Annotated in this window: 113 protein-coding genes, 1 pseudogene and 1 riboswitch (1 of these 115 cut by a window edge); of the genes and pseudogenes, 69 read left to right on the top strand and 45 right to left on the bottom strand. The window is 74.7% G+C overall.

Translation table 11 applies throughout. The features are described 5' to 3' along the window. From UXQ13_RS13925 to UXQ13_RS13910, 4 genes are all read left to right on the top strand, one after another. Positions 1-3,756, top strand: partial view of an NAD-glutamate dehydrogenase gene (locus UXQ13_RS13925; protein ID WP_336392456.1) — the 3' portion only. It extends 1,182 nt beyond the left edge of the window; 3,756 of the gene's 4,938 nt are visible here — the last part of the coding sequence; its start codon lies beyond the left edge, outside the window; it ends in the stop codon at positions 3,754-3,756. Positions 3,757-3,876: 120 nt separating this feature from the next. Continuing rightward, positions 3,877-4,518 (top strand): TasA family protein, encoded by a 642-nt coding sequence (locus tag UXQ13_RS13920; RefSeq protein ID WP_225233615.1) that lies wholly within the window; start codon positions 3,877-3,879, stop codon positions 4,516-4,518. A 48-nt stretch (positions 4,519-4,566) separates the two neighbouring features. Continuing rightward, on the top strand, positions 4,567-5,103 hold the full coding sequence (locus UXQ13_RS13915) for a S26 family signal peptidase (protein WP_225233614.1): 537 nt from the start codon (positions 4,567-4,569) through the stop codon (positions 5,101-5,103). Beyond that, positions 5,100-5,528, top strand: coding sequence for a hypothetical protein (locus UXQ13_RS13910; RefSeq protein WP_225233613.1), 429 nt, complete (start codon positions 5,100-5,102; stop codon positions 5,526-5,528). Before UXQ13_RS13915 ends, UXQ13_RS13910 begins: the two co-directional genes overlap by 4 nt. A 5-nt stretch (positions 5,529-5,533) precedes the next feature. Here UXQ13_RS13910 and UXQ13_RS13905 read toward each other — a convergent pair whose 3' ends face one another. From UXQ13_RS13905 to UXQ13_RS13885, 5 genes are all read right to left on the bottom strand, one after another. After that, entirely contained in the window at positions 5,534-6,250 is a 717-nt protein-coding gene (locus UXQ13_RS13905) for a response regulator transcription factor (RefSeq protein WP_225233612.1), read from the bottom strand. Between the two features lie 234 nt (positions 6,251-6,484). Next, entirely contained in the window at positions 6,485-7,000 is a 516-nt protein-coding gene (locus tag UXQ13_RS13900) for a hypothetical protein (RefSeq protein ID WP_225233611.1), read from the bottom strand. After that, positions 6,997-7,605 carry a TetR/AcrR family transcriptional regulator gene (locus UXQ13_RS13895; protein ID WP_225233610.1) on the bottom strand — a complete coding sequence of 203 codons (609 nt, stop codon included), beginning with the start codon at positions 7,603-7,605 and terminating at the stop codon, positions 6,997-6,999. Before UXQ13_RS13895 ends, UXQ13_RS13900 begins: the two co-directional genes overlap by 4 nt. A gap of 64 nt (positions 7,606-7,669) precedes the next feature. Continuing rightward, positions 7,670-9,376 (bottom strand): glycoside hydrolase family 13 protein, encoded by a 1,707-nt coding sequence (locus tag UXQ13_RS13890; RefSeq protein ID WP_225233609.1) that lies wholly within the window; start codon positions 9,374-9,376, stop codon positions 7,670-7,672. A 218-nt stretch (positions 9,377-9,594) separates the two neighbouring features. Continuing rightward, positions 9,595-11,007, bottom strand: a complete 1,413-nt coding sequence (locus tag UXQ13_RS13885; RefSeq protein WP_336392455.1) for an amidase — start codon at positions 11,005-11,007, stop codon at positions 9,595-9,597. 66 nt (positions 11,008-11,073) lie between these two features. On the opposite strand from UXQ13_RS13885, the gene UXQ13_RS13880 reads away from it, so the two are divergent. Together UXQ13_RS13880 and UXQ13_RS13875 are read left to right on the top strand one after the other, a co-directional pair. Then, on the top strand, positions 11,074-11,562 hold the full coding sequence (locus UXQ13_RS13880) for a GNAT family N-acetyltransferase (protein WP_225233607.1): 489 nt from the start codon (positions 11,074-11,076) through the stop codon (positions 11,560-11,562). Between the two features lie 139 nt (positions 11,563-11,701). Next, the gene (locus tag UXQ13_RS13875) at positions 11,702-12,742 is read left to right on the top strand and encodes an NAD(P)-dependent alcohol dehydrogenase (protein ID WP_318249979.1); all 1,041 of its coding nucleotides are present in this window, start codon (positions 11,702-11,704) and stop codon (positions 12,740-12,742) included. Between the two features lie 57 nt (positions 12,743-12,799). Here the strand turns inward: UXQ13_RS13875 and UXQ13_RS13870 are convergent, their stop codons facing one another. From UXQ13_RS13870 to UXQ13_RS13860, 3 genes are read right to left on the bottom strand one after another with little or no spacing between them, the layout of a single operon-like run. Beyond that, on the bottom strand, positions 12,800-13,120 hold the full coding sequence (locus UXQ13_RS13870) for a putative quinol monooxygenase (RefSeq protein ID WP_225233606.1): 321 nt from the start codon (positions 13,118-13,120) through the stop codon (positions 12,800-12,802). 33 nt (positions 13,121-13,153) lie between these two features. Continuing rightward, positions 13,154-13,903: a peroxide stress protein YaaA gene (yaaA, locus tag UXQ13_RS13865; RefSeq protein WP_225233605.1), complete on the bottom strand. Its 750-nt coding sequence runs from the start codon at positions 13,901-13,903 to the stop codon at positions 13,154-13,156. 11 nt (positions 13,904-13,914) lie between these two features. Then, positions 13,915-14,997: an SPL family radical SAM protein gene (locus UXQ13_RS13860; RefSeq protein ID WP_336392454.1), complete on the bottom strand. Its 1,083-nt coding sequence runs from the start codon at positions 14,995-14,997 to the stop codon at positions 13,915-13,917. Positions 14,998-15,089: 92 nt separating this feature from the next. On the opposite strand from UXQ13_RS13860, the gene UXQ13_RS13855 reads away from it, so the two are divergent. Then, on the top strand, positions 15,090-15,506 hold the full coding sequence (locus tag UXQ13_RS13855; protein WP_225233603.1) for a hypothetical protein: 417 nt from the start codon (positions 15,090-15,092) through the stop codon (positions 15,504-15,506). Here the strand turns inward: UXQ13_RS13855 and UXQ13_RS13850 are convergent. Then, positions 15,499-16,071, bottom strand: coding sequence for a TetR-like C-terminal domain-containing protein (locus UXQ13_RS13850; RefSeq protein ID WP_225233602.1), 573 nt, complete (start codon positions 16,069-16,071; stop codon positions 15,499-15,501). The genes UXQ13_RS13855 and UXQ13_RS13850 overlap by 8 nt on opposite strands. A gap of 47 nt (positions 16,072-16,118) precedes the next feature. On the opposite strand from UXQ13_RS13850, the gene UXQ13_RS13845 reads away from it, so the two are divergent. Then, positions 16,119-16,394 (top strand): hypothetical protein, encoded by a 276-nt coding sequence (locus UXQ13_RS13845; RefSeq protein ID WP_225233601.1) that lies wholly within the window; start codon positions 16,119-16,121, stop codon positions 16,392-16,394. Here UXQ13_RS13845 and UXQ13_RS13840 read toward each other — a convergent pair. The 3 genes from UXQ13_RS13840 to UXQ13_RS13830 are packed head-to-tail and all read right to left on the bottom strand — an operon-like array spanning position 16,372 to position 18,950. Continuing rightward, entirely contained in the window at positions 16,372-17,121 is a 750-nt protein-coding gene (locus tag UXQ13_RS13840) for a CPBP family intramembrane glutamic endopeptidase (RefSeq protein WP_225233600.1), read from the bottom strand. The two genes, UXQ13_RS13845 and UXQ13_RS13840, sit on opposite strands and share 23 nt — an antisense overlap. Positions 17,122-17,167: 46 nt before the next feature. Continuing rightward, positions 17,168-17,965, bottom strand: a complete 798-nt coding sequence (locus UXQ13_RS13835; RefSeq protein ID WP_225233599.1) for an exodeoxyribonuclease III — start codon at positions 17,963-17,965, stop codon at positions 17,168-17,170. A gap of 22 nt (positions 17,966-17,987) precedes the next feature. Next, positions 17,988-18,950, bottom strand: a complete 963-nt coding sequence (locus UXQ13_RS13830; RefSeq protein WP_225233598.1) for an acyl-ACP desaturase — start codon at positions 18,948-18,950, stop codon at positions 17,988-17,990. Between the two features lie 69 nt (positions 18,951-19,019). Here UXQ13_RS13830 and UXQ13_RS13825 point away from each other — a divergent pair, with 69 nt between their 5' ends. The 4 genes from UXQ13_RS13825 (at position 19,020) to UXQ13_RS13810 (ending at position 23,100) form a co-directional block, all read left to right on the top strand. Continuing rightward, positions 19,020-19,583 (top strand): GNAT family N-acetyltransferase, encoded by a 564-nt coding sequence (locus UXQ13_RS13825; RefSeq protein ID WP_225233597.1) that lies wholly within the window; start codon positions 19,020-19,022, stop codon positions 19,581-19,583. Positions 19,584-19,589: 6 nt separating this feature from the next. Beyond that, on the top strand, positions 19,590-20,786 hold the full coding sequence (locus UXQ13_RS13820; protein WP_225233596.1) for a cytochrome P450: 1,197 nt from the start codon (positions 19,590-19,592) through the stop codon (positions 20,784-20,786). Between the two features lie 119 nt (positions 20,787-20,905). Next, positions 20,906-22,714 (top strand): LCP family protein, encoded by a 1,809-nt coding sequence (locus tag UXQ13_RS13815; RefSeq protein WP_225233595.1) that lies wholly within the window; start codon positions 20,906-20,908, stop codon positions 22,712-22,714. A 41-nt stretch (positions 22,715-22,755) separates the two neighbouring features. Further along, positions 22,756-23,100, top strand: a complete 345-nt coding sequence (locus UXQ13_RS13810; RefSeq protein ID WP_225233594.1) for a hypothetical protein — start codon at positions 22,756-22,758, stop codon at positions 23,098-23,100. Between the two features lie 30 nt (positions 23,101-23,130). Here UXQ13_RS13810 and UXQ13_RS13805 read toward each other — a convergent pair whose 3' ends face one another. After that, positions 23,131-23,433 carry a hypothetical protein gene (locus UXQ13_RS13805; protein ID WP_225233593.1) on the bottom strand — a complete coding sequence of 101 codons (303 nt, stop codon included), beginning with the start codon at positions 23,431-23,433 and terminating at the stop codon, positions 23,131-23,133. A 125-nt stretch (positions 23,434-23,558) separates the two neighbouring features. Between UXQ13_RS13805 and UXQ13_RS13800 the strand changes: the two genes are divergently transcribed. Beyond that, on the top strand, positions 23,559-25,256 hold the full coding sequence (locus tag UXQ13_RS13800; protein ID WP_336392453.1) for an aldehyde dehydrogenase family protein: 1,698 nt from the start codon (positions 23,559-23,561) through the stop codon (positions 25,254-25,256). Here UXQ13_RS13800 and xylB read toward each other — a convergent pair. Further along, positions 25,223-26,608, bottom strand: coding sequence for a xylulokinase (gene xylB, locus UXQ13_RS13795; protein WP_336392452.1), 1,386 nt, complete (start codon positions 26,606-26,608; stop codon positions 25,223-25,225). The genes UXQ13_RS13800 and xylB overlap by 34 nt on opposite strands. 86 nt (positions 26,609-26,694) lie before the next feature. Between xylB and UXQ13_RS13790 the strand changes: the two genes are divergently transcribed. The 3 genes from UXQ13_RS13790 to UXQ13_RS13780 all read left to right on the top strand — a co-directional run bounded on the left by UXQ13_RS13790 (position 26,695) and on the right by UXQ13_RS13780 (position 29,279). Next, complete coding sequence (locus UXQ13_RS13790; RefSeq protein WP_225233591.1) at positions 26,695-27,873, top strand: ROK family transcriptional regulator; 1,179 nt, start codon at positions 26,695-26,697, stop codon at positions 27,871-27,873. Next, a complete protein-coding gene (gene xylA / locus UXQ13_RS13785) occupies positions 27,870-29,015 on the top strand; it encodes a xylose isomerase (protein WP_225233590.1) in 1,146 nt (381 codons plus the stop codon). Before UXQ13_RS13790 ends, xylA begins: the two co-directional genes overlap by 4 nt. 63 nt (positions 29,016-29,078) lie before the next feature. Continuing rightward, positions 29,079-29,279: a hypothetical protein gene (locus UXQ13_RS13780; RefSeq protein ID WP_225233589.1), complete on the top strand. Its 201-nt coding sequence runs from the start codon at positions 29,079-29,081 to the stop codon at positions 29,277-29,279. Between the two features lie 103 nt (positions 29,280-29,382). Here UXQ13_RS13780 and UXQ13_RS13775 read toward each other — a convergent pair whose 3' ends face one another. The 7 genes from UXQ13_RS13775 to UXQ13_RS13745 form a co-directional block, all read right to left on the bottom strand. Beyond that, positions 29,383-30,867: a class I SAM-dependent DNA methyltransferase gene (locus UXQ13_RS13775; protein WP_225233588.1), complete on the bottom strand. Its 1,485-nt coding sequence runs from the start codon at positions 30,865-30,867 to the stop codon at positions 29,383-29,385. Continuing rightward, on the bottom strand, positions 30,864-32,069 hold the full coding sequence (locus UXQ13_RS13770) for a Fic family protein (protein WP_336392451.1): 1,206 nt from the start codon (positions 32,067-32,069) through the stop codon (positions 30,864-30,866). The genes UXQ13_RS13775 and UXQ13_RS13770 overlap by 4 nt, the downstream gene beginning before the upstream one ends. A 289-nt stretch (positions 32,070-32,358) precedes the next feature. Beyond that, positions 32,359-33,642: a restriction endonuclease subunit S domain-containing protein gene (locus tag UXQ13_RS13765; protein WP_336392450.1), complete on the bottom strand. Its 1,284-nt coding sequence runs from the start codon at positions 33,640-33,642 to the stop codon at positions 32,359-32,361. After that, positions 33,639-36,383, bottom strand: a complete 2,745-nt coding sequence (locus tag UXQ13_RS13760; RefSeq protein ID WP_225233585.1) for a type I restriction endonuclease subunit R — start codon at positions 36,381-36,383, stop codon at positions 33,639-33,641. Before UXQ13_RS13760 ends, UXQ13_RS13765 begins: the two co-directional genes overlap by 4 nt. 45 nt (positions 36,384-36,428) lie before the next feature. Beyond that, positions 36,429-37,640 carry an acyl-CoA dehydrogenase family protein gene (locus tag UXQ13_RS13755; RefSeq protein WP_225233584.1) on the bottom strand — a complete coding sequence of 404 codons (1,212 nt, stop codon included), beginning with the start codon at positions 37,638-37,640 and terminating at the stop codon, positions 36,429-36,431. A gap of 42 nt (positions 37,641-37,682) precedes the next feature. After that, positions 37,683-38,141: a DUF4383 domain-containing protein gene (locus UXQ13_RS13750; protein WP_225233583.1), complete on the bottom strand. Its 459-nt coding sequence runs from the start codon at positions 38,139-38,141 to the stop codon at positions 37,683-37,685. A gap of 83 nt (positions 38,142-38,224) precedes the next feature. Then, a complete protein-coding gene (locus tag UXQ13_RS13745; protein WP_336392449.1) occupies positions 38,225-39,922 on the bottom strand; it encodes a RecQ family ATP-dependent DNA helicase in 1,698 nt (565 codons plus the stop codon). 140 nt (positions 39,923-40,062) lie between these two features. Between UXQ13_RS13745 and UXQ13_RS13740 the strand changes: the two genes are divergently transcribed. The 6 genes and pseudogenes from UXQ13_RS13740 to UXQ13_RS23755 all read left to right on the top strand — a co-directional run bounded on the left by UXQ13_RS13740 (position 40,063) and on the right by UXQ13_RS23755 (position 44,036). Further along, positions 40,063-40,884: a PIG-L family deacetylase gene (locus UXQ13_RS13740; protein WP_225233581.1), complete on the top strand. Its 822-nt coding sequence runs from the start codon at positions 40,063-40,065 to the stop codon at positions 40,882-40,884. 77 nt (positions 40,885-40,961) lie between these two features. Beyond that, positions 40,962-41,354 carry a TOBE domain-containing protein gene (locus UXQ13_RS13735; protein ID WP_225233580.1) on the top strand — a complete coding sequence of 131 codons (393 nt, stop codon included), beginning with the start codon at positions 40,962-40,964 and terminating at the stop codon, positions 41,352-41,354. After that, the gene (gene modA, locus UXQ13_RS13730) at positions 41,354-42,169 is read left to right on the top strand and encodes a molybdate ABC transporter substrate-binding protein (RefSeq protein ID WP_225233579.1); all 816 of its coding nucleotides are present in this window, start codon (positions 41,354-41,356) and stop codon (positions 42,167-42,169) included. Before UXQ13_RS13735 ends, modA begins: the two co-directional genes overlap by 1 nt. A gap of 86 nt (positions 42,170-42,255) precedes the next feature. Then, on the top strand, positions 42,256-42,993 hold the full coding sequence (locus tag UXQ13_RS13725; RefSeq protein ID WP_225233578.1) for an ABC transporter permease: 738 nt from the start codon (positions 42,256-42,258) through the stop codon (positions 42,991-42,993). Positions 42,994-43,022: 29 nt separating this feature from the next. Continuing rightward, a pseudogene (locus UXQ13_RS23760) lies at positions 43,023-43,460 on the top strand (ATP-binding cassette domain-containing protein); the annotation flags it as partial. Between the two features lie 120 nt (positions 43,461-43,580). Next, complete coding sequence (locus UXQ13_RS23755) at positions 43,581-44,036, top strand: TOBE domain-containing protein (protein WP_455428622.1); 456 nt, start codon at positions 43,581-43,583, stop codon at positions 44,034-44,036. Positions 44,037-44,040: 4 nt separating this feature from the next. Here UXQ13_RS23755 and UXQ13_RS13715 read toward each other — a convergent pair whose 3' ends face one another. Both UXQ13_RS13715 and wrbA read right to left on the bottom strand, forming a co-directional pair. Then, a complete protein-coding gene (locus UXQ13_RS13715; protein ID WP_225233576.1) occupies positions 44,041-44,847 on the bottom strand; it encodes a DNA-formamidopyrimidine glycosylase family protein in 807 nt (268 codons plus the stop codon). 64 nt (positions 44,848-44,911) lie between these two features. Beyond that, complete coding sequence (gene wrbA, locus UXQ13_RS13710) at positions 44,912-45,511, bottom strand: NAD(P)H:quinone oxidoreductase (protein ID WP_225233575.1); 600 nt, start codon at positions 45,509-45,511, stop codon at positions 44,912-44,914. 106 nt (positions 45,512-45,617) lie between these two features. On the opposite strand from wrbA, the gene UXQ13_RS13705 reads away from it, so the two are divergent. From UXQ13_RS13705 to UXQ13_RS13695, 3 genes are all read left to right on the top strand, one after another. Continuing rightward, a complete protein-coding gene (locus tag UXQ13_RS13705; protein ID WP_225233574.1) occupies positions 45,618-46,184 on the top strand; it encodes a TetR/AcrR family transcriptional regulator in 567 nt (188 codons plus the stop codon). A 76-nt stretch (positions 46,185-46,260) separates the two neighbouring features. Next, positions 46,261-47,307, top strand: coding sequence for a zinc-binding dehydrogenase (locus tag UXQ13_RS13700; RefSeq protein ID WP_225233573.1), 1,047 nt, complete (start codon positions 46,261-46,263; stop codon positions 47,305-47,307). A gap of 203 nt (positions 47,308-47,510) precedes the next feature. Then, on the top strand, positions 47,511-49,256 hold the full coding sequence (locus UXQ13_RS13695; protein ID WP_225233572.1) for a SpoIIE family protein phosphatase: 1,746 nt from the start codon (positions 47,511-47,513) through the stop codon (positions 49,254-49,256). Positions 49,257-49,259: 3 nt separating this feature from the next. Here UXQ13_RS13695 and UXQ13_RS13690 read toward each other — a convergent pair whose 3' ends face one another. Beyond that, on the bottom strand, positions 49,260-50,063 hold the full coding sequence (locus UXQ13_RS13690; RefSeq protein ID WP_225233571.1) for a sulfite exporter TauE/SafE family protein: 804 nt from the start codon (positions 50,061-50,063) through the stop codon (positions 49,260-49,262). 73 nt (positions 50,064-50,136) lie between these two features. Between UXQ13_RS13690 and UXQ13_RS13685 the strand changes: the two genes are divergently transcribed. Beyond that, positions 50,137-50,901: an amidohydrolase family protein gene (locus UXQ13_RS13685; protein ID WP_336392448.1), complete on the top strand. Its 765-nt coding sequence runs from the start codon at positions 50,137-50,139 to the stop codon at positions 50,899-50,901. Between the two features lie 9 nt (positions 50,902-50,910). Here UXQ13_RS13685 and UXQ13_RS13680 read toward each other — a convergent pair whose 3' ends face one another. Beyond that, positions 50,911-52,734, bottom strand: a complete 1,824-nt coding sequence (locus tag UXQ13_RS13680; RefSeq protein WP_336392447.1) for a SpoIIE family protein phosphatase — start codon at positions 52,732-52,734, stop codon at positions 50,911-50,913. Positions 52,735-52,883: 149 nt separating this feature from the next. Here UXQ13_RS13680 and UXQ13_RS13675 point away from each other — a divergent pair, with 149 nt between their 5' ends. From UXQ13_RS13675 to UXQ13_RS13660, 4 genes are all read left to right on the top strand, one after another. Next, the gene (locus tag UXQ13_RS13675) at positions 52,884-54,173 is read left to right on the top strand and encodes a PP2C family protein-serine/threonine phosphatase (protein ID WP_225233568.1); all 1,290 of its coding nucleotides are present in this window, start codon (positions 52,884-52,886) and stop codon (positions 54,171-54,173) included. Positions 54,174-54,297: 124 nt separating this feature from the next. Then, positions 54,298-54,777 carry an ATP-binding protein gene (locus UXQ13_RS13670; RefSeq protein ID WP_225233567.1) on the top strand — a complete coding sequence of 160 codons (480 nt, stop codon included), beginning with the start codon at positions 54,298-54,300 and terminating at the stop codon, positions 54,775-54,777. Between the two features lie 99 nt (positions 54,778-54,876). Next, positions 54,877-56,265, top strand: coding sequence for a cytochrome P450 (locus UXQ13_RS13665; RefSeq protein ID WP_225233566.1), 1,389 nt, complete (start codon positions 54,877-54,879; stop codon positions 56,263-56,265). Positions 56,266-56,344: 79 nt separating this feature from the next. Beyond that, positions 56,345-57,067, top strand: a complete 723-nt coding sequence (locus UXQ13_RS13660; protein ID WP_225233565.1) for a GAF and ANTAR domain-containing protein — start codon at positions 56,345-56,347, stop codon at positions 57,065-57,067. Here the strand turns inward: UXQ13_RS13660 and UXQ13_RS13655 are convergent. Beyond that, positions 57,064-58,869, bottom strand: coding sequence for a SpoIIE family protein phosphatase (locus UXQ13_RS13655; protein WP_225233564.1), 1,806 nt, complete (start codon positions 58,867-58,869; stop codon positions 57,064-57,066). The two genes, UXQ13_RS13660 and UXQ13_RS13655, sit on opposite strands and share 4 nt — an antisense overlap. 155 nt (positions 58,870-59,024) lie before the next feature. Between UXQ13_RS13655 and UXQ13_RS13650 the strand changes: the two genes are divergently transcribed. After that, positions 59,025-59,744, top strand: a complete 720-nt coding sequence (locus UXQ13_RS13650) for an ANTAR domain-containing protein (RefSeq protein ID WP_225233563.1) — start codon at positions 59,025-59,027, stop codon at positions 59,742-59,744. A 7-nt stretch (positions 59,745-59,751) separates the two neighbouring features. Here UXQ13_RS13650 and UXQ13_RS13645 read toward each other — a convergent pair whose 3' ends face one another. Continuing rightward, entirely contained in the window at positions 59,752-60,588 is an 837-nt protein-coding gene (locus UXQ13_RS13645) for a GAF and ANTAR domain-containing protein (protein ID WP_225233562.1), read from the bottom strand. Between the two features lie 326 nt (positions 60,589-60,914). Here UXQ13_RS13645 and UXQ13_RS13640 point away from each other — a divergent pair, with 326 nt between their 5' ends. After that, on the top strand, positions 60,915-61,172 hold the full coding sequence (locus UXQ13_RS13640; RefSeq protein ID WP_225233561.1) for a hypothetical protein: 258 nt from the start codon (positions 60,915-60,917) through the stop codon (positions 61,170-61,172). A 92-nt stretch (positions 61,173-61,264) separates the two neighbouring features. Here the strand turns inward: UXQ13_RS13640 and UXQ13_RS13635 are convergent, their stop codons facing one another. Continuing rightward, a complete protein-coding gene (locus tag UXQ13_RS13635; RefSeq protein WP_225233560.1) occupies positions 61,265-61,978 on the bottom strand; it encodes an SDR family oxidoreductase in 714 nt (237 codons plus the stop codon). Between the two features lie 92 nt (positions 61,979-62,070). Between UXQ13_RS13635 and UXQ13_RS13630 the strand changes: the two genes are divergently transcribed. Both UXQ13_RS13630 and UXQ13_RS13625 read left to right on the top strand, forming a co-directional pair. Further along, on the top strand, positions 62,071-62,547 hold the full coding sequence (locus tag UXQ13_RS13630; protein WP_225233559.1) for a winged helix-turn-helix transcriptional regulator: 477 nt from the start codon (positions 62,071-62,073) through the stop codon (positions 62,545-62,547). A gap of 36 nt (positions 62,548-62,583) precedes the next feature. After that, a complete protein-coding gene (locus UXQ13_RS13625) occupies positions 62,584-63,387 on the top strand; it encodes a thioesterase family protein (protein WP_336392446.1) in 804 nt (267 codons plus the stop codon). Here UXQ13_RS13625 and UXQ13_RS13620 read toward each other — a convergent pair. Next, entirely contained in the window at positions 63,384-65,291 is a 1,908-nt protein-coding gene (locus UXQ13_RS13620; RefSeq protein ID WP_318249977.1) for a heavy metal translocating P-type ATPase, read from the bottom strand. The genes UXQ13_RS13625 and UXQ13_RS13620 overlap by 4 nt on opposite strands. Before the next feature lie 132 nt (positions 65,292-65,423). On the opposite strand from UXQ13_RS13620, the gene UXQ13_RS13615 reads away from it, so the two are divergent. The 4 genes from UXQ13_RS13615 (at position 65,424) to UXQ13_RS13600 (ending at position 68,673) form a co-directional block, all read left to right on the top strand. After that, positions 65,424-66,074: a pyridoxamine 5'-phosphate oxidase family protein gene (locus tag UXQ13_RS13615; protein WP_225233557.1), complete on the top strand. Its 651-nt coding sequence runs from the start codon at positions 65,424-65,426 to the stop codon at positions 66,072-66,074. A gap of 12 nt (positions 66,075-66,086) precedes the next feature. After that, positions 66,087-66,659, top strand: a complete 573-nt coding sequence (locus tag UXQ13_RS13610; RefSeq protein WP_225233556.1) for a nucleotidyltransferase family protein — start codon at positions 66,087-66,089, stop codon at positions 66,657-66,659. Continuing rightward, entirely contained in the window at positions 66,656-67,066 is a 411-nt protein-coding gene (locus UXQ13_RS13605; protein ID WP_225233555.1) for a molybdenum cofactor biosynthesis protein MoaE, read from the top strand. The genes UXQ13_RS13610 and UXQ13_RS13605 overlap by 4 nt, the downstream gene beginning before the upstream one ends. Positions 67,067-67,131: 65 nt before the next feature. Continuing rightward, positions 67,132-68,673 (top strand): SpoIIE family protein phosphatase, encoded by a 1,542-nt coding sequence (locus tag UXQ13_RS13600; RefSeq protein ID WP_225233554.1) that lies wholly within the window; start codon positions 67,132-67,134, stop codon positions 68,671-68,673. Positions 68,674-68,693: 20 nt separating this feature from the next. On the opposite strand, the gene UXQ13_RS13595 is transcribed toward UXQ13_RS13600, so the two are convergent. The 6 genes from UXQ13_RS13595 to UXQ13_RS13570 form a co-directional block, all read right to left on the bottom strand. After that, entirely contained in the window at positions 68,694-68,900 is a 207-nt protein-coding gene (locus tag UXQ13_RS13595) for a hypothetical protein (RefSeq protein WP_225233553.1), read from the bottom strand. A 13-nt stretch (positions 68,901-68,913) separates the two neighbouring features. Further along, positions 68,914-69,939 carry a hemolysin family protein gene (locus tag UXQ13_RS13590; protein WP_336392445.1) on the bottom strand — a complete coding sequence of 342 codons (1,026 nt, stop codon included), beginning with the start codon at positions 69,937-69,939 and terminating at the stop codon, positions 68,914-68,916. After that, positions 69,936-71,342 (bottom strand): hemolysin family protein, encoded by a 1,407-nt coding sequence (locus tag UXQ13_RS13585; protein ID WP_225233551.1) that lies wholly within the window; start codon positions 71,340-71,342, stop codon positions 69,936-69,938. Before UXQ13_RS13585 ends, UXQ13_RS13590 begins: the two co-directional genes overlap by 4 nt. Positions 71,343-71,401: 59 nt before the next feature. Continuing rightward, a complete protein-coding gene (locus UXQ13_RS13580; RefSeq protein ID WP_225233550.1) occupies positions 71,402-71,656 on the bottom strand; it encodes a MoaD/ThiS family protein in 255 nt (84 codons plus the stop codon). A gap of 3 nt (positions 71,657-71,659) precedes the next feature. Then, entirely contained in the window at positions 71,660-72,712 is a 1,053-nt protein-coding gene (gene moaA, locus UXQ13_RS13575; protein WP_336392444.1) for a GTP 3',8-cyclase MoaA, read from the bottom strand. A 123-nt stretch (positions 72,713-72,835) separates the two neighbouring features. Beyond that, on the bottom strand, positions 72,836-73,360 hold the full coding sequence (locus UXQ13_RS13570) for a hypothetical protein (RefSeq protein ID WP_225233548.1): 525 nt from the start codon (positions 73,358-73,360) through the stop codon (positions 72,836-72,838). A gap of 105 nt (positions 73,361-73,465) precedes the next feature. On the opposite strand from UXQ13_RS13570, the gene UXQ13_RS13565 reads away from it, so the two are divergent. The 4 genes from UXQ13_RS13565 to UXQ13_RS13550 are packed head-to-tail and all read left to right on the top strand — an operon-like array spanning position 73,466 to position 77,260. Then, a complete protein-coding gene (locus tag UXQ13_RS13565; protein WP_225233547.1) occupies positions 73,466-74,701 on the top strand; it encodes an MFS transporter in 1,236 nt (411 codons plus the stop codon). After that, on the top strand, positions 74,698-75,939 hold the full coding sequence (locus UXQ13_RS13560) for an amidohydrolase family protein (protein WP_225233546.1): 1,242 nt from the start codon (positions 74,698-74,700) through the stop codon (positions 75,937-75,939). The genes UXQ13_RS13565 and UXQ13_RS13560 overlap by 4 nt, the downstream gene beginning before the upstream one ends. Beyond that, complete coding sequence (locus UXQ13_RS13555) at positions 75,936-76,268, top strand: TIGR04076 family protein (RefSeq protein WP_225233545.1); 333 nt, start codon at positions 75,936-75,938, stop codon at positions 76,266-76,268. Before UXQ13_RS13560 ends, UXQ13_RS13555 begins: the two co-directional genes overlap by 4 nt. Further along, entirely contained in the window at positions 76,265-77,260 is a 996-nt protein-coding gene (locus UXQ13_RS13550; protein WP_225233544.1) for an LLM class flavin-dependent oxidoreductase, read from the top strand. The genes UXQ13_RS13555 and UXQ13_RS13550 overlap by 4 nt, the downstream gene beginning before the upstream one ends. Before the next feature lie 3 nt (positions 77,261-77,263). Here UXQ13_RS13550 and UXQ13_RS13545 read toward each other — a convergent pair whose 3' ends face one another. Next, positions 77,264-78,247: an LLM class flavin-dependent oxidoreductase gene (locus tag UXQ13_RS13545; RefSeq protein WP_225233543.1), complete on the bottom strand. Its 984-nt coding sequence runs from the start codon at positions 78,245-78,247 to the stop codon at positions 77,264-77,266. Further along, positions 78,244-78,660 carry a Rid family hydrolase gene (locus UXQ13_RS13540; protein WP_225233542.1) on the bottom strand — a complete coding sequence of 139 codons (417 nt, stop codon included), beginning with the start codon at positions 78,658-78,660 and terminating at the stop codon, positions 78,244-78,246. The genes UXQ13_RS13545 and UXQ13_RS13540 overlap by 4 nt, the downstream gene beginning before the upstream one ends. A gap of 121 nt (positions 78,661-78,781) precedes the next feature. Between UXQ13_RS13540 and UXQ13_RS13535 the strand changes: the two genes are divergently transcribed. From UXQ13_RS13535 to UXQ13_RS13510, 6 genes are read left to right on the top strand one after another with little or no spacing between them, the layout of a single operon-like run. Next, complete coding sequence (locus UXQ13_RS13535; protein ID WP_225233541.1) at positions 78,782-80,362, top strand: ABC transporter substrate-binding protein; 1,581 nt, start codon at positions 78,782-78,784, stop codon at positions 80,360-80,362. Further along, a complete protein-coding gene (locus UXQ13_RS13530; RefSeq protein WP_225236044.1) occupies positions 80,332-81,465 on the top strand; it encodes an ABC transporter permease in 1,134 nt (377 codons plus the stop codon). The genes UXQ13_RS13535 and UXQ13_RS13530 overlap by 31 nt, the downstream gene beginning before the upstream one ends. Then, positions 81,462-82,394 (top strand): ABC transporter permease, encoded by a 933-nt coding sequence (locus UXQ13_RS13525; protein ID WP_225233540.1) that lies wholly within the window; start codon positions 81,462-81,464, stop codon positions 82,392-82,394. The genes UXQ13_RS13530 and UXQ13_RS13525 overlap by 4 nt, the downstream gene beginning before the upstream one ends. Beyond that, positions 82,391-83,377 carry an ABC transporter ATP-binding protein gene (locus UXQ13_RS13520; RefSeq protein ID WP_225233539.1) on the top strand — a complete coding sequence of 329 codons (987 nt, stop codon included), beginning with the start codon at positions 82,391-82,393 and terminating at the stop codon, positions 83,375-83,377. Before UXQ13_RS13525 ends, UXQ13_RS13520 begins: the two co-directional genes overlap by 4 nt. Then, positions 83,374-84,354 carry an oligopeptide/dipeptide ABC transporter ATP-binding protein gene (locus UXQ13_RS13515; RefSeq protein ID WP_225233538.1) on the top strand — a complete coding sequence of 327 codons (981 nt, stop codon included), beginning with the start codon at positions 83,374-83,376 and terminating at the stop codon, positions 84,352-84,354. Before UXQ13_RS13520 ends, UXQ13_RS13515 begins: the two co-directional genes overlap by 4 nt. Beyond that, positions 84,351-85,976: a DUF885 family protein gene (locus UXQ13_RS13510; protein ID WP_336392443.1), complete on the top strand. Its 1,626-nt coding sequence runs from the start codon at positions 84,351-84,353 to the stop codon at positions 85,974-85,976. The genes UXQ13_RS13515 and UXQ13_RS13510 overlap by 4 nt, the downstream gene beginning before the upstream one ends. A 1-nt stretch (position 85,977) precedes the next feature. On the opposite strand, the gene UXQ13_RS13505 is transcribed toward UXQ13_RS13510, so the two are convergent. Continuing rightward, entirely contained in the window at positions 85,978-86,415 is a 438-nt protein-coding gene (locus UXQ13_RS13505; protein WP_336392442.1) for a nuclear transport factor 2 family protein, read from the bottom strand. A 212-nt stretch (positions 86,416-86,627) separates the two neighbouring features. Between UXQ13_RS13505 and UXQ13_RS13500 the strand changes: the two genes are divergently transcribed. Genes UXQ13_RS13500 through UXQ13_RS13480 form a run of 5 tightly spaced genes read left to right on the top strand, consistent with a single transcriptional unit; the run spans position 86,628 to position 91,661 of the window. Beyond that, a complete protein-coding gene (locus tag UXQ13_RS13500; protein WP_225233535.1) occupies positions 86,628-86,999 on the top strand; it encodes an allophanate hydrolase-related protein in 372 nt (123 codons plus the stop codon). After that, positions 86,996-88,369 carry a dihydropyrimidinase gene (gene hydA / locus UXQ13_RS13495; protein ID WP_225233534.1) on the top strand — a complete coding sequence of 458 codons (1,374 nt, stop codon included), beginning with the start codon at positions 86,996-86,998 and terminating at the stop codon, positions 88,367-88,369. Before UXQ13_RS13500 ends, hydA begins: the two co-directional genes overlap by 4 nt. Before the next feature lie 9 nt (positions 88,370-88,378). Further along, on the top strand, positions 88,379-89,308 hold the full coding sequence (locus tag UXQ13_RS13490; protein WP_225233533.1) for a dihydrodipicolinate synthase family protein: 930 nt from the start codon (positions 88,379-88,381) through the stop codon (positions 89,306-89,308). Further along, positions 89,305-90,489 (top strand): NAD(P)/FAD-dependent oxidoreductase, encoded by a 1,185-nt coding sequence (locus UXQ13_RS13485; protein ID WP_225233532.1) that lies wholly within the window; start codon positions 89,305-89,307, stop codon positions 90,487-90,489. The genes UXQ13_RS13490 and UXQ13_RS13485 overlap by 4 nt, the downstream gene beginning before the upstream one ends. Beyond that, positions 90,480-91,661 carry an amidohydrolase family protein gene (locus UXQ13_RS13480; protein ID WP_225233531.1) on the top strand — a complete coding sequence of 394 codons (1,182 nt, stop codon included), beginning with the start codon at positions 90,480-90,482 and terminating at the stop codon, positions 91,659-91,661. Before UXQ13_RS13485 ends, UXQ13_RS13480 begins: the two co-directional genes overlap by 10 nt. A gap of 6 nt (positions 91,662-91,667) precedes the next feature. On the opposite strand, the gene UXQ13_RS13475 is transcribed toward UXQ13_RS13480, so the two are convergent. Next, a complete protein-coding gene (locus UXQ13_RS13475; RefSeq protein ID WP_225233530.1) occupies positions 91,668-92,678 on the bottom strand; it encodes a LacI family DNA-binding transcriptional regulator in 1,011 nt (336 codons plus the stop codon). A gap of 55 nt (positions 92,679-92,733) precedes the next feature. Here UXQ13_RS13475 and UXQ13_RS13470 point away from each other — a divergent pair, with 55 nt between their 5' ends. Both UXQ13_RS13470 and UXQ13_RS13465 read left to right on the top strand, forming a co-directional pair. Then, on the top strand, positions 92,734-93,924 hold the full coding sequence (locus UXQ13_RS13470) for a GNAT family N-acetyltransferase (RefSeq protein ID WP_336392441.1): 1,191 nt from the start codon (positions 92,734-92,736) through the stop codon (positions 93,922-93,924). 58 nt (positions 93,925-93,982) lie between these two features. Continuing rightward, positions 93,983-94,822: an aldo/keto reductase gene (locus UXQ13_RS13465; protein WP_225233528.1), complete on the top strand. Its 840-nt coding sequence runs from the start codon at positions 93,983-93,985 to the stop codon at positions 94,820-94,822. Positions 94,823-95,299: 477 nt separating this feature from the next. Here the strand turns inward: UXQ13_RS13465 and UXQ13_RS13460 are convergent, their stop codons facing one another. After that, complete coding sequence (locus UXQ13_RS13460; protein ID WP_225233527.1) at positions 95,300-96,109, bottom strand: DUF3097 domain-containing protein; 810 nt, start codon at positions 96,107-96,109, stop codon at positions 95,300-95,302. A 142-nt stretch (positions 96,110-96,251) separates the two neighbouring features. On the opposite strand from UXQ13_RS13460, the gene UXQ13_RS13455 reads away from it, so the two are divergent. Continuing rightward, complete coding sequence (locus UXQ13_RS13455; protein WP_263639372.1) at positions 96,252-96,377, top strand: hypothetical protein; 126 nt, start codon at positions 96,252-96,254, stop codon at positions 96,375-96,377. Here the strand turns inward: UXQ13_RS13455 and UXQ13_RS13450 are convergent. Further along, a complete protein-coding gene (locus UXQ13_RS13450) occupies positions 96,374-97,111 on the bottom strand; it encodes a hypothetical protein (RefSeq protein ID WP_225233526.1) in 738 nt (245 codons plus the stop codon). The two genes, UXQ13_RS13455 and UXQ13_RS13450, sit on opposite strands and share 4 nt — an antisense overlap. 145 nt (positions 97,112-97,256) lie before the next feature. Between UXQ13_RS13450 and UXQ13_RS13445 the strand changes: the two genes are divergently transcribed. Further along, positions 97,257-98,132 carry a PRC and DUF2382 domain-containing protein gene (locus tag UXQ13_RS13445; RefSeq protein WP_336392440.1) on the top strand — a complete coding sequence of 292 codons (876 nt, stop codon included), beginning with the start codon at positions 97,257-97,259 and terminating at the stop codon, positions 98,130-98,132. A gap of 130 nt (positions 98,133-98,262) precedes the next feature. Further along, positions 98,263-99,459, top strand: a complete 1,197-nt coding sequence (gene mftD / locus UXQ13_RS13440) for a pre-mycofactocin synthase MftD (RefSeq protein ID WP_225233524.1) — start codon at positions 98,263-98,265, stop codon at positions 99,457-99,459. On the opposite strand, the gene UXQ13_RS13435 is transcribed toward mftD, so the two are convergent. Genes UXQ13_RS13435 through UXQ13_RS13425 form a run of 3 tightly spaced genes read right to left on the bottom strand, consistent with a single transcriptional unit; the run spans position 99,456 to position 101,891 of the window. Beyond that, positions 99,456-99,995 (bottom strand): hypothetical protein, encoded by a 540-nt coding sequence (locus UXQ13_RS13435; RefSeq protein ID WP_225233523.1) that lies wholly within the window; start codon positions 99,993-99,995, stop codon positions 99,456-99,458. The two genes, mftD and UXQ13_RS13435, sit on opposite strands and share 4 nt — an antisense overlap. Positions 99,996-100,023: 28 nt before the next feature. After that, entirely contained in the window at positions 100,024-100,908 is an 885-nt protein-coding gene (locus tag UXQ13_RS13430) for a glycoside hydrolase family protein (protein ID WP_225233522.1), read from the bottom strand. Beyond that, positions 100,905-101,891, bottom strand: coding sequence for a sulfotransferase family protein (locus UXQ13_RS13425; RefSeq protein WP_336392439.1), 987 nt, complete (start codon positions 101,889-101,891; stop codon positions 100,905-100,907). Before UXQ13_RS13425 ends, UXQ13_RS13430 begins: the two co-directional genes overlap by 4 nt. A gap of 215 nt (positions 101,892-102,106) precedes the next feature. Between UXQ13_RS13425 and UXQ13_RS13420 the strand changes: the two genes are divergently transcribed. From UXQ13_RS13420 to UXQ13_RS13410, 3 genes are read left to right on the top strand one after another with little or no spacing between them, the layout of a single operon-like run. Continuing rightward, positions 102,107-103,303 (top strand): LLM class flavin-dependent oxidoreductase, encoded by a 1,197-nt coding sequence (locus UXQ13_RS13420; RefSeq protein ID WP_336392438.1) that lies wholly within the window; start codon positions 102,107-102,109, stop codon positions 103,301-103,303. A 9-nt stretch (positions 103,304-103,312) separates the two neighbouring features. Continuing rightward, positions 103,313-104,680, top strand: coding sequence for an NtaA/DmoA family FMN-dependent monooxygenase (locus tag UXQ13_RS13415; protein ID WP_225233519.1), 1,368 nt, complete (start codon positions 103,313-103,315; stop codon positions 104,678-104,680). Continuing rightward, the gene (locus UXQ13_RS13410; RefSeq protein WP_225233518.1) at positions 104,677-105,372 is read left to right on the top strand and encodes a GNAT family N-acetyltransferase; all 696 of its coding nucleotides are present in this window, start codon (positions 104,677-104,679) and stop codon (positions 105,370-105,372) included. Before UXQ13_RS13415 ends, UXQ13_RS13410 begins: the two co-directional genes overlap by 4 nt. On the opposite strand, the gene UXQ13_RS13405 is transcribed toward UXQ13_RS13410, so the two are convergent. Beyond that, entirely contained in the window at positions 105,355-106,428 is a 1,074-nt protein-coding gene (locus UXQ13_RS13405) for an LLM class flavin-dependent oxidoreductase (RefSeq protein ID WP_225236043.1), read from the bottom strand. The two genes, UXQ13_RS13410 and UXQ13_RS13405, sit on opposite strands and share 18 nt — an antisense overlap. 363 nt (positions 106,429-106,791) lie before the next feature. Between UXQ13_RS13405 and UXQ13_RS13400 the strand changes: the two genes are divergently transcribed. The 8 genes from UXQ13_RS13400 (at position 106,792) to UXQ13_RS13365 (ending at position 112,137) form a co-directional block, all read left to right on the top strand. After that, complete coding sequence (locus tag UXQ13_RS13400) at positions 106,792-107,799, top strand: methionine ABC transporter ATP-binding protein (RefSeq protein ID WP_225233517.1); 1,008 nt, start codon at positions 106,792-106,794, stop codon at positions 107,797-107,799. After that, positions 107,796-108,455, top strand: a complete 660-nt coding sequence (locus UXQ13_RS13395; RefSeq protein WP_225233516.1) for a methionine ABC transporter permease — start codon at positions 107,796-107,798, stop codon at positions 108,453-108,455. The genes UXQ13_RS13400 and UXQ13_RS13395 overlap by 4 nt, the downstream gene beginning before the upstream one ends. A gap of 35 nt (positions 108,456-108,490) precedes the next feature. After that, complete coding sequence (locus tag UXQ13_RS13390; RefSeq protein ID WP_225233515.1) at positions 108,491-109,306, top strand: MetQ/NlpA family ABC transporter substrate-binding protein; 816 nt, start codon at positions 108,491-108,493, stop codon at positions 109,304-109,306. Positions 109,307-109,401: 95 nt separating this feature from the next. Then, positions 109,402-109,514: riboswitch (SAM riboswitch) on the top strand. Between the two features lie 39 nt (positions 109,515-109,553). Then, positions 109,554-110,921, top strand: a complete 1,368-nt coding sequence (locus UXQ13_RS13385; RefSeq protein WP_225233514.1) for an aminotransferase class V-fold PLP-dependent enzyme — start codon at positions 109,554-109,556, stop codon at positions 110,919-110,921. A 64-nt stretch (positions 110,922-110,985) separates the two neighbouring features. Further along, positions 110,986-111,231 (top strand): OsmC family protein, encoded by a 246-nt coding sequence (locus UXQ13_RS13380; RefSeq protein WP_225233513.1) that lies wholly within the window; start codon positions 110,986-110,988, stop codon positions 111,229-111,231. Positions 111,232-111,240: 9 nt separating this feature from the next. Beyond that, complete coding sequence (locus UXQ13_RS13375; protein WP_225233512.1) at positions 111,241-111,456, top strand: OsmC family protein; 216 nt, start codon at positions 111,241-111,243, stop codon at positions 111,454-111,456. Positions 111,457-111,566: 110 nt separating this feature from the next. After that, positions 111,567-111,848: a type II toxin-antitoxin system RelE/ParE family toxin gene (locus tag UXQ13_RS13370; protein ID WP_225233511.1), complete on the top strand. Its 282-nt coding sequence runs from the start codon at positions 111,567-111,569 to the stop codon at positions 111,846-111,848. Then, positions 111,835-112,137, top strand: a complete 303-nt coding sequence (locus tag UXQ13_RS13365) for a HigA family addiction module antitoxin (RefSeq protein ID WP_318249975.1) — start codon at positions 111,835-111,837, stop codon at positions 112,135-112,137. The genes UXQ13_RS13370 and UXQ13_RS13365 overlap by 14 nt, the downstream gene beginning before the upstream one ends. Positions 112,138-112,225: the final 88 nt, after the last annotated feature.

Genomic DNA, 112,225 nt, shown 5'->3' with positions numbered 1-112,225 from the left:
GCCGGCAGCCACACCGGCAAGGAGCTGCTCGACGTCCTGGAGACCTACCCGCGCGACGAGCTGCTGCAGGTCGACGTGGAGGAGCTGCTGCCGGTCGCGCTGGCCGTGCTGCACCTGCGCGAGCGCCGGCAGACCCGGCTGTTCCTCCGCCGGGACCCCTTCGGCCGGTTCTTCTCCGCGCTGGTCTACCTGCCCCGCGACCGGTACACCACCGAGGTCCGGCTGGCGATGCAGCAGCTGCTGCTGTCCACCCTCGGCGGCTCCTCGATCGAGTACACCGCCCGCTCCACCGAGTCGGTGCTGACCCGGCTGCACTTCGTCGTCCGGGTGCAGGCCCGCCGCGGCGTCGCCGCGCTGCCCGAGGTCGACGTCCCCGAGCTGGAGCGGCAGCTGGCCGCCGCGGCCCGCAGCTGGACCGACGACCTGTCCGACGTCCTCACCGCCGAGTACGGAGTGGACGCCGAGCGTCGGCTGGCCCAGGTGGCCGACGCCTTCCCGCCCGCCTACCAGGCCGACTTCCCCGCCTCCACCGCCGTCGGCGACCTGGACCGGCTGGAGTCCCTGCAGCCCGGCGAGCTCTCGCTGCGGCTGTGGACCCCCCGCGACGCCGCCCCCGGCGAGCGCCGGCTGACCGTCTTCCGGGTCGGCGAGCGGCTGCTGCTGTCGGCCGTGCTGCCGGTGCTGCAGCACCTCGGGGTGGACGTCGTCGACGAGCGTCCCTACGAGATCGACCGGATCGGCGCCCCGCTGGCCTGGGTGTACGACTTCGGCCTGGCCACGCCCACGACCGACGTCCCGGCGCTGGACTCCCTCCCCCGCCGGTTCACCGACGCCGTCGCCGCCGTCTGGCGCGGGGACGCCGAGGACGACGGCCTGGGCGCGCTGGTGCTGGTCGCCGGGCTGACCTGGCAGCAGGTGGCCGTGGTGCGGGCCTACGTGCAGTGGCTGCGCCAGGGCGGGCTGCCGTTCTCCGCCGGCTACGTGGAGTCCGTGCTGGCCGGGCACCCGGAGATCGTCTCCGGCGTCGTCGACCTGTTCGCGGTCCGCTTCGACCCGCGGCAGACCGGCGACCGGGCCGGCGCCGAGCGCGCGATCGTCGACCGGCTGACCGACCGGATCGGGGCGGTCTCGTCGCTGGACGCCGACCGGGTGCTCACCGCGTTGCTGGCCGCCGTCCGGGCGACCCAGCGGACCACCGCCTACGTCGCCGGTGCGTTCACCGACGGCACCCCGCTGGCGATCAAACTCGACCCGCACGCGGTGCCCGACCTGCCCGAGCCGCGCCCGGCCCGCGAGGTCTGGGTGTCCTCGCCCCGGGTGACCGGCGTCCACCTGCGGTTCGGCGCGGTCGCCCGCGGCGGACTGCGGTGGTCCGACCGCCGGGAGGACCTGCGCACCGAGATCCTCGGCCTGGTCAAGGCGCAGACGGTGAAGAACACCGTCATCGTGCCCACCGGCGCCAAGGGCGGCTTCGTGCTGCTGCGCCCGCCGGCCGACCGGGAGGCGTGGCTGGCCGAGGGCAAGGCCTGCTACGAGCTGTTCATCGGCGCGCTGCTGTCGCTGACCGACAACCTGGTCGACGGCGCCGTCGTCCCGGCCGAGGGCGTGGTCCGGCACGACGGCGACGACACCTACCTGGTCGTCGCCGCCGACAAGGGGACGGCGACCTTCTCCGACCTGGCCAACGCCGTCGCGATCCGGCGCGGCTTCTGGCTGGGCGACGCCTTCGCCTCGGGCGGGTCGGTCGGCTACGACCACAAGGCCATGGGGATCACCGCCCGCGGCGCCTGGGAGTCGGTCACCCGGCACTTCCGCGAGCTGGGCATCGACACCCAGACCCAGGAGATCACCGTCGTCGGCGTCGGCGACATGAGCGGCGACGTGTTCGGCAACGGGATGCTGCTGAGCGAGCACCTGCGCCTGGTGGCCGCCTTCGACCACCGGCACGTGTTCGTCGACCCCACCCCCGACGCTGCGACGTCCTTCGCCGAGCGGCAGCGGCTGTTCGCCCTCCCCCGGTCCAGCTGGGCCGACTACGACCCGATGCTGATCAGCGCCGGCGGCGGCGTGTGGCCGCGGACGGCGAAGTCGGTGCCGGTCAGCGGGCCGATGCGCGAGGCGCTGGGGCTGGCCGAGGACGTCGAGCACCTGACCCCCGCCGAGCTGATCCGCGCCGTGCTGCTGGCCCCGGTGGACCTGCTGTTCAACGGCGGCATCGGCACCTACGTCAAGGCCACGACCGAGAGCGCCCTGGACGTCGGCGACAAGGCCAACGACGCGGTGCGGGTGGACGGCGAGCAGCTGCGCGTCCGGGTGGTCGGCGAGGGCGGCAACCTGGGGCTGACCCAGCGCGGGCGCGTGGAGTACGCCCGGGCCGGCGGGCGGGTGAACACCGACGCGATCGACAACTCCGCCGGGGTGGACACCTCCGACCACGAGGTCAACCTGAAGATCGCGCTGGGCGCCGTCCAGCTGGGCGCCGAGGGCCGGGCCGAGCTGCTGGCCTCGATGACCGACGAGGTCGCCGCCCAGGTGCTCACCGACAACTACGCGCAGAACGCCACGCTGGCCGCCGAGTCCGCCTCGGCCCGCAGCCTGCTCGACGCGCACACCCGGTTCATGCGGGCCCTGGAGCGCTCGGGCCGGCTGGACCGGGCGGTGGAGGCGCTGCCCGACGGCCGGGCGCTGTCCGAGCGGCGCCGCGACGGCCAGGCGCTGACCTCGCCCGAGCTCTCGGTGCTGCTGGCCTACGCCAAGCTCGAGGCGGACGCCGCGGTGCTGCACTCCACGCTGCCCGACGACCCGGCGCTGGACCGCCTGCTCACCGAGTACGCCCCGGGCCCGCTGCGCGAGCGGTTCCCCGACGCGGTCGCCCAGCACCCGCTGCGCCGGGAGATCATCACCACCGCGCTGGTCAACCGGGCGGTCAACGTCGCCGGGGTCACCGGGCTGTTCCGGCTGGCCGAGGAGACCGGCGCGCCGCTGGTCGCCGTCGTCCGGGCGCACGCGGTGGCCCGGGCGGTGTTCGACGTCGACCGGTTCTGGGACGCCGCCCGGCCGCTGGACAACCGGGTGCCGGCCGCCGTCCAGGTGCAGCTGCGCACCGAGGCCACCCGGCTGGCCGAGCGGGCCGCCCGCTGGCTGCTGCACCTGCCCGAGCTGTCCGCCGAGCCCGGGGCGCCGATCGCGACGGTGACCGCCCGCTTCGCCGGTGCGGTGGCCACCGTGGCCCAGCAGCTGCCGCAGTGGCTGCTCGGGGCCGATGCCGACGCCTACGCCGAGCGGGCCGCCGGGTTCCGCTCCGCCGGGGTGCCGGCCGACCTGGCCGCCACCGCCGCGGTCGCCCCGCTGCTGCCCGGTGCCCTGGACCTCACCCGGGTCTGCGAGGACACCGGCGCGCCGATCCAGCTGACCGGACGGGTCTGGGAGCACGTCGGGGCCAGGCTCGACCTGGTGCCGCTGCGCGAGCTGGTGATCGGGCTCCCCCGGGACCGCCGCTGGCCGGCGATGGCCCGCGCCTCCCTGCGCGACGACCTCACGGCCGAGCAGGCCGCGCTCACCGCCGAGGTGCTCCGCGGGCGCCGCGCCGACGACGAGGACCCGGGCGCCCTGGTCGCCCGCTGGGCGGAGCGCTGGGACACCGGCCAGCGCCGCGCCGCCGCGCAGCTGGCCGAGCTGGCCGCCGGCGAGGCGCACGAGCTGGCCGAGCTCGTGGTCGCCGTCCGCACGCTGCGGGGGTTGCGCGCCCGCGGCTGACGCCGCGCCGACCCTGCGGAAACATTGCGGAACGCTGCAGGCCGCAACGAGGGTGGCCGGTCAGGGTCGGTCCCGACGCCGGTGGACGCCGGTCGACGGAACCGACCTGGAGCAGCCCCCATGAGCGCCACCACGCCCCTCGCCCGCCGGACCGCCCGCTCGACCGGGGGCAAGATCGCCGTCTCCCTGTGCGTGGTCGGGGCGGCGGCCGCCGTCGCCGGGCTGGGTACGTTCGGCACCTTCACCAGCAGCACGAGCGCCACCGAGACGGTGAACACCGGCACCGTCTCGATCGCCCTCGGTGCGACCGGCACGGCGGCCAACCGGCTGTCGGTGACCGCGGCGAACATCGTGCCCGGCGACACCATCAGCCGGGCGGTGACGCTGTCCAACACCGGCGACCAGGCGCTGGCCACGATCGTGCTGAACACGACCGCGACCACCGCGAGCCTGCTCACCAGCGACGCCACCAACGGCCTGCAGATGACGATCGACGCCTGCTCCGTGCCGTGGACCGAGGCCGGGACGGCGCCCGCGTACACCTACACCTGCACCGGCACCACGACCCCGGTGCTCGCCTCCCGGCCGGTCCTCGGCACCGCCACCGCGCTGGCTGTGCCCGCAGCGCTGCCGGCCGCCGGCACCGCCAACCTGGTCGTGTCCCTCGCGCTGCCGCAGGCGGCCGACAACACGTTCCAGGCCAAGACCGCGGTCGTCGCCCTGGAGTTCGTCGGCACCCAGCGCGCCGGCACCGCCCGCTGACCCGGGCGCGCCCGCCCGCACCCCGCCGTCGACCGGGAGAGGAGCCCCGTGACCGCCGTCCTGCGCGCCCGAGCGGTGCTGCGCCGCCTGGCCGACCTGGTGCTGGTGCTGGCGGTGCTCGCCTTCGCCGCGCTGGCCGTCGGCCCGCACGTCCTGGGCTACCGGACGGCGACCATGCTCACCCCGAGCATGGCGCCGGGGATCGAGCCCGGCGACGTGGTCGTGGACACCGCGCTGCCGGTGGCCGAGATCGAGCCGGGGATGGTGCTCACCTTCCACATCCCGGTCGGTGACCGGCGCGTGGTCAGCCACCGGGTGGTGTCCGCCGACGTCCGGCCGGACGGGTCCGTCACGATCACCACCCGGGGCGACGCGAACGACGCCGCCGACCCGTGGACGGCGACCTTCGCGGCGGGGGACACCGCCTGGCGGGTGCGCGCCGTGGTCCCGGCGGTGGGCCGCGCGATCCAGCTGCTGCGCACCCCGCCGGTGTCCTACGCCCTGGTCTGGGGTGCGCCCGTCCTGCTGGCCGGGTGGGCGCTGGCCGCGGTGTGGCGACCGGCCCGGCCCGGGCGCACCGCGTGAGCACCGCCGGGGTGCGCCGGTGGACGCTGGTCCTCGGCGTGGTGGCCACGGTGGTGACGGGTGCCCCCGGGACGGCGTCGGCCCGGTTCACCGCGTCCGTCGTGGCCCCGGTCTCGGTCGGCACCGCGACGGTCGCGCCGCCGACCGGCACCTCGACCGCCGGGTCGACCAGCTGCAGCCTGCTGACCACCGGCTACACGGTGCGGGTGGGCTGGACGGCCAGCACCACCGCCCGGGTCACCGGCTACCGGGTCACCGAGACGGTCAACGGCAGCGCCCGCCCCGTCGTCACGGTCGGCGGCACGAGCACCTCGAGGGCGGCCACGAAGGCGGTGCTGAGCACCGCGACCCACAGCTTCTCGGTCGTGGCGGTCACCGACTACGGCTGGCTGTCCGTGCCCGGGACGGTGACCTACACGTGCTGACCGGCTCAGGCGACCAGCCGGTAGCCCACCCCGCGGACGGTGCGGAGCTCGGGGCGGCCGAGCCCGCCGACGGCGAGCTTGCGGCGCAGGTTGGACATGTGCGCCTCGACCAGCCGCAGGTTGCCCTCCCAGTCGCTGTGCCAGACCTCGTGCAGCAGCACCTCCCGCGGCAGCACCCGGCCGGGCCGGCGGGCCAGCGCGTGCAGCAGGTCGAACTCGGTGCGGGTCAACGGCACGAGGGCCCCGCGCACCCGGACCTCGCGGGTGGCCTCGTCGACCTCGAGGTCGCCCACCGTGGTCCGCGTCGCCGGCACCCGCACCGTGACCTGGCCGGCCGCGGGGCCGGCCGGCAGCGTGGCCGGGCGGCGAAGGAACGTCTGCACCCGGGCGGTGAGCTCGCGGGTGGAGAACGGCTTGGCCATGTACCCGTCGGCGCCGGCGGCCAGGCCGACCAGCACGTCGACCTCGTCGGCCTGCGCGCTGAGCAGCAGCAGGTAGGCGTGCGTCCGGGTGCGCAGCTCCCGGCACAGCTCGGTGCCGTCGGCGTCGGGCAGCTCCAGGTCCAGGACGACGACGTCGGGCGGCGCCGCGGCCACCTCCGCCCGGCACTCCCGCGCGGTCCCCACGGCCCGGACGCCGAGCCCGGCCCGGCCCAGCGCGCAGGCCACCAGCTCCCGGGTCTCGACGACGTCCTCGACGACGAGGACCGATCCCCGCGTCACCGCTGACCACCGGTCCGCGGGGCAGCCGCCCGGCGCGGGGCGCGGGAGGGGGACGGGCAGGGCACGGCATCCTCCGGTGGGTCTGGGCGCCGCGGCGGGCACCGGTGCACCCAGTCCAACGACCGCTCCGGGCACCCGCTCTGCCCCGGGCCCGGTGACCACCCCATCGGGTGCGGAACTGATCCGTCCGGTGACGGTGGGCGTCCCCGGCCACCCAGGGTGACCGCCGGGCGGTCAGCGCAGGCGGGCCAGCCGGAGCAGACCGACGACGACGGTGGCGACCGCGGTGGCGCCGGCGAGGACCAGCAGGACACCGCCGACGGCGATGCCGCTGCTCAGCCGGGGGTCGACGGCGGCCTGCAACAACCCCAGCAGCTGGCCGCCGCCCGCCTGGAGCACGATCCCGGCCCCGACCAGCAGCAGCCCGGTGCCGACCCCCACCCGGCGACGCTGCAGCAGCGCGCCGACGACCAGCAGGACGACGCCGGCGAGGAGCGCCAACCCGGCGGCCTGGAAGAAGGTGTCGCCGTTGATCGACTGGAGCAGCGGGCTGTAGCTCCCGATGCCGTCGCCGTAGCTGTAGTTGGGCAGGAACGCGCCGAGCAGGCCCAGCAGGGCGGTGACCAGGCCGAGCACCAGCAGCGGCACGCCGCCACCGTCGGCCCGCGGCGGGGGCCCGGCGGGCTGGTGGCCCCAGGGCGGCGGCTGGTTCCACGGCTGGGGCTGGTTCCAGGGCGGTGGCTGGCTCACCCGGACCATCCTGCCGGGTCGACGGCGTGCTGGTCGGCGTGCTGGTCGGCATCCAGGTGGGCATGGCTGCGCAGCAGCCGGCGCAGGGCCGCGACCGCCCGCTCGGTGCGCTCGGCCCCGCCGAACGCGGTCTGGTGCAGGACCAACGCGTCGATGGTGAGGAAGACCAGCTCGGCGAGGTCGGGGTCGCCCAGCCCGTTGCGCACCAGCTCCTCGCGCACCGCGGCGCGGTAGCGGGCGTTCACCCGCTCCATGACCGCGGCGATCTCCGGCCGGCGGCGGCCCTCCAGGTAGAGCTCGAACTGGAACGCCTGGACCTCGGGGTGCCCGGTGACCATCTCGACGATGCCCGAGGCCAGCTCGCCGAAGCCGAGGCCGGGGGAGCGCAGGTGGATGTCGTCGATGCTCGGGCCGACGCAGTGCAGCAGCGCCTCCTCGACGAGGGCGTCCCAGCTGCCGAAGTGGTAGCGGACCGACCCGTGGGTCACCCCGGCCGCGGCGGCCACCGACCGGTAGGTCAGGCCGCGCAGGCCCCGGGTGGCCGCGATGGTGACCGCGGCCTGCAGGAGGGCCTCCTTCGCCGTGCCGTACGGCACGCCCGCCATCCGCTCCTCCGTCCTCCCCACCCCGACCGGGACCGAGGCTAGAGGAGCCCGCCGCGGTCGGCGGTCAGCGCAGGCGCAGGATCCGGGCGTCCCAGGGCCCGAGGACGGCGTCGTCGTGGTCGGGCAGGTGGTCCCGGTTGCCCAGCACGAGCTCGTCGCCGACGGCCTCGGGCAGCAGCTCGGCCAGCGGGTACGGGGTGGCCGACACGTTGCAGACCACGAGCAGGGTGTCGCCGTCCAGGCTGCGGGTGAAGGCGTACACGTCCTCGTGGTCGGGCAGCAGCATCGTGAAGTCACCGAGCTGCACGGTGCGGTCCGCGTGCCGCAGCGCGATCAGCGCCCGGTGGTGGGCCAGCACCGAGTGCGGGTCCTCCCGCTGGGCCGCGACGTTCCACTCGACGTGGTCGGGGTTGACCCCGATCCACGGCGTCCCGGTGGTGAACCCGGCGTGCTCGGTGGCGTCCCACTGCACCGGGGTGCGGGCGTTGTCCCGGCTGGCCGGGCGCAGGGTGGCCAGCACCTCCTCCGGGTCGGCCCCGAGCGCGGTGGCCTCGGCGACGTGGTTGAGCGTCTCGATGTCCCGGAAGTCGCGGACCGAGGACCAGGTGGAGTTGGCCATGCCGATCTCCTCGCCCTGGTAGACGTAGGGCGTCCCGCGGTGGCCGTGCAGCAGGGTGGCCAGGCACGTCGCGGAGTCCCGTCGGTACGCGGGGGAGTCGTCGCCGAACCGGGACACCGCGCGCGGCTGGTCGTGGTTGTCCCAGTACAGGGAGTTCCAGCCGACGTCGGCCAGACCGGCCTGCCAGCGGCCGAACGAGGCCTTCAGGTCGGTCAGCCGCAGCGGCCGGTGGTCCCACTTGGACGCGCCCTGGTCCAGCTGCACGTGCTCGAACTGGAACACCATGTCCAGCTCGGCGCGGGCCGGGTCGGTGACCAGGCGGGCCTGCTCGACCGTGGCGCCGGGCATCTCGCCGACGGTGATCAGGTCGGCGTCCCGACCGGCGAACACCTCGCGGTGCATCTCGGCGAGGAACTCGTGCAGCCGTGGGCCGAAGAAGGTCGCCACGCTGCCGTCGCCATAGGGGGTACCGGGGATCGGCGGGCCGTCGGGGAGGTCGGGCTGCTTGCTGATCATGTTGATCACGTCCATCCGGAAGCCGTCGACCCCGCGGTCCAGCCACCACCGCATCATCTCGTAGACCGCCCGCCTGACCTGCGCGTTCTCCCAGTTCAGGTCGGGCTGCCTGCGGCTGAACAGGTGCAGGTAGTACTGGCCGGTCGTCTCGTCGAGCTCCCAGCAGGGCCCGGAGAAGAAGGACTGCCAGTTGGTCGGCTCGGCGCCCGGGGTGCCGGCGTCCATGCCCTCGCGGGCGTCCCGCCACCAGTACCAGTCGCGCTTGGGGCTCACCGTCGAGCTGCGGGACTCCACGAACCACGGGTGCTCGTCGCTGGTGTGGTTGACCACCAGGTCCATCACGATCTTGATGCCTCGGGCGTGCGCGTCGGCGAGCAGCGCGTCGAACTGGTCCAGCGTGCCGAACGCGGGGTCGATGTCCTGGTAGTCGCTGATGTCGTAGCCGTTGTCGTCCTGCGGCGAGCGGTACACCGGTGACAGCCAGACGACGTCCACGCCCAGGTCGGCCAGGTGGTCCAGCTTGCCGCGGATGCCCTCGAGGTCGCCGATCCCGTCGCCGTCGGAGTCGGCGAAGGAGCGGGGGTACACCTGGTAGACGACGGCCGAGGTCCACCAGGGCGGGTTCGCGGAGGTCACCAGCCCCATCCTGCCGACCATCCGGTCACCCCGCAGTCGCGCACCGTCCGCGCAGTCGCGGTTCAGATGCGTGCCGAGGCCGCACACGGGTCGGGGACGGCAGGGTGCCGGCGTGATCCGGTCGCGGGGGGCGGAGCCCTCCCGACCGGATCACTCGCAGCGGCTCAGCGGCGGTCGGGACGGCCGTCGACCGCGGTGCGATCCGGAGGATCGCGGTGTCACAGCACGGGGCGGCGCAGGCCGTGGCCGGTGGCCTGCTCGAAGGCGTGGCCGACCTCCAGCACCCGCCGGTCGGCCCGGGGTGCGGCGATGACCTGCAGACCCACCGGCAGGCCGTCGGGGGTGAACCCGCCGGGGACGCTCAGCGCCGGGCAGCCGGTGGCGCTGATCAGGGTGCAGGAGCGCATCCAGCCCAGGTAGTCGTCGAACTCCACGCCGGCGACGGACGTCGGGTACTCCTGCTCGACGGGGAAAGGCAGCACCTGGGTCACCGGCGCCAGCAGGACGTCGTAGCGGGTGAAGAACTCGACCACCCGCTCGTACAGCTTGGTGTGCGCCACCTCGGCGCGGCCGACGTCGGCACCGGTGAGGGCCGCACCGACCGAGGCGTTCCACTTGATGGTGTCCTTGACCAGGTCGGGGGAGCGGCGGACGGCGTCGCCGAACGAGGCCTCGAACAGCCAGGCCCGCAGGACGCCGAACGCCTCGTCGGCACCGGTCAGGTCGGGGCAGTCCTCGTCGACCGTGGCCCCCAGGTCGCGGAAGACCTGCAGCTGGGCCATCAGCACCTCGGTGATCGCCGGGTCCACCGGGACCCGGCCGCCCAGGTCCGGCGTCCAGGCGATCCGCAGCCCGGTCAGCTCGGTGGGCAGCGGGTCGGCGAAGGCGGCGGCCGGGTCGGTCAGCGAGATCGGCACCCGCGGGTCGGCGCCGGCCAGCACGGACAGCCCCAGCGCGACGTCGGAGACGGTGCGGGCCATCGGTCCCTGCACCGAGAGCTGCGACCAGCCGATCGCGGTCGGGTGCGAGGGCACCCGGCCCGGCGTCGGCCGCAGCCCGACGACGTTGTTGAACGCGGCCGGGTTGCGCAGTGAGCCGCCCATGTCGCTGCCCTCGGCCAGCGGCACGAACCCTGCGGCCAGCGCCGCGGCCGCCCCGCCCGAGGAGCCGCCGGCGGACAGCCCGTGCCGGTAGGGGTTGTGCGTGGCGCCGAAGAGGGTGTTGAAGGTGTGCGAGCCGGCGGCGAACTCGGGCACGTTGGTCTTGCCGACCCGGATCGCCCCGGCGGCCTTGAGCCGGGCGACGACGAGCTCGTCGCGGGCCGGCACGGTGTCCCGGTGCAGCGGCGAGCCCCACGTCGTCCGCATCCCGCCGGTCTGGTGGGTGTCCTTGTGCGCCACCGGGATGCCGTGCAGCGGGCCGACCGCCTCGCCGGCCGCCAGCCGGGCGTCGGCGTCGTCGGCCGCGGCGCGCGCGGCGTCGTCGTCGCGGGTCACGATCGCGTTGACCTGGCCGTCGTACCGGTCGATGCGGGCTAGGTGCGCCTCGAGCACCTCGCGGGCGCTCACCTCGCGGGTGCGGATCAGCGCGGCCAGCTCGGTGGCGGGGCGGGTGCACAGCTCGTCGGTCACCGGGCGACCGTAGCGCGGAAAGTATCTCAGTGGTGAGAGATCTCGGGACGTCGGCACACTGACCCGGTGACCGTCCGACCCGCCACCGACGCCGACGCCGCGGCGATCAGCGCCGTCTACGACCACCACGTGCTGCACACGCTGGCCACGTTCGACCTGGTCCCGCCGACCCTCGAGCACCGGCGGGCCTGGCTGGCCGACCATGCGGGCGGTCGGCACCGCGTGCTGGTCGCCGAGCGCGCCGGCGCCGTGGTCGGGTTCGCCAGCAGCGGCCGGTTCCGGCCCCGGCCGGCCTACGACGCGACCGTGGAGACCAGCGTCTACCTGGCCCCGGACGCCGTGGGCCAGGGTCTCGGCCGCGCGCTGTACGCGGCCCTGTTCGAGGTCCTGGCGGGGGAGGACGTGCACCGGGCGATCGCGGTCATCGCCCAGCCCAACCCGGCGTCGGAGGCCCTGCACCGGGCGTTCGGCTTCCGCCACGTCGGCACGTTCGGCGAGGTCGGCCACAAGTTCGGCCGGTACGTCGACGTCGCCTGGTTCCAGAAGGACGTCTGACCCCACTCGTCGCCCGGCGTGACCCAGGTCGCCCGGATCGGTCGTGTGCAACAGATCGCATGCGGGTAGGTGGGGTGGGCGCTGCTGGGTCCGCAGGGATCCCGGCGCTCCCCCCGTACCGAGAACCGAGGAGATCCACGTGCCCACCACCGTGACCGCCCGGTCCACCGCCTCCGCCGGCGGCTCCTTCGAGCGCACCACCATCGAGCGCCGCGACGTCCGCCCGAACGACGTCCGGATCGAGATCGCCTACGCCGGCATCTGCCACTCCGACATCCACACCGCGCGCGACGAGTGGGGTGCCGCCAACTACCCGCTGGTGCCCGGGCACGAGATCGCCGGGGTCGTGGCCGAGGTCGGCTCCGACGTCACCAAGTACTCCGTCGGCGACCGGGTCGGCGTCGGCTGCTTCATCGACTCCTGCCGCGAGTGCGAGAACTGCCTGGCCGGCGAGGAGCAGTACTGCCTGAAGGGCGAGACCGGCACCTACGGCGGCATGCAGGACGGCAAGCCCACCGACGGCGGCTACTCCGAGCAGATCGTCGTCGACGAGAACTACGTCCTGGGCATCCCCGAGGGCATCTCGCTGGAGCAGGCCGCCCCGCTGCTGTGCGCCGGCATCACGCTGTACTCCCCGCTCAAGCACTGGGGTGCCGGCCCGGGCAAGAAGGTCGCCATCGTCGGCCTCGGCGGGCTCGGCCACATGGGCGTCAAGATCGCCGCGGCGCTGGGCGCCGAGGTCACCGTGCTGTCCCAGTCGCTGAAGAAGCAGGAGGACGGCCTGCGCTTCGGCGCGGAGCACTACTACGCGACCAGCGACGAGAGCACCTTCGAGACGCTCAAGGGTGAGTTCGACCTGATCGTCAACACCGTCTCGGCGACCCTGGACCTGGACGCCTACCTGGGCCTGCTCCGGGTCAACGGCACCCTGGTAGAGGTCGGCGCCCCCGAGCAGCCGATGACCGAGGCCGCGTTCTCGCTCATCACCAACCGCCGCTCGCTGGCCGGCTCGAAGATCGGCGGCATCCGCGAGACCCAGGAGATGCTCGACTTCTGCGCCGAGCACCACCTGGGCGCCGAGGTCGAGGTCATCGGCGGCGACCAGATCGACGAGGCCTACGAGCGCGTCGTGCACTCCGACGTCCGCTACCGCTTCGTGATCGACACCGCGCGTCTGTGAGCTGAGCGCAGGTCCTCGACGCCCCCCGGCACAGCACCGCCGGGGGGCGTCCTGCGTTCAGGAGACGGTGAACTCGCCCAGGTCGTCCCAGTGCTCGCCGGGGATCTGCATGTTGCGGACCTTCGGGGTGCGGACCAGGTACTGCGGCAGCTCTGCCTGGGCGGTCCTGAAGTGGTCGCTGGTCACGTGCGCCTCGGCGGCGTCGTCGGCGAAGCCCTCGATGAGGATGTACTCGGTCGGGTCCTCGACGTTGCGCGACCAGTCGAAGAAGAGGTTGCCGGGCTCGGCGCGGGTGCCCTCGGTGAACGCGCGGGTGAGCTCGGGCCACTGGTCGGCGTGCTCGGGCTTCACCGGGAATCGGACGCAGATGAAGATCATGCGTCCAGTCTGCGGCGCCCGGCGCCGTCCCGCTCAGGCCGGGACGACGAGGGTCAGCGCCGCGCTGCCCCGAGCCCGTTCCACGTGGAACCCACCCCGGCGGAGCAGGGCCACCAGGCCGACCACGTCGGCCGGCTCGGCGCGGGTGGTGGCCAGCAGCCGGGCCAGCCGACCCTTGTGCGCCTTGTTGAAGTGGCTGACCACCGCGCGCGAGCCGTCGGCCCGCTCGCTGAGCACGTCGACGGTCACCGCACCCGGGACCGGTGCCAGATCGGCATAGCTGCCCGAGCGCAGGTCGACGACCAGCCCGTCGGCCGCGGCCGCGAGCACCGGGCCCAGCACCGGCCGCCACAGCGCCCGGAGCCGGGGGAGACCCGGCAGGTGGGAGATCGCCGACAGGCGGTAGGCGGGGATCGGCTCGCCGCCGTGGACCAGGCCGAACAGCGCCGACCCGACGGCCAGCCGCCGGTCGGCCTTGACCCGCTGCGCCCGGGTCAGCGACCGGACGTCCAGCGCGTCGTAGAGCACGCCGGTGTACCGGTCCAGGGCGGGCAGCGTCGGCGCCGTCCGGACGGCGGCGTTGCGGGCGATCTCGGCGTCCTGCGCGGCGCTGACCCCGAGCGCCTTCCGGGAGGCCGGCACGTCGCCGGCCAGGGCCTCGATGCCGCCCAGCAACTGCTCCCGCACCGGGTCCAGCTCCGGGTGGCTCAGCGCGGCGAGGTCCAGCGGGGCGCCGTCCCCGCCGGGGTGCTTGGTCTCCGAGGGGGGCAGCAGCACGAGCACGAGGAGCGAGCCTAGGTCCAGTACAGGAAGCGGGCGCCGGGCAGGCGGCGCTCGACCGCGTCGGTGAACCAGCCGCGCAGCTCGGTCATCACGTCCTTGGGGTAGACGTGCTTCACCGCGCCGAACTTGCCGCGCTTGGTGGTGCGCAGCTCCTCGTCCATCTCCAGCTTGGTGCGCGGGTACCAGTCGGTGAGCGTCGCCTTGGAGTTCGGGGTGAACCGGTGGGTGATGCACTCGACGGTCAGGTCGGCGTGGTGGGGGAGGACGGCGGCGACGGAGTCCAGGAGCTCGCCGTACTCGGTGCGCCAGTCCTCGACCGGCATGATCGGGGCGATGGTCAGCCCCACCGGGTAGCCGGCCTCGGCCACCCGGCCCAGCGCGGCGACCCGGGCCGGCACCGGGGAGGTCGCGCCCTCGAAGCGGCGGGCCACCGAGGCGGCGTTGACCGAGAACCGCAGCCGGGTGCGACCGCGGTGGGGGAGCTCGAGCAGGGACTCGACGTCGTCGAACTTGGTGGTGGCCCGCAGCTGCACCGGACCGGGCCAGTCGTGGGTGCCGAAGTGCGTGATCGCCGTGGCCAGGCCGCCGGTGAGGTGCTCGATGGCCAGCGGGTCGGTGTAGCAGGACGCCTCGAACGTCGTCCCCTCGTGGCCGCGCTCGGCCGTGCCCGAGGTGACCTCGCCGCGGCCGACGTAGCCGTCGAGGGAGGCCAGCACGTCGGGCAGGTCGGCGAACACCCGGGTGATCGGGGGGCCGGTGAGCGAGCCGGCCAGGTAGCAGTACTGGCAGTGCGCGGGGCAGCCCTCGGCCAGGTCGAAGCGCCAGTCCGCGGACGGCGGGATCGGCTGCAGCCGGCGCTTGGACGGCGCGCCCACGACCACGGCGAGGGTGTCCTTGGCGGCCATGAAGGCGGCGCGGTCGCCGTCCCCGCGCAGGTTGGGCAGCCGGTCGCCGGCGAGCACCTGGACGTCGGGCACGCCGGCCGCCTGCACCCGCTCCAGCACCTGGCGGCCGTGGGGGAGGGCGGCGGCGGAACGGGTCACCAGGACGCGGGACGGCGTCCACAGGCGGGTGGGCGCGGGAGCAGTGGTCATCACCTCCTCCAACACCGGACGGCGGGGGCTCGCTTCCCCCGGCCGAGGGTGTCTGCCTTGACGTCGGCGCCCGGGGGCAGGACCGTCGACCCATGACGGTGCCGGCGGTGACGCGGATGGGTTCGTGGGTGCTGGACCGGCGCGGTCAGGGCCGTGGCGTGCGGATCACCCGGCACCCCGAGCTGCACGCGATCAACCTGAGCATCTGGCGCGAGAGCGTCTGCGTGGGCACCGTGCACCTGAGCCCGGTGGACGCCGCCGAGGTCGTGCAGGCCATCACCGGCCAGCTGGCCGAGCTGGCCCGTCCGGCGCCGGTGCCGCCGGTGCGTGCCGCGGGCCGGGTCGACGAGCTCGAGGCCCGGATCGCGCAGCTGGAGCAGCAGGCCCGGGCACCCCGGCCGGCCGGCTGGCGCCGGGCCGTGGAGAAGCTGGTCGCGGTCAGCTCGGTGCACCCCTTCGGCAAGCCCGCCCCGCCGACCCCGACCGGGCCGATCGGCGTCGTCAGGTAGCCGGCCGGGGCGCCGCCCCGGCCAGCAGCAGCTCCACCACGTCGGCCACGTGGTCCTCGGCCAGCAGCTCCCCGCGCCACAGCAGCGGGTAGTAGGCCGCACCGGCCACCAGGTCGAGCACGGTGTCGGCGTCCAGGTCGGCCCGGACCTCGCCGCGCTGGCGGGCGTCCTCGACCCACCGGTGGCCCTCGGCCCGCACGTCGGCGAGCGCGTCGCCGAAGGCCTCGCCGATCCGGGTGTCGCCGGCCGCGGCGGCCAGCAGCTCGGTGGAGGCCCGCCGGACGCCCGGTTCCGCGAGGCCCGCGGCGGTCCGGTGCAGCGTGGCCACCAGGAACTCCCGCAGCGAGCTCACCGGGGGCAGCGGCCGGGGCTCCGGCTCGGCGCGCAGCGCGGCCAGCAGGACGTCCTCGACCGTGGCGTACCGCCGGGTGAGCGCGGGCAGGCTGACCCCGGCCCGCCGCGCGATCCGCTCCCGGGTCAGCCCGGCCCGGCCCTCCTCGGCGAGCAGCGCGAAGCAGGCCCGGGCGACGGCGCGGTCGATCTCGGGGTCGCGGGGTCGGGCCATGCGGGTTACGTTAACTCCACGAACGCAACCGAGCGAGAGGGGACGACGTGCTGTCGACCACCACGTACACCGGGGAGATCCAGGGCCACACCGTCGAGGTGCGGTTCGACCAAAAGCTGGTCGTCGTCAACCGCGTCGACCTCGCTGTCGACGGCACGCAGGTCGACGCCGCGAAGGTCGTCTATGGCGAGCGCGAGCTGACCACCACGCTGGACGACGGCACGGTCGTCGCCGTCGTCGTGCACTCCGGCATGAACGGCGAGGCCACCCGGGTGCAGCTGCCCCAGGCCGACGGGTCGTTCACCGACCTGCAGGCGCGCTGACCTCCACCGGGCGCCGCTCGTACCGGAGGACCAGCCAGAGCCCGAACGCCAGGGTGAGCAGCAGCTGGCCGGCCTCCCACCAGACCGGGACGGCGCCCGGGGCCTCGGCCAGCACCAGCAGGTTGCTCAGCGCGTGCAGCCCGACGAGCGGCCAGATCGACACCACGTGCATCCGCAGCGCGGCCAGCGCGAAGCCCTGGATGGTCGCGTGCGGCACCTGGAAGGCCAGGTAGTCCAGCTCGCGGCCCAGCACGACGCCCGACAGCACGTGCCCGACGCCGAAGAGCACGCCCACGGCGACCGCCCGCCACAGCGGCCTGACCGCGCGCAGCAGCTCCTGCACGACGCCGCGGGACCACAGCTCCTCGCTGGTCGCCGCGACCAGCACCAGGACGACGGTGCTCATCGCCTCGACCGGGCCGAGCTCCCAGCCGAACACGATGCGCGCGGCGTAGACGACAGCCAGCGGCGCCAGCGGCCACCACGCGCGGGGCCGCACCTCGCGCAGCCACGGCATCCGCCACCAGCCCAGCCGGGCGACGACCGCCAGCGGCACCGCGCAGGCCAGCAGGTTGACCACCACGGCACCGAGGTCGGGGAACGCGGCGACGGCCATCGGGGACAGTCCCAGCGCAGCGACGACGACGACGGCCCGCCAGCCGACGGCGACCGCCACCGACCACAGCCACGGGTGCCGGACCGGGGCGGCGGTCACCGGTGCGGTCACGCGGTGAGCATGCCGGGCGTGCGCGCCGGGAGCGAGGCCCCCGCGGTCAGTCGGCGAGGTCGACGACCACCGGGGCGTGGTCGCTGGCGCCCTTGCCCTTGCGCTCCTGCCGGTCGATCTCCGCGCCGGTCACCCGAGCGGCGAGGGCGGGGGAGCACAGCGCGAAGTCGATCCGCATCCCCTCGCGCCGCGGGAAGCGCAGCTGGGTGTAGTCCCAGTACGTGTACTCACCCGGCGTGTGCGGACGGACGACGTCGGCGTAGCCGGCCTCGACGACCGCGGCGAAGGCGGCGCGCTCGGGCGGGCTGACGTGCGTGGAGTGGGCGAAGACCGCCATGTCCCACACGTCGCCGTCCTCCGGGGCGATGTTCCAGTCGCCGGTCAGCGCGATCTGCGCGTCGGCGTCCGCGGCCAGCCAGCCGGCGGCGTTCTCCCGCAGCGCCGCGAGCCAGTCGAGCTTGTAGGCCAGGTGCGGGTCGCCGAGCTGGCGGCCGTTGGGCACGTACAGCGACCACGTCCGGACGCCGCCGCAGGTCGCGCCGATCGCGCGTGCCTCGGGGGCGGGGTCCAGGCCCTCCTTGGCCGACCAGGACGGCATGCCGTCGAAGCCGATCTGCACGTCCTCGATGCCCACCCGGGACACGATCGCGACGCCGTTCCACTGGTTGAGCCCGACGTGGGCGACCTCGTAGCCGATCGCCTCGAACGGCATGTGCGGGAACTGGTCGTCCCGGCACTTGGTCTCCTGGATCGCCAGGACGTCGACCCCGCTGCGCTCGAGGAACGCGGTGACCCGGTCGACCCGGGTCCGGACGGAGTTCACGTTCCAGGTCGCCAGGCGCACCGCTCGACCCTAAGGCGGCGCCTCAGGCTTGGGCGAGGGGGGCGATCTGCTCGTCGGCGCGGGCCTGCAGGCGGTCGCGCATCCGCTGCCGGGACTCCACGAACTTCGTCGCCTGCGCATCCAGCCCGACCATGAACTGGGCGAGGTCCTCGCGGGCCTTCTCGCCCTCGGGGCCGAAGCCCTCGCGCTCGAAGACCTTCCAGTGCCGCAGGATCGGCGCGACGACATCGTCGTGGTGCAGCCGCAGGTCGTAGATGCCGGCCTTGGCGATGATCGTGGAGTTCTTCCGGAAACCGGCCATCGTGGCGCCGGGCATCTCGAAGCCGATCACCTCGTCGGCGATGGCCCGCATGGTCTCGTCCGGGGCGATCTCGAGCGCCGCGGCGACGATGTTCCGGTAGAAGACCATGTGCAGGTTCTCGTCCTTGGCGATCCGGGCGAGCATCTGGTCGGCGATCGGGTCGTTGGTCGCCTTGCCGGTGTTGCGGTGGCTGACCCGGGTGGCCAGCTCCTGGAAGGACACGTAGGTCACCGCCTCCAGCGGCGTCTTGTCCCCGGAGTCGTAGCCCGACGTCATGTAGTCCATCCGAGCCCGCTCGAGCTCCACCGGGTCGACGCCGCGGGTGACCACGAGGTAGTCGCGGATGGCGATGCCGTGCCGGTTCTCCTCGGCGGTCCAGCGGCCGACCCAGGTGCCCCAGGCGCCGTCCCGGCTGAACCGGGTGGCGATCTCCCGGTGGTAGCTGGGGAGGTTGTCCTCGGTGAGCAGGTTGGTGATCATCGCGGCCTTGGCGGTCGCGTCGAGACGGGACTGCTCGGGCGCCCAGTCCTCGCCGCCCAGGAAGGCGAAGTCGCGGCCCTCGGACCACGGCACGTAGTCGTGCGGGTGCCACTCCTGGGCCATCTTCTCGTGCCGGTTCAGGTTCTCCTCGACGACCGGTTCGAGTTCGGCCAGCAGGGCCGCCGTGGTCGGGTTCTGGGACACCGTGCACCTCCGAGATGGGCCGAGGAGTCCCACGCTACCCGCGCACCGGGTGTGGCACGCTCTTGCCCGATGCTCGCGACGAGACTCTCCGTGGACCTGGCCGGACCCGACGACGTCGCCCCCGCCCGGGCGCTGATGGTGCGCGTCCTCGGGGAGGACCTGGGCTACGGCTTCCGCCCGGAGTGGCACGCCGACCTGGCCGACCCGGCCACGGCGTACCTGCGGACGCCGGGGCAGGCGCTGTTCCTGGCCCGGGACGCCGAGGGCACGCTGCTGGGCACCACCGCGGTCAAGGCCGGCGGTCCCCGCAGCCCGCAGGTGCTGGTCGACCACTACGCCGGCCGGTCGGTCGCCCAGCTCGCCCGGGTGTGGGTGCTGGCCGAGCACCGCCGGCGCGGGGTGGCCCGGGCCCTGGTGGCCGCCGCGGCGCGCTGGGCCGCCGTCGAGGCCGGCTACCGGACCGTCTACCTGCACACCGACGCCGCCGTCCCCGGCGCGGAGGCCTTCTGGCGCTCGATGCCGGTCCGCGAGGTGCTCGACGAGCGGACGCCGGGTGCGCTGCTGCAGACGATCCACTTCGAGCTGGACGTCACAGCGCTGCCCGGGAACCACGACCAGCCCCACCACGACTGAGCCGGCATGCCCGACCTCGCGATCGACGACGTCTTCGCCCCGCTGACCCGGGTGGACGTCGACCCCGTGGGCTGGCTGGCCGACCGCCGCGAAGAGGGGCCGGTCACCCGGCTGGACCTGTTCGGCAACCCGGTCTGGCTGGTGACCCGGCACGCCGACGTCCGTGCGGTGCTCGCCGACACCAAGGCCTTCAGCAACGACTTCGCCCACCTGGCCGCCGCCGGCGGGGACGACGACGGCGACCTGGGGCTGGCCGACCCGGGCGGGCTGGGCTTCCGCGACCCGCCCGACCACACCCGGCTGCGCCGCATGCTGGCGCCGGCCTTCACCGCCCGCCGGCTGGCCACCCTGGCCCCCGCCGTGGAGCGGGTCGTGCACGAGCGGCTGGACGTCCTGGCCGCGGCCGGCCCGGGGGCCGACCTGGTCGCCGAGTTCGCCACCCCGGTGCCGGCGATGGTGATCGGTGAGCTGCTCGGGGTCTCCCGCGCCGACCAGGAGGCCTTCGCCGACATCGCCACCGGCCGGTTCGACCTGCTGGCGTCGATCCTGGCGCCGCTGGACTCCGCCGCCGATGGCCTGGCCCACCTGCAGGACCTGGTCGCCCGCGAGCGCGCGGCCCCCGGCCCGGGCCTGCTCGGCGATCTGGTGCGCGACCACGGGGACGCCGTCGACGACGTCGAGCTCGCCGGGCTGGTCGACGGCCTGCTGGTCGGCGGGCACGAGACCACCGCGAGCATGCTGGCGCTGGGCAGCCTGCTCCTGCTGCGGGACCCGGCGCGGGCGGCCCTGGTGCGCGACGAGCCGGCCGCGGTGGCCGGTGCGGTGGAGGAGCTGCTGCGCCACCTGACCGTCGTCCAGGTCGCCTTCCCGAGGTTCGCCCGGGCCGACGTCGAGCTCGCCGGCCAGCAGGTGGCCGCCGGCGACCTGGTGCTCTGCTCGCTGGCCGGCGCCGACCGGGATCCCCGGCTGGCCGCCGACCTCGACCGGCTGGACCTGCGCCGGACGCCGACCCAGCACGTGGCCTTCGGGCACGGCATCCACCACTGCCTCGGCGCCCCGCTGGCCCGCCTCGAGCTGCAGATCGCCTTCCCTGCGCTGCTGCAGCGCTTCCCCGGTCTGGCCGTCGACATCGCACCGGAGATGCTGACGTTCCGTCAGCGGTCGATCGTGTTCGGTCTGGACGCGCTGCCGGTGCGCTGGTGATCCTGCCGCGAAAGGGTTGTGTTCGCGGCTGACGGGGAAGTGCGGGCGGTTGCGGTGCGATCATGGGTCGATGTGCCGACCGGACTGCGAGCGGGCGAGAGCGTGCGGGTGAACGCCTGATGGGTCCGACCGACCCGAGCGACCCGATCGACAGCACCGCCCGCATCCCGCGCCGCGAGCTCGACGCCGGGCGCCCGCCGGCCCCCGGGACCCGACGAGGCCGTCGAGCCGAGGGCAAGACCGACCCCGAGCTCGCCGCGCGCGCCCGGGCCGCGGCCGGGCTGTCCCCGGTCGAGCCCGAGCGTCCTGCCCGGCCGGAGCCGACCCCCGACGAGGACGACGTCGCGACCGCCTGGGTCCGCCCGGTGGCCGCCGACGTGCCGCGCCGGTCGCCCGAGGCTGCCCGGGACCGGTCCGCCCCCCCGGCCGGGGGGCGCCGTCCGGCCCGCAGCTTCGGCCGGGCGGCCGGCCTCACCGTGCTCGGCGCCCTGGTCCCGGGGACCGGGTTGCTGGCCGCCGGGTGGCGCCGCACCGGTGCCGTCGTCCTGGCCGTGTTCGTGGTGCTGCTGGGCGGGCTGGCCTGGCTGGCGACGGCCGGCCGGCGCACCGCCGTCCGCGCCGCCGTCGACCCGGACCTGCTGCTCGGGGTCATGGTGGGCGTGGGTGTGCTGGCCGTCCTGTGGATCACCGTCGTCGTGCTCGGCTACCGGCTGCTCGTGCCGCGGCGGCTGCCTGGTCTGCAGCGGGCGGCCGGGGTGCTGCTCGTGGTGCTGCTGATGGTCGGGGTCGCTGTCCCCGCGGTGGCCGCGGTCCGGTTGGCCGGCGCCCAGCGGAACCTGGTCGACACGGTGTTCGCCGACTCCGAGAGCGCCACGGTCGTGGAGCCGGCCGACCCGGTGAACCCCTTCGGGGACAAGGAGCGGGTGAACATCCTGCTGCTGGGCGGGGACGGCGGCGACGGGCGCGAGGGCGTGCGCACCGACACCGTGATCGTGGCCAGCATCGAGACCGCCACCGGCGCGACCACGCTGTTCAGCCTGCCCCGCAACCTGGAGGACCTGCCGTTCCCGCAGGGCACCGAGCTGGCCGAGCTGTTCCCCGACGGGTTCGACGCCGGCGAGGAGAGCGAGAGCCTGCTCAACGCGGTCTACCGCAACGGCCCGGCGCTCTACCCCGATGCGCTCGGCGCGCCCAGCGACAACCCGGGTGCCGACTGGCTCAAGCTCGGCGTGGGCGAGGCCCTCGGCCTGCCGATCGACTACTACGTGCTGGTCAACCTGGACGGGTTCAGCCAGCTGGTCGACGCCCTCGGCGGCATCACGGTCAACGTCAACTACTACGTGCCGGTGGGCGGCGAGCCCAGCATCGGCACGCTGCCCGACGCCTACATCGCCCCCGGCCCGGACCAGGAGATGGACGGCGCCACCGCGCTGGCCTTCTCCCGCGGCCGGTTCGGCCTCACCGACTACCAGCGGATGGACCGGCAGCGCTGCGTGCTGGACTCCATCGTCGCCGCGGCCGACCCGGTCACCCTGCTGACCCGCTACCAGCAGCTGGCCGCGACCACGACGGACATCGTGAGCACCGACATCCCGCAGTCGGTGCTGGGGGACTTCGTCGACATCGCCTTCCTGGTCAAGGACGCCGGGATCCGCAGCGTGGTCTTCGACGACACGGTGATCAGCCCGGCCTACCCGGACTACGACCAGATCCGGCTGCTGGTGCAGCAGGCCCTGGGCACCGCGCCGCCGGTGACGGCCGCCCCGACGTCCGCGGCACCGGCCCCGGCGACGACCACCTCGGCCGCGCCGACCAGCGGCGCGGCACCCACGACGGGTGCGGTCGCCGACGTCGCGGACGCCTGCGCCTACGACCCCGCAGCCGCCCAGGCGGCCATCGACGCCGGCGAGCCGCCCACCCGAGGGTGAACGGGCGGCCGCCGGCCTGACCGGCGGCCGGTGGCTGTGCCATGGTCGCGCGGAAGCGCAGCCGGGACGGGATGCAGGGGGACACGATGACGCCGACCGACGACGACCCGGGCGCCGGGTTCCCGGTGCCCTTGGACCCCGCCGCCCTGCCCACTCGGCGGGAGCGCCGGCTGGCCTCCCGGGCAGCGGGCCGGGTCGATGCCCGGGGGCCGCGGACCGGTGAGTTCGAGCTGACCGATGCAGCCCGGGCCGCTCGGGACGCAGCAGGTCTCACCGCCGAGCTGAGCGCCACGGGTCGGTGGCGCTGGCTGCAGCGGGAGGACGAACGGGCCGCGCAGACCGACGAGCCGGTCCCCGGACCGACCCAGGGCCGGCACCGCGGCTGAGCTGCGGACCGGGCGGGTGGGGCCCGGGGGTCAGGCGGAGATCGGCTCGCCGGCGTTGATCGCGCGCACCATCTCGGCGACGGCGGGGTCGCCGATGACCTGGCCGTAGGAGATGACCGGTCGGTCGCCGGCGGTCTCGCGGACCCGGGCGGCGAGCTTGTCGTGGGTGAGGACGACGTCGGCGTCGGCCGGGATGGCGTCCAGCGGGCTGTGCTCGACCACGACCCCACCCAGGCTCTTGCGCAGCTGGACGCTCATCAGCACGCTGCTGGCCATGCCTGCGTCGCAGGCGATGACGAGCTTGCGGACGGCGGTTCCCTCGATGGTGGCCATGGGGGTGCAGAACTCCTCGCTGGGTGGATGAAGGTTCATTCTCCCCCGCATCGGCAGGTGTGACCGTCTTCTCAACGGTGATCGCCATCACCCACAGGACACGCGGCGGCTGGCAGAGTGCGGACATGACGACGACGTCGCTCCACGTGAAACCCGGGACCGAGTGGGCCGCGGTCCTCGGCCGTTCCTCCGGACGGGCCCCGGACGCGTTCGGCACCGACCGGCTGCACAACCTGGTGGACGGCACCTGGCGGCCGATCGGGGACCCGGAGACGCTGGTGTCCCCGGTGGACGGGTCCAAGCTCACCGGGCTGCCCAAGGTGTCCGCCGGGGAGGCCCAGCACGCCGTGCTGGCCTCGGCCGCCGCGCACCGGGACTGGGCCACGACCCCGGTGGCCGAGCGCAAGGCCCGGGTGACCGCAGCGGTCGACGCGCTGGCCGACGCCCGGGACGACCTGGCGCTGCTGCTGGCCTGGGAGATCGGCAAGCCGTGGAAGCTGGCCTGCGCCGATGTCGACCGGGCCCTGGACGGCGTCCGCTGGTACGTCGACGAGATCGACTCGATGCTCGGCGACCGGACCCCGCTGGACGGGCCGGTGTCCAACATCGCCAGCTGGAACTACCCGATGTCGGTGCTGGTGCACAGCGAGCTGGTGCAGCTGCTGGCCGGCAACGCCGTCATCGCCAAGACCCCGTCCCAGGGCGGGGCGACCTGCCTGACCCTCGCCCACGCCCTGATGGCGAGGGAGGGCCTGCCGGTGACGCTGCTGTCCGGCGGCGGGGCGGAGCTGTCCAGCGTGCTGGTGCGCTCGCCGGAGATCGGTGCGCTGGCGTTCGTGGGCGGCCGGTCCAACGGCGGCAAGGTCGCCGCGGGGCTGCTGGACACCGGCAAGCGGCACATGCTCGAGCAGGAGGGGCTCAACGCCTGGGGCATCTGGGAGTTCTCCGACTGGGACGGCCTGGCCGCGCACCTGAAGAAGGGCTTCGAGTACGGCAAGCAGCGCTGCACCGCCTACCCCCGCTACGTCGTGCAGCGGGAGTTGGTCGACCAGTTCCTGGCCACCTACCTGCCGGTGGTGCAGTCGCTGCGGTTCGGGCACCCGCTGGCCGTGGAGAACGACGGCGACGAGCTGCCCACCCTGGACTTCGGTCCGGTGATCAGCGCCGGCAAGGCCGCCGAGCTGCGCGACCGGGTGTCCGACGCCATGCACCGCGGCGCCGTCCCGCTGTGGCGCGGGGACCTGGCCGACGGCCGGTTCATCGCCGGCCAGGACACCTCGGCCTACGTCGCCCCCGCGGCGCTGCTGTCCCCGGGCGGGGCCTCGGCGCTGATGCACTCCGAGCCCTTCGGCCCGGTGGACACCATCGTGGTGGTGGACAGCGAGGCCGAGCTGCTGGCCCAGATGAACGCCTCCAACGGGGCGCTGGTCGCCTCGATCGCCTGCGACGACGAGGAACAAGGCGCACCGGCTGGCTCGGGAGGTGCAGGCCTTCAAGGTCGGCATCAACAAGCCCCGCTCCCGTGGCGACCGCGCCGAGCCCTTCGGTGGCCGGGGCGCCTCCTGGCTGGGCTGCTTCGTCGGCGGCGAGCTCCTGGTGCAGGCCGTCACCCAGGGCCCGGCGAACGAGCTGCTCTACGGCAACTTCCCGGAGCACTCCCGCTACCCCGCGGCGATCTAGCGCCCCCCGCGTGGATCGGCTCAGCTGATCGGACTCCGTCCTGGCTCACCGGCGCCGGTGAGCCAGGACGGACCCCGGTGAACCCAGCTGATCCACGCCCGGGGAGCGGTCAGCGGTCGGTGCGGTCGCGGACCTCGGCGTAGCGCTCGCGGACGGCGGGGGTGGGGTCGGCCTCGACGGTGCGCGTCTCCGCGCCGACCCAGCCGGGCAGCTCGCCGGTCAGCACCCACGCCGCCTGGCGGGCCGCGCCGTCGGCGACGGCCTCCCCGGGCGCGGGGACGGCGACCGGCCGGCCGAACACCGCCGGCGCGATCTCCTGCACCGCCCGCGACCGAGCCCCGCCGCCGACCAGCAGCACCCGGTCCACCGTCGCGCCCTGGGCGACCAGCGCGTCGATGCCGTCGGCCAGCCCGCACAGCAGGCCCTCGACCGCGGCCCGCGCCCAGTGCGCCGGGGTGGAGGTGCGCAGTGTCAGGCCGTGCACCGACCCGGTGGCGTGCGGCAGGTCCGGCGTCCGCTCGCCCTCCAGGTAGGGAACGAGGCCGAGGCCGTCGGCACCGGCCGGGGCGGACAGCGCGAGGTCGGCCAGCTCGTCGAGGGAGACCCGCAGCATCGCGGCCGCGGCGTCGAGCACCCGGGCGGCGTTGAGCGTGCAGACCAGCGGCAGGTGCGCGCCGGTCGCGTCGGCGAACCCGGCCACCGTGCCGGTCGGGTCGGCGGCCGGGACGGCGGACACCGCGGTCACCACGCCGGACGTGCCGATCGAGACGACGACGTCGCCGGGCCCGGCGCCCAGGCCCAGGGCGGCCGCGGCGTTGTCGCCGGCGCCGGGGCCGAGGGCCACCGAGCCGTGCTGGCCGACCCGCTCGTCGGGCCGGGCAACCCGCGGCACCCGGGGGCTGCGGCCGCGCAGGGCCAGCTCCACCAGGTCCTGCCGGTACTCCCCGGTGCGGGCCGACCAGTAGGCGGTGCCGCTGGCGTCGGACCGGTCCGTCACCAGCGAGTCCAGCCCGGCCGCGCCGGACAACCGCCAGGTCAGCCAGTCGTGCGGCAGGCACACCGCCGCCGTGCGGTCGGCGTTGGCGGGCTCGGCATCGGCCAGCCAGCGCAGCTTGGACCCGGTGAAGGAGGCCACCGGGACGACGCCCACGGCGTCCGCCCAGGCCTGGCCCCCGCCGAGCTCGGTCACCAGGTCGGCCGCGGCGTCGGCGGAGCGGGTGTCGTTCCACAGCAGCGCCGGGCGGACCACGTCGCCGGCGTCGTCCAGGCAGACCATGCCGTGCTGCTGGCCGCCCACCGACAGCGCGCTCACGTCGTGCAGCCCACCGGCCTCGGCGAGCGCGTCGGCCAGCGCCGCCTCCCAGGCCCGCGGGTCGACCTCCGTGCCCACGGGGTGCGCCGCGCGACCCTGCCGCACCAGCTCGCCCGTCCCGGCGTCCCGGACCACGACCTTGCAGGCCTGGGTCGAGCTGTCCACACCGGCGACGAGCGGCACGGGGACCTCCTGGGTTGACGGTCGAGCGTGACGCAGACAATAGTGCAACGACCGAACGAATAGCCAGGACGACGGGAGGGGCAGCGGTGCAGACCCAGGCCCAGGTGCGCAGCGCCAACCTGGCCGCCGTCCTCGGCCACCTCCGGGACGACGGCCCCCGCAGCCGTGCCCGGCTGGCCACCGACACGGGGCTGACCAAGGCCACCGTGTCCAGCCTGGTCGGCGAGCTGGTCGACCGCGGGCTGGTGGCCGAGGGCGAGCTGCACCGGCCCGGGTCGGTCGGGCGGCCCGGCACGCTGGTCGAGCTGGACGGCCGGGGCGTCTGCGGGATCGGCGTCGAGGTCAACGTCGACTACCTGGCCGTGCTCGTGCTCGACCTGGCCGGCGCCGTCCGCTGGCAGGACCGGCTCGCGGTGGACACCGCGGCCCTGCCGCCGGCCCAGGTGCTCGCCCGGGCCTCGGCGATGATCTGGCAGGCCCGCACCGAGCACCCCGCCGTCGGGGTCACCGTCGCGTTCCCCGGCGGGGTGCAGGGCAGCGTCGTCCGGACCGCGCCCAACCTGCCCCGCTGGGTCGGGGTGGACGTCGCGGCCGGGCTGGCCGGCCAGCGGCTGCCGGTGACCGTGGCCAACGACGCCGACCTGTCCGCGCTGGCCGAGTGGTCGGCCGGGCCGCACGCGCACGTCGCCGACCTGGTCTACCTGACCGGCGAGATCGGCGTCGGCGGCGGCGTGGTCACCGGCGGCCGGCTGCTGCGCGGCAGCACCGGGCTGGGCGGGGAGATCGGCCACCTGGCGCTCACCCCCGGCGACGAGCCGTGCGGCTGCGGGCGCCGGGGGTGCTGGGAGACCGTCGTCGGCCTGGCCGCCCTGCTGCGCGCGGCCGCCGACCCCGGTGACCCGCTGCGCGACCCCGGCCGGGACCTCGAGGACCGGCTCGCCGAGGTCCGCGCCCGTGCCCGCGCCGGCGACGCCCGCACGCTGGCCGCCCTCGCCGACATCGGCACCGGGCTGGGCGTGGGTTCCGCCGTCCTGGTGTCGCTGTTCGACCCCGCCGTCGTCGTCCTCGGCGGGTACTTCGCCGTGGTCGGCGAGTTCCTGCTCGACCCCCTGCGCGCGGCGCTCGCCGCCCGGGTCGAGGACGCCGACCGGGTGGTCCTGTCCACCCTCGGCTTCACCGCAGCCGTCCGGGGTGGCGCGCACGTCGCGCTGCAGCCGGTGTTCTCCGATCCCACGACCGTCCCGCTGATGGAGGCCTACGCATGACCCGCACCCCCACTCCCGCCGACCGTTTCTCCTTCGGGCTCTGGACCGTCGGCTGGCAGGGCGTCGACGTGTTCGGCGGCGCCGTCCGGCCGCCCATGGACCCGGTCGAGGCCGTGCACAAGCTCGCCGAGATGGGTGCCGCCGCGGTCACGTTCCACGACGACGACCTGGTGCCCGACGACGCCACCCGCGACGCCGTCCTCGAGCGGTTCCGCACCGCGCTGACCGAGACCGGCATGGGCGTGGAGATGGCCACCACCAACCTGTTCGGCCACGCCGTGTTCAAGGACGGCGCGTTCACCGCCAACGACCGCGACGTGCGCCGGTACGCCCTGGCCAAGGCCGCCCGCAACATCGACCTGGCCGCCGAGCTGGGCGCCACCACCTACGTCTTCTGGGGCGGTCGCGAGGGTGCCGAGTCCGGTGCCGCCAAGGACATCGCGGCGGCGCTCGAGCGCTACAAGGAGGGCATGGACACCCTCTGCGAGTACGTCCGCGAGCAGGGCTACGACATGCGCTTCGCCATCGAGCCCAAGCCGAACGAGCCCCGCGGGGACATCCTGCTGCCGACCATCGGCCACGCGATCGCGCTGATCAACGAGCTCGAGCACCCCGAGATGGTCGGGCTGAACCCGGAGGTCGGGCACGAGGAGATGGCCGGGCTGAACTTCGCCGCCGGCATCACCCAGGCGATGTGGCACGGCAAGTTGTTCCACGTGGACCTCAACGGCCAGCACGGTCCCCGCTACGACCAGGACCTGCGCTTCGGCGCCGGCAACCTGCGCGGGGCGTTCTGGACCGTCGACGCGCTGGAGCAGGGCGGCTACGACGGCTACCTGCACTTCGACTTCAAGCCCCCGCGCACCGAGGACTTCGACGGCGTGTGGGAGTCCGCCCGCGGCTGCATGGCCAACTACCTGGCGCTGAAGGAGAAGGCCGCCGCGTTCCGGGCCGACCCCGACGTGCAGCAGGCGCTGCTGGACTCCCGCGTCGCCGAGCTGTCGCAGTCCACGCTGGCCGCGGGGGAGACCCTGGCCGACGTCCGGGCCGAGTCGTTCGACATCGAGGCCATGGCCGCCCGCGGGATGGCCTTCGAGCGGCTGGACCAGCTCGCCATGGACCACCTGCTCGGCGTCCGCTGATCCACCCCTGATGGAGTCGCAGCGCATCGTTCCCCGAGCGCTGCGACTCCATAGGGTGGGGGCATGAGTGAGCCCCGCACCCGCAACGCCCGCCGCGAACGCCTGGTGGGGCTGCTCCTGCTGGGCATCGCGGTCGTGCTGCTGCTGTCCTCCCCGACTTGGTTCTCCCGCGACGAGTCCGCGGTCGCGTTCGCCCAGATCGTGGTGGCCCTGGTGCTCGCCGGGATCGGCGGCTTCCTGGTGAAGCGCGCCCAGACCCCCTGATGCTCGGCGTGGATCAGCTGGGACGACGAATGTGCATCCTCAGCCACTGACGTCGGTGGCTGAAGATGCACGCTGCTCGTCGCACCTGATCCACGCAGCGCAGTCAGGCTCTGTCCTCCAGTGCGAGGGCGACGGCCTCGAACTCGGCGAGGGCGGCGGCCAGGTCGTCGACGATCTCGCGGGCGATGACCTCCGGCGCGGGCAGGTCGTCCACGTCATCCAGCGAGGCGTCGCGCAACCAGGTGATGTCGAGGTTGGCCTTGTCCCGGGCCATGAGCTCGTCATAGCCGAACGAGTGAAAGCGCTCGCTCTCCACCCGCTCGCTGCGTGGCCGCCCGGGTGCGTACGAGGCGACGAAGTCGTCGAGGTGATGGCGGCGCAGCGGGTTCTGCTTCAGCGTGAAGTGCTGGTTGGTGCGCAGGTCGTAGACCCAGAGTCGCTCTGTCCACGGGTGGTCGGCAGCCGGGCGCTTGTCGAAGAACAGCACGTTGGCCTTGACGCCCTGGGCGTAGAAGATGCCGGTTGGCAGCCGGAGCATCGTGTGCAGCTCGTAGTCGCGCAGCAGCTTGCGGCGGATCGTCTCGCCTGCCCCGCCCTCGAAGAGCACGTTGTCAGGCAGGACGACGGCCGCGCGGCCGTACATCGCCAGGATCGTCGCAATGTGCTGCACGAAGTTGAGCTGCTTGTTGGCGGTGGTGACGACGAAGTCGGGCCGCTCAATCTCGCGGTCCTCGCGAGCTTCCCGGCCGTCGGCCCCGACCATGGTGATCGAGGACTTCCGCCCGAACGGCGGGTTGGACAGCACGACCGAATAGCGCTGGCCGGTGTCGGCGAGCAGCGAGTCCTTGACCTCGATGAGGCTGTCGCCGGTTGGGGCGCCGATGCCGTGCAGGATCAGGTTCATCGCCGCCAGTCGGGCGGTCCCGTCGACCAGCTCGGTCCCGTGCGCGAACCGGTCACGCAGGTGGGTGCGCTGGGTGGGGGTGAGGTCTGCGGCGTGCCGTGAGGCGTGCTCGTGGGCGACGAGGAGGAACCCGCCAGTGCCGGCGGCCGGGTCGACGACGGTGTCGTCGGGGGTGGGCCGGACGACGTCAACCATCGCCTCGATCAGCGGACGGGGTGTGAAGTACTGGCCGGCACCCGACTTGATGTCCTCGGCGCCCTTGGCCAGCAGCGACTCGTAGGCGTCGCCCTTGACGTCGGTGCCCGAGGCGGACCAGTTCTCGCGGTCGATGAGGTCGACGACGAGACGCTTGAGCTTCGCCGGGTCCTGAATACGGTTCTGCGCCTTGCGGAAGACGACACCGAGAACGCCGGGCTGCTTGGCCAGGGTCTCCAGGATGTGCCGGTAGGTGGTCTCCAGCTCGTCGCCGTCGGCGTCGAGCAGCCGCTGCCAGGAGCACTGCGCCGGGACGATCCGCTCCGGTGCCAGCGGCCGGGTCTCCCGCTCGTGTGCCATCTTGAGGAACAGCAGGTAGGTCAGCTGCTCGGTGTACTCGATGGTGGAGACACCGTCGTCGCGCAGGACGTTGCAGTAGCTCCACAGCTTGTCGATCAGCCTGCGCGCGTCGACCGTCGGTTGCGTCATCCTGCTCCCCCCTCGTGCGGCTCGGCGGTCACCGTACGGGCCGTCTGGACAGGGACGCGGGTGATCTGGTCCATCAGGCCCGGAAACGGGTCGTCCACGGGTCGGCGGGCGGTGCGGATGGTGGCACGCAGCTCCCGGAGCTCGTCGCCGGCCACGTAGTAGCGGCCGCGGGTCTGGCCGACGGCGTCGAGCAGGCCGCGGTCGGTGAGCTGGGCCAGGTCGCGGGTGGCGGTGCGCTTCTCCAGGTTGGTGTGCTTGATGTAGGTGCTGCGCTGCACGCGCAGGCCGAGGAATGCCTCGAACAGCAGGTTGGCGACACGGTCGGGGAGCTTGTGTAGGGCCGTGAGCTCGTCGAGCGCGACCCAGGTGCGTTCGGCCTCGTCGAAGCGCCGCCGCAGGGTCTGCGCCTGCATATGGTGGGCGCGCACATTGAACTTCACCCACAGGTGGGCGTCGTTCTCCGGGTGCCACGAGCCCTGCCCGGTGGCAGCCAGCACCCGGTAGTAGTCGGTGGTGTTGGCTCCGAGCCATTCCTCGATGCTGGAGAAGACCGGCTCGATGACGTCGTCCTGGGCGAGCGTCATCGTCTGGAGTGCCCGGGCCATCCGACCGTTGCCGTCCCGGAAGGGATGGATCATCACCAGGTTCAAGTGGGCGAGGGCTCCGCGGACCAGTGGATCGGCGTCCCGGTACCGTTCGAGGCTCTCGACGAGCGATGCCATAAGTGCTGGGACGTCGTCGCTGTCGGGCCCCTCATACACGGTCACGTCTCGGATGTCGTCACGCACGTAGATGGCGCGCTGACGGTACTGCCCCGGCCCCTTCCTCAGATCGTGCTCGAGCAGCATGAAGTGCAGGGCCTTGAGGGTGGCTTCGTCGATGAGGAAACCGGGCAGGGTGGCGACGTTCAGTACGTAGGTGAGGACGCGGCGGTAGCCGAGGATTTCGGCCCAGGTCTTCTGGTCGGCGGTGAGCGGCGCCTCGTCCTCGACCGCGGCTGCAGCGTCCTGCGTGCTGACGGAGTAGCCCTCGATGCTGTTGGACCCCTGGATGGCGCGTGCCTGGCTGGTCTTGCGCAGCCCGCCCTGCCACCTCCTAGGTGCCCGGAGCACCGAGGCCAGGTCGGCGCGCATCTGGTGCACACCGGCGATGGCGGCGTGGTCGTCGAGATCGAGGTCTGGCACGGCGAAGAGGCGAGGCATGTCCCTATGTCCTTATCCAAGAGACATCAGGCTACCGGAACACCCTCGCATGTCTCTAACAAAGGGACATTGGGACCTGGGCGGGCGCCTCTGCCAAGAGTTGCTCGGCTTCTGGCGCAGGTGAGCTGCACCACTGCAGTTCGTGCAGCGCTTCGGCGGTGTGGCGGCGTTCGTGCTCCACGGCGTCGAACCAGGGTTGGTCAAGGTCTTCAGACTTTGTGCCCCGCTCGCAGACGAGTCGCTCGATGTCGCGCGGTTGCCTGAACTCCTCGTCTCCCGTCGAACGGGGTCACCTCGCAACCCCTGCCCCGTGCGGTTCGGGTGGCGCGACGAAACCGGCCAGGTCGACGTCGCTGGACTGCCCGGGGAGCCGGCCGGTGAACGCAGCTTCCAGTAACCCCCGTCGCAGAGCCGAGGATCGCCGGCGAGCCAGATGGAGCGCTTCGTGGACGCGGTTGCGGGCGGCTATGGCCTCGGACATATCGGCCACCACGCGGTGTTGACCGGGAAGGTCAGGAAGGTCCAACCGAATGCCACGAACGTGCTGTTGATTGATCTTGTAGATTCCGGCCGTGGTGCGAGCCTGAGCCTCGATCTGTCGTCGAACCCGGGGCGCGTTCCACACCAGCCGCAGGAACTCGGGGTGGAGACGGGTGACATCAGGTCTGATCCGGATCATGGTGTCGGGGAACGCAACCTCTTCGGGAACCGCGTCCACGAGCGCACCGCGGCCGACCAAGCGAAGGGTTCCGTTTCCCCGGGCCACCAAGAAGTCGCCCTTCTCGACGAGGAAGGGCCTGGCTTCGTCCACCGACCAGTCACCGCCCTTGCTGTGGGTGGTGTCCACAGTGCTGGACCGAATGGCGGTGAGGCGCAGCACGGGGAATCCATCCTGACGCGTAGGCACGGATCGGCCGTTGGTGAGTGGAACCTCGAGCAGGTCAGCAAGCCCTAGGTCGCGGACCGTACCTGCCTGCTCCATGAGCGCGGAAAGCTGTGCGGTCTCAAGCCTGCTGAGCCGGTCCAGAGAAGCGGACAAGTAGGAGTCGGCAGCGTCGAGGCGGGAGAAGTGGTCTTCAAGAAGCTCCACGATCCGCCGCTGCTCCGAGTCGGGGCAGTCAGGAAGCTGGACCGCGAGAAGGCCAGCCTGCGAGATGTTCCTCATCGAGTCTGATGTGCCCGTCGCCCGTGCCTCGATCTGGCGGCGGGCCGAGGGTGCCATCAGCATGTACCGCAACCAAGCGGGGTTTGTGCCCGGGACAGCAGAGAGCCGCATGCTTTTGTCGCTCAGCAAGAGCCTTGGCCTGGTGGCGCCGACAACGACGGGGGCTCCGACATACTCAGAAGTGTTTGCCCGACTCACCAGCAAGTCTCCGGTTTTGATCTCAAACCTGGGGTTGACCAAGTAGGCGGGAACCGCCTTGTTCTCGTCGGGTCGAAACCGACCCCAGGTCATCGCGCTGACCTTGATGACGCCCCAGCCGTCCGGGTCGGCCGGTGGCGCCGGCGGACCGAACGATCGACCCGCCTCCACGGATCGGACGTATCGGCTGAGGGGAACCAGAGCCGTCACGCGGTGAGCTCACGATTCATAGAGCCCAGCAGCTCGCCGGCGCGGATACCCAGGTCACGCACGGCACCGTCGACCCCGCCGTGCTCGGTGAAGGGCACGTTCTCCAGGTCCGCCGCGGAGATGCCCGCCGAGGAGGCGACGACCTCGGCCATCCGGTCCAGCCACCACCGCTGTCGCTCGTCGAACACTGCCCCCGCCTGTTCCTGCTGCGCCAACCATGCCTGGTACCGCTCGGCCACCCGCGCTGCGTAGGGCGTCAGCTCGTCGTCGGTCCCCAGCGCGAAGCGCACCAGGGACACCAAGTCCGTGACGGTACGGCGATCGGTGTGCTGCACCCGGCCGACCTCCACCGCCTCGTAGGCCTGCCAGATGAGATCAGCCGTCCAGTTGTGCGGGGGTCGCTTGATCCGGTCGGCCAACTCGGCCAGCTCGGCGTAGGACACCCGCTGTCCGGCCTCCCGAGACTCGAACAGCAGCTGCAGTGCAGTGATCTCGCTCCGGTGCTCGTCGAGGTAGGCCCGCCACGACGCCACCACCGACTGCGCTTGCTCGGTGTCGACGACCCCGTGCGCATCCAGCAGGACGTCGACGCTGACCTCGTCGATCACCTGGTCGTGGGTCCGTCGCAGCTCGACGATCCGGGCGCGCAGCTCCGGCCTGGCAGCCAGACCCTCGACGGCATCGTCCAGCAGTTGTCGCACCGCTCCCTCCGGGTCGGCCGGGTCGGCCTCCCGGGCGCGCGCCTGCTCGTCCGGGTCCACCGCCGCCACCAGCCCGCGGACGACGGTACGCAGCGACCCGCCGGCCAGCTCGTCGAGCTCGACCCGCTCCGCTGGCGTCAGGTCGAACTCCAGCTTCGCCAGCCTCGAGGCCAGCGTCGCCGTCTCGTCCTCGGTCAGCTCGTAGGCCGCCGCCTTCGCCAGCAGGCGCTCCAGCGAGACCGACTTCGTCCGCTCGAGCGGGGTCGCATCCATCTGCGGATGCTCGGTGACACCGACCGCGTCGACCAAAACGAACCGGTCCTTCCGCTCGGCGTCCGGCGTCACGAGCTGGAAGTCCGTCGGTGCGATGGTGCGGGAACCGCGACCCTTCATCTGCTCGAAGTAGGCCGCCGACTTCACGTCACGCATGAAGAAGACGCACTCCAACGGTCGTACGTCAGTGCCGGTGGCGATCATGTCCACCGTGACCGCGACGCGGAGGGTGGACGATGTCCGAAACTTCTTCAGGTCACCCTTGGGGTCCTGCCCGGCGTAGGTGATCTTGGCGGCGAAGTCGTCGCCAGCGCCGAAGACCTCCCGCACCGTACGCACGACCTCCTCGGCGTGGTTGTCGTCCTTGCAGAAGATCAGCGTCTTCGGCACGGTCGACCGGCCCGGGAAGATCTCCGTGTACAGGCGGTCGCGGAAGGTCTCGAGCACCAGCCGGATCTGCGCCTTCGACGTCACCGCACGATCGAGCTGGGTGGACGAGTAGGTCACCTCGTCGTCCAGCGTCTCGTAACGCTGCACCCGGGTGCGGCGGTCGATCTTCGGGACGACGGTGCCCGCGTCGATGGTCGACCCGTTCTCGGAGATCTCCGTGCGGATCCGGTAGACGTCGAAGTCGACGTTCACGTTGTCGGCCACCGATTGCGGATAGGTGTACTCCGAGACCAGGTTCTGCCGGAAGAAGCCGAAGGTCTGCTTCACGGGGGTCGCGGTCAGCCCGACCAGGTGGGCGTCGAAGTACTCCAGCACCCCGCGCCACACCCCGTAGATCGACCGGTGCGCCTCGTCCACGATCACCAGGTCGAAGGCCTCCGGGGGGAGGGCGGCGCTGTAGGCCACGGTGACCGGCTGGTCGGGCACGTAGCCGTCCAGCTGGGGGTCGTCGTCCGCGGTGACCTGCTCGCCTCGCAGTGCCGCGTACACGCGCTGGATCGTGGAGATGACCACCGACGACGAACCGACCATGCCCGCCCCGGTGAGCAGGTCGACGTTGTGCACCTCGGTGAACCGGCGCCCGTCGTCCGGGATGGCGTAGTTCTGGAACTCCCCGAGCGCCTGCGTGGCCAGGTTGTTGCGGTCCACCAGGAACAGGATCCGCTTGAAGCCGCCGTACTTCAGCAACCGGTAGCAGCTGGTCACGGCCGTGTAGGTCTTGCCAGCACCGGTGGCCATCTGGATGAGCGATCGGTCGAACCGCTGCTCGACCAGAGACCGTTCGACACCGGCGATGGCCTCGATCTGCGCCGGCCGCAGTCCCGCTATCTCCAGCGGAGGGAGGGTGCGCACCAGGCCGCGCCAGGTCGCTCCGTCCCGGACGGTGCGGGCCAACGTCTCGGGGCGGGGGAAGGTGAACAACCGGCGCGACCGCGGTGCGGGGTCGTAGCCGTTGGTCATGAAGAGCTCGCTGCCCGAGGCCTCGAAGACGAAGGGCAGCCGATCGCCGAGCGTCACCGCCCGCAACCTGGTCTGCGCCGACAGGCCCGTCGCGTACTTCGCCGACTGCCACGCCACCCCGGCCAGCGTGGTCCCGGCCGGCTTCGCCTCGACGACGCCGACCGCGCGCTTGTCGAGGTAAAGGAGGTAGTCGGCGCGGCCGTGGCCGGCGGCCATGACCTTCTCCCGGACGGCGATCCCCTGGCCGGCCGACAGGTTCAGCGCGGCCTGGTCCTGCACGTACCACCCGGCTGCGGTCAGCTGCGCGTCGATGATCCGCCGAGCGCGCTGCTCGGCGTGCAGGTCGTCGTCCCCCATGGTGCTGCCGAACCTACCCAGCGTGACCGCCGTCCGCGAGACGCCTCACCCGGCGTAGGGGCGCTCGCGCGCCAGCTCCTCCTTGGCGACCGAGCGGATGTGGACGGCGTCGGGGCCGTCGACGATGCGCAGGGTGCGGGCGTGGGCCCAGAACTCGGCCAGCGGGGTGTCGTCGCTGACGCCGGCGCCGCCGTGCACCTGGATGGCGCGGTCGATGACGTCCAGGCAGACCTTGGGTGCGGCGACCTTGATCGCGGCGATCTCGGTGCGGGCGCCCTTGGCGCCGTACTTGTCGATCAGGTCGGCGGTCTTGAGCACCAGCAGCCGGGCCTGGTCGATCTCGATGCGGGACAGCGCGATCTGCTCGCGGACGGTGCCCTGCTCGGCCAGCGGTCGGCCGAAGGCCACCCGGTCCTGGGTGCGCCGGACCATGAGGCCCAGGGCGCGCTCGGCCATGCCGATGGCCCGCATGCAGTGGTGGATGCGGCCGGGGCCGAGGCGGGCCTGGGCGATCATGAAGCCGTCGCCCTCGCCGGCCAGCATGTTGGTCGCGGGCACCCGGACGTCGGTGAACCGCAGCTCGGAGTGGCCGTGCTGGTCCTGGTAGCCGAACACCGGCAGGTGCCGGACGATCTCCAGGCCCGGGGTGTCGCGGGGAACCAGGATCATCGACTGCTGGCGGTGCGCGGGGCCGTCGGGGTCGGTCTTGCCCATGACGATGAAGATCGCGCAGCGCTCGTCGGCCGAGCCGGTGATCCACCACTTGCGGCCGTTGATGACGTAGTCGTCGCCGTCGCGGGTGATCGAGGTGGAGATGTTGCGGGCGTCGGAGGAGGCGACGTCGGGCTCGGTCATCGCGAAGCCCGAGCGGATCTCCCCGGCCAGCAGCGGCTCCAGCCACTGCGACTTCTGCTCGGGGGTGCCGAACAGCATCAGGGTCTCCATGTTCCCGGTGTCCGGGGCCCCGCAGTTGATGACCTCGGGGGCGATGACCGGCGACCAGCCGGTGATCTCGGCGACCGAGGCGTACTCCAGGTTGGACAGCCCGGCCAGCTCGTGGTGGAACAGGTTCCACAGCCCGCGCGAGCGGGCCTCGGCCTTGAGCTCCTCGACCACCGGCGGCAGCCCGTGGTCGTCGCGCCCGCGCTCGTGCCGCCAGGCGTGGTAGACCGCCTCGGCGGGGAAGACCTGCTCCCGCATGAAGTCCCACATGCGGCCGGTGACGTCCTCGGCCTTGGCCGACAGCGCGAAGTCCATGCTGCCGACCGTAGCCGGGGTCACACCGGTCCGGCGGGCGGGTCAGGGCTCCGAGCGGTTCCCGGCTCGGACCTCCTTCACCGGGGACTCGTCGCGGCGCACCGGGCCGAGGGCCACCAGCAGACCGAGCAGGGTCGAGACGCCGTGCAGCCAGTTGTCGGCCGTGTTGATGCCCAGCGGGTCCCAGCTCTCGCCGACGGCGAACAGGCCGTAGACGAACGTCGCGCCGTAGCCGACGGCCAGCAGCCAGCCGTAGACCCGGGCCCGCGGCAGCGTGCTGGCCAGCGCCAGCCCGGCCAGGCCGATCACCAGGTGCACGGTGTTGTGGAACGGCGTGACCATGAAGCCCAGCAGGCTGTCCATGGCGTCCCAGTAGTCGGCGAAGCCGGTCTTCGCGAAGCCGGCGACGCCGACCGCGGTGTACACCGCGCCGATCGCGCCGGCGAGCAGCTGCGGCCAGGTCCAGCGGGAGGAGTGGGCGGCGGGGTCGATCGGGTTCATCGAGACCTCCTGTGGTCGTGCGGGTCGCCGCGGTCTCGACGTCCTCGTCGCCTACCCGTCGCCCCCGCCGGGCAACCAGGACCTCAGGCCGCCCGGGGCCGCAGCAGGTCGTGCTCCCGGACGGCGGCCAGCGCCAGCGTCCGGTAGCCGGCGGTCTCGAAGAGGACGACGACCCGGTCGCCCTCGGTCCGCATGACCACGCCCGGCCCCCACTCGGCGTGCTCCACGGCGGTGTCCACGGCGAACTCGCCGTCGGTCGCCTCGAGGGTGGTGGCGGTGCCGGCCGAGCAGGTGTCGCAGTTGTCGCAGGGCTCGGTCAGCTCCTCGCCGAAGTAGCCCAGCAGGTACTGGCGGCGGCAGCCGGTGGTGTCGGCCAGCCCGCGCACCATCTCCACCCGGCTGGCGTCGACCCGCTGCCGGTGCTCGGCCAGCTCGCGGGCGGCCGTCGCCGCGGGCCCGGGGGCCGGTCCGTCGGGGGCGGGGGTGACCGTGCCGTCGTCGGCCAGCACCACCGCGCCCACCTGGTCCAGCAGGTTGAGGTCCTTGGTGATCGGGCTGGCGCCCTTGCCGGTCTCCGCCCGCAGCGCGCCGACGTCGACCCGTGCGCCGGCGGCCGCACCGGCCCGGACCAGCCCGGCCACCTGCTGCAGGTCCTCCTCGGCGGGCACCCCGGCGGCGAAGAACTTGCGCAGGCCGAGGTCCTCCTGCCGGAAGAAGAGGACGGCGACCGCGGGCTGGCCGTCCCGGCCGGCCCGGCCGATCTCCTGGTACCAGCTGTCCACCGAGTCGGCGGGCTCGGCGTGCAGCACGAACCGGACGTCGGGCTTGTCGATGCCCATGCCGAACGCGGTGGTCGCCACCACGACGTCCAGCTCGTCGGCCATGAAGGCCCGCTGCACGTCCTCGCGCTCGGCCTTGGGCAGCCCTGCGTGGTACGCCCGGGCCCGCAGCCCGCGCGCCACCAGGGCGTCGGCCAGCTCGAGCGTGCCGCGGCGGGTGGCGCTGTAGACGATCCCGGTGCCGCGGGCGGACTCCGCGACTGCCCGGTCCAGCAGGGCGGCGGTCTTGCGGTCGGCGTCGGCGTGGTGCTCGACCTCGAGCCGGATCTCGGGCCGGTCGAAGCCGGCGACGACGACGGCCGGCTCGGTCATCCGCAGCCGCTCCACGATCTCGGCGCGGACCGGGGGGGCCGCGGTGGCGGTCAGCGCCAGCACGGTGGGGGAGCCGAGCTGCTCGACCACGGCGCCCAGGCGGAGGTAGTCGGGGCGGAAGTCGTGGCCCCAGGCCGACACGCAGTGCGCCTCGTCGACCACCAGCAGGGCGGGCGCGGTGGCGTGCAGCGCGGCGACCACCTCGGTGCGGGCCAGCTGCTCGGGGGCCAGGAACAGGTAGCGGACCGATCCGTCCCGCAGGCCGTCGAGGGCGGCCTGCTGCGCGGTCGCGGACTCCGCGGAGTTGAGCAGGGCCGCGCTCAGCCCGAGGGCGTCCAGCCGCTGCACCTGGTCGCGCTGCAGGGCGATGAGCGGGGAGACCACCACGACCGGGCCGTCCAGCAGCTCGCCGGCCACGGTGAACACCAGGGACTTGCCGGCGCCGCTGGGCAGCACCGCGAGGGTGTCCCGGCCGGCGCACACCGCCTGCAGTGCGTCCTCCTGGCCCGGGCGGAACGCGGCCGCCGGGTCGCCCAGCAGCTCGCGGGCTCGCTCCCGGATGCGGCGGGTGCGCACCGCGGCGGTCGGTCCGGCGACGGGGCGCGCGGAAATGATGTTGGTGCTGGTCACGAGGCGATGTCGCGGTCGGTCACCACGGCCTGCTGCCCCGGCCCGCGAGATCGTCAAACACCTCCCAGGTCAGCGGCCGGATTCGTTCCGTCGACGCCGCGCACACTGGTCCCGCACACCCCCCACCCGGAAGGTCGTCCGTGTCCCGTCCGCTCACCCTCATGGCCGTCCACGCCCACCCCGACGACGAGGCGACGTCGACCGGCGGCGTGCTCGCCCGGTACGCCGCCGAGGGCGTGACCACGGTGCTCGTCACCTGCACCGACGGCGCGCTGGGCGACGCCGGCTCGGTCAAGCCGGGCGAGGAGGGCCACTCGGCCGAGGAGGTCGTGGCCCAGCGCGCGGCGGAGCTGGCGGAGAGCTGCCGGATCCTGGGCGTCACGCACGCCCACCAGCTGGGCTACCACGACTCCGGGATGATGGGCTGGCCGCAGAACGACGCCCCCGGCGCCTTCTGGACGACGCCGCTGGACGAGCCGGTCGCCCGGCTGGCCGAGCTGATCGCGCAGCACCGGCCCGACGTCGTGGTCACCTACGACGAGAACGGCTTCTACGGCCACCCCGACCACATCCAGGCCCACCGGATCACCGTGGCCGCCCTGGAGGCGTCGGGCTCGGATGCCCGGCTCTACTACAGCACCATCCGGCGCAGCGACTTCGCGCGGTTCGGCGAGATGATGCGTGCCGCGGGCGAGGAGTTCCCCGAGGCCGAGGAGGGCCAGGAGATGCCGGCGATGGGGGCCGAGGACGCCGACGTCGCCGCCGACGTCGACTGCACCGCCTTCGCCCAGGCCAAGCGGGACGCGCTGGCCGCGCACGCCAGCCAGGTCGAGAACATCTTCTTCCTCAGGCTGCCGATGGAGGTCTTCACCGCGGCCATGGGCCGGGAGGCCTTCGTGCAGGCCCGGCCGGTCCGCACCGGCACCGACGTCGTGGACGACCTCTTCGCCGGCCTGCGCTGACCTCCGGCGGTCTCCGTTCCGCACCTGCGGGGGATGCGGTGTTGTGACGCCGCCGGTGCGTGTCTAGGGTGCGCGATGTGACCGCCACCTACCGGATCGCCGAGGCCGCCCAGCTGCTCGGGGTCAGCGACGACACCGTCCGCCGCTGGATCGACGGCGACCGGCTGGTGGCCCACCGCGGTGCCGGCCCCGCGCAGGTCGACGGCACCGACCTGGCCCGGGTGGCCGCCGAGCTGCACGAGGCGCCGGCTCCGGGCACGACCCGGGGTTCCAGCGCCCGCAACCGGCTGACCGGGATCGTCACCCGGGTCGTCCGGGACACCGTGATGGCCCAGGTCGAGATCCAGTGCGGGCCCTACCGGATGGTCTCGCTGATGAGCCGCGAGGCCGCCGACGAGCTGGGGCTGGAGATCGGCGTCCGCGCCGTCGCCACGGTCAAGGCCACCCAGGTCAGCGTCGACGTCCCCTGATGAGAGGCACCCCCGTGCGACTGCGCGTCCCCCTGGCCCTGGCCGCTGCCGGCCTGCTCACCCTGACCGCGTGCGGCAGCGACGAGCCGACCGAGGCCGCGGCCGCGGGCACGAGCGCGGACGGCGGTGGCCTCACCGGCACCCTCACCGTCTTCGCTGCGGCGTCGCTGACCGACGTCTTCACCGACCTGGGCGACCAGCTGATGGCCGACAACCCGGACCTGACGGTGACGTTCAACTTCGCCGGCAGCTCCGCGCTGGCCACCCAGATCACCCAGGGCGCGCCGGCCGACGTCTTCGCCAGCGCGAACCAGACCCAGATGACCGTGGTGACCGACGCCGGGCTCAACTCGGACGAGCCCACCGTGTTCACCGAGAACGTGCTGGAGATCGCCGTCCCCGCGGACAACCCGGGCGACGTCACCGGGCTGGCCGACTTCGCCGACGCGGACCTGACCCTGGCGATCTGCGCCCCCGACGTGCCGTGCGGCGCGGCCGCGGAGCAGGTGTTCGAGGCCGCGGGCATCACCGCGCAGCCGGACACCCTGGAGGAGGACGTGCGCGCCGCGCTGACCAAGGTCGAGCTGGGCGAGGTCGACGCCGCGCTGGTCTACGCCTCCGACGTGCAGTCGGCCGGGTCCGGCGTGCAGGGCATCGAGTTCCCCGAGGCCGAGGACGCGGTCAACGAGTACCCGATCACCACGCTGACCGCCGCGACCAACCCGGACGCCGCGCAGGCGTTCCTGGACCTGGTCGAGTCCGACGCCGGCCAGCAGGCGCTCACCGACGCGGGGTTCCGGAGCCCGTCGTCCTGACCCGCACCGCTCCCCGCCGACGGCGCCGGGGCACCGGGGTCCCCGCCCCGCTGCTGGTCCCGGCGCTGCTCGGCGTCGCGTTCCTGGTGCTGCCGCTGCTCGGGCTGCTGATCAGGGCACCCTGGTCGGACCTCTGGCCGCAGCTGACCGAGCCCCAGGTCGGCCAGGCGCTGCGGCTGTCGCTGGTCTCGGCGACGCTGGCCACGCTGGTGTCGCTGGTGCTCGGTGTGCCGATCGCGTGGGTGCTGGCCCGGTCGACGATCCCCGGGCGGTCGGTGCTGCGGGCGCTGGTGACGGTCCCGCTGGTGCTGCCCCCGGTGGTCGGCGGCGTCGCGCTGTTCCTGGTGCTGGGCCGGCAGGGGATCATCGGCCGGGTCCTCCACGAGCAGTTCGACGTGACCATCCCGTTCACCACGACCGCCGTCGTCATCGCCGAGACGTTCGTGGCCATGCCGTTCCTGGTGATCAGCGTGGAGGGCGCGCTGCGGGCCGCCGACGCCCGGTTCGAGGACGCCGCCGCCACGCTCGGCGCCGACCGCTGGACGACGTTCCGCCGGGTCACCCTGCCGCTGGTCGCCCCCGGCGTCGCGGCCGGTGCGGTGCTCTGCTGGGCCCGCGCGCTGGGCGAGTTCGGCGCCACGATCACCTTCGCCGGCAACTTCCCCGGGACGACGCAGACCATGCCGCTGGCGGTCTACCTGGCGCTGCAGTCCAACCCGGAGGGCGCGATCGTGCTGTCCCTGGTGCTGCTGTTCGTGTCGCTGGCGACCCTGCTGCTGCTGCGCGACCGCTGGCTGGGCCGCTCCGGGAGCCCGGTCACGTGAGCCTGCACGCGCACGTCGTCGTCCGCCGGGGTGTCCTGCTGGTCGACGTCGACCTGGCGGTGGCCGACGGCGAGGTGCTGGCCGTGCTGGGGCCCAACGGGGCCGGCAAGTCCACCGTGCTGCGGGTGCTGGCCGGGTTGCTCCCGCCCGACGGCGGCCGGGTGACGGTCGGCGCCGACGTCTGGGACGACGACACCCACCACCTCCCGGCCCACGAGCGGCCGCTGGGGATGGTCTTCCAGGACCACCTGCTCTTCCCGCACCTCAGCGTGCGCGACAACGTGGCCTTCGGGCTGCGCACCCGGGGTGTGCGGCGGGCGCCGGCCCGGGCGACCGCGGAGGGCTGGCTGGGCCGCGTCGGGCTGGCCGGGTTCGGCGACCGGCGGCCCACCCAGCTCTCCGGCGGGCAGGCGCAGCGGGCGGCGCTGGCCCGGGCGCTGGTGGGGGAGCCGCGGCTGCTGCTGCTGGACGAGCCGCTGTCCGCGCTGGACGCCCGCACCCGGCTGACCGTGCGGGCCGAGCTGCGCCGGCACCTGGCCGACTTCGCCGGGTGCACCGTGCTGGTCAGCCACGACCCGGTCGACGCGATGGCGCTGGCCGACCGGGTGGTGGTGGTGGAGGACGGCGTCGTCGTCCAGGAGGGCACGCCGGTCGAGGTGGCCCGGCGCCCGCGCACGGACTACGTGGCCCGGCTGGTCGGGCTGAGCCTGCTGCCCGGGACGGCGTCGGGCACGACGGTCGCCCTGGACGGCGGGGGCGAGGTCGCGGTGGCCGAGCCGGCGCAGGGCCCGGTGCTGGTCGCCGTCCGGCCGGAGACGGTCTCGCTGTACCTGTCCCGGCCCGACGGCAGCCCGCGCAACGTGTGGCCGGCGACCCTGGCCGGGGCCACCCCGCACGGGTCGACGGTGCGCTGCGACCTGGCCGGCGCGGTGCCGCTGACCGCCGACGTCACCGCGACCGCGTTCGCCGAGATGGGGCTGGTGCCCGGCGCGCAGGTGTGGGCCTCGGTGAAGGCCTCGGAGGTCGCGGTCTACCCGCGCTGAGCGCTCAGCGCTGGCAGCTGGGGCACCACCAGGTGTGCCGGACCTCGGGGTCGTTCGGGATCTCCGCGGAGAACTCGAGCTTCGTGCCGCACCGCCGGCAGGGCTCGCCGGTCCGGCCGTAGACGTAGTAGCGCTGGCCCGGGCGGGTGTTGCCGGTGGTGACCCGGCCCGGCCCGCCGGGCTGGACGGCGAAGCGCATCGCCCGGGCGGCCAGCTTGACGAGCGGCTCGACCTGCACCTCGCCGACCGGGGTGAGCGGGAGGTGCCCGCGCAGGAAGGCCAGCTCGTTGACCCAGACGTTGCCCAGGCCGGTGAGCACCCGCTGGTCCAGCAGGGCGGCGACCAGCGGGCGGTCGGGCTGCGCCTCGAGGTTGGCCGTGGCCGCGGCGACCAGGTCGGCGACGTCGCGGTGGTCGTCGAGCAGGTCCGGGCCCAGGTGGCCCACGACGGTGTCCTCGGCGGCGGTGGGCAGCAGCTCGACCACCGGCATCCGCAGCGCGATCGCGGTGGCGCCGGTGGTCTCCAGCACGAGCCGGGCGTCGCCCATCATCCGGCGCGGCAGCATCTTCCCCGCGCCGACGACGCTCCACTCGCCGTCCATGCGCAGGTGGGTGTGCAGCGTCAGCGCCTCGCCGGCGAGGTCGAGGCGGGTGAGCAGGTGCTTGCCGCGCGGGACGGTGCCGAGCACCCGGGCGCCGCTCAGGTCGGCGGTGGCGTGCCGGGCGACCCGGAAGTCGCTGCGCAGCACCTCGGTCCCGGTGAGGACGCCGAGGCGCCGGGCGAGCCGGTAGATCGTGTCACCTTCGGGCATGGGTGGCCCACGGTAGTCCGGTGTGCACCCGGGCAGGACGGCGTCCCACCCGGGTGCGGCCGGGTCAGGCGGTGAGCTTGGCGCTGATCTCGGCGAGTCGGCGACCCTGGTAGCGGGCGGCGGCGAGCGCCTCGTCGGAGGCGGCGTCGGCGTTGCCGGCCGAGGGGGCCGAGGTGCCGTAGGGGTTGCCGCCGGCGGCGAACAGCAGCGGGTCGGTGTAGCCCGGCGGCACGATGACCGCGCCGAAGTGCGAGAACACGTTGAACAGGGTCAGGATCGTGGACTCGTTGCCGCCGTGGGTGTTCTGCGCGCTGGTGAACGCCGTCGCCCCGCGGTTCGCGAGCTTGCCGGTCGCCCACAGGCCACCGAGGGTGTCGATGAACTGCTTGAGCTGCGCAGACGGCGTGCCGAAGCGGGTGGGGGTGCCCAGGGCGTAGCCGTCGGCCCACTCCAGGTCCTCGGGCTGGGCCAGCGGGACGTCGGCGACGGCGTCGGCGTGCGCGCGCCAGGCCGGGTTGCTGTTGATCGCGGCGTCGGGGGCGGTCTCGGCCACGCGGCGCAGGCGTACCTCGGCCCCGGCGTCCTCGGCGCCCTGGGCGAGCGCCTGGGCGAGCTGGTGGGTGTTGCCGGTGGAGGAGTAGTAGACGACAGCGATCTTGGTCATGCGGGGAGTCCTCCTGGGGAGACGGTTGCGTCCTCAACCATCTACCCCGGCAGCCCGGACCTACCCGTGCTTGACGGATCGAGGTTGTGATTGTTCACTCACTCACATGACGACGACCGGCGCGGGGTTCCGCTCCACCGCTGAGGAGCAGCGTGAGCGGATCACCGTCGCGGCCCTCGGCGTCTTCGCCGACAAGGGGCTGCACGCCACCCCGGTGGCCGACGTCGCGACCGCGGCCGGCGTCTCGCCGGCCTACGTGTTCCGGCTGTTCGCCGGCAAGGTCGGGTTGTTCGTCGCGGCGGTCGACCGGTGCTACGAGCAGGTCGCCCAGGTGCTGTCGACGGCGGTGCGGGCCGGCGCGGCCGAGGACCCGGCGGCCCGGCTCGACGCGATGACCGCGGCCTACGTCGAGCTGATCCGCGACCGCAGCCTGATCATGATCCAGGTGCACGCGCAGAGTGCCTGCGACGTCCCCGAGGTGCGCGACGCCGTCCACCGCGGCCTGGCCCGCGTCGTGGAGACCGTCACCCGGGACTCCGGCGCCGACCCGGTCGCCGTCCAGCGGTTCCTGGCCTACGGGCAGCTCTGCCATCTCGTCGTCCAGGCCGACCTCGACCCGGCGGACGGCGGCTGGGCGCAGACCATCACCGCCGGCATCGCGCACGCCCCCTGAGCCGGTCCCCGCCGGTCGGGCACCCGTACTGCCCTGCTTTGTGACTGACCGATCAGTAACCACCGAGGAGCCCGACATGACCAGCACCCCCGCCCTGCCGTCCACCACCACCCGGGTCGTCCTGCCCGGGCTCGTCGAGCCCGAGGGGCTGCAGGTCGTGCAGGCCCCGGTCGCCCCGCCCGGGCCCGGCCAGCTGCTGGTGGCCGTGGAGGCCACCGGCGTCAGCTACGCGGAGCAGGCGATGCGCCGGGGCCGCTACTTCGGCCAGCCGGCCTTCCCGTTCACCCCGGGCTACGACCTGGTCGGTCGGGTCCTGGCCACCGGCGAGGGCGTCGCCGCGGAGCTGGTGGGCTCCCGGGTGGCCAGCATGACCAAGACCGGCGCCTGGACCGGGCACGCCGTCGTCCGGGCGCGGGACAGCGTCGTCGTCCCCGACCACCTGGACCCCGGGCTGGTCGAGGCGCTCACCGTCAACGGCGTCACCGCCTGGCAGATGCTGCACCGCGCCGCCCGGGTCACCCGCGGCCAGACGGTCCTGGTCTTCGGCGCCAACGGCGGCGTCGGCACCGTGCTCGCGCAGCTGGCGCAGCACGCCGGCATCCGGGTGATCGGTGCCGCCTCGCCCCGCCACCACGAGGCGCTGCGGGCGGCCGGGGTCGAGCCGGTCGACTACGCGGACCCCGACCTGGCGGCCCGGGTGCGTGCCCTGGCCCCCGACGGCGTGGCCGCGGTCTTCGACAACGTGGGCGGCGAGACCACCCGCACCGCCTTCGGCCTGCTGGCCCGCGGCGGCACCCTGGTCTCCTACGCGATCATCGACGCCGTCTCGGGCACCGGCAGCCTCGGGCTGCCGTTCGCCAAGGCGATCGGCCGCAACCTGTGGTGGTCGGCGCTGCCCAACGGCCGGCGGGCCACCTTCTACGACCTGTGGTCCGGGCACGCCGTCCGCCGGGCCCGCTTCCGCCGCCACCTGGAGACCGACCTCGCGGCGGTCCTCGAGCTCCTGGACCAGGGTGTCCTGACCCCGGTCGTCGCGGCCCGGTTCACGCTGGCCGAGGCCGCCGCTGCGTTGACCCTCGCCGAGTCCCGCACGAGCAGCGGCAAGATCCTGCTCGTGCCGTGAGGGGGGACGGCGGGACCCCACCTCGCGCAACCGACGCGGTGCCCTCTGCTGGACCATCCGATGGCGCGCGAGGCGACGGGGGTCCCGCCGCCGGTCTGCGCGCTGCCGGGTCCGGGGCAGCTCGTGCCCAGGGAACCACGGCGCGACCCCCTGCCACAACGACCCCCTGGGCACCGGCGCGCGTCGTCCGGCACGATGTCCGGGTGGTCACCCCGGGAGGTCCGGCACCGCAGGCCGCCCTCCGGGCCGTCCTCGGCCCGGCCGAGCCGACCCCGTGCCGTGCGCTGTTCGCCGGGACGGACTGGGCCACGACGGCCATCGGCGCACCGGAGACCTGGTCGCCGACCCTGCGGTCCGCGATCAGCACGGCGATGAACACCCGGTTCGGCATGCTGGTGATGGCCGGGCCCGAGCTGGTGATGGTCTACAACGACGCCTACGCACCGCTCATGGGTGCGCTCCACCCGGCGATGGGCCGGCCGCTGCCGGAGGTGTGGGCCGACGAGTGGCCGACGCTGGCCCCGATGGTCGAGCAGGTCGTCACCGAGCAGGTGGCCAACCACTTCGAGGACTTCCTGCTGATGAGCAGCCGCAACGGGTTCCTCGAGGAGACCTACTTCACCTTCTCCTACAGCCCGCTGATCGACGCCGACGGCGAGGTCGTCGGTCTGCTCGACACCGTCCTGGAGACCACCGAGCGCGTCCTGGCCACCCGGCGGCTGCAGCTGGCCCAGCAGCTGGGCCAGACCGGCGCCGCCCGGCACGACGACCTGGGCGCCGCCGTCGCGGCCGTGGTGGAGGTGCTCGCCGAGCACCGGACCGACCTGCCGCTGGCCGGCGTACACCTGCTGACCGACGTCGACGACCCGGGGAGCCCGCTGCTGCTGCACGGCGGGCACGGTGTCCCGGCGGTCGCGCCGGGGACGGCGGAGGAGGCGTGGTTGCGCACCGCCCTGACCGGCCGGCAGACCGCCGAGGACCTCGACGGCAGGTGGGGCGCTGTGCCGGCCGAGATCGGCGACGGACCGGTCCGGACCGCCGTCGCCCTCCCGCTCACGCCACCGGGGCGCAGCGCCGCGGTCGGCGTGCTGGTGCTGGGCCTGAGCCCGCACCTGGTGCAGGACCAGGCGTACCGCACCTTCCAGGAGCTGGTCGCCAACCAGGTCGCCGGCGTCCTGGGCGACACGCTCGCCCACCTCGCCGAGCGGGCGGCGGCCGAGACCAGCCGGACGATGTCGGAGGCCCTGCAGCGCAGCCTGCTCACCGACCCGGTCGAGCCCGAGCACCTGCACATCGCCGTCCGGTACCGCCCGGCCACGACGGAGGCCGAGATCGGCGGCGACTGGTACGACGCCTTCCGCGGCCAGGACGGGGCCACCTGGTTGGTGGTGGGCGACGTCGCCGGGCACGACCAGAGCGCGGCCGCGGTGATGGCCCAGGTGCGCAACCTGCTGCGCGGGATCGCCTTCACCCAGCACTCACCGGCCCGGGTGCTGGAGGCCCTGGACGCCGCGATGGCCGGGTTGGGGGTCGACCGCCTGACCTCGGCGGTCGTGGTGCGGGTCGAGCCGGAGCCGACCGACGGGGTGCACCGGCTGCGGTGGTCCAACGCCGGCCACCCGCCGCCCCTGCTCGTGCCCGCCACGGGCGGTGCGGTCCCCGTCGGGGCACGCGTGGAGCGGATCCTGGGCGCCGTCCCCGGCAGCCCGCGCACCGACCACGACCTGGACCTCCGCCCCGGGGACGGGTTGCTGCTCTACACCGACGGCCTGGTCGAGCGGCGGACCGGCAACCTGGACGACGCCCAGGCCTGGCTGGTCGGGCACGTCGTCGGCCTGCGGGGTCTGCCGCTGGCGCAGCTGTGCGACGAGCTGATCGCCGTGGTGACCGACCACGCCGAGGACGACATAGCCCTGCTCGCCCTGCGCTCGGACCCGCACGGCGGCTGACGCTCAGCTCCGGTGGTCCTGCCAGACGTCGACCGACAGCCGGGTGATCAGCGCGACGGCGACCACCAGGAACACGACCCGGATGAACCGGTTGCCCTTGGCGATCGCCATCCGGGCCCCCAGGTAGGCGCCGGCCACGTTGGCCGCACCCATGAGCAGGCCGAGGCCGACCAGCACCGCGCCCGAGGGCAGGAAGTACAGCAGGGCGCCCAGGTTGGTCGCGGCGTTGACCACCTTGGCCGTGGCGCTGGCGTGCAGGAAGTCGTAGCCGACCACGGCGATCAGCCCGATGACCAGGAACGTGCCGGTGCCGGGGCCGAGCACCCCGTCGTAGAACCCGATGACCGCGGCCAGCACCATCGCCAGCAGGTAGTGCGCGGCCGCCTCCCGGCGCGGCCGGGCCAGCTCGCCCAGGGAGGGCCGGGTGGCGATCAGCCCGGCCACGGCCACCAGGGCCAGCACGATGACCGGCTTGATCGCGGCGGTCGGCAGGTTCGCCGCGACCGAGGCGCCCAGCGTGCTCAGCAGCAGGGCGACCACGGCCATCGGGGCGGCCGTCCGCAGGTCGGTCCGGGTGCGCCGCAGGTAGGTCAGCGCGCTGGTCGTGGTGCCGGCGATCGAGGCCAGCTTGTTGGTGGCCAAGGCCTGCAGCGGGGTCAGCCCGCCGACCAGCAGCAGGACCGGCAGCTGCACCAGCCCGCCGCCGCCCACGACGGCGTCCACCCATCCGGCGGCGAAGGCCGCCAGCAGCAGGACCAGCAGCGCCGTCGCCGAACCGTCGGGCGGCAGGACGTCGAGCAGGGACACGGGGCAGGCTCCACGGCAGCGGTCGGACGACGACGTAGTGGAGCAGGTCCGGGCCGCTCCTACGCTGCCGGGGGTGACCCCGCCGCTGTTCGACGCGCACCTGCACGTGGTGGACCCGGCGTTCCCGCTGGTGCCCAACCAGGGCTACCTGCCGCCGGCGTTCACCGTGGCCGACTACCGGGCCGCGGTCGCCGACCTGCACGTGGTGGGCGGGGCGGTCGTCTCCGGGTCCTTCCAGGCCTTCGACCAGAGCTACCTGGTCCGGGCGCTAATGCTGCTCGGACCGTCGTTCGTCGGGGTCACCCAGCTGCCGGCCTCGGTGACCGACGAGGAGCTGCTCCGGCTGGACGCCGCCGGGGTGCGGGCGGTCCGGTTCAACCTGGCCCGCGGCGGGTCGGCGCCGGTCGCCGAGCTGGACCGGCTGGCCCGCCGGGTGCACGAGGTCGCCGGCTGGCACGCCGAGCTCTACGTCGACGCCCGCGAGCTGCCCGGGCTGGCCGGGGTGCTGCGCGCCCTGCCGGCGGTGGTGGTCGACCACCTGGGGCTGCACGCCGACGGCACACCCGCGCTGCTGGACCTGGTGGCCGCCGGGGTGAAGGTCAAGGCCACCGGGTTCGGCCGGGTCGACCTGGACCCGGCCGCGGTGGCCGCGGCCGTCGTGGCGGTCGACCCGGGCGCGCTGCTGGCCGGCACCGACCTGCCCTCCACCCGCGCGCGCCGGCCGTTCGAGCCCGTCGACCTCCGGCTGCTGGCCGACGCTGTGCCGGCCGAGCACCACGACGCCGTGCTGCGCGGCAACGCGGCGGCGCTCTACCTGGCCCGGCCGCGCCCGGCCTGAGGACCTGGCTCAGCCGGCAGCGGTGCCCAGCCGGACGACGAGCAGCGCGATGTCGTCGGACCGCTCGACCACCAGGTCGTCGAAGGCCCGGCAGGCGTCCTCGGGGTGCGTCGTGCGGGGCAGCGCCGCCCACAGCCGGCCCAACCGGTCCATGCCCTCGTCGATGTCCCGCTCGGCCGAGCCGGCCGCGCTGGGCTGCTCCACCAGGCCGTCGGTGTAGAGCAGCAGCTGGCTGCCGGCCGGCACCTCGCTGGAGGTCGCGGTCCGCGCCGGTCGCTCCTGGGACATCCCGGTGCCCAGCAGCATGCCGTGCTCGTCGCAGAACACCGAGACCTCGCCGTCGGGGGTGCGCAGCAGCGCCGGCGGATGGCCGGCGTTCGCGCACTCGACGGTCCAGGAGCCGTGCGGGTCCCCGGTGGCCGGCGGGGTCGCCCGCAGCAGCAGGGCGGTGGCCATCACCGGGAGGCCGAGGACCTCGAGGAGGCGGTCGACCCGGCCGAGCACCTCGGCCGGGTCGGGGGCGTCGACCGCCCACGCCTCGGACCGGAGCAGCCCGCGCAGCTGGCCCATCGCGGCGGCCGCGGTGATGTCGTGCCCGGTGACGTCGCCGATGACGACGCCGACCGACCGACCGGGCAGCGGCAGCAGGTCGTAGAAGTCGCCGCCGACCGAGGCCGTCGTGGAGGCGGCGGTGTAGTGCGCCGCGGCGAGGACGCCGGGGATGGTCGGCAGCTCCGGCAGCAGCGCGTGCTGGAGCGTCTCGGCGACCGAGGCCTCCCGGGCGTAGCGGCGCGCGTTGTCCAGCGCCTGCCCGGCCCGGCGTCCCAGGTCCTGGGCGACCTCGACGTCGTCCTCGTCGAACCCCTCGGGGGTCTGGCGCACGAGCACGAAGACGCCCCAGGTGCCGCTGCGGGAGGTGAGGGGGAAGGCCGCCACCGAGCCGGTGCCCAGGTCGTCCAGGACCGGGGTGCCGTGCAGCCCGCGCGTCCAGGGCTGCATGGCCTCGGCGGTCAGCCCGGAGACGACCACCGGCCGGCCGGTGGCCATGGCCCGGGCGGTGGGGGAGGTGTCGGGGAAGCGCCGGCCCAGGAACTGCGCGGACATCTGCTCCGTCGGCTCCCGGGCGGCCTCGCCGGCCCGGTGCTCGCAGGTGATCGAGGTGACCACCCCGGTCTCGTCGACCTCGGAGATCGCCACCCAGTCGGCCAGCAGCGGTACGCAGAGCCGGGCCAGCCGCTGCTGCAGCTCGGTCATGTCCAGGCTCGCGCCCAGGGCGGTGGTGGCCTCGGCCATCAGCGTCATCCGCGCCCGGGCGGCCTCGGCCACGGCCTGCGCCCGCTCGGCGGCCTGGCGGGCGCTCTGCTCGGCGGCGAGCGCCGCCGCCCGCTCGGCGTCGGCGACCACCCGGGCGGTGACGTCGGTCTGCACGCCGACGAAGCCGACCAGCTCCCCGGCGCGGTCGATCACCGAGTTGACCACCACGTAGTTCCAGAAGGCCGTGCCGTCGGCCCGGTGGTTGAGCAGCGTGACCGCCGAGGACCCGCGCGCCGCCAGGTCGCCGACCAACCGGGTGACCGCGGCCTGGTCGGTGTCCGGGCCCTGCAGGAACTTGCAGTTGCGCCCGACCGACTCCTCGACCGTGTAGCCGGTCACCCGCTCGAACGCCGGGTTGACCCAGACCAGCGGGTTGCCCGGCAGACGGGGGTCGGAGATGGTGAAGCAGATGTCGGTGGCCACCACCGCCCGCTCCCGCAGCTCCTGCAGCTCCACCTCGGAGATCGCCGTGCCCGCCGGCGGCCAGGCGTCGCCCGGAGCGCTCGAACGGGGGTGCACGGGGTCAGGCTAGATCGTCGGCGACCGATCGTGACCCGGGTCCCCGACGGGGTCACCCCGGCGGGCCAGGGGACGCAGACAGCCGCGGCCGGCGCGGGTAGCTTCGGCACCGTCGCCCGGGCACCGTGCCCAGACGCCCGGGAGGACGCATGACCGACACCGTCCTGGGCGGACTCCCCGCCCAGCTCCCGGTGGTCGCCGTCCCGGCCCCGGACCCCGCCTTCGAGCGGTTCGCCCGGCTGGTCCGCCAGCTGCTGGGCGTCCCCGTGGCGCTGGTGTCGTTCGTGGACGTCGACGAGCAGGTGCTCCCGGGCGCGCTGGGGCTGCCCGAGCCGTGGGCCTCGACCCGGCGCACCCCGCTGACGCACAGCTTCTGCCAGCACGTGGTCCGCTCCGGGGCGCCGCTGCTGGTCGAGGACGCCCGGATCACCCCGCTGGTCTGGGAGAACTCGGCGATCGCCGACCTCGGCGTCATCGCCTACGCCGGCATGCCGCTGCTCGACGCCCTGGGCCAGGTCGTCGGCTCACTGTGCGCGATCGACCACCGGCCGCGGCGGTGGACCCCGCAGGAGCTCACCGCGCTGGAGGACCTGGCAGTGGCGTGCAGCTCCGAGCTGCAGCTGCGGACGCTGCGGGTGCAGTCCTCCGACGCCGCGACGCGCGCCGCGGCGAGCCTGGCCGACCGGCGCGTCGTCGCCGAGACGCTGCAGGCGGCGATGCTGACCCACCTCCCCGAGGTCGACGGCCTGGAGTTCAGGGCCCGGTACGCGGCCTCCCACGCCGGCGACCAGGTCGGCGGGGACTGGTACGACGCGTTCGGCACCGCGCAGGGCGGCACCGTCGCGGCGATCGGCGACGTGACCGGCCACGACATGCAGGCTGCGGCCACGATGGGTCAGCTGCGCACCCTGCTGCGCGCGTTCGCCTACGACCGGGGCGAGCGACCCTCGCAGACCCTCCGCCGGCTCGACCGCGCCGTCGCCGGGCTGGACGTCGCCGGCCTGGCCACCGTCGTGCTGGCCCGCATCGAGCAGGCGGGCGCCGAGGGTGCCCGCACGCTGCACTGGTCCAACGCCGGCCACCCCGCACCGGTCCTGCTGCACCCGGACGGGTCGACCACCCTGCTCGAGCGTCGTCCGGACCTCCTGGTCGGGGTGGACGGCGAGCGGGCCCGCCGCGACTGGACCACCGAGCTGCAGCCCGGGGACACCCTGCTGCTCTACACCGACGGGCTGATCGAGCACCGCCACCTGGGCGCCGACGTCGACCGGGGGATCGCAGCCCTGCGGCGGACCCTGACCGAGCACCACCGGTTGCCGCTGGACGCCCTGCTCGACGTGGTGCTCGCGGAGAACCAGCACGGGCACGACGACGACATCGCGCTGCTGGCGGTGCGCGTCGCGCCGGAGGGGTACGTCCCCCCGCCGCGGAGCAGCTGACCGCTCCAGGAGTGGAAGTGCCGATAACGGGCATGCAGGTCGTGGCAGGTGCGCCCGGCACCGCCCGCGGACCCCGTCCGCCGACCATATGACCGAGAGGGTGGGCGTGGCCGATCGTGCACGGATGTCCGCGCAGGAGCACGTGCTGGCGGCGGCGTCCTGGTCGCGGGACAGCCCCGTCCCCGAGCCGGCGACCGCGGACCGGCTGATCCTGGTCCTGGAGTCCCTGCGCGCGCTGAGCGCCGTCCGCCGGCAGGTGCGGGCCTTCCTGACCGCCTCGCTGCCGCCCTCCGCCGGCGACGCGGGCGAGGACGCCGTGGAGAAGGCCGTGCTGGTCATCGACGAGCTGACCTCGAACGCGGTGCGGCACGGCACCCCGCCGTCCCGGCTGCAGGTGTGCGACGACGTCGACTGCTGGGTCGTCGTGGTCAGCGACAGCGCACCGGACCGGCTGCCCACCCCGGCCGTCGAGCGCCCGGCCGGTGCCGGTGGCTACGGCCTGCACGTGGTCGCCGACCTGGCCGACGCGCACGGCGTGCACCACGACACCGCGCAGAAGCACGTCTGGGCCTGCCTGGAGAAGCCGGTGGCCCCGGCCCGCTGAGCCGGTCGCCGCACACGCTGTTTGCCGGCCGACGGGCACGGTCAGGAACTCCTGGACGACGAGCCGCGCAGTCGCGGCCGGACCCCCGGGAGGGCACGGATGGTGGAGCAGGCGCAGCACGACCGGGCCGTGGAGGAGCCGGGCACCTCGTCGGCCGCGCCGGTCCGCCTGGGCGCCGGCGGGACCGCCCGGCTGGTCGCCGGCGTCCTGGCCCCGATGCTGGCCCAGGGCATCATCGTCCGGCGCCCGGCCGTGGTGCGGCTGCTGGACCGGTGGCAGGGCGACGACCGGGCGGTGCGCGCGCTGCAGCGCGCCCGGGCCCGGTACGGCCGGGGCCCGCTGGTGCTCCGCATCCCGGGCCGCAGCGTCGCGCTGCTCACCGGGGCGCAGGACGCCGCCCGGGTCCTGGCCGGCAGCCCGGAGCCCTTCGCGCCGGCGACCACGGAGAAGCGGGCCGCGCTGCAGCACTTCCAGCCCGGCGGGGTGCTGATCAGCGACGGGGCGCCGCGGGCGGCCCGGCGGCGCTGGAACGAGGACGTCCTGCAGCTCGACGTGCCGCTGCACGAGCAGGCGGCCGCGATCGGGGCGGTGGCCGCCGAGGAGCTGGCCCCGCTGCGCCGGGCGGGCTCCTGGGACTGGCCGACCTTCACCGAGGCCTGGGCCCGGATCACCCGCCGGGTGACGTTGGGGGACGGCGCCCGGGACGACGTCGGGCTGACCGACGAGCTCGCCCGGCTGCGCGGGCGGGCCAACTGGGCCTACCTGCGCCGCACCGACCACGACGGCCGGCGGCGGCTGCTCGCCGCCGTCCAGGACCACCTGGACCGGGCCGAGCCCGGCAGCCTGGCCGCCACCGTCACGGCGGCCGCCGGCGGGGAGCACGGGGCGGACCTCGACCTGCCCTCGCAGGTGGCGCACTGGTTGTTCGCCTGGGACGCCGCCGGGATCGCGACGCACCGGGCGGCGGCCCTGCTCGCCGGCCACCCGGAGCACGCCGCGGCGGTGCGCGCCGAGGTGGCCGCGGCCGTGCCCGGGCGACCGGACCTGCCGCTGCTGCGCGCGACGGTGCTGGAGTCGGTCCGGCTGTGGCCGACCACGCTGGCGGTGCTCCGCGAGACCACCCGGCCCACGGACTGGGGCGGGCGGACCGCCCCGGCCGGCACCACGTTCGTCCTGGTCTCCTCGCTGCTGCACCGCGACGACGAGCAGCTCCCCGAGGCGGACCGGTTCGTCCCCCGGATGTGGCTGGACGAGACGGCGCCGGCGGGGACCAGCGCCTCGCTGCGGTCGATGGTGCCCTTCAGCGCGGGCCCGGCTCGCTGCCCGGGGCGGGACCTGGTGCTGCACACGTCCTCGGTGGTCCTGGCCGCCCTCCTCGGCCCCGACGAGCCGGTGCAGACCGCGGGCCGCAGCGCCCCGGACACCGGGCCGCTGCCCCGGACCCTCGACCACACGGCGCTCCGGTTCGCGCTGCGACCCCCGTCCTGAGGCCTCGCGGGGTTCCGGCAGAATCCGTCTCGGCGGTCTCCAGGTCTCGGGGACGGCCACGATGCGTGGGAGGCGTGTCATGCACGGCGGTGATCCTGTCCTGGACCGGGTCGGGGAGAAGGGCGCAGGACCGGCGGGCGCCGGTCGAGCGCTGCTCGGGGACCTGGTGGACACCGTCGTCCGGCTGGCGCCGGGCGCCGACGCGTGCGGGCTGACGGTGCAGCGGGCCGGGGGCCCGCTGACGATCGCCAGTGCCGGCGAGCTGGCCCGGCTGGGTGATGCCCAGCAGTACGAGCTGGGCGTCGGGCCGTGCCTGGAGTCGATGCGCGAGGGCGTGGTCGTGGCCGTGCCGGACATGGTCGCCGAGCGCCGGTGGGGTGGGTACCCGGCCCGCGCGGTGGCCGCAGGAGTGCGGGCCACCCTGTCCCTCCCGCTCCCCGGCGGGGAGACCCCGGGCGCGCTGAACCTGTACGCGCGCACCCCCGGGGCCCTCGGCGACGCCGACCGGCAGATCGGCCAGCAGTGGGCCGACCTCCTCGCCGGAGCGCTGGCGACGACGCAGTCGCTGGAGGAGCACCGCGACCAGGTGGGCCAGCTCGAGCAGGCCCTGGTCAGCCGGACGGTGATCGGGCAGGCCACCGGTCTGCTGATGGCCCGGGCCGACTGCGACGCCGCCGTCGCCCTGGAGGCGCTCAAGCGGCAGAGCCAGCACACCAACCGCAAGCTGCGCGAGGTGGCCGAGGAGCTGGTCGCGGCCCACGAGCGCGGCGCCCGCACCACGGCCGGACCGGCCGGGGGCTAGGCCGGTCGGACCCCTGCGCCGGGGTGCAGCCGGGCGGCGACGAGGGCGACGTCGTCGGCGGGGTGGCCGTCGACCAGCCGGTGCAGCACCTCGTCGCACAGCTGCTCCAGGTCCCGGCCGGCCAGCTCCACGAGGAGGTCCTGCAGGCGGGCCACCCCGCGGGCGACGTCCTCGCCCGGGCGCTCGACCAGGCCGTCGGTGAACAGCAGCACCGTCGAGCCCTGGTCCAGGGTGACCACGACGTCCCCCCGGGTGCAGCCGGCGTCCACCCCCAGCAGCAGGTGCCCGGCCGGGTCGGGGACGGGGACCGCCGCGCCCCGGGAGTCCACGACCACCGGGGCCGGGTGCCCGGCGCTGGCCCACCGCAGCCGGGTGGTCCCGCGGCACGGGTCGTCCGGGTCCTGCTCCAGCCGGGCCAGGCCGACCGTGGCGTAGGTGCGCAGGTCGAGCTGGGCGATCGCGGTGTCCAGGGTGGCCAGCGCCGCCGTCGGACCGGGGCTGCCGGCCACCACGATGCCGCGCAGCAGGCTGCGCAGCTGGCCCATCGCCGCGGCTGCGTGGATGTCGTGGCCCACGACGTCCCCGATCACCAGGTTCACCGCGCCGTCGGCCTGCAGGAAGGCGTCGTACCAGTCACCGCCCACCTGCGCGGCGTGCGAGGCCGGCAGGTAGCGGACGGCGAGCTGGACCCCGCGCGGCGCCGTCGGGGCGCTGAGCATGGAGCGCTGCAGGGTCTCGGCGACGGCCCGGCTGCTGGCGGCGGCCCGGCGCTCGGCCGCGATGCCCCGGATCCGGCGGACGGCGTCCCCCGCCTGGCTGGCCAGCGCCTCCACCAGCTGCGCCTCGTCGTCCCCGGGTGGCCGTGGTCGGTCCCAGGTCGCCAGCAGCGCACCGAGGACCCGGCCGGCGCCGCGGACCGGGGCGGCCAGCCAGGTGGCCGACCCGGGCAGCTCGACCTCGGCACCGGTCTCCGCCGACCACCTGCGGGCACCGTCCGGCCCGGTCAGGGCGACCGGTCGGTCGTGCTGCACCACCCAGCTGCACAACGCCCGCGCGCCGGCCGCGGCACCGTCGGTCCGGGCCCCGGCGACGGTCAGCCGGACGACGGAGGAGCTGTCCTCGCGCAGCGCCAGGGCGCCGCCGACCGCGCCCAGCGCGGCCAACCCGGTGCCGGCGACGACGTCGGTGACCTCCTGGACCGTCTCGACCGCGCCGAGCTGCACGGCGACCTCGGCCAGGGCGGCCAACCGGCGGGCGGTGGCCTCCTGCGCGGCGAGCGCGCTGCGCAGCTCGCGGGTGCCGGCGAACAGGTCGGCCTCGAGCTCGTCGACGCGGGCCCAGGGATCGCACCCGTCGGGCGCCCCGGGCCGCGCCCGTCCGGCCACGAGGTCGGCCACGTAGTCGGTCACGTCCATGACCCGTTGCAGCACCCACCGGGTGGTCCCGCCGGGGCCGCGGACCGGGACGCTGGTGAGGGACCAGGTGCGGCGGCGGACCTGACCGGTGGTCTGGTCGAGCACGTCGTACCGGAACATCGGCAGCGGGTCGGGCACCCCGGTGTCCCGGGCGCGCTCGAAGGACCGCTGCAGCGGGTTGCCGCCGTCGTCGTCCAGGGTGTCCGGCGACGGGGGGAACGCGTCGAAGACGTACCGGCCGACCAGCTCCGCGCGCGTGCGGCCCAGCAGGTGCAGGTAGGCCGGGTTGGCGTCCAGGATCACCAGCTCGGGGGACATCACGAGGTAGGCGGTCGGCAGGGCGGAGAACAGGGCGGCGAAGTCCAGCCCGGCAGCGTCCGCGGTCACGGCGGTGGCCTCTCGTGGCGCTGCGCCGGTGGCACTCGACGCAGCGCCGCCCATCCTGCCCGGTCCGGTCGGCGAGGGGAACAACCGGTGTGTACGGCGGTGGAGCGCCGGGGCAGGAAGAGCGGAGATGGTGTCCCGAGGAGAGGAGGTCGACCGTGCTGGACACGTTCCGGGCCGCGATGGCCGCATCGGCGGGGGGGCTGCCGGCGGCGGAGCTGGTGCCGCAGCGGTTGGCCGAGGCGGCCGCCCAGGTGCTGCCGGTCGCCGGGGTCGGGCTGAGCCTGTACTTCGCCACCGGTCGCCGGCTGCCGCTGGGTGCCAGCGACCCGGTGGCCGCGTCCGCCGAGCGCCTGCAGTTCACCGTGGGCGAGGGCCCGTGCCTGTCCGCGCACGCCGAGCAGCGGGCGCTGGTCGCCGACGAGGCCGAGCTGGCGGAGCGGTGGCCGGTCTTCACCGCGGAGCTGGTCGCCCGCACCCCGGTCCGCGGCGTGATCGCCCTGCCGCTGGAGGACGGGCTGGCCGAGGTGGGCGTGCTGGACCTCTACGTGGTCCCGCCGCACCGGGTCGGCGAGCTGTCGGTCTCCGACGCCCTGGTGGTGACCCGGGAGGTCACCCGGGTGTTCCAGGAGGCGAACGGGCCCGGTCGGCCCGGGGGTCCGGCGTGGCTGGACTCCCCGGCCGCCCAGCGCCGGTCCCTGGTGTGGCAGGCGATGGGCTTCGTCAACGTCTCGCTGCGGGTCGACAGCCCCGAGGCGCTGGCGCTGCTGCGGGCGTACGCCTACGGGCGGGGCACCGACGTGGACGACGTCGCGGCCGCGGTGCTGGACCGCTCGCTGCCGGTGGACGCGCTGCTGGCCGAGGCCGACGCGCCCTGAGCCGGGTTCAGGCCCGGTCGGTGCCCGCCCCGGGAGCCGGCTGCTCGCGGACCACCTGGTCGATCATCTCGGCGGCGATGTCGCGCAGCTTGCGGTTGCTGTTCTGCGACCGGTGGGACAGCACCTCGAAGGCCTTGTCGGCGTCGTAGCCGTGGATGGCCATCAGGATGCCCTTGGCCTGCTCGATGCCGGCGCGCGACTCCAGCGCCAGCTGCAGGTTGGCGATCTCGGTGCGGGCCCGGTCCAGGTCGTGCATGTTGGCGATGGCGGCCGCGGCCTGACCGGCGGTGTGCATGGCCTTGGAGACCAGCAGCGGGTCGTCGAAGGCAGCGGTGCTGGTGGAGTAGAGGTTCAGCGCGGCCTGGGCGCTGTCCCCGACCGGGATCGGTACCGAGAGCGTGCTCGCCACGCCCTGCCGGGCCGCCAGCTCGGCGAAGGCCGGCCACCGGGTCTCGGTCGCGGTGTCGGAGATGACCACCGCGCGGCCGGTGACGGCGGCCTCCAGGCACGGCCCGTAGCCCAGGCCGTACTGGCACTCGTCGAGCTCGAAGGCCATCAGCCCTGTCCAGGCCGCCGAGGCGCGCCGGGGGCCGGTCGTCAGGGTCACCGAGGCCTCCTCCGCGACGGGCAGGGTGCGCTGTGCGTAGCTGGCCGCGCGGTGCAGCACCGAGGCCACCGACTCCGAGCCGAGCAGCAGCCGGCCGAGGGCGTCCACGCCCTCGCTGTCCACCGTCCCCAGCTGGGGGGTGGGCACCTGGTTCCGGGCGGCGCGGTGGGTCTCGTCGTCCATGTCGGCCGGGTCGCCGGACGAGGTGTCGGCACGGGCGTTCCGGTTCGCGTCCATCGGGGTCACATCCATCCCGGCGTCCCGGTGGGGACGCCGACGGAGGCCATCCCTCTCGGGCTGGCGGATGCGCCCTTGGTTGGACGAGCACCGCCGGGGCGGCCTGGCGATCACCGTAGTCCACCGGGAGCGCACAGGTTGGTCCTCCGGGTTGCCGGATCGCCGCGGCTGGCTAGCGTGGGGGGCGCAGTCGAGGGGCCGGCTGCGTCGTGCGAGACCACGCCGTCGCCGGCCCGTGAGCTGCCGGGCGACGGCCGCCGGGAGGCGACCACTCCATGCCGTTGCAGCAGCACCCATCCCACCCCGCCCGACCTCGTCCGCGGGTCGTGCCGCCCGCCCGTCCTGCCGAGCTCGTGCTGCACGTGGGCGGGCCCCGGCACGGCCAGGTGGACCGGATCCCGACCGACCAGCTGCGGGGACGGCTCGTCTACGCCGGTCCGCGCTGGATCGGGGTCTACCGCCGGATCGAGCCCGTGCGCACCCGCAGCACCCCGTACGGGGCTGCCCAGGTCTGGGTGGTCGACGAGGGCGACCTGCTGTCCGGGCCAGCCTCGCCGGCGCCCTGTTTGACCGACGAGACCTGAGCCCCCGTGTCTGGCGGCCTGACCGTGTATAGCACCGTTTCCGCAGGGCGCGGCGAGTCGCGGGGAGGGGTCGCCCGGCTCCGGCCCGCGCGTCAGGCGGCGTCGAGCTGCGGGTACAGCGCGCCGACGCCGCCCGCGAGGCCCTGCTGCACCTGCCGGCTGACGTCGTCGAACAGGACCTCGTGCGCGCCGGCGGCGACGGCGTCGAGCAGGGCGCGGGCGACGTCGGCCGGGTCGGACTTCGGGTCCTGGACGCCGGCGGCCATCTCGGTGTCCATGTAGCCCACGTGCAGCGCGGTCACGGTGACGCCGCGGGGCGCGAGCTCCTGGCGGATGCCGTTGGTCATCGACCAGGCGGCGGACTTGGCCGCGGCGTAGGCCCCGACCGCCGGGAAGGAGACCCAGCTCAGCGCGGACAGGACGTTGGCCACCGCGCCGCCGTGCTCGACCAGGGACGGCAGGAAGGCGCGGGTGACGGCCAGCGAGCCCAGGTAGTGGGTCTCCAGCTCGACCCTGAGGTCGTCGAGCGGGCTGGTGAGCAGGTCGGCGCCCGTCGAGCTGCCTGCGTTGTTGACCAGCAGGTCGACCCCCGGTGCGGCGGCCGCGGCCGCGGCGACCGAGGCAGGGTCGGTGACGTCGAGCTGGACCGGGGTCACCCCGGCCAGGTCCACCGACCGGGGGTCGCGGGCGCCGGCGTAGACGGTGGCGCCGCGGCGGACGAGCTCGGCGGCGAGGTGCCGGCCGAGGCCGCGGTTGGCGCCGGTCACGAAGGCGGTGCTGGTGGACAGGTCACGGACGGTGGGCACGGGGGCTCCTCGGTACAGCTGGCGCACGTGGGATGAAGCCAGCGTAGACCGGCTGGCTGAACCAGCAGCAAGTCAGGGGTACGCTCGGCCTCGTGGACGACTTCCTGGGCGAGCGGGACACCTGGACGTCGGAGGGGTGCTCGATCGCCGGGGCGCTGGACCTCGTCGGCGCCCGCTCGACGCTGCTGCTGCTGCGCGAGGCCAGCCTGGGGACCACCCGGTTCGGCGACTTCGTCAGCCGGGTCGGCCTCAGCGAGCCGATGGCCGCCCGGCGGCTGAAGGACCTGGTCGGCGAGGGGTTGCTGGAGCGGCGCAGCTACCGCGAGCCGGGCAGCCGGGCGCGCGAGGAGTACCGGCTGACCGCGAAGGGGCAGGCGCTGGTGCCGGTGCTGATGGCGCTGCGGCAGTGGGGCGACGAGTACGCCAGCCCCGAGGCCGGGCCGACGCTGCGGATGGCGCACGCCGACTGCGGTGCCGAGCTGCGGGTCGAGGTCCGGTGCGCGGCCGGGCACCGGGTGGGTCGGGGTGAGGTCGAGGTGACCCCCGGGCCAGGCCTGGTGCGTCGCTGACTTGCTCTGACTGAAGCCAGCGGTACTGTCCGCGGCATGTCGACCGCACCGTCCCCGCCCGCCCCGACGGTGCACCGCTGGGACCCCACCTGGCGGTCCTTCGCGGCGGTGCAGGGCGGCGTCGTGGTCGGCGCGCTGCTGTCCTCGGCGCTCGCCTGCGTGCAGGACCACGGCCGGCCGGGCCAGGAGGTCCGGGTGCGGACGGCGGCCACCCACCTGCTGGCCCCCGTCGTCCCGGACGCCGACCTGGAGGTCCGGTCGGTCCCCGAGCGCCTGGGCGCGACGTCGAGCATCCGGGTCGAGGCGCGCCAGGCCGGCGTGCTGTGCGCCGTGGCCCAGGTGCTGCTGTCCTCGTCGCCGGCCGGGGCGCCGGCGGAGGGCCCCGTCCCGGTCCCGGAGCTGCCCGCGGACGCCGTGGGCCCGGCCGCGGCGGAGGAGCTGGTGCTGCCGGTGGCCTACGTGCCGATGAGCCAGCACCTGGACTTCCGCGTGGTCGGTACCGGCCGACCGCTGGCCGGGGGCAGCGAGCCGCGGCTGACGGTCTGGTGCCGGGTCCGGCCCTCGGCCGGGGTGACCGACCCGCTCGTCGCCCTGGGCCTGGTGGTCGACGCCCTGCCGCCGAGCCTGTTCGCCGTCCGGACCGAGCCCGTGGGACTGCCGACGGTGGAGCTGACGATGCACCTGGTGGGCCCGCCGCCGCCGGTCGGCGCCTGGGTCCGGGTGGACCAGTGGACGGCCTGGAGCGACGGCTGGTCGTGCGTGGACGAGGCGGACCTGCACGACGAGCAGGGCCGGCTGGTCGCGACCGCGCGGCAGTCCCGCCGCCTCCCGCGCGGCTAGGGCCGCCAGGTTCCCCGGCGGAGCAGCCGCAGACCGTTCAGCGCCACCAGGATCGTGGACCCCTCGTGCCCGGCCACGCCCAGCGGCAGCGGCAGGTGGCCGACCAGGTCCCAGGTCGCCAGCGCCACGACGACCAGGCCGGCGACCACCAGGTTCTGCACCACCAGCCGCCGCGCCCGCCGGGACAGGGCGACCAGCGCCGGCAGCGTGCCCAGGTCGTCCCGGACCACCACGACGTCGGCGCTGGCCACCGCGAGGTCGGAGCCGATGCCGCCCATCGCCACCCCGACCTCGGCGGCGGCCAGGGCCGGCGCGTCGTTGACCCCGTCGCCGACCACCAGCACCCGGTGGCCCTGCGCCTGCAGCTCCCGGACCGCGGCGACCTTGTCCCCGGGCAGCAGCCCGGCCCGCACGTCGGTGATGCCCAGCTCGGCGGCCAGGGTCCCGGCCGCGCGCGCGGTGTCCCCGGTGAGCAGCACGGGGGAGCGGCCCAGCAGCCCCCGCAGCGCGGTCACGGTGCCGGCGGCGGAGGGCCGGAGCCGGTCGGCCAGCGCCAGCCAGCCGGCCGGGTCGCCGTCCACGGTGACCGCGACGACCGTGCGGCCGCGCGCCTGCTCGGCGGCGGCACCGGGCGGGCCGTCGTCCGTGGCCGAACCGACCGCGACCACCCGGCCGTCCACCGTCCCGACGACCCCGCGGCCGACGGCCGCCCGGAAGCCCTGCACCGGCCGGGTCGCCAGGCCGCGCTCCCGCGCCGCGGCGAGCACCGCCCGCCCGACCGGGTGCTCGCTGGGCACCTCGACCGACGCCGCCAGGGACAGCAGCTCGGACTCCGCCCACCCCGGCCCGGCGCCGACGGCCACCACGGCCGGCGTCCCGTCGGTGAGCGTGCCGGTCTTGTCCAGCACGACGGCGGTGACGCTGCCCAGGCCCTCCATGGCCACCGCCGAGGTGACCAGCACGCCGTGCCGCCCAGAGGTCGCGATCGCCGACAGCAGCGGCGGCATCGTGGCCAGCACGAGCGCGCAGGGCGACGCCACGATCATGAAGGTCATCGCCCGCAGCAGCGCGCTCTGCAGGTCGGCGCCCAGCAGCAGCGGGACGGCGAAGACCGCCAGCGTGGCGACGACGACGCCCACGGAGTACCGCTGCTCCACCTTCTCGATGAACAACTGCGTGCCGGCCTTGGTCTCCGACGCCTGGGCCACCAGGTCGGCGATCCGGGCCACCACGCTGTCGTGCGCCGGCCGGCCCACCTCGACGGTGAGCGTCCCGGTGCCGTTGACGGTGCCGGCGAAGACCTCGTCGCCGGGCTGCTTGTCCGCCGGCAGCGGCTCGCCGGTCACCGAGGCCTGGTCGACCTCCGAGGCTCCCTCGACGACCGTGCCGTCGGCGGGTAGCCGGTCGCCGGGGCGGACCAGCACCCGGTCGCCGACCTCGAGCTCCGCGGCCGGGACCGTGGACTCCCGGCCGTGCTCGAGCCGGCAGGCCTGCTCCGGGGCCAGGTCGGTGAGCGCCCGGACGGCGTCGCGGGTGCGCCGGGTGGCGAAGGCCTCCAGCGCGCCGGACGTCGCGAAGATGACGATCAGCAGGGCGCCGTCGAAGACCTGGCCGATGGCCGCGGCGCCGAGGGCGGCCACCACCATGAGCAGGTCGACGTCCAGCGTTCGCTCCCGCAGCGCCTGCACGCCGGCCACCGCCGGTTCCCAGCCGCCCGCGGCGTAGCAGGCCAGGTACGCCGCCCACCAGACCACGGCGGGTGCCCCGGCCAGCTGCAGCAGCACGCCGACCGCGAAGAGCCCCAGCGACACCGCCGCCCAGCGGACCTCCGGCAGCGTCCAGGCCACCGCCAGGCGGGGGCGCCGGTCGACGAGCACGGGCCGGTCGGCGGTCGTGGCGGTCACGACTGCCACGCTACCTGCGCATCCGTGAAGGCACGCATGTGGTCAGGTGGCCGACCGAGCGCGGACCGGGTCACCGGGGGAGGGTGGGCCGACCGGTCCGCAGCGTCGCGGACCGCGGACGAGGGGGCACCCGTGACCGACTTCTACACCGCACCGCAGCGGACCTGGCAGGACCACTTCGGCTCCCGCCCGCTGGCCGACCGGCTCGAGGCCGCGGTCGTCGCCGACCGGCTCGACGACGGGTCGGCGGCGTTCATCGCCTCCCGGGACTTCTTCTTCCTGTCCACCGTGGACGGGCAGGGCCGGCCCACGGTGTCCTACAAGGGCGGGCCCACCGGCGTCGTCGCCGTCCTGGACGAGCGCACGCTGGCCTTCCCGCACTACGACGGCAACGGCATGTTCCTGTCGATGGGCAACGCGACCGAGACCGGGCAGGTGGGCCTGCTGTTCATCGACCTGGAGACCCCGGACCGGGTCCGGGTGCAGGCCACCGCCACCGTCAGCGCGGACGACGAGCTGCTGGCCCGCTGGCCCGGTGCCACGCTGGTCACCCGGGCCGTCGTCGACGAGGTGTTCCCCAACTGCGGCCGGTACGTGCACGTGCACCAGCGGGTCCGGGCCAGCGAGTACGTCCCCGATGCCGGCGGCGACGCGCCCCGCCCCTCGTGGAAGCGGCTGGACGTGGTGCAGGACGTGCTGCCCGACGCCGCCCGCACCGCCGGGGAGGGCGGCCCGATCACCTTCGAGGAGTACGTGGGCAAGGTGCGGTCCGGCACCTCCTGAGAGGGTGGGGTCGTGTCGGTCGCCGCGCTCGTCCTCGCCGCCGGGGGCGGCTCCCGCTACGGCATGCCCAAGGCACTGGTCGAGCACGAGGGGTCGCTGTTCGTCGAGCGGGCCGTGCGGACGGCGCGCACGGTCTGCGACCCCGTGCTGGTCGTGCTCGGCGCCGCGATGGTCGAGGTGTGGCAGCGCGCCGACCTGGACGGCGCGACCGTGGTCGGCAACCGCGACTGGGAGACCGGCATGGCGTCCTCGCTGCGCACCGGCATCCAGGGGCTGCAGGCCCTGGGCGGCGGCATCGAGGCGGCTTTGATCATGCTGGTCGACGTCCCCGGCATGACCGCCGAGGCGCTGGCGCGGATCAGCGGGCACGCCGCGCCCGACGCGCTCGTCGTCCCGACCTACGACGGCGTCCCGGGACACCCGGTGCTGATCGGCCGGGACCACTGGGCCGGCGTGGCCGCCTCGGCGACCGGGGACGAGGGCGCCCGGGCCTACCTGCGCGACCACGAGGTCACCGAGGTCGACTGCACCGGCCTGGCCGACCCGGCCGACTGGGACGTCCCGCCGAGTACGGTCCAGCCGTGATCGCCACCATCAGCGACCAGCCCCTGGACGTCGCCGCGCACGAGGCCGCCGCGGCCCACCCGGCCGCCGGGGCCACGGTCAGCTTCGCCGGCGTCGTCCGCGACCACGACGGCGGACGCGGCGTCACCGAGCTGGAGTACGTCGGCCACCCGACCGCGCAGGCGCTGGTCGAGGAGATCGCCGCGGAGTTCGCCGCCCGGCCCGAGGTGCACGCCGTGGCGGTCAGCCACCGGGTGGGCCTGCTCGCGATCGGCGACGTGGCCCTGGCCTGCGCGGTCTCCACCAGCCACCGTGGCCAGGCGTTCGCCGCCTGCGCGGAGCTCGTCGACGAGATCAAGGCCCGGCTGCCGATCTGGAAGCGCCAGGTGTTCACCGACGGGGCCGAGGAATGGGTGTCCTGCCCCTAGGCTGAGCGCCGTCGGGAAAGGGGACCCGGGTGGTGCGGCAGGCGGGTACAGGTGTTCTCGAGGGGATGCCCATGGGCTTCCTGCAGTTCGCCGCCGACTGGACGATCACCTACGTCAACGCCGGCGCCGAGCGGACCTTCCGCCGCAACCGGGCCGACCTGCTCGGCCGCAACGCCTGGCAGGCCTTCCCCGGCAACGAGGAGAGCGCCTTCGGCCGCACCTACCGGCGGGTCGCCCGGACCCGGGTGCCCGAGGTGGCCGAGGCCTTCTCCGCGGCGCTGGGTGCGTGGTTCGAGGTCCGCGTCGTGCCCGCCGAGCAGGGCGGGATCAACGTCTTCTTCACCGACACCACGCAGCGGCACCGGGCGCAGGAGCGGCTGGCGGTGCTGGCCCAGGTCAGCGCCGAGGTCGTCGGGTCGCCCGACGCCGTGCAGAGCATGAGCCGCATCCCCCGCCTGCTGGTGCCGGTGCTGGCGGACTGGGCCGTGGTGACCGTGCTGGACGACGCCGGCCGCCCCCGGGACGTCGGGTGCTGGCACGCCGACGCCGAGCTGCGGCCGGTGCTGGAGCGGTACAGCGAGCTGCGGCTGGGGGCCCTGCCCTCGACCACCCCGCTGATCCGGTCGATGCAGGCCCAGGAGCCGATGCCGGTCACCGCCGCGGAGGTCGCCGACAGCCTGCCGCCCGGCGAGGCCCGCCGGCTGCAGGCGCAGCTGGCCACCGGCACGGGGTTCTACCTGCCCCTGCTCGGCCGGGGGCGCACGCTGGGCGTGATCACCCTCTGGTGGTCGGCCGGGCACGCCCCCGCGCCGGAGGACCTCGCCGCCGCCCGGGAGTGCGCCGACCGGATCGGGCTGGCGTTGGACAACGGCCGGCTCTACCGCCAGCAGGCCGCCCTCGCCGAAGAGCTGCAGCGCAGCCTGCTGACCCAACCGTTCCGGCCCGCCGGGGCCGAGGTCGCCGTCCGGTACACCCCGGCGGCCGAGGCGGCCCGGGTCGGCGGGGACTGGTACGACGCCTTCCGCTCGCCCAGCGGCGCGATGACCCTGGTCATCGGCGACGTCGTCGGGCACGACACGGCGGCCGCCGCGGCGATGGGTCAGCTGCGCGGGCTGCTGCGCGGCATCGCCACCTACTCCGACGCCGGGCCCGGCGAGGTGCTGCGCGGGCTCGACGTGGCGATGGACCACCTGGACTTCCCGACGCTGGCCACCTGCGCGGTCGCCCGGCTGACGGAGGTCGAGGGCGGCGGCGCGACCATGGTCTGGTCCAGCGCGGGCCACCTGTCCCCGGTCGTGCTGCACGCCGACGGCTCGCTGGGCGCACCGGACCCCTGGCAGGGCGACCTGCTGCTCGGCGTGGACGGCCTGGCCGCGCGGCACGAGCACGTGGTCGCGCTGCCGCCGGGGTCGACGGTGCTGATGTTCACCGACGGCCTGGTCGAGCGCCGGCACGAGGACCTCGACACCGGGCTGGCCCGGCTGCGCGCGGTGGTCGCCGAGCTCGCCGGCTGCCCGCTGGACGTGCTGTGCGACCAGGTCGTCGAGCGGCTGGTGCACGGCCGGCCGGACGACGATGTCGCGCTGGTCGCCGTCCGGCTGCGCTGAGCCGCCGGCCGGTCAGTCCGTCAGCGGGCGCCGGCGAGGCCGTCGTCGTCGGGGTGCCGGCGCTGCTGGTCGGCGCGCTCGGCGGCCTCCTCGTCGGCCTCGCCCTCCAGTCGGCGGGCCTCCCCGGCGACCTCGGCGGCGGCGTCGCCGTGCGACTCGCCGTAGACCTCCGTCGCCCGCCCGAGCAGCTCCTCCGCCTTGGCCTTGGCCTTGTCGAACACGCTCATCCCAGTGCTCCTCTCATCGGTGGGCCGAATCCCTGATCTCGCCGACCAGCTCCTCGAGGATGTCCTCCAGGGCGACGACGCCGAGCACCCGGCCTTCGTCCACGACGGCGGCGAGCTGGGCCCGGCCGGCCTGCATCGTCTGCAGCGTCGTCCGCAGGTCGGTGGTGGCGTCCACCCGGGGCAGCGGGCGGGTGATGTCGGCGACCCGGACGTCGGGCTCGCCCTCGGCCACCAGCACGTCCTTGAGGTGGACGTACCCGGTGAGCTCGTCGCCGACGAGGACCGGGAACCGGGAGAACCCGGTGGTGGCCGCCAGCTGCTCCACGACCAGCCCGTCGTCGTCCGGGGCCAGCACGGCCAGCTCGGCGCGGGGGATGAGCACCGAGCGGGTGTCCCGGTCCTCCAGGGTCAGCGCGCCGGTCAGCAGGTCGTGGTCGGCGGCGTCCAGCAGCCCGCCCTCGCGGGACTGGTCGAGCAGCCCGGCGACCTCGTCGCGGGTGAAGGAGCTGGCGACCTCGTCCTTGGGCTCGACGCCGACCAGCCGCAGGACGGCGTTGGCGATCGCGTTCATGGCCAGCAGGAACGGCTTGAGCACCGTCGCCACGATCTTCAGCGGCGGGGCCAGCGCCAGCGCGGCCCGGTCGGGGCCGGCCAGCGCCAGGTTCTTGGGCACCATCTCGCCGATCACCACGTGCAGCGCGACGACCACCGACAGCGCGATGGCGAACGAGATCGGGTAGACGGCGCCCTCGGGCACCCGCAGCGCCGCGAACACCGGCTCCAGCAGGTGTGCCACGGCGGGCTCGCCGATCGCGCCCAGCCCCAGCGAGCAGACCGTGATGCCCAGCTGGGCGGCGGCCATCATCAGCGAGACCTGCTCCATGGCGGCCAGCGTGGTGCGGGCACGGCGGGAGCCGGCCTCGGCCAGCGGCTCGATGGACGACCGGCGCGCGGAGATCAGCGCGAACTCGGCGGCCACGAAGAAGGCGTTGGCGCCCAGCAGGACGACGGCCACGACGAGCCCGATCCAGTCGCTCATCGGGTCGCCCCCTCCTCGACGGCGGCGGGCGCGGTCTCCTCGCCGACGGGCGGGATCTCCCCGACCAGCACCCGGTCGACCCGGCTGCCCTCCAGGGCGACCACCTCGAGCCAGACACCGCCCAGGCCGGTCTCGTCGTCGACGTCGTCGGCCAGCTCGGGCGGCAGCTCGCGCATGACCTCGACCCGGTCGCCGACCTCGGGCATCCGGCCGAGCTGGCGGAGCACCAGCCCGCCGAGGGTCTCGTAGCTGTGGTCGTCGGGGACCTGCAGGCCGGTGGCCTCGCGGACCTCGTCCGGGCGCAGCAGGCCGCTGGCCGACCAGGTGCCGTCCTCCAGGTCGGTCAGGCCGGGGACCTCCGGCTCGTCGTGCTCGTCGGCGACCTCGCCGACCAGCTCCTCGACCAGGTCCTCGACGGTGACCACGCCGTCGGTGCCGCCGTACTCGTCGACCAGCACGGCCATCTGCAGGCTGCCCTGCCGGAGGTCGGTCAGCAGGTCGTCCAGCCGTCGGCTGGTGGGCACGTGCAGCGCGGGCACCATCACCGACGCGACGCTCGCCGTGCGGCGGTCGGCGCGGGGGACGGACAGCGCGTGTTTCACGTGGACCAGCCCGACGACGTCGTCCACGCCGTCGCCGACCACCGGGAAGCGGGAGTGCCCGGACTCGCGGGCGGCGTCCAGCACGGCCGAGACGGCGGCGTCGGCCGGGATGGTGGTCATCTGCAGCCGGCGGGTGGCCACGTCGGAGGCGCGCAGCTCGCCGAAGGCCAGGCTGCGGGTGAGCAACTGGGCGGTGGTCGCCTCCAGCGTGCCCTGGCTGCTGGACCGGCGGACCAGCGACGTCAGCTCCTCGGGGGACCGGGCCGAGGCCAGCTCCTCCTGCGGCTCGATGCCGAACAGCCGGCGCAGGACGGCGTTGGCCCAGCCGTTCAGCGCCCGGATCACCAAGGAGGTCGACCGGGTGAAGCCGCGCTGGAAGCCGGAGACCGCGCGGGCGGTGCGCAGCGGCTCGGACAGCGCGATGTTCTTGGGCACCAGCTCGCCGAACACCATGGTCAGCCCGGTGGCCAGCACCAGGGCCAGTGTGATCGAGACCGACCGAGCGGCCCCCTCGCCCAGCCCGGCGGCGCCCAGCGGGCCGCGCAGCAGGGCGGCGATGGAGGGCTCGGCGACGAAGCCGACGGCCAGGTTGGTGACGGTGATGCCGAGCTGGGCGCCCGACAGCTGGGTGGACAGCGTCTGCAGGGCAGCCAGGACGCCCTCGGAGCCCTTGTCGCCGTCGGCGACCTGGCGCTCGACCGTGGCGCGGTCGACGGTGACCAGGGAGAACTCGAAGGCGACGAACGCGGCGCAGGCGGCGATCAGCACGACCCCGACGAGCACGAGGAGCCACTCGATCACGGCGCGCTCCGGGCAGATGTCTCAGGACTGTGAGGCAACGAGCTCACGAGCGGGGTGGATCAGCCTCCGGCGAAGGGGGGCAGCACGTCGACGACCGCCCCGGGTGAGAGCACCAACGTACGGTCCCTCGTCGACGTTCCGTCCACCAGGAACGAACACGCCGTCAACACCCGTTCGAGTCTCTCGCCGTGCGCGTCGACGATCTGGCCCACCAGCTCGTCCAGCGAACCGGCGTCCCGGGTCTCGGTGTCCACGCCGACCGCGGCGCGGGCCCCGGCGAAGTAGCGCACGGTGACCGTGTTGCCCTGGCCCACCGCTCAGCCGCCGATCGCCGACATGGGGCGCGAGGGCTGCAGGAACGACGGGTCGTCGATCCCGTGGCCGGGCAGCTTGGTCAGCGTGGCGATCCGCCAGCGGTCGGCCAGCTCCTGGTCGGTGGCGCCGTCCCGCATCGCCGTCCGCAGGTCGGACTCCTCGCGGGCGAACAGGCAGTTGCGGATCTGGCCGTCGGCGGTGAGCCGGGTGCGGTCGCAGGCGCCGCAGAAGCTGCGGGTGACGGAGGCGATGACGCCGACGGTGAGGTCGGTGCCGTCGACCAGCCAGCGCTCGGCCGGGGCCGCGCCGCGCTCCTCGACGTCCGGGGTGAGGGTGTGCGTGGCCGACAGCTTGGCCAGGATGTCCTCGGCGGTCACCATCTCGGCGCGGGTCCACGCGTGGTGGGCGTCCAGCGGCATCTGCTCGATGAAGCGCAGCTCGTAGCCGTGCTCGAGGCAGTACTCCAGCAGCGGGACGGCGTCGTCCTCGTTGATGCCCTTGAGCAGCACCGTGTTCACCTTGACCGGGGTGAGCCCGGCCTCCTTGGCGGCCTTGAGGCCGGCCAGCACGTCGGGCAGCCGGTCGCGGTGGGTGAGCTGCTTGAACCGGTCGCGGTCCAGGGTGTCCAGGCTGACGTTGAGCCGGTCCAGCCCGGCGGCGGCCAGGGCCGGCGCCATCCGGGACAGGCCCACGGCGTTGGTGGTCAGGCTGACCTCGGGCCGGGGCAGCAGCGCGGTCGTGGCCGCGACGATGCCGGGCAGGCCGGGGCGCAGCAGCGGCTCGCCGCCGGTGAACCGGACCTCCTCGATGCCCAGGTGCTCCACGCCGATGCGGACCAGCCGGACGACCTCGTCGTCGGTCAGCTGCTCGACCTTGGGCAGCCAGTCCAGGCCCTCGGGCGGCATGCAGTAGCTGCAGCGCAGGTTGCACCGGTCGGTCAGCGAGACCCGCAGGTCGGTCGCGGTGCGGCCGTGCCGGTCGACCAGCCCGCCGCTGCCCGGGGCGGGTGCGGGCATGCGGACCACCGGGTCGGGGAGCGGGCTCGGCGTCGTCACCCTCCCGACTGTAGAGCCGCCCGGTCGCGGGCTCGTCACGGCTGTGTCCGCGGTCACCCCTGCTTCCGCGGCTGCGGATCTCCGGGCTCCCACAGCCCGCACCGGCGGGTTGCAGCACGTTGCTCAGTGCGTGAGCGTCAGCTTCAGGACGACGACGAGCAGCGCCACCGCCGCGGCCACCACACCCATCAGCACGGCCCGGCCCAGCGGGACGTCGGCCTGCAGGCGCCGGTAGACCAGCCCGATGCCGGCCACCCGGACCAGCCCGACGGCAGCGGCCAGCGACTGCCCCCACACCTCCGGGGGCCAGCCCAGCGCGGTGGCCAGCAGGACGAGCGCGGGCAGCGACCCCGAGCTGAGGATGGGCGTGGCGTCCCGGACGGCGTGGGAGAGCTGCCGGTGCTGACCGCCGGTGAGCAGCGATCCGACCGAGTGCGCGAGCACGTGCGCCAGGTAGGTCGACAGCACGGTGCCCACGACCAGCAGCACCGCGGCGCCGTCGTCCACCGCCTCGGGCGAGGTGCCGACCACCGCGGCCAGCACGAGCACGGTGCCGTAGACGTAGGCGGTGACCCGGCTCTCCGCGCGGTGCGGGTCGACGTCGTCCCGGCGGCGGGTGAGCGGGCGCAACGCGCGGGAGGTGGCCACGCGGGCATCCTGCATGGACGCCGTCGCTAGCATCGGGGGTGCCACCCGGGAGTCCGGCAGGCCCCCCTGTCTCCGCCTGTGGCCAGGAAGTCGAGATCGATCCCCGTGCGCAACCCGTTCTCCCCGTACGCCCGCATCTTCACCGTCCCGGGCTCGCGGTCCTTCTCCTTCGCCGGCTGGCTGGCCCGCGTGCCGATGTCCACCGTCGGACTGGGCTCGGTGCTCCTGGTCGCCGGGGAGTCCGGCAGCTACGGCCTGGCCGGCGCCGTCTCCGGCACGCTGGCGCTGGCCTTCGCGGTCGGCAGCCCGCAGTGGGCCCGCGGCATGGACCGGGTCGGCCAGGGTCGGGTGCTCGTCGTGTCCTCGGCGGCCTACCTGGTGCTCGGCCTGGTGTTCGCCTCGGCCGTGGTGCTGGACGCGCCGCGCTGGTCCTGGTTCGTGCTCGCCGCGCTGACCGGTGCGTGCGGGGCCAACGTCGGCTCCGCCGTCCGGGCGCGGTGGGCGCACGCGCTGCCGGACTCCGACGACCGGCAGACCGCCTTCGCGTTCGAGTCGGTCGTGGACGAGGTCGTGTTCGTCGTCGGCCCGCCGTCGATCACCTTCCTGGCCGCGCTGATCGCCCCGCCGGCCGGCTTCGTCGTCGGGCTGGTGGTCGGCGTCGCCGGCGCCGTCTGGCTGGCCCGGCAGGAGACCACCCAGCCGCCCGTGCAGCGCACCCCGGTGGGTGAGTCCCGGACCCGGACGTCGGTCATCGGGCCCGCACTGCTGGTCGTGGCCACCGCGTACCTGGCGGTCGGCACGGTGTTCGGCGCGATGGACGTCGTGGTCGTCGGGTTCGCGCAGGACGAGGGCGCCCCGGTGATGGCCGGCGTCGCGCTGGCCGCCTACGCCGGCGGCAGCCTGGTGTCCGGGCTGTTCTACGGCGTCGTCCGGCTCCCCGGGTCGCTGACCGCGCGGTTCGTGGCGTGCGCGGTCTTCTTCGGGCTGGTCGCGCAGGGGCTGCTGCTCGTCGGCTCGCTGACCTGGCTGGTGCCCGCCGCGTTCCTCGCCGGGCTGGCGATCGCGCCGGTGCTGGTCTCCGGGATGTCGCTGGTGGAGTCCCGGGTGCCGCGCGCGGCGCTGAACGAGGGCCTGACCTGGACGTCGACCGGCCTCACCCTCGGCGTCACCGCCGGTGCGGCGCTGGCCGGCGCCGCGGTCGACGCCTGGGGGGCGGAGGCGGCGTTCCTGGTGCCCGCGCTGGGCGCGGCGGCGGCGGGGGTGCTCGCCCTGGTCGGTGCGATGGTGCTGCGGCGCCCGGCCGCGGTGGCCGTGCGCGAGCCCGAGGAGGCGCTGCGGTGACCGACCTGCTCCTGCACCACGCGACGTTGTTCGACAGCGAGGCCGGCCGGCTGGTGCCCGACGCCGCCGTGCACGTGCGCGACGACCGCGTGGTGGCGGCCGGCCGCGCCGACGACGTCCCGGTGCCCGCCGACGCCGTCCGGGTGGACCTGGGCGGCGGCTACCTCCTGCCCGGCCTGCTGAACCTGCACACCCACCTGTCGATCTCGCTGCCCGGTGCCGCCGGTGACCGGGTGGAGGCGATGGGCCCGCACGAGCTCGCGCTGTACATGGCCTCGGGCGCCGAGCGGACCCTGCTGGCCGGGGTGACCACGGTCCGCTGCGTGGCCGAGAAGTCCGGTGCGGACTTCGCGCTGCGGGCGGCCATCGAGGCCGGCGAGGTGCGCGGGCCGCGGGTGTTCACGGCCGGCCGCGCACTCTGCTGCACCGGTGGGCACGGCGCGGGCTCGCCGGACACCCTGGAGTGCGACGGGGCGGACTCCTTCCGCCGCGGTGTGCGCTCGCAGGTCGCGCTGGGCGCCGACCTGGTCAAGGTCATGGTCAGCGGCGGCATCGCCGGGGAGCACGAGCAGATCTCCACCCCGCAGCTCACCGACGACGAGCTGGCCGCGGTGATCTCCACCGCGCACGACTGGGGCCGCAAGGTCACCGCCCACGCCGGACCGGCCGCGGTCATCGCCCGCGCGGTCGCTCTCGGGCTGGACTGCGTCGAGCACGGCTACCAGCTGACCCCCGAGGTCGCGGCGCAGATGGCGGCCGCCGGCACCGCGCTGGTGCCGACCCTCGTGGTCACCCGGTGCGGGGCGTTCTTCGACGAGCTGGGTGTGCCGGCGTGGATGCAGGCCCGCTCGCTCGGTGCGGCCGATCAGCACGCGGCCAGCTACCGGATGGCCCTGGAGGCCGGGGTCGAGGTCCTGCTGGGCAGCGACATGCCGCCGTTCTGGGACTTCGAGGGCACCAGCGCCACCGTCCGGGAGCTGGAGCACATGGCCGTCCTCGGCGCGCCGGCCGGGATGACCCCGGCCCGCGCGCTGCAGGCCGCCACGATCGCCCCGGCCCGCTGGCTGGGCGCCGAGGACCGGGTCGGCGTCGTGGCCCCCGGCCGGTTCGCCGACCTGGTGCTGGTCGACGAGGACCCCACGGCCGACGTGGCCGCCCTGCGCACGCTGCGCTGGGTGATGAAGGGCGGCCGGGTGGTCCGCGACGACTCCACCGACCTGACCAGGAGGGCCCGATGACCGAGCCGGACGGCGTGGCGGACATGGAGCTGTACGACCTGCGGGTGGTGGTCGACTCGATCGGCGGCCGCTCGGTCTGCGGTCTGGCGGTGGGCGACTCCTTCGAGCTGACCAACTCCGCCGAGCTGCGCATCCCCGCCGGGAAGCACTTCTGCGTCTACGCCCTGCAGTCGGTGCTACCGCTGCTGCCGGCCAAGCAGCGCGACCTCCCCGCGGCCGACTGGCTCGAGCGCGACACCCTGGTCGCCTGCCCGGACCCCGAGGAGCGGCTGGTCATGCGGATCGAGCGGTCCCGCCGGGTGGCGCTGCGGTCGGGTGACCTGACGTGACGGAGATCGGGCTGGGCCTGCAGTCGGACAAGGCCCCCGGGGACTACGCCCGGCTGGCCGCGGCGGCCGAGGAGCACGGCATCGACGTGATCAGCGTCTTCGGCGACCTGCTCTACCAGCCGCCGGTCGTGCCGCTGCTGGAGATGGCTGCGGCCACCTCGCGCGTGCGGCTGGGCGCGGCCTGCTGGAACCCGTTCACCACGCACCCCTACGAGCTGGCCGGCCAGCTGGCCGCGCTGGACCGCCTGTCGGGCGGCCGGGCGTACTGCGGGCTGGCCCGCGGCACCTGGCTGGGTGCCCTGGGGGTGTCCCAGGCCCGGCCGGTCGCGCAGCTCCGGGAGGCCGTGGCGCTGATCCGGGCGCTGCTGTCGGGGTCGGCGGACGGCGTCGAGGGCGACCTCTTCCCGCTGGCCGCCGGGACGACGCTGCGCTACCCGCTGCCCGACGTCGTCCCCCCGTTCCTGGTCGGCACCTGGGGCGCGCAGACCGCAGCCCTGGCCGGCGAGGTCGCCGACGAGCTCAAGGTCGGCGGCTCGGCCAACCCGGCGATGGTCGGGGTGATGCGGGAGTGGACCGCGGTCGGCGCCCGTCGGGCCGGCCGGCCCGACGACGCGGTCGGCATCGTGGTCGGCGCGGTGACCGTGGTCGACGAGGACGGCGCCGCCGCCCGGGCCCGGGCGCGCACCGAGGTCGCCATGTACCTCGCCGTCGTCGCCGGGCTGGACCCGACGGTCACGCTGCCCGACGGGCTGCTGCCCGAGGTGACCGCCCGGGTGGACGCCGGGGACTCCGAGGGTGCCGGACGCCTGGTGCCCGACGAGGTGCTGGACCTCTTCGCGTTCTCCGGGACGCCGGAGCAGGTCGCCGTCCAGGCCCAGCTGCTGGTCGACGCCGGCGCCTCCCGGGTCGAGTTCGGCACCCCGCACGGGCTCACCGACGACCGCGGCGTCGAGCTGATCGGCACCCGGGTCCTGCCGCTGCTGCACCGCTGAGGCTCAGAGGCGGGGCAGCACCTGCTCGCCGAGGACGGTCACCGCGCGGACCGGGTCCGGGCCCAGGGGTGGGCCGAAGGACAGGTGGGTGGCGCCCTCGTCCTGCAGCCAGCGGCAGCGGCGGACCACCTCGTCGGCGTCCCCCGCGATGCCCAGACCGAGCATCTGCGGGGTGACCAGGTCGGTGGCCCGCCCGACCTCGCCGGCGGCCAGCGCGGCCTGGATGCCGGCGAAGTCGGCCACCGCCAGGCCGGCCCGCTCGAGCAGATATGGGGAGAACGAGGCGCCGTAGTATGCGATCTTCTCCGCCAGCGCCCGCTCGGCGGCGGCGCGGTCCTCGTCGACGGACACCCAGAAGGCCGCGGCGAGGTCGACCGACGCGGGGTCCCGGCCGGCCTCGACCGCCCCGGCGTGCACCAGGTCGCGGGCGGTGGGGAAGTGCTCGGGCGGGTAGAGCAGGGGCAGCACGCCGTCGGCCACCGCACCGGCCATGCCGAGCATCTTCGGGCTCATCGCCCCGACGTAGACCGGGGCGGCGGCCGGGAAGCGCAGGTGCGCCTCCGCCGTCCAGCCCGGGCCGGTGTCCTCGTGCTCCACCGGCCGGCCGCCGGCGCCGAGCACCTGCAGCGCGCGGACCGCCTCCCGGGTGCGGGTCAGCGGCTTGGGCCGGGGGATGCCCGCCCACCCCAGGAACTCCTCGGCGCCCGCGGCGACGCCGAGCAGGAACCGGCCGCCGGACAGTTCGGCCAGCGTCGCCGACGTCATCGCGATCTCGGCCGGGTGCACCGAGTACGGGTTCATGATCCCGATGCCCAGCCCGACCCGGGAGGTGGCGACGGCGGCCGCGGCCACCATCACCGGCGCCGACCGCAGGAAGAGGTCGTCGGACACCCACACCTGGTCGAAGCCCAGCCGCTCGGCGGTGACGGTGAGCTCGACGAACTGGGCGACCGACAGGTCGTTGTTCAACCGCAGCGAGGTCGTCATCCCGTGCACGCGTCCAGCTCGACCTCGACCAGGAAGCCCTCGCCGACCAGGCCGCCGACGTACAGCGTGGTGTTGGCCGGGGCCACGTCGCCCAGGAGCTCGGCGTGCGCCCGTGCGGCGCCCTCCCAGTCCGCGCCGGGGGCGAGGAACAGCCGGGAGCGGAGCACCTGCTCGCGGGTGCCGCCCAGCTGCTGCACGGCGGCGATCGCCCGGGTCAGGCAGGCGTGCGCCTGGGCGTGCACGTCGCCGGGGTGCGCCGCGGAGCCGTCCGGCCCGTGGTCGGTCGTGCCGCTGACGGCGATGCAGCACCCGCTGCGGGCGGCGCGGGCATATCCTGCCGCGGCCTCCCAGCCGGTGCCGTCCAGCACCCTGGCGTCCGTGCTGGTGGGGGTGTGGTCCGGGTCCTGCGACATGTGATCTCTCCGTAACCCAATCGGGGGATCTGCGGCGCTACCGTACCGACTCGTTGGGAACGTTCCCATGCTGACCGGTCCCGCCGTGGAGGCGTCAGTCCGCTCGATCCCGGAGGTCGTCATGCGCCGCCCCCTCTACCCCGTGGCCGCGGTGCTCGTCGCCGCGCTCGGCCTCTCTGCGTGCGGAGGAGGTGGGGACGACGCCGGGTCGGCGTCCGGTGACCGGACGCTCGTCGTCGACACGTCCTTCCAGCTGACCACCAGCGACCCCGCGCGCATGTTCGAGCCGACCGGCCAGATCATCGACCACGTCATCTACGAGACGCTCTACACCTTCGAGGGCACCGACTCGACGACGCCGGTGCCGCTGCTGGCCACCGACGAGGAGATCTCCGAGGACGGCCTGACGCACACCTTCACGCTGCGCGACGACGTCACGTTCTCCGACGGCACCCCGATGACCGCCGACGACGTCGTCTTCTCGCTGAACCGGGTCATCCAGGTCAAGGGCAACCCCTCGTTCCTGCTGGACGGCGTCACGGTCGAGAAGGTCGACGACACCACGGTCACGCTGACCACGGCGACCCCGGACCCGGCGCTGCCGTTCAAGCTGACCAACCCCGCGCTGGGCGTGGTGAACTCCGCGGCCGTCACCGAGGCCGGCGGCAGCGACCAGGAAGGCGCCGAGACCGCCGACACCGCCGAGGACGCGCTGAACGGCGAGTCCCAGGGCTCGGGCCCCTACGTCATCGAGTCCTTCGACGTGCAGGACCAGGTCGTGCTGACCCGCAACCCGGAGTACTGGGGCGAGGAGCCGGCCTACGACCGGATCGTGCTGCGCAACACCGAGGCCTCGGTCCAGTCGGTGAACGTCCGCAGCGGTGACGCCCAGCTGGTCGTCGACCTCTCCGCCGACCAGGCCGCCGAGCTCGGGGGCGGCGACGTGACCGTCGACAGCTCGCCGTCGGCCAACGTCTTCTTCGTCTACACGAACAACGACCCCGCGGTCTCGCCGATCACCTCGAACCCGGACTTCCAGGAGGCGGTGCGCTACGGCATCGACTACTCCGCGCTGGTCGACCTGGCCGGTGAGGGCTCCTCGCAGACCCCGGGCGTCATCCCGACCACGTTCCTCGGTGCGCTGGACCCCTCCGACGCCGTCGAGCGGGACACCGACCGGGCCGAGCAGGCGCTGGCCGCCAGCGGGATCAGCGACCCGACCGTGACGCTGTCCTACCCGAGCGAGATCCAGGTCAACGGCATCGACTTCGGTGACCTCGCCGCCGCGGTGCAGGCCCAGCTGGCCGAGGTCGGCATCACCGTCGAGCTGGCCCCCGCCCCGGTGCAGACGGCGCTGGAGGGCTACCGCGCCGGCACCGAGGAGATGGGCCTGTGGTCGTGGGGCCCGGACTACCCGGACCCGTCGGACTACCTGGTCTTCACCCCGGGCCAGCTCGTCGGCCTGCGCGCCGGCTGGGCCGCCGGTGCCGACCCGACGCTGGAGGCCGCGGCCACCGCCGTGTCCAGCGAGTTCGACGACGACGCCCGCGTCGACGCCTACACCACGATCCAGCAGCAGCTCAACGAGAGCGGCCCGTTCTACCCGCTCATCCAGCCGGCCCAGGTGCTCGCCTACTCGTCCTCCCTCGAGGGCGTGGCGTTCAACCCGAGCTGGACGGTCGACCTCGCGGACATCAGCTGACCACGACCGCACCGCGCGACGCCGGGACCGGGGACACGTCCCCCGGTCCCGGCGTCGCGGCGGCCCGTCCGCGCCGCCCCCGGCGGGCCCTGCTCCGCTTCGTCGCCCGACGGCTGGCCGCCGGGCTGCTGCTGTGCATCGGCGTCACCCTGGTGTCCTTCCTGCTCACCCAGGCGGTCCCCGGCGACCCGGTCACGGCGAACCTGGGCCAGCGCGCCTCGGAGGACCCCGACGCCGTCGCGGCCTTCCGCGCCGCCAACGGCCTGGACAAGTCCCTGCCCGAGCAGTACCTGACCTACGTCGGCAACCTGCTCACCGGTGACTTCGGGACCTCCCAGCAGACCCGCAACCCGGTGGCCTCGGACCTGGCGGAGAAGGTGCCCGCCACGATGGAGCTCGCCCTGGCGGCGATCCTCGTCGCCGTCGTCCTCGGCGTCGGGTTCGGCATCGTCGCGGCGCTCTACCGGGACCGCTGGCCCGACCAGGTCCTCCGGGTGCTGTCGCTGTCCGGGGTGTCGGTGCCGACCTTCTGGCTGGCCCTGATCGCCTACTACTGGATCAGCTTCAAGCTCGACCTGCTCCCGGCCGGGGGCCGGCTGTCCCCGGGCGCGCCGACGCCGCCGCAGGTGACCGGCTTCTACACGGTCGACTCCCTGCTGGCCGGGGACTGGGCGACCTTCGGGGACGCCGTCAGCCGGCTGGTGCTGCCGGCCCTCGTGCTGGCCTCGTTCACCGTCGGCGTGCTGCTGCGGTTCACCCGGGCCGCCGTCCTGGAGGTGCTCGGCGACGAGTACGTGCGGGCCGCCCGCGCCAAGGGCCTGCCCGAGCTGACCGTCGTCCGGCGGCACGTGCTGCGCCCGGCGCTGCTGTCGGTCGTCACCGTCACCGGCGTGGCCTTCGCCGGGCTGCTCTCGGGCACCGTGCTGGTCGAGCAGATCTTCGGCTGGCGGGGGCTCGGCGCCTACGCCTACACCAGCGCGCTGGCCCTGGACCTGCCCGCGATCATGGGCGTCAGCGTCGTCGTCGCGGTCATCTACATCCTGATCAACCTGGTGGTGGACCTGTTGTACGGCGTCATCGACCCCAGGCTGAGGCTCTCGTGACCGGGCCCGATCCGCTGCTCGTGCCCGCGGCCCCGCTCGCCGGGGACGTCGACGTCCCCGGCGCGGCGGCCGCCGCGGGGGAGGAGCGCGCGGCCCGGACGCTGACCCGCTCCCCGTGGCGGCGCCCGCTGGCCGTCATCGGCCTGGTGGTGATCGCCGCCTGGGTGCTGATCGCGGTCTTCGCCCCGGCGCTGGCGCCCTACGACCCGCTGGCCCAGGTGGCGCCCAAGCTGCTGGAGCCCTCCGCCGAGCACCTGTTCGGCACCGACAACCTGGGCCGCGACGTGCTCTCCCGGGTGCTCTACGGGTCGCGGCTGTCGGTCCCGCTGGCACTGCTGCTGGTCGTGCTGGCCACGGTCGTCGGCACCGTGCTGGGCGCGGTCGCCGGCTACTTCGGGCGCTGGGTCGACGGCGGCATCATGCGGCTGACCGACCTGGTCTTCGCCTTCCCGGGGATCATCCTGGCGATGGCGGTCACCGCCGCTCTGGGCGCCGGGCTGCGCAACGCCGTCCTCGCGCTGGTCATCGTCACCTGGCCCTCCTACGCCCGGGTGGTGCGCGGGCTGGTGCTGTCCACCCGCGAGTCCGACCACATCCAGGCCTCCCGGCTGCTGGGCGCCTCCGCGCTGCGCACGCTGGCCGTCGACGTCCGGCCGACGGTGCTGGGCCCGGTGCTGGTCCTGTCCGCCCTCGACGTGGGGAACGCCGTGCTGCTGCTGTCCGGGCTGTCCTTCCTCGGCCTGGGTGCGCGCCCGCCGGCCCCCGAGTGGGGCGCGATGGTCTCGGCCGGGGCGGCGGTGTTCGACAGCTGGTGGGTCGGCCTCTTCCCGGGCCTGGCCATCCTGACCGTCGTGCTGGCCTTCAACTTCCTCGGCGACACCCTGCGCGACGCCCTCGACCCGCGCACCGCGCGCGCCCTGCGCGGATGACCGCCCCGCTGCTGGAGGTGTCGGGCCTGCGGGTCCGGCTGCCCTCCCGGACCGGGGCCATGCTGCCCGCCGTCGACGGCGTGGACCTGACCGTGCACGCCGGCGAGGTGCTGGGGGTGGCCGGGGAGTCCGGCTCGGGCAAGACGATGACGGCCCTGGCGACCCTGGGCCTGCTGCCGCACGGCGCGCGCACCGACGGCTCGATCCGGCTGGCCGGCCGGGAGCTGCTGACGCTGTCGGACAAGCAGCTGCGCTCGGTCCGCGGCCGCGAGGTCGCGATGGTGGCCCAGGACCCGCGGACGGCGCTGCACCCGATGCTGTCCATCGAGCGGCAGCTCACCGAGCACCTGCGCCACCACCACGGCGTCGGCAGGAAGGCCGCGCGGGACGAGGCCGCGGACCTGCTGGACCAGGTGCGCATCCCCGACCCGCGGGCCGCGCTGGCCCGCTACCCGCACGAGTTCTCCGGCGGGATGCGGCAGCGCATCGCGATCGCCTCGGCGTTGGCTGCCCGGCCCTCGCTGCTGATCGCCGACGAGCCGACGACGGCGCTGGACGTCACCGTGCAGGCCGGCATCCTCCGGCTGCTGGACCGGCTGCGCCGCGAGCGCGGACTCGCCGTCCTGATCATCACCCACGACCTGGGCGTGCTGTCCTCGATCGCCGACCGCCTGGTGGTCATGTACGCCGGCCGGGTCGTGGAGTCCGGGACGACGGCCGACGTGCTCGCCTCGGCCCGGCACCCCTACACGCACGGCCTGCTCGACGCGCTGCCCGAGGGCGGGTCGGCGGCGATGCGGCCGATCCCCGGCAGCCCGCCGGCGCTGGGCGCCGTCCCGTCGGGCTGCCCGTTCCACCCGCGGTGCGCCAGCGCCCGGGACACGTGCGCGGCCGACGTCCCGGCCCTGCTGCAGATCGCCCCGGGCCGGCTGTCGGCCTGCCCGGTGGACCCGTACGCACCCGTCCGGGAGGTTGTCTCGTGAGCATCCTGACCGCGACCGGGGTGGAGGTCACCTACCCCGGATCCGGGCGCCCCGTCCGCGCCGTGGCCGGGGTGGACCTCGCCGTCGAGCCCGGCGAGGTGCTCGGCCTGGTGGGCGAGAGCGGCTGCGGCAAGTCCTCGCTGGCGCGCGCCCTGGTCGGTCTGGTCGCGCCCACCGCGGGCACCGTCGTCTTCGACAGCCAGCCGGTCGAGGCGCTGCGCCGCCGGGCCCGCCCGGTCGCCCAGCGGCGGCTGCAGATGGTCTTCCAGGACCCGTACTCCTCGCTCAACGCCCGTCGCCGGGTCGGCGACCAGATCGCCGACGCCCTGCGCCTGGCGGGGGGCGGCGGACGCCGCCGGGCCCCGGCCGCGGTCGGGGCGCTGCTCGAGCGGGTCGGGCTGGACCCGGCCATGCAGACCCGGTACCCGCACGAGTTCTCCGGCGGCCAGCGGCAGCGCGTGGCCGTCGCCCGGGCGCTGGCCGCGGACCCCTCGGTCATCGTGGCCGACGAGCCGATCTCGGCCCTGGACGCCTCGGCCCAGGCCCAGGTGGCCAACCTGCTGGTCGGGCTGGCCCGGACCGAGGGCGTGGCCGTGGTGTTCATCAGCCACGACCTGGCCATCGTCCGGCAGGTCGCCGACCGGACGGCGGTGATGTACCTGGGCACCGTGGTCGAGGTCGGCCCGACCGCGACGCTGTGGGAGGACCCGCAGCATCCGTACACCCGCGCGCTCATCGACGCCGTCCCCACCCCGGACGGCAGCGGCCGGCTGCCCGCGGACCTGCCGGGCGACGTGCCGGACCCGGCGGCCCCGCCGTCGGGGTGCCGGTTCCACCCCCGCTGCCCGCTGGTGACGCCGGACTGCTCGAGCTGGGAGCCGGTGCTGCGGGTGCAGGAGCCCGGGCACGCGGCCGCCTGCATCCTGGCCCCCGATCGTGGGGCCCCCGACCGCTCGACCACCGGAGTGCCCTCGTGACCGTGCCCGTGGTGGGCCCCGCCGTCCCCGACCCGTCCCGCCCCGGGTGGGACGACGTCCAGGCCCTGGCCGCCGACGTCTGGGCCTGGCGCCGGGTGCAGGCGCCGCGGTCCCGGGACGACATCCCGCGCCAGGAGCGCCCGGCCGGCTGGGCGCCGGACTTCTCCGCGGCCGGCGTCGAGGCCGCCCGCGCCCGGCGCGCCGAGCTGCACGCGCGGTGGGCCGGCATCGACCTGGCCGGCGCCGACGTCGCCACCCGGGTGGACCACGCGCTGGTCGGGTCCACGCTGGCCCGGGTGCGCTGGGAGCTCGACGTGCTCCGCTCGCCCGAGCGGGACGCCTCCTTCTGGGTGGACCAGGCGCTCGGCCCGGTCTTCGACGCGCTGCTGCAGCCCCCGCCGTTCGGGCCGGAGCGGGTGGCGCAGTTGGCGCACCTGCTCGCCGTCGTCCCCGCGCAGGTGGCCACCGCGCAGGCGCAGCTGGCCGGCGGCGCGGAGGCCGAGCTCGCCGCCGTCGCCCTGGACATGCTCGCCGACGCCGGGACCCGGCTGCGCGCGGCGGTCGCGGCGCTGCCGGTGCCCGACCTGGACGCCGGCCCGGCCGCGGACGCCCTCGATGCCCTCGCCGGCTGGCTGACCGCGGAGCTGCCCCGCATGGCGCCCTTCGCGCCGGTCGGGCGGGCCGCGTTCGAGGAGTTCCTGCGCGAGGTCACGCTGGCCCCGGAGTCGGTGGACTGGATGGTCACCGTCGCCGAGGCCGAGTTCGCCCGCGCGGTGACCATGGAGGCGGTCGCGACGGCGGCCGCCGCGGGGGTCCCCGTGCCGCCGCTGCCGGTCGACGTCGCCGCGCACTGCGCCGACGAGGCGGCCGCCGAGGCCGAGGTCCGCCGCTGGTACGACGAGAAGGGCCTGCTCACCGTGCCGGCCTGGGCCGGCCGCTACCTCTTCGCGCCCCGGCCCCCCTGGCTGGCCCCGCTGGCCGGCATGGGCGTGACCGACGACCTGCTCGGTCCTTCCCGGCTGGGCCAGGACCCGGTCAGCTACGCCCCGGACCCGGCTCCCGAGCTGCCCTTCTTCTACCGGGCGAACATGCTCGACCCACGGCTGGGCGTGGCCCACGAGGGCGTGCACGCGCTGCAGCTGACCTGGTCGGCCACTCACCCGGACCCGGTGCGCCGGGAGTACGTGGACTCCCAGTCCAACGAGGGCATCGCCTTCTACGACGAGGAGATGCTGCTGGACTCCGGGCTGTGGTCCGACGCGCCGCACAGCCGGGTCGTCGTCGCCCGGTTCCTCCGGCTGCGCGCGCTGCGGGTGCTGCTCGACGTCGGGCTGGCCACCGGCTCGATGAGCATCGACACCGCGGCCCGGATGCTGGCCGAGCGGGTGCCGGTCGACGTCGAGACCGCCCGCGAGGAGGCCGCGTTCTTCGCCGGCACGCCCGGGCAGGCGTTGACCTACCTGGTCGGCAAGGTGCAGGTGCAGCAGCTGCTGGCCGACGTCGTCGCCGCGCAGGGGGACGAGTTCGACCTGCGCGCCTTCCACGACCGGTTGTGGCTGGAGGGCAACGTGCCGCTGGCGATGCAGCGCTGGGAGCTGCTGGGCACCCCGCCGGAGCTCTAGCTCACGGCAGGCCGTGCGGCGGGATCTCCTGCTCGTGGTGGTGCACGATCGTCCACCGCTCGCCGTCCCGGCGGAGCACGTCGGTGACCCGCGCGGTGGACGTCGACCCGTCGGCGGTGGTGACGTCGAGCAGGTGCCGGCACCAGGCCACGTCGCCGTGCGCGTCGACCAGCACGGTGTGCGGTGCCAGCGCGGCGACCGCGGGGCCCGGGGCGGGGTCGGTGACCCGCGCCGCGCGGACGGCGTCCAGGTCGGCGGTGCCCTGCATCAGCGGCACGTGGTCGTGGTTCCAGATGGTGACGTCGTGGGCGAGGACGGCGTCCACGGCACCGGCGTCCCCACCGAGGAACCCGGCGTAGACGGTGGCGACAGCGGCCCACACCGCCTCGCCCTCGGACTGGCTGAGCGCACCGCGCACGGTGACGTCGGGAGCTGGCACGTCGGGCAGCCTAGCCAGCCGCGCGACCTGGGAAGCTTCCCACCAGTGGAACGGACCGGTCCGGCGCGTGTTGCGGGCACATCACATCTTCCACCGAGCGCCTCCTGGTGCTGGTGCCTGATGGGTCGGGACCCCTACGGTCGGTGCGTGGAATCCTTTCCACGGTCGTCGTCCGCGCGGGTGCGCGCGGCCCCGCGCAGGAGGAGGACCGGATGAGCACCGTCCGGATGTTCGTGAACGGCCAGGCCATGCGGGGTGGGTCGCTGGCCCCGGCGCTGGCCGACGCCGAGTTCCTGGGCGAGGTGCGCACGGCCGCCCGGTACCGCTTCCACTCCTTCGGCGACTTCCCGGGCCTGGTGCCGGTGGCCGAGGGCGGGACCGAGATCGCCGGCGAGCTGTACGCCGTCGACTACGCCGACCTGCGGGAGCGGCTGCTGCCCGGTGAGCCGCCGGAGCTCGAGCTCTCGGTGATCGAGCTGGCCGACGGCAGCGGCACCTGCTCGATGGTCGTGCGGGAGGGCGTGGCCGGCGAGGACATGACCGGCCACGGCGGCTGGCGCGCCTACCGGGAGACGCTGGCGTGACGCCCGACCTCGTGGTCCGGGGCGGGACCGTCGTCACCGATGGCTGGTCCGGTGCCGCCGACGTCGTGGTGGCCGGCGGGCGGGTGCAGGCCCTGGTCGAACCGGGCAGCGTGCGCGGGCCGGACGAGCTGGACGCGACCGGCCGCGTCGTCGTCCCCGGCGGGGTCGACCCGCACTGCCACGTGGGGTTCACCTCAGGGGACTTCACCAGCCTCGACGACCACCGCGAGTGCACCACGGCCGCCGTGGCCGGGGGCACGACGACCATCGTCGACTTCGCCATCCCCCGCCCCGGCGAGGCCCCCGCCGACGCCGCCGTCCGGCAGCGGGCCAAGGCCGACCAGGGGCTCTGCGACTCGGCGCTGCACGCCAGCGTCGTGGAGTGGGACGGCACCACCGCCGAACAGCTGCGCCAGCTGTGCGACGAGGGTCTGCGCACCGTCAAGATGTTCACCACCTACCGCGGCGAGTCCATGGCCGACGAGGACACGTTCCTGCGGGTGATGAAGACCCTCGGGCCGCTGGGCGGGATGGTCGTCGCGCACTGCGAGGCCAACCACCTGATCGAGGAGCAGCAGGCCGTGCAGGCTGCGGCCGGCCGCATCTCCGCAGCGCACCACCACGAGACCCGGACCGAGCTGGCCGAGGACGCCTCGGTGGCCGAGGTGCTGGCCATCGCCGAGGCGCTGGGCACCCCGGTCTACTTCGTGCACCAGTCGACCGCGGCCGCCGTCGACCAGGTGGCCACCGCCCGGCGGCGCGGGGTACGGGCGTACACGGAGGCCGTGGCCCACCACCTCACGCTGGACGACTCGGCCTACCGCGGCGAGCACCCCGAGCGGTTCGTCTGCTGCCCGCCGCTGCGCTCGGCCGCCACGGTCGCGGAGCTGGGCACCCGGCTGGTGAGCGGCACGATCGCCACCGTGGGCAGCGACCACTGCTGCTACGACACGGCGCAGAAGACCAGCGTCGACCACGACGTGCGGGTGATGCCCAACGGCCTCCCCGGCGTGGAGACCCGGCTCGTCGTCGTGCAGGACGCCTTCGTGGCGACCGGGCGGATGCCCTGGACCCGGTTCGTCGAGGTGACCGCAGCCGCCCCGGCCCGGCTGAACGGCCTGTACCCGCGCAAGGGCAGCCTGCTCCCCGGGTCCGACGCCGACATCGCCGTCTGGGACCCGGCCGCGCAGCGCACCGTCACCGCCGCCGGGCTGCACCAGGCCACCGACTACACGCCCTACGAGGGCCGCACGGTCACCGGCTGGCCGACGACCGTGGTGGTCGGCGGGCACGTCGTGGTCGACGGCGGACGGGTCGTGGACGACACCGCGCGCGGGCGCCACCTGCCCGCCGCACCGCTGACGGTCTAGGGGAGCACCGTGGACAGGGACGACGTCGACTGGCGGGGCTACTGGGCCGCCGCGCCCACCGCCTTCAGCGCCACCGGGGAGCTCGACGAGCCGGCGATCACCGCCACGCTGCAGCTCTACCGCGACCAGGGCGTGCACGGCGTCCTGGTCAACGGCACCACCGGGGAGTGGTTCGCGCAGAGCCCCGCCGAGCGGCGCCGGGTCGCCGAGGTCGCCGTGGCGGCCCTGGCCGGGTCCGGTGTCACCGTGGTGGTGGGCTGCAACAGCTACACGGCGGCGGAGACCATCGGGCTGGCCGAGCACGCGCGGTCGGCGGGCGCCGACGGTGCGCTGACCACCCCGCCGCCCTACGTGCACCCCTCCGACGAGGAGGTGCTGGCCTTCTACCGGACCGTCACCGAGGCCGTGGACCTGCCGTGGATGGTCTACAACTGGCCCCGGGGGACGGCCGTGGACCTCTCGGTGGCGGTGCTGGACCAGCTCGCCGACCTCGACCGGGTCGTCGCGGTCAAGGACAGCACCGGTGACGAGATCAAGTGCCTGGAGGGCTGCGAGGCGGTCATGGACCGGGTCCGGTTCTTCGGCCGGTTCGTCCACCGCCGGGGGATGGCGTTCCTGACCGGCCTGGGCGGGGACGGCAACATCGACGGCGGCGCGGTCGGGGCGCCGTTCGCGGCGCCGTTCTACGACGCCGTCTGGGCCGGCGACCTGGACACCGCCCGGGCCTGCTCGGACCGGTACGGGCTGCTGGTCGCCGCGCTGGTCAACAGCGACTACAGCGCCAAGTTCGCCTCGCCGACATCGCAGGTCAAGGCCGCGATGCACGTGCTCGGGCAGCCCGGCGGCGGGTACGTGCGGCCACCGCTGCTGCCGCTCACCGACGCCGGCCGGTTGGCCGACCTGCGCGCGGCTCTGGCCGGGGTCGGGTTGACCGCGTGAGCGGCACGGCCGACGTCGTCGTCATCGGCGCGGGGATCGTCGGCGCGGCGGCCGCCCACCGGCTGACGACGCTGGGTTTCGACGTCGTCGTCCTCGACAGCGGCGAGCCCAACGGCCAGGGCTCGGGCGCCAGCGCGGCCAACCTGCACTCCCAGGGCATCCACACCCGGCGGCCCGGGCAGGCCGTCCCGGTCGACGTGCAGCGGTTGCTGCCGCTGCAGCGGGCCGCCCGCGAGCGGTGGACCCACCTCGCCGCCGAGCTGGACGCCGACATCGGGTTCTCCCCGACCGGCGGGTTCATGGTGGCCGAGACCGACGAGCAGGTGGCCGACCTGCACCGCAAGCACGGCTGGGAGACAGACGCGGGCGTGGTGACCGAGGTGCTGGACGGCGACACCGCCCGCCGGGCGCTGCCGCTGCTCGGCCCGGGCGTGCGCGCGGCCACCTGGTGCGCCGCCGACGGCTTCGCCGACCCCGCCTTGGTCACCCCGGCGTACCTGGCCGCTGCCACCCGCGCCGGGGCCACCGTCGTGCCGCACCACGCCGTGCAAGGCCTGACCCGGGACGGCGAGACCTGGACGGTGCACGCCGGCGGTTCCACGTGGAACGCACCCCGGGTGCTGAACGCGGCCGGGCCGTGGATGGGCCGGGTGGTCGAGCTCGTCGGGCTGGCGCTGGCCATGACGCCGCTGGCGATCCAGGCGCTCCGGCTCGGCGCCGGGGGTGCCCGGCTCCCCCACCTGGTCCAGCACGTGGGGGAGGGCTTCTCGGTGAAGCAGGACCGGGCCGGGCGGACGATCGTCGGCGGCGGGTGGCCGGCGCTGCCCTGGACGCTGGACGACGAACCGCGCACCGACCCGGCCAGCGTGACCGGCAACCTGGGCCAGCTCGCCCGGGTGCTGCCCGGGCTGGTCGACCGGCCGGTCGAGCACGTCTGGCCGGGTCCGCTGGCCGCCACCCCGGACGAGATGCCGGTGGCGGGGTGGGTGCCCGGTCGCGACGGGCTGCTCGCCGTCGGCGGCACCTACAGCTTCACGTTCGCCCCGCTGTGGGCCGACGTGGTGGGCGCGCTGCTCAGCGGCCACGCCCCGCCGGTCGACCTGACCGGCCTGGACCCCGGGCGCCTGGTGCGCCCCGCCCCTGACACCGAGACCGACCCGCAGGAGGAACCGTGTGGCTGACCGACGCGTCCGTGGTGGACGTGCTGACCGGGCAGGTGGCCCGCGGCCGGGCCGTCGAGCTGGTGGACGGGACGATCGGCGCGATCGCCGACGCCGCCCCGCAGGGGGCGGAGACCCGCTCGCTGGGCGGGCGGTACCTGTCCCCGGGGCTGGTCAGCGTGCACAGCCACCTGTCGGTGGTCTACCCGTTCTCCGCCCTGGACGAGGCCGAGGACCCGGGTGTCACCACGCTGCGGTCCTTCGCCCGGGCCCGGGACGCGCTGCAGGCCGGGGTGACCACGCTCCGGTCGGTGCACGAGGTGAACCGCGCCGACCTGCTGCTGCGCACCGCGTCCCGGGAGGGCTGGGTCGACGTGCCGCGGATCGTCGGCGCCGGCCGGGCGGTCAGCGCGGTCGGCGGGCACGGGGTGGGCGGGGGCTGCGCCTATGCCTCGGGTGAGGACGAGTTCTACGCCGCGGCCCGGGCCGAGCTCGAGGCCGGGGCGGACCACGTCAAGGTCTTCATCACCGGGGGGATCGCGGACCCCGACGAGGGCTTCGGCTCCGAGCAGATGACCCCCGCAGAGATGCGCGCCGTGGTCCGGGCCGCCGCGGAGTTCGAGACCTACGTGGTCGCCCACGCCGGCGCCGGTGCGGCGATCGCGCAGGCCATGGACGCCGGGATGCGGTCCTTCGAGCACGCCTACGAGCTGTCCGCCGAGGTGGCCGCCGAGATGGCCCGCCGCGAGGTGTTCCTGACCCCGACGCTGTGCGTCACCCGCTGCCCGGAGTGGATGGCCGACCACTCCTTCACCCGGGAGCAGATCGACACCGCGATGGAGACCGGGCCGGGCCACCTGGCCAGCATCCGGCGCGCGGTCGAGGCCGGCGTGACGATCGTGGCCGGCACCGACTACCCGCCGGGCGAGCCGATCGAGGACACCGTGGTCGCCGTCCGCGAGATGGAGTTCCTGGTCGAGGCCGGCCTGGACCCGCTGCTGGCCCTCCAGGCGGGGACGTCGACGGCGGCCCGCCTGCTGGGCCTGTCCGGGCAGATCGGCGAGGTGGTGACCGGGGCCGCGGCGGACCTGGTGGTCACCGACGCCGACCCGACCAGCGACGTCTCCGCCCTGCGCGGCATCGCGATGGTGGTCGCCGACGGCCGGGTGGTGCGGGACCAGCTCCCGGCCTGATCCCGGTCAGCGGGGCGGGGGCCCGACCGAGTCCCGGACGACGAGCACCGGCTCGACCAGCCGCTGCGACGGGCCGGGTGCGGCCGTCCCGTCGAGCTGCGCGTGCAGCAGCTCGGCCGCCGTCCGGGCCTGCTCGGCGGCCCGGTTGTCCACCGCGGTGAGGCGGGGCGGCCACCAGCCGAAGAACGGCTCGTCCTCGGTCATCACCACCGACAGCTCGCGGGGCACCACGGTGCCCTGGCCGGTCAGCACCGGCAGCACCCCGCCGGCGGCCTCGTGGTTGGTGACCAGCAGGGCGGTCGGCGGCGTCGGGTGGGCCAGCAGGGCGGTGACCGCCGCGCGCCCGAACTCGGTGGTGAACGGGCCGCGGTGCACCAGGTCGGGCAGCAGCGGGAGGCCCGCGGCGGCCAGCGCGGCGACCACCCCGGCGTGCTGCTCCCGGCCCGACGTGACGGCGTCGGTGGCGGAGACGGTGGCGATCCGGGTGTGCCCGGCGGCCAGCAGGTGCTCGGTGGCCAGCTGGGCGGCGCGCCGGTAGTCCAGCACCACGGACGGGGCACGGGCGCCGGGCACCTCGCGGTTGGTGGTGACCACCGCGGTGCCGGCGTCCAGCAAGGCGTTGACCCGGTCGTGGTTGGCCCCGGACCCGGCCACGACCACGCCGTCGAACCCGTGGTCCAGCGCCGTGTCCAGGAAGGCCGCCTCCCGGTCGGCGTCGCCGCCGGTGGTGCAGACCAGCACCTGCCAGCCGGCCTCCGCGCCCCAGGACTGCAGGGTCTCCGCGACCGTGTTGAAGGTGGCGTTCCAGAGGTTGTTCACCACCAGGCCGACCAGCCCGGACCGGCGGGTGCGCAGCGCGGCCGCCATCCGGTTCGGGCGGTACCGGAGGTTGGCCGCCGCCTCGACGACCCGGGTCCGCGTGGCCGGCTGCACGCTGGGGTGCCCGGTGAGTGCCCGGCTGGCCGTGCTCACCGACACGCCCGCCAGCTGCGCGACCGAGGTGAGCGTCACCGGCATGCGCGAAACCTACCGGCGCGCGCCCCCGGCCCGCGCCTCTGAGAAGGTCGGTGCCGTGCCCCTCACCATCCGCGAGATGACCGCCGACGACCTGGCCGAGGCCTGGACGCTGGGCCGCTGGGCCTTCGGCGGCCCGGCGGAGGCGCCGCCGCGGGCGCTGGCGGTGCTGCCCGAGACGCACCGGTGGGGCGCCTACGACGACGCCACCGGCCGCCTGGTCGGCAAGGTGACCGACCACGAGGAGAACTCCTGGTGGGGCGGCCGGCAGGTGCCCTCGGCCGACATCAGCGGGGTCGCGGTCGCCCCGGAGGTCCGCGGCGGCGGGGTGGCCCGCACCCTGCTCACCGCCGCGCTGACCGCCGCCCGCGATCGCGGCGCCGCCGTCAGCGCGCTGTACCCGACCGTCTCGGCGGCCTACCGGTCGCTGGGCTGGGAGATCACCGGACTGCTCGGCTCCGCGGTGCTTGACACCGCCGCGCTCCCGGTGCTCCGCGCCCCGGAGGGCGTCGTCCTGCGGCCCGGGACGCCGGCCGACCGGGCCGCCGTCGTCGACCTGTACGAGCAGGTCGCCCGCGGGTTCGACGGCCCGCTGAGCCGCCGCGGCGGCCGGTGGGAGCTGCCGGCGAGGGACGAGCAGCCCCTCGGCGACGGCGTGGACCTGCTGACCCTCGCCGAGCAGGACGGCGTGGTCACCGGCGTGCTGGGCTACGAGCGCGGCCGCGGCTACGGCGCCGAGGCCGCCCTGGACGTGAGCGACCTGCTCGCCACCACGCCGGCCGCCGCCCGTGCCCTGGTCGACGTCCTCGCCGGGTGGCGGACCGTCACCCGCACCGTCGACGTCCCGCTGCTGCTCGGGGACGCCGTCTCGGGCGTCCTCCCGCTGGAGCGGGCCACGGCGCGCGGCACCCAGGTCTTCATGCACCGCCTGGTGGACGCCGAGCGGGCCGTCGCCGCGCGGGGGTGGCCGTCGCAGGCGCGGGGCGCGGTGTCCTTCACGGTGGTCGACGAGGTGGCGCCCTGGAACTCCGGCAGCTGGCGGCTGGAGCTCGACGCGGGCGAGGGCCGGCTGACCCGCACGGACGCCGCCGACCGGGTCCTCGGGCCGCGCGGGTTGGCCCTGCTGTGGACCGGCGCCGGCAGCGGGCGCGGGGCCGCGACGGCCGGTCTGGTGACCGGCCCGGGCGACCCGGCGGCGCTGGACCTGCTCGCCTGCGGGCAGGCCCCGCAGCTGCGCGACTACTTCTGAGCGCGCGACCTCGGTCGCACCAGGCATATCCGTTGCGCACGAGGGCATGGCACACGTCATGGCGAACGTCCCGAACATCACCCTGAACAACGGCGTCGAGATCCCCCAGCTGGGCTTCGGCACCTACCAGATCGAGCCCGAGAACACCCGGGAGGCGGTGCGCACCGCCCTCGAGGTCGGCTACCGGCACATCGACACCGCCGAGATGTACGGCAACGAGAAGGAGGTCGGCGAGGGCTTCCGCGACTCCGGCCTGGCCCGCGAGGACGTCTTCATCACCTCCAAGCTGAACAACGGCTTCCACGCCGAGGCCGACGTGGCGAAGGCGATCGACCAGTCCCTGGCCGACCTGCAGGTCGAGCAGCTGGACCTGTTCCTCATCCACTGGCCGCTGCCGGGCATCGACGTCGACTTCGTCGAGACCTGGAAGGGGATGGAGCAGCTGTACCGCGACGGCAAGGCCCGCGCGATCGGCGTCTCCAACTTCCAGACCAATCACCTCAACCGGCTGCGCGACCAGACCGACATCACCCCGGCGGTCAACCAGATCGAGGTGCACCCCTACCTCACCCAGGACGAGCTGCGGGCGTACAACGCCGAGCGCGGCATCCTGACCGAGGCCTGGTCGCCCATCGCCCAGGGCAAGGTCCTCGACGACCCGGCCATCGTGCGCGTGGCCGAGCGCCACGGGAAGTCCCCGGCCCAGGTCACCCTGCGCTGGGCCATCCAGCGCGGCGACATCGTCTTCCCGAAGTCGGTCACCCGCAGCCGGGTGGAGGAGAACTTCGCCCTGTTCGACTTCGAGCTCTCCGAGGACGACATCACCGCGATCAGCACCCTGAACCGCGACGAGCGCACCGGCCCGGACCCGGACACGTTCAACATGATCCCGAGCTGAGCGATCGCATCGCGATCCTCCGGATCGCACCGCGGCCAGGTGCCGTCCCCGGCCTGAGCTGAGCTCCCGCGACGTCGCCGGTCGGGAGGTCTCCGACCGCCGCGACCGGCGACGTCCGGGCTCTGTCGCGTCCCCGGCTGATTCGGCGGTCGTCGGCGGTGGTCGGTGGGCTTCAGACTCACGCCGTCCAGGGGTCTTGTGGCCCTGCAGCGGCACAGGATCCCTGGACGGCGTGAGTCCGTGGGCGATGGTCGCCACGCCCGGGGCATCGGGGCGCGGCGAGGGACAGGCGGTCGGCCGGGAGGGATCCGGTCACCGTGTGCGGTGACCGAACGGCTGCCGGGTGACCGGCTGGTCCTGGGGTGATCGACCGCAGCGCCCGGCGAGCTTGCAGATGGGCAACGGCGGCGCGCCAGGGTGTGGCGAGTGGGCGTTGTCGATCTGCAGGGTCACGGATCCGGCGGACCGCCGGGTGGGTCAGTCGGTCGTGACGAAGTCGATGAGCTCCTCGACGCGGCCGATGAGCTGGGGTTCCAGGTCGGTCCAGGTCTTGACCCGGGCCAGGATGCGCTGGGCCCAGACGTAGCCCGTGTCGTCCTCCCAGCCCAGCCGGCGGCAGACACCGCCCTTCCAGTCCTCACCCTTGGGCACGGTCGGCCAGGCCTTGATGCCCACCACGGAGGGCTTGACCGCCTGCCAGATGTCGATGAACGGGTGCCCGACCACCAGGGCGTGCGAGCCGGTCACCTGGGCGGCGATGCGGGTCTCCTTGGACCCGGTGACCAGGTGGTCGACCAGCACGCCCAGCCGTCGGCCGGACGACGGCCGGAACTCGCGCACGATGCCGGGCAGGTCGTCCACCCCGTGCAGCGGCTCGACGACGACGCCCTCGATGCGCAGGTCGTGGCCCCAGACCTTCTCCACCAGCTCGGCGTCGTGCTTGCCCTCGACGTAGATCCGGCCCTCACGGGCGACCCGCGCCCGGGCGCCGACCACGTACGTCGAGCCCGAGGCGCTGCGCTGCGGGCCGGACAGGGTGTTCTGCTTCGGCCGCACCAGGGTCACCGGCCGGCCCTCGACCCAGAAGCCCGGACCGAGGGGATAGCCGCGGACCCGGCCGAACCGGTCCTCGAGGTGGACGACGTCCTTCTCGCAGCGGACCACCGCCCCGACGAACCCCGAGCTGGGGTCCTCCACGACCAGGTCCTTCTCGGCCTCGACCTGCACCGGGGGCTTCTTGACCGTCCGCGGGTGCACCAGGTTGTCGTACTGCGAGCGAGGAGGCACCGACCGAGTCTGCGCAGCGGGCGGCGCAGCGGCGAGGACCGACACGCGGGAGGCGTACCGTTCCCCCTCCAGCCGCAGGCGCACGCCACCTCGGACCACGCTCCGTGACCGTCCGCCGGCGTGCCGGTGGCCAGGAGTCCTCATGTCCGGCAAGAACAAGGGCGGCCGCGAGGCCAAGAAGCCCAAGGCCGCCAAGGCCAAGAACAACGCCTCGCAGCCCAGCACCAAGGACACCGCCGTCCAGGCGATCAAGCAGAAGGTCCGCTAGAACCGGGCCGCACGCAGGTCGGCGACGCAGGCCGCCCACGGGCTGGCCGGGTCCCTCGGTCGGCGGGTGTGCCCGCGCAGCGCCGTCGGCCGGCCCCAGCGCCCGGGCCGCCCGCGCCACCAGTCGGCGGCCAGCTGGGCCTGCTGCTCCATCCCGTACGCGGCCAGCGGGCGCACCGGCAGGTCGTAGGCGTAGGCGTCCCGGCCCAGTGAGTGCCGCACCTGGGTGACCACGGCGGCGCTGGTGAAGGCCCGCCGGGACGACGCGTGGTGCACCTGGCAGGTGTGCACCAGCTCGTGCAGGAACGTGTGCGGGTCGGCCCGCACCGGGTCCGCGAAGAGCTCCGGCCCGACGTTCACGGTGATCGCGCCGTCCCACCGCGGGAAGACGAACGCCCGCCCGCCCGCACCGAGGGCGTCGGTGAGGACCAGCCGCTCCCGCGGCGGGAGCGCGTCGCCGAGCAGCTCCTCGGCGGCCCACCCGTGCTCGGCGGTGGTCACCGCGCGCTCGCGGGACGTGGCCGCCGCCACCCCGGACGCCGCCAGGGCCAGCAACGAGTTCTCCGGCCCGGCGCCCCAGAGCAGCCCGTCGGCGATCCGGGCGCCCGCCGACGGCGAGCCGGTCGTGAGCACCGAGCCCACCAGGAGACCGGCCGCGGCCACCGCGCCGGCCGGGTGCAGCACCGTCCCCGCCGTCCAGGCCGCGGCGCGGGGCAGTTGCTGGAGGAGGTCCACCGGGCGAGCGTGGCAGGCTCCCGCGCGGATCCATGTTTCCGGATCGAACCGAGCCGGATCCAGGTTTTCAGCTCCCCCATGGGTGGGCAGCAAGACGGTGAGGCACGTCACCTCCCCCCTTCCCGAGCGCAGAGGAGCACCCCACATGATCTCCACCCAGGACATCGACCGGGTCATCGGCAACGACGTCGTCGACAGCGACGGCGACACCATCGGCACCGCGACCGAGGTCTTCCTCGACGACCAGAGCGGCACCCCCGAGTGGGTCACCGTGAAGACCGGGCTCTTCGGCACCAAGTCCACGTTCGTACCGCTGCGCGAGGCCCAGCTGACCGACGGCGGCGTGCGGGTCCCGGTGTCCAAGGCCGCGGTCAAGGACGCCCCGAAGGTGGACGCCGACCAGCACCTGTCCCCGCAGGAGGAGCAGGAGCTCTACCGCCACTACGGGGTCGGTGAGCAGATGGGCACCACCGGCGGGCGCGCCGACGGTCTCGACGACCGCGGCACCCGCACCGACGGTGGCACTCCCCGCCTCGGCGACGACCTCGACGACCGCGGGCAGCACGCGACCCGCTCGACCGAGGACGGCCCCGGCACCACCGCCGGCACCGTCGGCCGCGACACCTCCGGCCCGACCACGGACGACGCCATGACCCGCTCGGAGGAGCGGCTGCAGGTCGGCACCGAGTCCGCCGAGGTCGGCCGGGCCCGGCTGCGCAAGTACGTGGTGACCGAGAACGTCACCCGCACCGTGCCGGTCTCCCACGAGGAGGTCCGGGTCGAGCGCGAGCCGATCACCGAGGCCAACCGCGGTGCCGCCCTCGACGGCCCCGCGCTGTCCGAGGAGGAGCACGAGGTCACGCTGCACGCCGAGCGCCCCGTCGTGGACAAGGAGACCGTGCCGGTCGAGCGCGTCCGGCTGGGCACCGAGACCGTCACCGACCAGCAGACGGTGAACGAGCAGGTCGCGCACGAGGAGATCGAGCAGGTCGAGGACGGCGGTCGCGGCCGCACCCGCTGACGCCCCACCGCACCCACCGACCCGCCCCGGCCTCCGCCGGGGCGGGTCGGCGCCGTCCAGGGGTGGTGGCACTGAGTGCCACTAGGGCATGCTGTGCTCCAGAGCACAGTCCCTTCCGAGGAGGACACGCATGGCCAACCAGTGGTTCGAGACCGTCGCGGAGGCCCAGCGCCGGGCCAAGCGCCGGCTGCCGAAGTCCGTGTACGGCGCGCTGATCGCCGGATCCGAGCGCGGCTGGACGGTGGAGGACAACACCCGCGCCTACGCCGAGCTGGGGTTCGCCCCGCACGTCGCCGGTCTGCAGGGCGAGCGCGACCTGTCCACCACGGTGATGGGCCAGCCGTTGTCGATGCCGGTGATGATCTCCCCGACCGGTGTGCAGGCCGTGCACCCCGACGGCGAGGTCGCCGTCGCCCGCGCTGCCGCCGCCCGCGGCATCACGATGGGACTGAGCTCGTTCGCCTCCAAGAGCGTGGAGGAGGTCGCCGCGGCCAGCCCGCAGACGTTCTTCCAGATGTACTGGGTCGGCTCGCGCGAGGTGCTCGTGCAGCGCATGGAGCGTGCCCGCGCCGCCGGCGCCGTCGGGCTGATCATGACCCTGGACTGGTCGTTCTCCAACGGCCGCGACTGGGGTTCCCCGGCCATCCCGGAGAAGGTCAACCTCAAGGCCGCGCTGCAGTTCGGCCCCGAGGTCGCGCTGCGCCCGCAGTGGCTCTACACCTGGCTGAAGACCGGGGCCATCCCCGACCTCACCACCCCCAACCTCGCCCCGGCCGGCGGCGGCCCCGCGCCGACGTTCTTCGGCGCGTACGGGGAGTGGATGGGCACCCCGCTGCCGACCTGGGAGGACGTCGCCTGGCTGCGCGAGCAGTGGGGCGGGCCGTTCATGCTCAAGGGCGTCATGCGCGTGGACGACGCCCACCGCGCCGTGGACGCCGGGGTCACCGCCATCTCCGTCTCCAACCACGGCGGCAACAACCTGGACGGCACCCCGGCCCCCATCCGGGCGCTGCCGGCGATCGCCAAGGCCGTGGGCCACGAGGTCGAGGTGGTCACCGACGGCGGCATCCGCCGCGGCTCCGACGTCGTCAAGGCCCTCGCCCTGGGCGCCAAGGCCGCGATGATCGGCCGCGCCTACCTGTGGGGCCTGGCCGCCAACGGCCAGGCCGGCGTGGAGAACGTGCTGGACATCCTGCGCAGCGGCATCGACTCCGCCGTCCTGGGCCTGGGCCACCGCGACGTCAAGGACCTGCGACCGGAGGACGTCGTCGTCCCGGCGAACTGGCCCCGCGTGCTCGGCACCCCGGACCAGGAGCACGTGGTCTAGGCGCGCAGGAGGTCGACCCGCCAGTCGGCCTCGGGGTGCCGGCCGGCCAGCCCCCAGGGGCGGACCAGCTCCAGCCGGCTGAGCACCCCGTCGCGGTCGGCCCACAGCAGGGCGAGGTGGTTGCCGGCCGCGGGGGTGCCGTCCAGCGCCAGCTGGGTGGTGGGCGTCTGGGCGTAGAACGCGCGCAGCGCCGCCGTGTCGGCCGGCGGCAGCTCGCCGTCCTCGGAGTACCAGACCCGGACGACGTCGTGGTCGGTGGTGATGATCAGCCCGCTCATCGGCAGCCCGAGGTTCTCGCCCCCGCCGTCGCCGACGTCGAAGGTCAGCTGCTCGCCGATCGACGCCGACCAGGGCCGCAGCTGCTCCACGGCGTGCCGGCGGACCAGCTGGCGGTCCAGGTGCGGGTCGGCGGCGGTCTGCCAGCCGTGCTCCCGGTGGATCCGGCGACTGACCGCCACCCCGGCCTCCAGCGCCTCGCGGACCGCGCGGAGCAGGGGGCGCAGGCGGGCCGTCGTCGCCTCCCGGGATCCGTCCACCCGGTGATCATGCCCGGCGGCACCGACATCAGCCGGGCAGCAGCACCGTGCGCAGCTCGTGCGCGCCGTCCGGGCGGGTGATCTCGAAGAACCAGCGGACGTCGCCGCCGGGCAGCGGGACGGCGTCGGCGTACCGCAGGCCGCCGTCCGGGCCCTGCAGGTGCGGGCCACCGGGCAGCGCCGTCCAGGTGTCGCCGTCGCGGACGGCGATGCCGGTGCGCTCCTCCCAGTTCTCCTCGGCGGTCGCCCGGCCGTCGTAGAGCGCCCAGTCGCCGAGCACCGCGGCGAAGCGGACCCCGCGGGCGTCCCACTCGCCCGGGGTGCCGGTCAGCGCGGTGTCCACCCAGGTCCAGGCCACGCCGTCGGCGCTGACCGCGTGCTCGGTGGTCATCCGGTCGGTGGCGTCGGGGTCGTCGAGCGGGTGGACCGAGGCCCACAGGTGCCAGCGCGACCCGTCGTGCCGGATCACCGGGTCCTTCACCGCGGAACCCGGCACCGGGCCCGAGGTCAGCACGGTGCGGGCGGCGGCGGTGGGCAGTGCCTCGACGGTGTCGGCCTCCAGCAGGTCGACCCGCCAGTGCTTGGTGCCCGGGGTGGCGCAGCTGACGTAGAGCCGCCACCGGCCCTCGGGGGTGTGCACCAGGGCCGGGCGCTCGAGGGAGTCGCAGGCGAAGGACTCCCGCAGCACGGTGGCGACCGGGGTCAGGTGCACGCCGTCGGTCGACCGGGCGACCACGTTGGCGAAGCCGCGGCCCTCGCCGACCGGTCGCCGCAGCCGGTAGGCCACCCACCAGGTGCCCGCGACGAACTGGGCGCTCGGGCCGCCGGCCCACGAACCCGGGCGTGGGTCCTCGGGGGCCAGCACCAGTGCGGCGTCGGCGAGGAAGCGGTCGACGTCCAGGGGCAGGCTCACGCGCCGGAGTCTGCCTCGCGGGCCGCGGCCCGGCTGGCGTAGTCCCCGCGACCGGTGTCCCCGCGCCAGTCCTCGAAGGACTCCCCGGTGACCTCCTCGAGCAGGGCGATGTCGTCGAGCACCCGGGCCAGCACGGCCCGCCGCACCTCGACCGGCAGCGGCGGGCGCTCCGTGGCCCCGGCGTGCAGCGCGGTCAGCAGGGGGCGGCCGGCCTGCCGCCACACCTGCGGGGGCACGTGCGCCCCGGCCGCGGCGCCGGCCCGGGCCAGCCGGGCCAGCCGGCGGTAGCGGGGGGTGTCGGCGACGTAGGGCTTCACGTTCTCCGCCGGCACGGCGCGGGCCACCCCGGTGGCCACGCCGAGGAAGGCGCTCACCCGGTCCAGCGTGCGGGCCTGCTCGGCGACGACCTCGCGGAAGCGCAGCAGCAGCAGCTGCTCCCGGGGGACCAGCGTCAGCAGGTTGCGCAGCTGCTCGCCGTAGCGGCCCATCCGGGTGTAGTGCCAGAACGGTGCCCAGCCGGCCGCGACCCGCTCGTCCTCCAGCGCCACGGCCCGGCCGAAGTCGGCCTCGGGCTCCAGGCCGTCGGCGCGGAGGTGGACCCAGTTGGAGACGGCCCGGTCCACCGGGTCGCGGACGACGGCGATCACCTTGACGTCCGGGACGTCGGCCACCAGCCGGCGCTGGGCCGCCCGGTCGTAGAGGTAGAACGGCGTGCTCTCGCCCCGCACCGCGTCGGCCGGTGCCCGGCGGAACAGGTCCAGGTAGCGGTCCCGCCGCCACACCCACTCCTGCGCGCTGTGCGCGTCGCCGGGTCCGCGCTGGGTCCGGGCCGGCGGCGGTCGGCCGTCGGTGAGGTAGAACTTCGGCTCCTTGACCGGGGACAGGTACAGCCCCGGGTGGGTGGCCAGCGCCGCGTGCAGCGCCGTCGTGCCGGCCTTGGGCGCGCCGGCGATCACGAACTGGGGCAACCGCTCGGCACTCACGGCGGTCTTCCTACCAGCAACCCCACTTTGTCCATCGAACCGGTAGGGATTTGCCGTCGCCCGGTCCGGGGGTGCACCCTGGTGGGGTGATCCGACCTGACCTGGAGCCGTTCTGGCCCGGTCGGCGGTCGGACGCCTTCGACGGGTTCTGACGGCGGGCGCGGCGACCCGATCGCCGTCCCGACCCCTGACCAGCCCGTCCCCGGAGGAAGCACGTGCCCGACCCCTCGTCCCCGCTCCACCTCGTCGCCGCCCTCGACGGCGCCGGCTGGCACCCGGCCGCCTGGCGCGAACCCGCGGCCCGACCGACCGAGCTGCTCACCGCCGGCTACTGGACCGACCTGGCCCAGGAGGCCGAGCGCGGCCTGCTCGACGCCGTCACGATCGAGGACGCGCTGAACCTGCAGTCCGACGACCCGTTCACCCCCGACGACCGCACCGACCGGGTGCGCGGCCGGCTCGACGCCGTCCTCGTCGCCTCCCGGGTGGCTCCGACGACCCGGCACCTGGGCTTCCTGCCGACCGCCGTGGTCACCCACACCGAGCCCTTCCACCTGTCCAAGGCGATCGCCACGCTGGACTACGTGAGCACCGGCCGGGCCGGCGTCCGGGTCCAGGTGGCCGCCCGCCCGGACACGGCGGCGAACTTCGGCCGCCGGGAGTTCCCGCCGCTGGACCGGTCGACCGCCGCCACCGGCCAGCTGGTCACCGAGCTGTTCGACGAGGCCGCCGAGTACGTCGAGGTGCTCCGCCGGCTCTGGGACAGCTGGGAGGACGACGCCGAGATCCGGGACGCCGCCACCGGCCGGTTCGTCGACGTCGACAAGCTGCACTACGTCGACGTCGAGGGGCGGCACTTCTCCGTTCGCGGGCCCTCGATCACCCCGCGCCCGCCGCAGGGCCAGCCGGTCGTGGCCGCGCTCGGGCACGCCGAGGTGCCGTGGCGGCTGATCGGCCGCTCCGCCGACCTGGGCTTCGTCACCCCGACCGACGCCGCCGACGCCGCGCGCCTGGTCGCCGCCGTCCGCGCGGAGCAGTCCGCCGCCGGCCGGGACGCCGCCACCGTGCACGTGTTCGGCGACCTGGTCGTCGTCCTGGACGACGACGAGACCGCGGCGCGGGACCGGCTGCAGCGCCTGGACGAGCGGGCCGGCACGCCGTACCGCAGCGACGCCCACGTGTTCACCGGCACCCCGGCGCAGCTGGCCGACCTGCTGGCCGACTGGCAGGGCGCCGGCCTGACCGGCTTCCGGCTCCGGCCGGCCGTGCTCCCCGACGACCTGGTGCAGATCACCCGCGCCCTGGTGCCCGAGCTGCAGCGCCGCGGGCTGTTCCGCACCGGGTACGAGGCCGACACCCTGCGCGGGCTGCTCGGCCTGACCCGCCCCGCCAACCGCTACGCGCACGCCTGAGGGATCCCGATGACCAAGCAGATCCACCTCGCCGCGCACTTCCCCGGCGTCAACAACACCACCGTCTGGAGCGACCCCGCGTCGGGCAGCCACATCGAGTTCGACTCGTTCCGCGAGTTCGCGCAGATCGCCGAGGCCGGCAAGCTCGACTTCATCTTCCTGGCCGAGGGCCTGCGGCTGCGCGAGCAGAACGACCGCATCTACGACCTGGACGTCGTCGGCCGGCCCGACACCTTCACCGTGCTGGCCGCCCTCGCCGCGGTGACCGAGCGGATCGGGCTGACCGGCACGATCAACTCCACCTTCAACGAGCCCTACGAGGTGGCCCGGCAGTTCGCCAGCCTCGACCACCTCTCCGACGGCCGCGCCGCCTGGAACGTGGTGACCTCCTGGGACGCCTTCACCGGGGAGAACTTCCGCCGCGGCGGCTTCCTGGCCCAGGCCGACCGGTACGACCGGGCGAAGTCGTTCCTGGCCACGGCGATCGAGCTCTTCGAGTCCTGGCGGGGCGACGAGGTCGTCGCGGACAAGGACGGCGGGCGGTTCCTGGCCGACCCGCACCCCGGCGCCTTCGCGCACCGGGACCCCTTCTTCGACATCGCCGGCCAGTTCGACGTCCCCCGCAGCCCGCAGGGTCGGCCGGTGGTCTTCCAGGCCGGGGACTCCGACGAGGGGCGGGACTTCGCGGCCGCCGCGGCCGACGTGATCTTCTCCCGGCACAGCACGCTGGAGGCCGGGCAGGCGTTCTACGCCGACGTCAAGGGGCGGCTGCCCCGGTTCGGCCGCTCCCGCGACGAGCTGCTGATCATGCCGGCGGCGACCTTCGTGCTCGGCGACACCGAGGCCGAGGCCGCCGAGCTCGCCCAGGAGGTCCGGCTGGCCCAGGTCTCCCCGGCGACGGCGATCACGTTCCTCGAGCAGCTGTGGAACCGGGACCTGTCCGACCACGACCCGGACGGCCCGCTGCCCTCGGTCGACCCGGTGGTCGGGGAGAACACCATCGCCCGGGGCCGGGCCAGCGTGCGCATGCACCGCGACCCGGTGGCCACGGCGAACGAGTGGCGGGCGAAGGCCGAGGCGGAGCACCTGACCACCCGGGAGCTGATCGTCGAGGTCACCGGTCGGCAGTCCTTCATCGGCACGCCGGCCACGGTGGCCGCCACCATCGACGAGTTCGTGCAGTCCGACGCCAGCGACGGCTTCGTGCTCGCCCCGCACATCACCCCGGGCGGGCTGGCGCCGTTCGTCGAGCAGGTCGTGCCGCTGCTGCAGGAGCGGGGCGTCTTCCGCACCGACTACGAGGGGACGACGCTGCGCGACCACCTCGGCCTGCCGCTGCGCGACCGCGACCAGGGCGCGCGGACACTGGCCGGGTGACCGAGGCGCATCCCCTGGACCAGGCGGCCTGGTCCTCCCTGATCGGCCCGCATGACCGGTTCGCCGAGCGGGTCGGCCGGGTGGCGCGCTACCCGGCCGACGTCTGCCCGTTCGGCGCGCTCCCCCCGGACCCGAGCGACCAGGACTGGGCGGACGTCGCGGCGCTGGCGGGTCCCGGCGGCGCCGTCGTGCTCACCCTCCCGGCGACCGCGCCGGCCGGGTGGACCGAGCTGTTCGCCATCCCCGGGGTCCAGCTGGTGGACGACGGCATCGCGGCCACCCCCGACGGGGAGGCCGTGGTGCTGGGGGTCGCCGACGTCCCGGAGATGACCGCGCTGGTCGAGCGGACGAAGCCCGGGCCCTTCCTGCCGCGCACCCGCGAGATGGGGACCTACCTGGGCATCCGCCGGGGCGGGGAGCTGGTGGCGATGGCGGGGGAGCGGCTGCACCCACCGGGCTGGACCGAGATCAGCGCCGTGTGCACCGACCCCGGCCACCGCGGGCAGGGGCTGGGTACCCGGCTGGTGCTGGCCGTCGCGCACGGCATCCGCGAGCGCGGGGAGACCCCGTTCCTGCACGCCTCGGCCAGCAACACCGGGGCGATCGCGCTGTACGAGCACCTGGGTTTCCGGCTCCGCCGGACGACGACGTTCGCCGGGTTCCGGGCGCCGGGGTCAGCGCAGGAGGGGTAGCACCTCCTCGCCGACCCGCCAGGCCTCCTCGAGGTGCGGGTAGCCCGACAGCACGAACTCGTCGAACCCGAGCTCGGCGTACTCGCTGATCCGCTCGGCGACCTGCTCGTGGCTGCCGACCAGTGCGGTGGCGGCGCCCTCGCGGACCAGCCCGATCCCGGCCCAGAGGTTGGGCGCCACCTCCAGGGACCGGGCACCGTCCCCGGTGCTGCCGCCGTGCAGCGAGGTCATCCGGGCCTGGCCGACGGAGTCCATCCGGGCGAAGCGCTCCTGGGTGGCCGCGATCGCGCTCGCCGGCATCCCGGCAAGCATCCGGTCGGCCTCCGCCCAGGCCTCCTCCGGGGTGTCCCGGCTGACCACGTGCAGCCGGATGCCGAACCGCAGCTCCCGGCCGACGGCCGCGGCCTTGGCCCGCACCCGGTCCAGCCGCCCGCGCACCATCGCCGGCGGCTCGCCCCAGGTCAGGTAGGTGTCCACGTACCGGGCCGACACGTCCTCGGCCGGCCCGGACGCGCCGCCCAGGTAGATCGGCGGCGCGGTCTCCGGCGGGGTGGTCAGCCCGGCGCCCTCGACCCGCACGTGCTCGCCGGCCAGGTCGAACCGCTCGCCGGCGAAGCTGCGCCGGACGACGTCGAGGAACTCGGCGGTCCGGGCGTACCGGGCGTCGTGGTCGAGGAAGTCGCCGTAGGCCCGCTGCTCCACCGGGTCGCCGCCGGTGACGACGTTGAGCCGCAGCCGCCCGCCGGACAGCCGCTGGAACGTGGCGGCCTGCTGCGCGGCCAGCGTGGGCAGGATGAACCCGGGCCGGAAGGCGACCAGGAACTCCAGCCGCTGCGTGCGGTCCAGCAGCGCCGCACAGGTCACCCAGGCGTCCTCGCACCCGGACCCGGTCGGGGTGAGGACGGCGGTGAAGCCGGCCTGCTCGGCGGCCCCGGCGACGGCGCCCAGGTAGTCCAGGGTCGGCCGGCGCCGCAGCGCCGCGGCGTCGTGGCCCCGGTCGGTGGTGGCCGGGCCGACGTCCCGGCTGTCGCCGCGGGTGGGCAGGAACCAGTGCATCTCCACCGGTGGAGTGCACCACGCCGATCGGGATGGTCGACTCGGCGGGCCGCGGCGGCGGGGCATCCGACCAGCGGATCGACGGCCGAGGGAGGGGCAGACCACCGGCATCGAAGGTCCACGACGGCTGAGGGGTGCCTCACACAAAGTGCACCTGGTTTGTGGGGATTGCACCTGTGAGGGCACCATGGACGGGTGCACCGGCTGCTCCTGACGCGCGACCTCGCCGTCGACCTGGCCGGCACCGCCAGCTGGCTCTGTCGCTGACCCGCCGCACACCCCTCTCTCGCCGCGCCGCCGACCCCGGGCACCTGCCTGCCCGCGTCCGCGCCGACCGCCTCATCCCTGCGAGGAATCCGCTCCGTGATCGAACTGAACGACGTCCGCAAGGTCTTCCCGGCCCGCGGCCGCGGCCCCGAGGTCGTGGCCCTGGACGGCGTAGACCTGACCGTCCGGGCCGGTGACTTCGCCGGCGTGGTCGGGCCCTCGGGCTCGGGCAAGTCCACCCTGATCCGGCTGGTCAACCTGCTCGAGCGGCCCACGTCCGGCACGGTCACCGTCGACGGCCGGGTGCTCACCGACCTGCCGGCCGACGAGGTCCGCCGGGCCCGCAGCTCGATCGGCATGGTCTTCCAGCACTTCGAGCTGATGGACTCCCGCACGGCCGCGGCCAACGTCGAGCACCCGCTGGAGCTGGCCGGCGTCGGCCGCGCCGAGCGCCGCCGTCGGTCGGGCGAGCTGCTGGACCTGGTCGGGCTGGGCGACCGCGCCCAGGCCCGCCCCGCGCAGCTGTCCGGCGGGCAGAAGCAGCGGGTGGCCATCGCCCGCGCGCTCGCCGCCCGGCCCACCGTGCTGCTGTGCGACGAGGCCACCTCCGCCCTGGACCAGGCCAGCACCACCGGCGTGCTGGAGCTGCTGCGCCGGGTCCGCGACGAGCTCGGGCTGACGGTCCTGCTGATCACCCACGAGATGGCCGTGGTCAAGGCCGTCTGCGACACCGCGGTGCTGCTGGAGGCCGGCCGGGTCGTCGACGGCGGCCGGCTGGACCAGGTGCTGGCCCGCGGGGACTCCCCGCTGGCCGCCGCGCTGCTGCCCGCCCCGGTGGCCGACCACCGGGTGGCGGGCACCCTGCTCCGGGTCACCGTCACCGACACCGCGCCCGAGACCCACGTGCTGCAGGTGCTCGTCGGCCGGCTCGGCCTGGACGTCGAGGTCGCCGGCGGCTCGGTGGAGACCGTGGCCGGCGGGCGGCACGGCCGGCTGCTGCTGCGGGTCACCGGCGCCGACCAGAGCGGGCTGGACCGGGCACTGGCCCAGCTGCGCGACGACGGTTCCCGGGTGGAGCGCGTCGCGGCGGAGGTGGCCCGGTGAGCGACTGGTCCCGGATCGCCCCGCAGCTGCTCGACGCCACCGGCGAGACCCTCTACATGGTCGCGGTCGCCACCGTGATCACCGTCCTGCTGGGCATCCCGCTCGGCGTGCTGCTCACCGTCACCGGACCCGGCGCGCTGGCCCCGCGGCCGGTCCTGCACCGGGTGCTCGGCCTGCTGGTCAACCTGGGCCGGTCCCTGCCGTTCATCATCCTGCTGGTCCTGGTCGCCCCGCTGACCCGCGGCCTGGTCGGCACCACGATCGGGTCGACGGCGGCCATCGTGCCGCTCACCGTCGGCGCCGTCCCGTTCCTGGCCCGGCTGGTGGAGACCAGTCTGCGCGAGGTCTCGCACGGCAAGGTCGAGGCCGCGCTGGCCATGGGCGCCCGCCGCCGGGACGTCGTCCGCACGGTGCTGCTGCCCGAGGCGCTGCCCTCCCTCGTCGCCGGGACGACGGTCACCGTCGTCGCGCTGATCAGCTACTCGGCCATGGCCGGCGCCATCGGCGGCGGCGGCCTGGGCGACTTCGCCATCCGGTTCGGCTACCAGCAGTTCCGCACCGACATCACCCTGCTCACCGTCGCCCTGCTGCTCGTCGTCGTCCAGGCGCTGCAGTTCGGCGGCGACACCTGGGCGCGCCGCCTGGCGCGCCGATGACACCCGCCCGTCCCGACCCGTTGGAGAACCGCACCGTGCGTCGCCTCGCCCTGACCCTGTCCGCCCTCACCGCCACCGCGGTCCTCGCCGCCTGCGGGGGCGGCGACGCCGAGATCTCCGCGCCGGACGAGCCGCTGCGCGTCGGCGCCTCGCCGGTGCCGCACGCGGAGATCCTCCGGTTCATCGACGAGAACCTCGCCGAGGACGCCGGCCTGGACCTCGACGTCGTCGAGTTCACCGACTACGTGCAGCCCAACGTGGCCCTCGACGACGGCTCGCTGGACGCGAACTTCTTCCAGACCGTGCCCTACCTGGAGGAGCAGGAGGCCTCCGCCGGCTACGACTTCACCGCCCTGGAGCCGGTGCACGTCGAGCCGCTGGGCATCTACTCGGAGTCGCTGACCGACCTGTCGCAGCTGGAGCAGGGCGCGACCGTGGCGATCCCGAACGACCCCACGAACGCCGCCCGCGCGCTCCGGCTGCTGGAGGCCAACGACCTGGTCGTGCTGGCCGACACCGGTGACGCCGCCCCCACCTCGTTGGACGTGGAGAGCAGCCCGCTGGACCTGGAGATCTCCGAGGTCGAGGCCGCCCAGGTGCCCCGTTCGCTGGCCGACGTCGACATCGCGGTGATCAACGGCAACTACGCCATCGACGCCGACCTGTCCCCGGCCGACGACTCCCTGGCGCTGGAGGAGGCCGAGGGCAACCCGAACGCCAACCTCCTGGTGGTGCGGGCCGGCGACGAGTCCGACGAGCGCATCCAGACGCTGGAGGAGCTGCTGCACTCCGACGAGGTGCGCCAGTTCCTCGAGGACGAGTACGACGGTGCGGTCATCCCCGCGTTCTGATCCCGCTGCCGCCCGGGCCGGTCGGACAACCGGCCGGGCGCGCGCAGACCAATGCGCATCAAGTCGATCGGGATTGACTGGTAGGGTCTACGACAGGTCACGAGTGCCAGCGCGAAGCCCCGGCTCGCTGGTCGGCAACCCTTCCACCGCGATGGGGTGCTCCGGGTGACGACCTGGCGGCTGCGCAGCGCAGCCGCAAGCGCGGGTCCCGTCGCGAGCACGGGCCCCTGACCTCCAGGAGTCCTCGATGTCCGTCCTCCTCGACCGCCGCACCACCCCGGCCCTGCTGCCCACGGCCGACGCGGCCACCAGCGTCCCGCTCGTGACCGGCGGGTCGGTCGGCTACGCCAACCTCGACGTCGCGGCCAGCGCTCCCGCCCTGGCCTCCGTGGCCGCCCGGGTCGCCGAGGCCCTGCCGCTCTACGCCAGCGTGCACCGTGGCGCGGGCTACCTCTCCCAGGTCTCCACCGCGCTCTACGAGTCGGCCCGGGACACCGTGGCCGCGTTCGTCGGGGCCCGGTCCGACGACGTCTGCGTGCTCACCCGGAACACCACCGACAGCCTCGCGCTGCTGGCCGGCTGCCTGCCCGCCGACGGCGCCGTCCTCGTGCTGGACGTCGAGCACCACGCCGACCTGCTGCCGTGGCAGCAGCGCTCCCGCGACCTGTGCGACGTCCTCGAGGCGGCACCGACGGTGGCCGGGACGCTGTCCCGCCTGGCCGACGCGCTGGCCGCCCGGCGCTACGTGCTCGTCGCGGTCACCGGTGCCTCGAACGTGACGGGGGAGTCCCTCCCGCTGCGCCGGGTCACCGAGCTGGCGCACGCCGCCGGTGCCCTGGTGGTCGTCGACGGCGCCCAGCTGGTGCCGCACCGCCGGTTCTCCCTCGTGGAGTCCGGTGCGGACTGGGTCGCGTTCTCCGGCCACAAGCTCTACGCACCCTTCGGCACCGGCGCGCTGGTCGGCCGGCGGGACTGGCTGGACACCGGCCGGCCCTACCTCCCCGGCGGCGGCGCCGTCGCCCAGGTCGACGTGGACGCGACGACGTGGGTGGCGGCCCCGCACCGGCACGAGGGCGGCTCGCCCAACGTGCTCGGCGCGGTCGCGCTGGCCGCCGCCTGCGACGAGCTCGCGGCCCTGGCCCCCGGCGCGCTGGAGGACCACGAGCGGGCGCTGCGCACCCAGCTGGTCGACGGGTTGTCGCAGGTCGACGGGGTGCGGCTGCTGCGCATCTGGTCGGACTCGGTCGACCCCACCGGCGTGGTCAGCTTCACCGTCGAGGGCGCCGACCCGGGCCTCGTCGCTGCCTACCTCTCCGCCGAGCACGGAATCGGCGTCCGGGACGGCCGGTTCTGCGCGCACCCGCTGGTGGCCCGGCTCGGCGTCCCCGGCGGAGCGCTGCGGGCCAGCGTCGGCGTCGGCACGTCCGCGGACGACGTCGCCCGGCTGGTCGAGGCGGTCGCCCGGTTCGTCGCCGAGGGGCCCGCCGTCGCCTACGCCGTCGTCGACGGGCGGCACCAGCCGGTGGCCGACCCGCGTCCGGTGGCCGGGCTGGCCGGCGCCGACCTGTCCGCGGTCGCCCGCGGCGCCGGTTGCGGACCTGCCCCGACCCGCTGAACCGCCCCCCGAACGCCCGCCGAACCCCGGCGGACAGATCCCCGAGCACCGAGGAGAACCACCCGTGGCCACCCGTCCCAAGGCGAGCGTCGTCCCCTTCACCCACCACGCGGAGGGCACCGGCGTCGGCCAGCGCGTGACCGTCGGCGGCGACGCCGGGCACGAGTTCGACGTCGACACCTACCCGGCGTTCGGCGGCGCGGACGCCTCGCCCAGCCCGCTGTCCTACGCGCTGGCGGCGCTGAGCTCGTGCAACCAGATCACCGCCTCCATCGTGGCCAAGGAGCTCGGCGTCGCGCTGGGCGCCTAGACCTTCGACGTGCAGGGCGACCTGGACACCGCGGTCATGGTCGCCGGCGAGGAGGGCAACGCGAACTTCGACGCCGTCACCGTGCGGGCCACCGTGGCCACCGACGCCGACGAGGAGACGTTCGCGAAGCTCCAGGCCGAGACCGAGCGGCGCTGCCCGGTCACCCAGCTCTTCCAGCGGTCGGGGCTCGAGTACACGAGCGACTGGACCCGCACCGCCCTCTGACCGCGACGGGCCAGCCTGCCGACCACGGCGGGCTGGCCCAACGCGATCCCGGTCAGCGCGGGCTCGGCATGACGCGCGCCGTCATTGACGCACCGCGTTATGCTGGACCCGTGATCCGATCGTTCGGGGACAAGCCCACGGAGCGGCTCTGGAGACGTGAGCCCGTGCGGTCGATGGATTTGGCCATCCGGCGGGTCGCGCTGCGCAAGCTGGCGGTCGTCGATGCGGCGGTGACCCTGGACGAACTCCGGGTGCCACCGGGCAATCGGCTCGAGGCGTTGAAGGGCGACCGGGCGGGGCAGCACAGCATCCGGATCAACCAGCAGTGGCGCATCTGCTTCCGCTGGACCGACGCGGGACCCGAGGAGGTCGAGATCGTTGACCACCACTGAGAAGTTGGCCCCGATCCATCCGGGGGAGGTGCTGATGGAGGACTTCATCGGGCCGCTGGGTCTGACGCAGCACAGCCTGGCCATCGCGATCGCCGTACCGCCGCGACGGATCAACGAGATCGTGCACGGGAAGCGGCGCATCACCGCGGACACCGCTCTGCGCCTCGGGCGGTACTTCGGTACATCCGCCCAGTTCTGGCTGAATCTGCAGAGTCGCCATGACCTCGAGGTCGAGGCGGACTCCCTGGGGGACACGCTGGACGTGATCCGCCCGCTCCAGTCCGCCTGAGGGAGAGGGCCGAACCTCCCGACCCGCAGCGATGATCAGGGGGTGCCTCGGAGTCCGTCCTCCTGCACCAGATCTGGCGCAGGAGGAC

The organism is Klenkia terrae, assembly GCF_037083865.1.
Taxonomy (GTDB): domain Bacteria; phylum Actinomycetota; class Actinomycetes; order Mycobacteriales; family Geodermatophilaceae; genus Klenkia; species Klenkia terrae.
The sequence above is the reverse complement of the archived record's forward strand: the minus strand, read 5'-3'. Positions and strand labels throughout refer to the sequence as shown.

Bases quoted from the DNA above. Each gene is read 5' to 3' on its own strand.
- UXQ13_RS13590 (WP_336392445.1), bottom strand. From the start codon at position 69,939: ATGAGCGACTGGATCGGGCTCGTCGTGGCCGTCGTCCTGCTGGGCGCC.
- UXQ13_RS13645 (WP_225233562.1), bottom strand. From the start codon at position 60,588: ATGGACGCGAACCGGAACGCCCGTGCCGACACCTCGTCCGGCGACCCG.
- UXQ13_RS13700 (WP_225233573.1), top strand. From the start codon at position 46,261: ATGACCAGCACCCCCGCCCTGCCGTCCACCACCACCCGGGTCGTCCTG.
- UXQ13_RS13705 (WP_225233574.1), top strand. From the start codon at position 45,618: ATGACGACGACCGGCGCGGGGTTCCGCTCCACCGCTGAGGAGCAGCGT.
- modA (WP_225233579.1), top strand. From the start codon at position 41,354: ATGAGAGGCACCCCCGTGCGACTGCGCGTCCCCCTGGCCCTGGCCGCT.
- UXQ13_RS13500 (WP_225233535.1), top strand. From the start codon at position 86,628: ATGAGCACCGTCCGGATGTTCGTGAACGGCCAGGCCATGCGGGGTGGG.
- wrbA (WP_225233575.1), bottom strand. From the start codon at position 45,511: ATGACCAAGATCGCTGTCGTCTACTACTCCTCCACCGGCAACACCCAC.
- UXQ13_RS13760 (WP_225233585.1), bottom strand. From the start codon at position 36,383: ATGGGGGACGACGACCTGCACGCCGAGCAGCGCGCTCGGCGGATCATC.
- UXQ13_RS13625 (WP_336392446.1), top strand. From the start codon at position 62,584: ATGTCGACCGCACCGTCCCCGCCCGCCCCGACGGTGCACCGCTGGGAC.
- UXQ13_RS13780 (WP_225233589.1), top strand. From the start codon at position 29,079: ATGAGTGAGCCCCGCACCCGCAACGCCCGCCGCGAACGCCTGGTGGGG.
- UXQ13_RS13660 (WP_225233565.1), top strand. From the start codon at position 56,345: ATGCACGGCGGTGATCCTGTCCTGGACCGGGTCGGGGAGAAGGGCGCA.
- UXQ13_RS13775 (WP_225233588.1), bottom strand. From the start codon at position 30,867: ATGACGCAACCGACGGTCGACGCGCGCAGGCTGATCGACAAGCTGTGG.
- UXQ13_RS13815 (WP_225233595.1), top strand. From the start codon at position 20,906: ATGGGTCCGACCGACCCGAGCGACCCGATCGACAGCACCGCCCGCATC.
- UXQ13_RS13465 (WP_225233528.1), top strand. From the start codon at position 93,983: ATGGCGAACGTCCCGAACATCACCCTGAACAACGGCGTCGAGATCCCC.
- UXQ13_RS13870 (WP_225233606.1), bottom strand. From the start codon at position 13,120: ATGATCTTCATCTGCGTCCGATTCCCGGTGAAGCCCGAGCACGCCGAC.
- UXQ13_RS13750 (WP_225233583.1), bottom strand. From the start codon at position 38,141: ATGAACCCGATCGACCCCGCCGCCCACTCCTCCCGCTGGACCTGGCCG.
- UXQ13_RS13455 (WP_263639372.1), top strand. From the start codon at position 96,252: ATGTCCGGCAAGAACAAGGGCGGCCGCGAGGCCAAGAAGCCCAAGGCC.
- UXQ13_RS13665 (WP_225233566.1), top strand. From the start codon at position 54,877: ATGGTGGAGCAGGCGCAGCACGACCGGGCCGTGGAGGAGCCGGGCACC.
- UXQ13_RS13595 (WP_225233553.1), bottom strand. From the start codon at position 68,900: ATGAGCGTGTTCGACAAGGCCAAGGCCAAGGCGGAGGAGCTGCTCGGG.
- UXQ13_RS13535 (WP_225233541.1), top strand. From the start codon at position 78,782: ATGCGCCGCCCCCTCTACCCCGTGGCCGCGGTGCTCGTCGCCGCGCTC.
- UXQ13_RS13755 (WP_225233584.1), bottom strand. From the start codon at position 37,640: ATGGACTTCGCGCTGTCGGCCAAGGCCGAGGACGTCACCGGCCGCATG.
- UXQ13_RS13920 (WP_225233615.1), top strand. From the start codon at position 3,877: ATGAGCGCCACCACGCCCCTCGCCCGCCGGACCGCCCGCTCGACCGGG.
- UXQ13_RS13895 (WP_225233610.1), bottom strand. From the start codon at position 7,605: ATGGCGGGCGTGCCGTACGGCACGGCGAAGGAGGCCCTCCTGCAGGCC.
- UXQ13_RS13855 (WP_225233603.1), top strand. From the start codon at position 15,090: ATGACGGTGCCGGCGGTGACGCGGATGGGTTCGTGGGTGCTGGACCGG.
- UXQ13_RS13540 (WP_225233542.1), bottom strand. From the start codon at position 78,660: ATGTCGCAGGACCCGGACCACACCCCCACCAGCACGGACGCCAGGGTG.
- xylA (WP_225233590.1), top strand. From the start codon at position 27,870: ATGACCCGCACCCCCACTCCCGCCGACCGTTTCTCCTTCGGGCTCTGG.
- UXQ13_RS23755 (WP_455428622.1), top strand. From the start codon at position 43,581: ATGGCGCTGGCCGACCGGGTGGTGGTGGTGGAGGACGGCGTCGTCGTC.
- UXQ13_RS13445 (WP_336392440.1), top strand. From the start codon at position 97,257: ATGATCTCCACCCAGGACATCGACCGGGTCATCGGCAACGACGTCGTC.
- UXQ13_RS13810 (WP_225233594.1), top strand. From the start codon at position 22,756: ATGGTCGCGCGGAAGCGCAGCCGGGACGGGATGCAGGGGGACACGATG.
- mftD (WP_225233524.1), top strand. From the start codon at position 98,263: ATGGCCAACCAGTGGTTCGAGACCGTCGCGGAGGCCCAGCGCCGGGCC.
- UXQ13_RS13405 (WP_225236043.1), bottom strand. From the start codon at position 106,428: ATGCACTGGTTCCTGCCCACCCGCGGCGACAGCCGGGACGTCGGCCCG.
- UXQ13_RS13850 (WP_225233602.1), bottom strand. From the start codon at position 16,071: ATGGCCCGACCCCGCGACCCCGAGATCGACCGCGCCGTCGCCCGGGCC.
- UXQ13_RS13675 (WP_225233568.1), top strand. From the start codon at position 52,884: ATGACCGACACCGTCCTGGGCGGACTCCCCGCCCAGCTCCCGGTGGTC.
- UXQ13_RS13860 (WP_336392454.1), bottom strand. From the start codon at position 14,997: ATGACCACTGCTCCCGCGCCCACCCGCCTGTGGACGCCGTCCCGCGTC.
- UXQ13_RS13600 (WP_225233554.1), top strand. From the start codon at position 67,132: ATGCCCATGGGCTTCCTGCAGTTCGCCGCCGACTGGACGATCACCTAC.
- UXQ13_RS13715 (WP_225233576.1), bottom strand. From the start codon at position 44,847: ATGCCCGAAGGTGACACGATCTACCGGCTCGCCCGGCGCCTCGGCGTC.
- UXQ13_RS13770 (WP_336392451.1), bottom strand. From the start codon at position 32,069: ATGCCTCGCCTCTTCGCCGTGCCAGACCTCGATCTCGACGACCACGCC.
- UXQ13_RS13805 (WP_225233593.1), bottom strand. From the start codon at position 23,433: ATGGCCACCATCGAGGGAACCGCCGTCCGCAAGCTCGTCATCGCCTGC.
- UXQ13_RS13820 (WP_225233596.1), top strand. From the start codon at position 19,590: ATGCCCGACCTCGCGATCGACGACGTCTTCGCCCCGCTGACCCGGGTG.
- UXQ13_RS13555 (WP_225233545.1), top strand. From the start codon at position 75,936: ATGACCGAGCCGGACGGCGTGGCGGACATGGAGCTGTACGACCTGCGG.
- UXQ13_RS13520 (WP_225233539.1), top strand. From the start codon at position 82,391: ATGACCGCCCCGCTGCTGGAGGTGTCGGGCCTGCGGGTCCGGCTGCCC.
- UXQ13_RS13825 (WP_225233597.1), top strand. From the start codon at position 19,020: ATGCTCGCGACGAGACTCTCCGTGGACCTGGCCGGACCCGACGACGTC.
- UXQ13_RS13545 (WP_225233543.1), bottom strand. From the start codon at position 78,247: ATGACGACCTCGCTGCGGTTGAACAACGACCTGTCGGTCGCCCAGTTC.
- UXQ13_RS13385 (WP_225233514.1), top strand. From the start codon at position 109,554: ATGTCCGTCCTCCTCGACCGCCGCACCACCCCGGCCCTGCTGCCCACG.
- UXQ13_RS13670 (WP_225233567.1), top strand. From the start codon at position 54,298: ATGTCCGCGCAGGAGCACGTGCTGGCGGCGGCGTCCTGGTCGCGGGAC.
- UXQ13_RS13475 (WP_225233530.1), bottom strand. From the start codon at position 92,678: ATGCCGGTGACGCTCACCTCGGTCGCGCAGCTGGCGGGCGTGTCGGTG.
- UXQ13_RS13800 (WP_336392453.1), top strand. From the start codon at position 23,559: ATGACGACGACGTCGCTCCACGTGAAACCCGGGACCGAGTGGGCCGCG.
- UXQ13_RS13415 (WP_225233519.1), top strand. From the start codon at position 103,313: ATGACCAAGCAGATCCACCTCGCCGCGCACTTCCCCGGCGTCAACAAC.